99 protein-coding genes, 3 pseudogenes and 1 riboswitch (2 of these 103 only partly in view) are annotated in these 115,343 nt (G+C 62.2%); of the genes and pseudogenes, 57 read left to right on the forward strand and 45 right to left on the reverse strand.

The annotated features are described in order from the left end of the window. Nucleotides 1-530, forward strand: the 3' portion of a protein-coding gene (locus P3T16_RS19795; RefSeq protein ID WP_429343535.1) for an electron transfer flavoprotein subunit alpha/FixB family protein. Its footprint begins 406 nt before the window's first position; only the last 530 of its 936 coding nucleotides appear in the window; the start codon falls outside the window, past its left edge; its stop codon occupies nucleotides 528-530. Between the two features lie 323 nt (nucleotides 531-853). On the opposite strand, the gene P3T16_RS19800 is transcribed toward P3T16_RS19795, so the two are convergent. After that, nucleotides 854-1,639 carry a hypothetical protein gene (locus P3T16_RS19800; RefSeq protein ID WP_429343536.1) on the reverse strand — a complete coding sequence of 262 codons (786 nt, stop codon included), beginning with the start codon at nucleotides 1,637-1,639 and terminating at the stop codon, nucleotides 854-856. A 637-nt stretch (nucleotides 1,640-2,276) separates the two neighbouring features. Further along, nucleotides 2,277-3,824, reverse strand: a complete 1,548-nt coding sequence (locus P3T16_RS19805; protein ID WP_429343537.1) for a winged helix-turn-helix domain-containing tetratricopeptide repeat protein — start codon at nucleotides 3,822-3,824, stop codon at nucleotides 2,277-2,279. A gap of 235 nt (nucleotides 3,825-4,059) precedes the next feature. On the opposite strand from P3T16_RS19805, the gene P3T16_RS19810 reads away from it, so the two are divergent. Continuing rightward, a complete protein-coding gene (locus P3T16_RS19810) occupies nucleotides 4,060-5,874 on the forward strand; it encodes a LysR substrate-binding domain-containing protein (RefSeq protein ID WP_429343538.1) in 1,815 nt (604 codons plus the stop codon). Nucleotides 5,875-6,169: 295 nt separating this feature from the next. Here the strand turns inward: P3T16_RS19810 and P3T16_RS19815 are convergent. Together P3T16_RS19815 and P3T16_RS19820 are read right to left on the reverse strand one after the other, a co-directional pair. Further along, a pseudogene (locus P3T16_RS19815) lies at nucleotides 6,170-7,598 on the reverse strand (catalase). 137 nt (nucleotides 7,599-7,735) lie between these two features. Continuing rightward, entirely contained in the window at nucleotides 7,736-8,566 is an 831-nt protein-coding gene (locus P3T16_RS19820) for an alpha/beta fold hydrolase (protein WP_429343539.1), read from the reverse strand. A 600-nt stretch (nucleotides 8,567-9,166) separates the two neighbouring features. On the opposite strand from P3T16_RS19820, the gene P3T16_RS19825 reads away from it, so the two are divergent. The 5 genes and pseudogenes from P3T16_RS19825 (at nucleotide 9,167) to P3T16_RS19845 (ending at nucleotide 12,575) form a co-directional block, all read left to right on the forward strand. Further along, nucleotides 9,167-9,358: a hypothetical protein gene (locus P3T16_RS19825; protein ID WP_429343540.1), complete on the forward strand. Its 192-nt coding sequence runs from the start codon at nucleotides 9,167-9,169 to the stop codon at nucleotides 9,356-9,358. Nucleotides 9,359-9,469: 111 nt separating this feature from the next. Next, nucleotides 9,470-10,210 carry a cysteine hydrolase gene (locus P3T16_RS19830; protein ID WP_429343636.1) on the forward strand — a complete coding sequence of 247 codons (741 nt, stop codon included), beginning with the start codon at nucleotides 9,470-9,472 and terminating at the stop codon, nucleotides 10,208-10,210. A gap of 185 nt (nucleotides 10,211-10,395) precedes the next feature. Continuing rightward, nucleotides 10,396-10,591, forward strand: a pseudogene (locus P3T16_RS19835) (dihydrolipoyl dehydrogenase); the annotation flags it as partial. Between the two features lie 69 nt (nucleotides 10,592-10,660). Next, nucleotides 10,661-11,379 (forward strand): IS6 family transposase gene (locus P3T16_RS19840; RefSeq protein WP_429343541.1). Its coding sequence is split into 2 segments (ribosomal slippage): nucleotides 10,661-11,062 and nucleotides 11,065-11,379, totalling 717 coding nucleotides; the frame shifts between segments, so codons are not numbered across the junction. 182 nt (nucleotides 11,380-11,561) lie between these two features. Beyond that, nucleotides 11,562-12,575, forward strand: a complete 1,014-nt coding sequence (locus P3T16_RS19845) for an IS110 family transposase (RefSeq protein ID WP_429343542.1) — start codon at nucleotides 11,562-11,564, stop codon at nucleotides 12,573-12,575. Between the two features lie 505 nt (nucleotides 12,576-13,080). On the opposite strand, the gene P3T16_RS19850 is transcribed toward P3T16_RS19845, so the two are convergent. Together P3T16_RS19850 and P3T16_RS19855 are read right to left on the reverse strand one after the other, a co-directional pair. Beyond that, nucleotides 13,081-13,911, reverse strand: a complete 831-nt coding sequence (locus P3T16_RS19850; RefSeq protein ID WP_429343543.1) for a pyridoxal-phosphate dependent enzyme — start codon at nucleotides 13,909-13,911, stop codon at nucleotides 13,081-13,083. A gap of 357 nt (nucleotides 13,912-14,268) precedes the next feature. Then, nucleotides 14,269-15,183 carry a glutaminase gene (locus P3T16_RS19855; RefSeq protein ID WP_429255759.1) on the reverse strand — a complete coding sequence of 305 codons (915 nt, stop codon included), beginning with the start codon at nucleotides 15,181-15,183 and terminating at the stop codon, nucleotides 14,269-14,271. Between the two features lie 135 nt (nucleotides 15,184-15,318). Here P3T16_RS19855 and P3T16_RS19860 point away from each other — a divergent pair, with 135 nt between their 5' ends. Continuing rightward, nucleotides 15,319-16,068 carry an AraC family transcriptional regulator gene (locus P3T16_RS19860; RefSeq protein WP_429343544.1) on the forward strand — a complete coding sequence of 250 codons (750 nt, stop codon included), beginning with the start codon at nucleotides 15,319-15,321 and terminating at the stop codon, nucleotides 16,066-16,068. A gap of 37 nt (nucleotides 16,069-16,105) precedes the next feature. Here the strand turns inward: P3T16_RS19860 and P3T16_RS19865 are convergent, their stop codons facing one another. Next, nucleotides 16,106-17,710: a DHA2 family efflux MFS transporter permease subunit gene (locus P3T16_RS19865; RefSeq protein ID WP_429343545.1), complete on the reverse strand. Its 1,605-nt coding sequence runs from the start codon at nucleotides 17,708-17,710 to the stop codon at nucleotides 16,106-16,108. A gap of 426 nt (nucleotides 17,711-18,136) precedes the next feature. On the opposite strand from P3T16_RS19865, the gene P3T16_RS19870 reads away from it, so the two are divergent. From P3T16_RS19870 to P3T16_RS19895, 6 genes are all read left to right on the forward strand, one after another. After that, the gene (locus tag P3T16_RS19870; RefSeq protein WP_429343546.1) at nucleotides 18,137-19,183 is read left to right on the forward strand and encodes a rod shape-determining protein; all 1,047 of its coding nucleotides are present in this window, start codon (nucleotides 18,137-18,139) and stop codon (nucleotides 19,181-19,183) included. A gap of 116 nt (nucleotides 19,184-19,299) precedes the next feature. Beyond that, nucleotides 19,300-20,091 (forward strand): alpha/beta fold hydrolase, encoded by a 792-nt coding sequence (locus tag P3T16_RS19875; RefSeq protein WP_429343637.1) that lies wholly within the window; start codon nucleotides 19,300-19,302, stop codon nucleotides 20,089-20,091. 282 nt (nucleotides 20,092-20,373) lie between these two features. Continuing rightward, nucleotides 20,374-22,656, forward strand: a complete 2,283-nt coding sequence (locus P3T16_RS19880) for an amylo-alpha-1,6-glucosidase (RefSeq protein WP_429343547.1) — start codon at nucleotides 20,374-20,376, stop codon at nucleotides 22,654-22,656. Nucleotides 22,657-22,723: 67 nt separating this feature from the next. Beyond that, nucleotides 22,724-23,584 carry a MurR/RpiR family transcriptional regulator gene (locus tag P3T16_RS19885; RefSeq protein ID WP_429255754.1) on the forward strand — a complete coding sequence of 287 codons (861 nt, stop codon included), beginning with the start codon at nucleotides 22,724-22,726 and terminating at the stop codon, nucleotides 23,582-23,584. 132 nt (nucleotides 23,585-23,716) lie between these two features. Then, nucleotides 23,717-25,045 (forward strand): aspartate aminotransferase family protein, encoded by a 1,329-nt coding sequence (locus P3T16_RS19890; protein ID WP_429343548.1) that lies wholly within the window; start codon nucleotides 23,717-23,719, stop codon nucleotides 25,043-25,045. Nucleotides 25,046-25,122: 77 nt separating this feature from the next. Next, on the forward strand, nucleotides 25,123-25,677 hold the full coding sequence (locus tag P3T16_RS19895; protein WP_429343549.1) for a carboxymuconolactone decarboxylase family protein: 555 nt from the start codon (nucleotides 25,123-25,125) through the stop codon (nucleotides 25,675-25,677). A gap of 105 nt (nucleotides 25,678-25,782) precedes the next feature. Here the strand turns inward: P3T16_RS19895 and P3T16_RS19900 are convergent, their stop codons facing one another. Further along, nucleotides 25,783-26,094, reverse strand: coding sequence for a DUF4148 domain-containing protein (locus tag P3T16_RS19900; protein WP_429343550.1), 312 nt, complete (start codon nucleotides 26,092-26,094; stop codon nucleotides 25,783-25,785). A 339-nt stretch (nucleotides 26,095-26,433) separates the two neighbouring features. Between P3T16_RS19900 and P3T16_RS19905 the strand changes: the two genes are divergently transcribed. Together P3T16_RS19905 and P3T16_RS19910 are read left to right on the forward strand one after the other, a co-directional pair. Then, on the forward strand, nucleotides 26,434-26,859 hold the full coding sequence (locus P3T16_RS19905) for an OsmC family protein (RefSeq protein ID WP_429255750.1): 426 nt from the start codon (nucleotides 26,434-26,436) through the stop codon (nucleotides 26,857-26,859). A 196-nt stretch (nucleotides 26,860-27,055) separates the two neighbouring features. Continuing rightward, nucleotides 27,056-27,901, forward strand: coding sequence for an isocitrate lyase/PEP mutase family protein (locus tag P3T16_RS19910; protein WP_429343551.1), 846 nt, complete (start codon nucleotides 27,056-27,058; stop codon nucleotides 27,899-27,901). 234 nt (nucleotides 27,902-28,135) lie between these two features. On the opposite strand, the gene P3T16_RS19915 is transcribed toward P3T16_RS19910, so the two are convergent. Next, entirely contained in the window at nucleotides 28,136-28,858 is a 723-nt protein-coding gene (locus P3T16_RS19915; protein ID WP_429343552.1) for a hypothetical protein, read from the reverse strand. 154 nt (nucleotides 28,859-29,012) lie between these two features. Here P3T16_RS19915 and P3T16_RS19920 point away from each other — a divergent pair, with 154 nt between their 5' ends. Further along, nucleotides 29,013-29,591 (forward strand): TetR/AcrR family transcriptional regulator, encoded by a 579-nt coding sequence (locus P3T16_RS19920; RefSeq protein ID WP_429343553.1) that lies wholly within the window; start codon nucleotides 29,013-29,015, stop codon nucleotides 29,589-29,591. Nucleotides 29,592-30,049: 458 nt separating this feature from the next. Here the strand turns inward: P3T16_RS19920 and treF are convergent, their stop codons facing one another. The 4 genes from treF to P3T16_RS19940 all read right to left on the reverse strand — a co-directional run bounded on the left by treF (nucleotide 30,050) and on the right by P3T16_RS19940 (nucleotide 35,668). Continuing rightward, nucleotides 30,050-31,864 carry an alpha,alpha-trehalase TreF gene (treF, locus tag P3T16_RS19925; RefSeq protein ID WP_429343554.1) on the reverse strand — a complete coding sequence of 605 codons (1,815 nt, stop codon included), beginning with the start codon at nucleotides 31,862-31,864 and terminating at the stop codon, nucleotides 30,050-30,052. Between the two features lie 1,116 nt (nucleotides 31,865-32,980). After that, a complete protein-coding gene (locus P3T16_RS19930) occupies nucleotides 32,981-34,363 on the reverse strand; it encodes an MATE family efflux transporter (RefSeq protein WP_429343555.1) in 1,383 nt (460 codons plus the stop codon). A gap of 14 nt (nucleotides 34,364-34,377) precedes the next feature. After that, nucleotides 34,378-34,734, reverse strand: coding sequence for a YciI family protein (locus P3T16_RS19935; RefSeq protein WP_429343556.1), 357 nt, complete (start codon nucleotides 34,732-34,734; stop codon nucleotides 34,378-34,380). 25 nt (nucleotides 34,735-34,759) lie between these two features. Beyond that, a complete protein-coding gene (locus tag P3T16_RS19940; RefSeq protein ID WP_429255744.1) occupies nucleotides 34,760-35,668 on the reverse strand; it encodes an NAD(P)H-binding protein in 909 nt (302 codons plus the stop codon). Between the two features lie 268 nt (nucleotides 35,669-35,936). Here P3T16_RS19940 and P3T16_RS19945 point away from each other — a divergent pair, with 268 nt between their 5' ends. Beyond that, entirely contained in the window at nucleotides 35,937-36,500 is a 564-nt protein-coding gene (locus P3T16_RS19945; protein ID WP_429343557.1) for a PadR family transcriptional regulator, read from the forward strand. Between the two features lie 370 nt (nucleotides 36,501-36,870). Here P3T16_RS19945 and P3T16_RS19950 read toward each other — a convergent pair whose 3' ends face one another. The 9 genes from P3T16_RS19950 to P3T16_RS19990 form a co-directional block, all read right to left on the reverse strand. Continuing rightward, nucleotides 36,871-37,923: an alpha/beta fold hydrolase gene (locus tag P3T16_RS19950; protein ID WP_429343558.1), complete on the reverse strand. Its 1,053-nt coding sequence runs from the start codon at nucleotides 37,921-37,923 to the stop codon at nucleotides 36,871-36,873. Between the two features lie 134 nt (nucleotides 37,924-38,057). Continuing rightward, nucleotides 38,058-38,450, reverse strand: a complete 393-nt coding sequence (locus P3T16_RS19955; protein ID WP_429255741.1) for an MAPEG family protein — start codon at nucleotides 38,448-38,450, stop codon at nucleotides 38,058-38,060. A 408-nt stretch (nucleotides 38,451-38,858) separates the two neighbouring features. Then, entirely contained in the window at nucleotides 38,859-40,184 is a 1,326-nt protein-coding gene (locus P3T16_RS19960) for an epoxide hydrolase family protein (protein ID WP_429343559.1), read from the reverse strand. A gap of 316 nt (nucleotides 40,185-40,500) precedes the next feature. Next, nucleotides 40,501-41,175, reverse strand: a complete 675-nt coding sequence (locus tag P3T16_RS19965; protein WP_429343560.1) for a YciI family protein — start codon at nucleotides 41,173-41,175, stop codon at nucleotides 40,501-40,503. Between the two features lie 321 nt (nucleotides 41,176-41,496). Then, nucleotides 41,497-42,123, reverse strand: a complete 627-nt coding sequence (locus P3T16_RS19970) for a TetR/AcrR family transcriptional regulator (protein WP_429343561.1) — start codon at nucleotides 42,121-42,123, stop codon at nucleotides 41,497-41,499. A 105-nt stretch (nucleotides 42,124-42,228) separates the two neighbouring features. Next, nucleotides 42,229-43,248, reverse strand: a complete 1,020-nt coding sequence (locus P3T16_RS19975) for a zinc-dependent alcohol dehydrogenase family protein (RefSeq protein WP_429343562.1) — start codon at nucleotides 43,246-43,248, stop codon at nucleotides 42,229-42,231. A gap of 397 nt (nucleotides 43,249-43,645) precedes the next feature. After that, nucleotides 43,646-44,077 (reverse strand): tautomerase family protein, encoded by a 432-nt coding sequence (locus P3T16_RS19980; protein WP_429255736.1) that lies wholly within the window; start codon nucleotides 44,075-44,077, stop codon nucleotides 43,646-43,648. A 330-nt stretch (nucleotides 44,078-44,407) separates the two neighbouring features. After that, nucleotides 44,408-45,292 carry a 3-keto-5-aminohexanoate cleavage protein gene (locus P3T16_RS19985; protein WP_429343563.1) on the reverse strand — a complete coding sequence of 295 codons (885 nt, stop codon included), beginning with the start codon at nucleotides 45,290-45,292 and terminating at the stop codon, nucleotides 44,408-44,410. A 117-nt stretch (nucleotides 45,293-45,409) separates the two neighbouring features. Beyond that, on the reverse strand, nucleotides 45,410-46,816 hold the full coding sequence (locus P3T16_RS19990) for an NAD-dependent succinate-semialdehyde dehydrogenase (RefSeq protein ID WP_429343564.1): 1,407 nt from the start codon (nucleotides 46,814-46,816) through the stop codon (nucleotides 45,410-45,412). 162 nt (nucleotides 46,817-46,978) lie between these two features. On the opposite strand from P3T16_RS19990, the gene P3T16_RS19995 reads away from it, so the two are divergent. From P3T16_RS19995 to P3T16_RS20040, 10 genes and pseudogenes are all read left to right on the forward strand, one after another. After that, nucleotides 46,979-47,275: a DUF1330 domain-containing protein gene (locus P3T16_RS19995; protein WP_429343565.1), complete on the forward strand. Its 297-nt coding sequence runs from the start codon at nucleotides 46,979-46,981 to the stop codon at nucleotides 47,273-47,275. A 203-nt stretch (nucleotides 47,276-47,478) separates the two neighbouring features. Next, complete coding sequence (locus P3T16_RS20000; protein WP_429343566.1) at nucleotides 47,479-48,255, forward strand: enoyl-CoA hydratase/isomerase family protein; 777 nt, start codon at nucleotides 47,479-47,481, stop codon at nucleotides 48,253-48,255. 1 nt (nucleotide 48,256) lies between these two features. After that, entirely contained in the window at nucleotides 48,257-49,522 is a 1,266-nt protein-coding gene (locus tag P3T16_RS20005) for a CaiB/BaiF CoA transferase family protein (RefSeq protein ID WP_429343567.1), read from the forward strand. A 65-nt stretch (nucleotides 49,523-49,587) separates the two neighbouring features. Beyond that, nucleotides 49,588-49,845, forward strand: a pseudogene (locus P3T16_RS20010) (hypothetical protein); the annotation flags it as partial. A gap of 68 nt (nucleotides 49,846-49,913) precedes the next feature. Next, nucleotides 49,914-51,278 carry an MFS transporter gene (locus P3T16_RS20015; RefSeq protein ID WP_429343568.1) on the forward strand — a complete coding sequence of 455 codons (1,365 nt, stop codon included), beginning with the start codon at nucleotides 49,914-49,916 and terminating at the stop codon, nucleotides 51,276-51,278. A gap of 250 nt (nucleotides 51,279-51,528) precedes the next feature. Beyond that, nucleotides 51,529-52,242, forward strand: a complete 714-nt coding sequence (locus tag P3T16_RS20020) for a TetR/AcrR family transcriptional regulator (RefSeq protein WP_429255729.1) — start codon at nucleotides 51,529-51,531, stop codon at nucleotides 52,240-52,242. Nucleotides 52,243-52,467: 225 nt separating this feature from the next. Next, entirely contained in the window at nucleotides 52,468-53,145 is a 678-nt protein-coding gene (locus P3T16_RS20025) for a transposase (RefSeq protein ID WP_429343569.1), read from the forward strand. Between the two features lie 16 nt (nucleotides 53,146-53,161). Beyond that, complete coding sequence (locus P3T16_RS20030; RefSeq protein ID WP_429343570.1) at nucleotides 53,162-53,788, forward strand: TetR/AcrR family transcriptional regulator; 627 nt, start codon at nucleotides 53,162-53,164, stop codon at nucleotides 53,786-53,788. 31 nt (nucleotides 53,789-53,819) lie between these two features. Continuing rightward, nucleotides 53,820-55,319 (forward strand): MFS transporter, encoded by a 1,500-nt coding sequence (locus P3T16_RS20035; RefSeq protein WP_429343571.1) that lies wholly within the window; start codon nucleotides 53,820-53,822, stop codon nucleotides 55,317-55,319. 804 nt (nucleotides 55,320-56,123) lie between these two features. Further along, nucleotides 56,124-56,405 carry a YodC family protein gene (locus P3T16_RS20040; protein WP_429255724.1) on the forward strand — a complete coding sequence of 94 codons (282 nt, stop codon included), beginning with the start codon at nucleotides 56,124-56,126 and terminating at the stop codon, nucleotides 56,403-56,405. A 9-nt stretch (nucleotides 56,406-56,414) separates the two neighbouring features. Here P3T16_RS20040 and P3T16_RS20045 read toward each other — a convergent pair whose 3' ends face one another. From P3T16_RS20045 to P3T16_RS20055, 3 genes are all read right to left on the reverse strand, one after another. Next, nucleotides 56,415-57,047, reverse strand: a complete 633-nt coding sequence (locus P3T16_RS20045) for a LysE family translocator (RefSeq protein WP_429255723.1) — start codon at nucleotides 57,045-57,047, stop codon at nucleotides 56,415-56,417. Between the two features lie 51 nt (nucleotides 57,048-57,098). Further along, a riboswitch (ZMP/ZTP riboswitch) is annotated at nucleotides 57,099-57,222 on the reverse strand. A gap of 65 nt (nucleotides 57,223-57,287) precedes the next feature. Then, nucleotides 57,288-58,442 (reverse strand): epoxide hydrolase family protein, encoded by a 1,155-nt coding sequence (locus P3T16_RS20050; RefSeq protein WP_429343572.1) that lies wholly within the window; start codon nucleotides 58,440-58,442, stop codon nucleotides 57,288-57,290. 27 nt (nucleotides 58,443-58,469) lie between these two features. After that, nucleotides 58,470-58,790 (reverse strand): superinfection immunity protein, encoded by a 321-nt coding sequence (locus P3T16_RS20055; protein ID WP_429255721.1) that lies wholly within the window; start codon nucleotides 58,788-58,790, stop codon nucleotides 58,470-58,472. Between the two features lie 156 nt (nucleotides 58,791-58,946). On the opposite strand from P3T16_RS20055, the gene P3T16_RS20060 reads away from it, so the two are divergent. Together P3T16_RS20060 and P3T16_RS20065 are read left to right on the forward strand one after the other, a co-directional pair. Further along, nucleotides 58,947-60,410: a M20 family metallopeptidase gene (locus tag P3T16_RS20060; protein ID WP_429343573.1), complete on the forward strand. Its 1,464-nt coding sequence runs from the start codon at nucleotides 58,947-58,949 to the stop codon at nucleotides 60,408-60,410. A 538-nt stretch (nucleotides 60,411-60,948) separates the two neighbouring features. Beyond that, nucleotides 60,949-61,836: a crotonase/enoyl-CoA hydratase family protein gene (locus tag P3T16_RS20065; RefSeq protein ID WP_429255719.1), complete on the forward strand. Its 888-nt coding sequence runs from the start codon at nucleotides 60,949-60,951 to the stop codon at nucleotides 61,834-61,836. 105 nt (nucleotides 61,837-61,941) lie between these two features. Here the strand turns inward: P3T16_RS20065 and pdeR are convergent, their stop codons facing one another. From pdeR to P3T16_RS20080, 3 genes are all read right to left on the reverse strand, one after another. Continuing rightward, nucleotides 61,942-63,945: a cyclic di-GMP phosphodiesterase gene (gene pdeR, locus P3T16_RS20070; RefSeq protein ID WP_429255718.1), complete on the reverse strand. Its 2,004-nt coding sequence runs from the start codon at nucleotides 63,943-63,945 to the stop codon at nucleotides 61,942-61,944. Between the two features lie 241 nt (nucleotides 63,946-64,186). Beyond that, nucleotides 64,187-68,662: a DEAD/DEAH box helicase gene (locus P3T16_RS20075; RefSeq protein ID WP_429343574.1), complete on the reverse strand. Its 4,476-nt coding sequence runs from the start codon at nucleotides 68,660-68,662 to the stop codon at nucleotides 64,187-64,189. Between the two features lie 185 nt (nucleotides 68,663-68,847). Then, on the reverse strand, nucleotides 68,848-72,132 hold the full coding sequence (locus P3T16_RS20080; protein WP_429343575.1) for an autotransporter outer membrane beta-barrel domain-containing protein: 3,285 nt from the start codon (nucleotides 72,130-72,132) through the stop codon (nucleotides 68,848-68,850). A 282-nt stretch (nucleotides 72,133-72,414) separates the two neighbouring features. Here P3T16_RS20080 and P3T16_RS20085 point away from each other — a divergent pair, with 282 nt between their 5' ends. Next, entirely contained in the window at nucleotides 72,415-73,476 is a 1,062-nt protein-coding gene (locus P3T16_RS20085; protein WP_429255715.1) for an aldo/keto reductase, read from the forward strand. 23 nt (nucleotides 73,477-73,499) lie between these two features. On the opposite strand, the gene P3T16_RS20090 is transcribed toward P3T16_RS20085, so the two are convergent. Further along, nucleotides 73,500-74,072 (reverse strand): FUSC family protein, encoded by a 573-nt coding sequence (locus tag P3T16_RS20090; protein WP_429343576.1) that lies wholly within the window; start codon nucleotides 74,070-74,072, stop codon nucleotides 73,500-73,502. A 256-nt stretch (nucleotides 74,073-74,328) separates the two neighbouring features. On the opposite strand from P3T16_RS20090, the gene P3T16_RS20095 reads away from it, so the two are divergent. The 3 genes from P3T16_RS20095 to P3T16_RS20105 all read left to right on the forward strand — a co-directional run bounded on the left by P3T16_RS20095 (nucleotide 74,329) and on the right by P3T16_RS20105 (nucleotide 76,058). Then, nucleotides 74,329-74,880 carry a DUF4142 domain-containing protein gene (locus tag P3T16_RS20095; RefSeq protein ID WP_429343638.1) on the forward strand — a complete coding sequence of 184 codons (552 nt, stop codon included), beginning with the start codon at nucleotides 74,329-74,331 and terminating at the stop codon, nucleotides 74,878-74,880. After that, nucleotides 74,877-75,221, forward strand: coding sequence for a DUF1488 domain-containing protein (locus P3T16_RS20100; RefSeq protein ID WP_429343577.1), 345 nt, complete (start codon nucleotides 74,877-74,879; stop codon nucleotides 75,219-75,221). Before P3T16_RS20095 ends, P3T16_RS20100 begins: the two co-directional genes overlap by 4 nt. 390 nt (nucleotides 75,222-75,611) lie before the next feature. After that, nucleotides 75,612-76,058: a PA2169 family four-helix-bundle protein gene (locus P3T16_RS20105; RefSeq protein WP_429343578.1), complete on the forward strand. Its 447-nt coding sequence runs from the start codon at nucleotides 75,612-75,614 to the stop codon at nucleotides 76,056-76,058. A 180-nt stretch (nucleotides 76,059-76,238) separates the two neighbouring features. Here the strand turns inward: P3T16_RS20105 and P3T16_RS20110 are convergent, their stop codons facing one another. Further along, on the reverse strand, nucleotides 76,239-76,577 hold the full coding sequence (locus P3T16_RS20110; protein ID WP_429343579.1) for a BON domain-containing protein: 339 nt from the start codon (nucleotides 76,575-76,577) through the stop codon (nucleotides 76,239-76,241). Between the two features lie 526 nt (nucleotides 76,578-77,103). Here P3T16_RS20110 and P3T16_RS20115 point away from each other — a divergent pair. Both P3T16_RS20115 and P3T16_RS20120 read left to right on the forward strand, forming a co-directional pair. Then, on the forward strand, nucleotides 77,104-78,600 hold the full coding sequence (locus P3T16_RS20115; RefSeq protein WP_429343580.1) for an RNA polymerase factor sigma-54: 1,497 nt from the start codon (nucleotides 77,104-77,106) through the stop codon (nucleotides 78,598-78,600). 254 nt (nucleotides 78,601-78,854) lie between these two features. Continuing rightward, the gene (locus P3T16_RS20120) at nucleotides 78,855-79,577 is read left to right on the forward strand and encodes an aspartate/glutamate racemase family protein (protein WP_429343581.1); all 723 of its coding nucleotides are present in this window, start codon (nucleotides 78,855-78,857) and stop codon (nucleotides 79,575-79,577) included. 43 nt (nucleotides 79,578-79,620) lie between these two features. On the opposite strand, the gene P3T16_RS20125 is transcribed toward P3T16_RS20120, so the two are convergent. From P3T16_RS20125 to P3T16_RS20145, 5 genes are all read right to left on the reverse strand, one after another. Then, a complete protein-coding gene (locus tag P3T16_RS20125) occupies nucleotides 79,621-80,016 on the reverse strand; it encodes a DUF2917 domain-containing protein (protein WP_429255708.1) in 396 nt (131 codons plus the stop codon). Nucleotides 80,017-80,280: 264 nt separating this feature from the next. Beyond that, on the reverse strand, nucleotides 80,281-80,955 hold the full coding sequence (locus tag P3T16_RS20130; RefSeq protein WP_429255707.1) for an HAD family hydrolase: 675 nt from the start codon (nucleotides 80,953-80,955) through the stop codon (nucleotides 80,281-80,283). A 135-nt stretch (nucleotides 80,956-81,090) separates the two neighbouring features. Beyond that, a complete protein-coding gene (locus P3T16_RS20135; RefSeq protein ID WP_429255706.1) occupies nucleotides 81,091-81,390 on the reverse strand; it encodes a hypothetical protein in 300 nt (99 codons plus the stop codon). 63 nt (nucleotides 81,391-81,453) lie between these two features. After that, nucleotides 81,454-82,245, reverse strand: a complete 792-nt coding sequence (locus P3T16_RS20140; RefSeq protein ID WP_429255705.1) for an SDR family NAD(P)-dependent oxidoreductase — start codon at nucleotides 82,243-82,245, stop codon at nucleotides 81,454-81,456. Next, nucleotides 82,236-82,586, reverse strand: a complete 351-nt coding sequence (locus tag P3T16_RS20145; RefSeq protein ID WP_429343582.1) for a hypothetical protein — start codon at nucleotides 82,584-82,586, stop codon at nucleotides 82,236-82,238. Before P3T16_RS20145 ends, P3T16_RS20140 begins: the two co-directional genes overlap by 10 nt. On the opposite strand from P3T16_RS20145, the gene P3T16_RS20150 reads away from it, so the two are divergent. The 9 genes from P3T16_RS20150 (at nucleotide 82,573) to P3T16_RS20190 (ending at nucleotide 92,554) form a co-directional block, all read left to right on the forward strand. Further along, the gene (locus P3T16_RS20150; RefSeq protein ID WP_429343583.1) at nucleotides 82,573-82,884 is read left to right on the forward strand and encodes a hypothetical protein; all 312 of its coding nucleotides are present in this window, start codon (nucleotides 82,573-82,575) and stop codon (nucleotides 82,882-82,884) included. The two genes, P3T16_RS20145 and P3T16_RS20150, sit on opposite strands and share 14 nt — an antisense overlap. A 61-nt stretch (nucleotides 82,885-82,945) precedes the next feature. After that, entirely contained in the window at nucleotides 82,946-83,887 is a 942-nt protein-coding gene (locus P3T16_RS20155; protein ID WP_429255703.1) for a LysR substrate-binding domain-containing protein, read from the forward strand. A 160-nt stretch (nucleotides 83,888-84,047) separates the two neighbouring features. Next, nucleotides 84,048-85,007 (forward strand): hydroxymethylglutaryl-CoA lyase, encoded by a 960-nt coding sequence (locus tag P3T16_RS20160; protein WP_429343584.1) that lies wholly within the window; start codon nucleotides 84,048-84,050, stop codon nucleotides 85,005-85,007. Further along, nucleotides 85,004-86,236 (forward strand): CaiB/BaiF CoA transferase family protein, encoded by a 1,233-nt coding sequence (locus P3T16_RS20165; protein ID WP_429343585.1) that lies wholly within the window; start codon nucleotides 85,004-85,006, stop codon nucleotides 86,234-86,236. Before P3T16_RS20160 ends, P3T16_RS20165 begins: the two co-directional genes overlap by 4 nt. 80 nt (nucleotides 86,237-86,316) lie before the next feature. Beyond that, on the forward strand, nucleotides 86,317-87,810 hold the full coding sequence (locus tag P3T16_RS20170) for an MFS transporter (protein ID WP_429343586.1): 1,494 nt from the start codon (nucleotides 86,317-86,319) through the stop codon (nucleotides 87,808-87,810). 292 nt (nucleotides 87,811-88,102) lie between these two features. Continuing rightward, nucleotides 88,103-88,552: a response regulator gene (locus P3T16_RS20175; RefSeq protein WP_429343587.1), complete on the forward strand. Its 450-nt coding sequence runs from the start codon at nucleotides 88,103-88,105 to the stop codon at nucleotides 88,550-88,552. Between the two features lie 405 nt (nucleotides 88,553-88,957). After that, a complete protein-coding gene (locus P3T16_RS20180) occupies nucleotides 88,958-89,134 on the forward strand; it encodes a hypothetical protein (protein ID WP_429343588.1) in 177 nt (58 codons plus the stop codon). 233 nt (nucleotides 89,135-89,367) lie between these two features. Continuing rightward, entirely contained in the window at nucleotides 89,368-91,326 is a 1,959-nt protein-coding gene (locus P3T16_RS20185; protein WP_429343589.1) for a hybrid sensor histidine kinase/response regulator, read from the forward strand. Between the two features lie 46 nt (nucleotides 91,327-91,372). Next, nucleotides 91,373-92,554: a fumarylacetoacetate hydrolase family protein gene (locus P3T16_RS20190; protein ID WP_429343590.1), complete on the forward strand. Its 1,182-nt coding sequence runs from the start codon at nucleotides 91,373-91,375 to the stop codon at nucleotides 92,552-92,554. 31 nt (nucleotides 92,555-92,585) lie between these two features. Here P3T16_RS20190 and P3T16_RS20195 read toward each other — a convergent pair whose 3' ends face one another. Together P3T16_RS20195 and hmpA are read right to left on the reverse strand one after the other, a co-directional pair. After that, a complete protein-coding gene (locus P3T16_RS20195; protein WP_429343591.1) occupies nucleotides 92,586-93,530 on the reverse strand; it encodes a LysR substrate-binding domain-containing protein in 945 nt (314 codons plus the stop codon). Between the two features lie 108 nt (nucleotides 93,531-93,638). Next, the gene (gene hmpA / locus P3T16_RS20200; RefSeq protein WP_429255694.1) at nucleotides 93,639-94,820 is read right to left on the reverse strand and encodes an NO-inducible flavohemoprotein; all 1,182 of its coding nucleotides are present in this window, start codon (nucleotides 94,818-94,820) and stop codon (nucleotides 93,639-93,641) included. 152 nt (nucleotides 94,821-94,972) lie between these two features. Between hmpA and norR the strand changes: the two genes are divergently transcribed. Continuing rightward, nucleotides 94,973-96,568, forward strand: coding sequence for a nitric oxide reductase transcriptional regulator NorR (gene norR / locus P3T16_RS20205; protein WP_429343592.1), 1,596 nt, complete (start codon nucleotides 94,973-94,975; stop codon nucleotides 96,566-96,568). 10 nt (nucleotides 96,569-96,578) lie between these two features. On the opposite strand, the gene P3T16_RS20210 is transcribed toward norR, so the two are convergent. Continuing rightward, nucleotides 96,579-97,016, reverse strand: coding sequence for a carboxymuconolactone decarboxylase family protein (locus P3T16_RS20210; protein ID WP_429255692.1), 438 nt, complete (start codon nucleotides 97,014-97,016; stop codon nucleotides 96,579-96,581). A 574-nt stretch (nucleotides 97,017-97,590) separates the two neighbouring features. On the opposite strand from P3T16_RS20210, the gene P3T16_RS20215 reads away from it, so the two are divergent. The 6 genes from P3T16_RS20215 to P3T16_RS20240 are packed head-to-tail and all read left to right on the forward strand — an operon-like array spanning nucleotide 97,591 to nucleotide 102,737. Beyond that, nucleotides 97,591-98,202 carry a c-type cytochrome gene (locus P3T16_RS20215; protein WP_429343639.1) on the forward strand — a complete coding sequence of 204 codons (612 nt, stop codon included), beginning with the start codon at nucleotides 97,591-97,593 and terminating at the stop codon, nucleotides 98,200-98,202. Between the two features lie 49 nt (nucleotides 98,203-98,251). Then, nucleotides 98,252-99,505 (forward strand): c-type cytochrome, encoded by a 1,254-nt coding sequence (locus P3T16_RS20220; protein ID WP_429343640.1) that lies wholly within the window; start codon nucleotides 98,252-98,254, stop codon nucleotides 99,503-99,505. Nucleotides 99,506-99,556: 51 nt separating this feature from the next. Further along, nucleotides 99,557-99,733, forward strand: coding sequence for a hypothetical protein (locus tag P3T16_RS20225; RefSeq protein ID WP_429255690.1), 177 nt, complete (start codon nucleotides 99,557-99,559; stop codon nucleotides 99,731-99,733). 10 nt (nucleotides 99,734-99,743) lie between these two features. Then, a complete protein-coding gene (locus tag P3T16_RS20230) occupies nucleotides 99,744-100,313 on the forward strand; it encodes a cytochrome C oxidase subunit II (RefSeq protein ID WP_429343593.1) in 570 nt (189 codons plus the stop codon). Further along, nucleotides 100,303-101,928, forward strand: a complete 1,626-nt coding sequence (locus tag P3T16_RS20235; protein WP_429255688.1) for a b(o/a)3-type cytochrome-c oxidase subunit 1 — start codon at nucleotides 100,303-100,305, stop codon at nucleotides 101,926-101,928. The genes P3T16_RS20230 and P3T16_RS20235 overlap by 11 nt, the downstream gene beginning before the upstream one ends. Then, nucleotides 101,925-102,737, forward strand: a complete 813-nt coding sequence (locus P3T16_RS20240; RefSeq protein ID WP_429343594.1) for a c-type cytochrome — start codon at nucleotides 101,925-101,927, stop codon at nucleotides 102,735-102,737. Before P3T16_RS20235 ends, P3T16_RS20240 begins: the two co-directional genes overlap by 4 nt. Before the next feature lie 47 nt (nucleotides 102,738-102,784). On the opposite strand, the gene P3T16_RS20245 is transcribed toward P3T16_RS20240, so the two are convergent. Continuing rightward, the gene (locus P3T16_RS20245) at nucleotides 102,785-105,247 is read right to left on the reverse strand and encodes a mechanosensitive ion channel family protein (RefSeq protein ID WP_429343595.1); all 2,463 of its coding nucleotides are present in this window, start codon (nucleotides 105,245-105,247) and stop codon (nucleotides 102,785-102,787) included. Between the two features lie 202 nt (nucleotides 105,248-105,449). Then, complete coding sequence (locus P3T16_RS20250) at nucleotides 105,450-106,319, reverse strand: LysR substrate-binding domain-containing protein (protein WP_429255685.1); 870 nt, start codon at nucleotides 106,317-106,319, stop codon at nucleotides 105,450-105,452. A 107-nt stretch (nucleotides 106,320-106,426) separates the two neighbouring features. On the opposite strand from P3T16_RS20250, the gene P3T16_RS20255 reads away from it, so the two are divergent. Continuing rightward, nucleotides 106,427-107,029, forward strand: a complete 603-nt coding sequence (locus tag P3T16_RS20255; protein ID WP_429343596.1) for a LysE family translocator — start codon at nucleotides 106,427-106,429, stop codon at nucleotides 107,027-107,029. Continuing rightward, a complete protein-coding gene (locus tag P3T16_RS20260; protein ID WP_429343597.1) occupies nucleotides 107,029-107,412 on the forward strand; it encodes a cupin domain-containing protein in 384 nt (127 codons plus the stop codon). The genes P3T16_RS20255 and P3T16_RS20260 overlap by 1 nt, the downstream gene beginning before the upstream one ends. An 18-nt stretch (nucleotides 107,413-107,430) precedes the next feature. Here P3T16_RS20260 and P3T16_RS20265 read toward each other — a convergent pair whose 3' ends face one another. The 5 genes from P3T16_RS20265 to P3T16_RS20285 form a co-directional block, all read right to left on the reverse strand. Beyond that, a complete protein-coding gene (locus P3T16_RS20265; protein ID WP_429343598.1) occupies nucleotides 107,431-107,598 on the reverse strand; it encodes a hypothetical protein in 168 nt (55 codons plus the stop codon). Then, entirely contained in the window at nucleotides 107,595-108,953 is a 1,359-nt protein-coding gene (locus P3T16_RS20270; protein WP_429343599.1) for an LLM class flavin-dependent oxidoreductase, read from the reverse strand. Before P3T16_RS20270 ends, P3T16_RS20265 begins: the two co-directional genes overlap by 4 nt. A gap of 57 nt (nucleotides 108,954-109,010) precedes the next feature. Next, entirely contained in the window at nucleotides 109,011-109,820 is an 810-nt protein-coding gene (locus tag P3T16_RS20275) for a class I SAM-dependent methyltransferase (RefSeq protein WP_429343600.1), read from the reverse strand. 157 nt (nucleotides 109,821-109,977) lie between these two features. Further along, nucleotides 109,978-110,319, reverse strand: a complete 342-nt coding sequence (locus tag P3T16_RS20280) for an NIPSNAP family protein (RefSeq protein ID WP_429343601.1) — start codon at nucleotides 110,317-110,319, stop codon at nucleotides 109,978-109,980. Nucleotides 110,320-110,433: 114 nt separating this feature from the next. After that, on the reverse strand, nucleotides 110,434-112,125 hold the full coding sequence (locus P3T16_RS20285; RefSeq protein WP_429343602.1) for an MFS transporter: 1,692 nt from the start codon (nucleotides 112,123-112,125) through the stop codon (nucleotides 110,434-110,436). Between the two features lie 204 nt (nucleotides 112,126-112,329). Here P3T16_RS20285 and P3T16_RS20290 point away from each other — a divergent pair, with 204 nt between their 5' ends. From P3T16_RS20290 to P3T16_RS20300, 3 genes are all read left to right on the forward strand, one after another. Continuing rightward, nucleotides 112,330-113,253, forward strand: a complete 924-nt coding sequence (locus P3T16_RS20290) for a LysR family transcriptional regulator (protein ID WP_429343603.1) — start codon at nucleotides 112,330-112,332, stop codon at nucleotides 113,251-113,253. Between the two features lie 120 nt (nucleotides 113,254-113,373). Continuing rightward, entirely contained in the window at nucleotides 113,374-114,567 is a 1,194-nt protein-coding gene (locus P3T16_RS20295; protein WP_429343604.1) for a CaiB/BaiF CoA transferase family protein, read from the forward strand. Then, a protein-coding gene (locus P3T16_RS20300) for a hydroxymethylglutaryl-CoA lyase (RefSeq protein WP_429343605.1) crosses the window boundary here: on the forward strand, nucleotides 114,564-115,343 show its 5' portion. The gene runs 174 nt beyond the window's last position; 780 of the gene's 954 nt are visible here — the first part of the coding sequence; its start codon is at nucleotides 114,564-114,566; its stop codon lies beyond the right edge, outside the window. The genes P3T16_RS20295 and P3T16_RS20300 overlap by 4 nt, the downstream gene beginning before the upstream one ends.

Genomic DNA, 115,343 nt, shown 5'->3' on the forward strand with positions numbered 1-115,343 from the left:
TGCAATCGGCTGATCCGATCAAGGTCATCACGGTCCGCACAACCGGTTTCGACCCGGTCGCAGCAGAAGGCGGCAGCGCTGCAGTCGAGAAGATCGACGCGGCAGTCGACACGGGCCTCTCGCAGTTCGTGAGCCGTGAAGTGACGAAGCTGGACCGTCCGGAACTGACGTCAGCGAAGATCATCGTGTCGGGTGGCCGGGGTCTGGGCAACGGCGAGAACTACACGAAGGTTCTGGAGCCGCTGGCGGACAAACTGAACGCAGCACTGGGCGCATCGCGCGCAGCCGTCGACGCGGGCTTCGTGCCGAACGACTATCAGGTCGGCCAGACCGGCAAGATCGTCGCGCCGCAACTGTATGTGGCAGTCGGCATCTCGGGTGCGATCCAGCACCTGGCCGGGATGAAGGACTCGAAGGTGATCGTTGCCATCAACAAGGACCCGGAAGCGCCGATTTTCGGCGTCGCCGATTATGGTCTGGTGGGCGACCTGTTCACGCTCGTACCGGAACTCGGGGCGATGCTGACTTAAGAAGCCGTAGCGGCAGGAGGTCTAGATTTCGCACTCAGGAAGCCTAGAACAAAATTCCGCAAAATGCGGGAGAAGGTTCTTGCATACCAACGGTTGTTGAGGACGGTGTCAATTTCCGTCGGTACTTGACATAATTGAAGTGAGCGAATTTTCGACTTGTAGCGGCTACGATATAATATCCGGTTTTCGCATCGCCGAGGACTCGCTCCGAACAGCGCAGCGTAATCGCCGCCACTGATCGAGGTGGGGGCACGTAGCATGTTCACGTTAGCTTGCGCTGTATCGAAGACGCTCGATGGAGAGCCGGATGATTGCCTATTCCGTCATGGGAAGTCTTTTGTGCTGAGTGGAGCGCCGCGTGCCGGCGTCGCACGGGCAAGCGCATCGAGCACGGCTCGCGCGACGCGATGGGAGATCGCAGCGAGGTCGCCGTCGGGTGTGCTGCGCTCGCGGATCTGGCGGTCTGGATGAATCAGATTGCGCGACTCGCGCAATGCTTGCGCATGGCGCCCGAGACTTCCATCAATGTACCCGAGTTCGGTAGTGACCTTGATCAGCGCGGCAAGTGACCAGTCCGTCAGCGGTAGCACCCGCTGCTGCCTGTCCTGCGGCGCCGCACGTGCCGCGTTGGCTCGCTCAATGTCCCGTCCCAACCAGTCCGGTAAAACCACCTCAAGAATCGACGCATACAATGCGGTGGCGGCGAGCCACGCACGAGCTCCGGCACATCTCCCGGCCTCCTCCCATCGATATCGCAAGTTGTCGGCGAGTGTCGGGTCGAGGCCGAGATTGTCGAACGGCAGCCGCTCGGGTTCGATTGGCGAGAGGATAGTCGCCGGAGGCTGCAGGCCCAGCGGCGGGACCACGTCGTGCGCGTACAGGCGCCGCCCGTCCGCAGTGAGCATCAACCGGAATGGCCAGCCGAGTAGATCCTCGTCATCGCGGCGAACCAGGCCCCGCACGACCAGGGCATCGAGTGTGGTGCTGCAAACCGTCTCACCTAAGCGGGACAGGTAAATCCCCAAGGCCCCCGCGACGAGACCGCCACTGGCCAGCGTGTCGCAGTCGTCCCCACCGCTCGCGATAACTGCGATGACGAGGTCCTCCACAGGGGCGGTTCGCGACACCAGTGCCGGATGGCGCCGTTTGCATTGCTGCCAGCGCACTCCCGGGCTATCTGCCCAGCGCGCGTCGCCTCCCAGTACTCGCGAATATCGCCGCCGAAACCGTCTCGTCGCAGCACGAGACCTTCCTTCGCCATGCAGCTCAGTTCGTCCGCAAGCTCCGCGGGGCTGAAGACCCAGGTCGCTTCCACGTGGCGGATACCTTCAAGCAGATACCCGGAGTTGGTGTTTCCTGCTCCGAACATCTCGTGCTCGAAAATGGCATCGCGGATCGGTGTGTCGACGGTCGGTTCGGTCATCCATCAGTTCGCTGTCGGCTGCCGGCCGGGGCGGGCGTGCTGCGGCTGCAGCACGGTGGGGGGGAATTCTGCCACACCGCGAACGTGTCTTTCCGTCCTTATTCGCCAGTTCCTTGAGTCATGCAAACGAACATCAACCAGTGAGTGCCTCTCGGAAGAGCTCAGCAAAGCTCGTTCTTGTCTTGTCGTATCCCAAGCGCCGAAGGAAGGGGCTTGGAACTGCGACCTGTTGTGCGACCGCCAGTTGCCTTCTATGCTGCCGTTCGAGAGCACGCTCTGCTCGTCATGGTATGCGCCATCGGCGAAAAGCAATCGTGCCGTAGTCACTCGGGCAATCCGGCCAGCCGCAGCCCCTCCGCAAGCTGGGTCAGGTCTTCTGGGCGACGGATCGGAAGCCAGTCCTTGAGATTGGAGACGCGGAGTGACGGATCGAGCGTGCGCAGGCGCTGCATCGCCTCCTTCGCTTTGTCCATGCGTCCGGCGAGCGCGTGACTCGCCGCCAGAACGCCGACCGGGGCAAGGAAACTCGGTAGATTCCATTTGGCCATTTCGGCCCAATCCGAAGCGGAGTCGAAGCGTCCTGCAAAGAAATGGGCCAGCGCCATCCCAGCCTGCATCCTGAACATTTCCGGGTCCAACGGACTCAAGCGAATGGCACGAGCCAAATACTTAATCGCAGCGTCTGTTTCACCGCGACAAGCGTGCAGGGACCCACACAGGGACCATGCAGGGGCGTGGTTCGGATTGAGCAGCAAAGCTCTGTCGAACAGCGCGATACCGCCGTCGAGGTCGCCGGTGAGATGCCCGAGTGCATGAGCTCCTCTCGTGAGCGCCACAGCATCGTCCCGGCCAAGCTCCACCGCCAGTCGCGCCAGGCGAGTGCCCTCGGCAATCTCCCGGGGCTGATCGGTCATCCAGCCATTCATCTTGCGCCAGAAATAACACCAGCCGGCCATGCCATAGGCCGATGCGAAATCCGGATCGAGCTCGGTGGTCTTGTAGAACAAGGGCAGTGCCGCCTCGATTGATTCGCGCGTTCCGCTGTGCACCTTCGCGGCGCCGCGAAGGTAATAGTCGTAGGCGCACAGGCTCTCCGTCGGCTTGCGCTTGGCACGATCGATTTCCGCCCGCTCGAGCTGCGGCGCGATGGCGCCGACCACGCTTTCCGCAACCTGGTCCTGCAGTTCGAAGATGTCGTCCAGCGTGCCTTCGAAGCGCTCCACCCAGAGATGCGCCCCGGTCGTGGCATCGATGAGCTGCCCTGTGATGCGCACCTTGTTGCCAGTCTTGCGAATGCTGCCTTCCAGCACGTAGCGCACGCCAAGCTCGCGGCTGACGTCCTTCACCTCGACTGCGCGGCCCTTATAGGTGAAGCTCGAGTCGCTCGCGATGACGAATAGCCAGCGTATGCGCGATAGCGCAGCGATGATGTCCTCCACCACGCCGTCGGCGAAATACTCCTTCTCGGGATCGCCGCTCAGGTTCTGGAAGGGCAATACGGTAATGGAGGGTTTACCCGGTAGGAGGAGCGCGGACGGCGGCTCCCTCAATTCTCTGGGGATGTGTTCGCCGATTTCGCCGACGAAGCGGAAACCCTTGCGAGCGACAGTCCTGACCAAGCGCTGTTCCTCGCCGGTGTCGCCGATGGCCTTGCGGACCGCATTGATGTGACTGGTGATCGTCGATTCCGAGACGATTCGGCCGCGCCATACCTCCTGCAGCAGGTCGTCCTTGCTGACGACACGGTCGCGGTTCCTAACAAGATGCAGGAGCAGATCGAAGACCTGAGGCCCGACAGGTACGACTTTCGCGCGATGCGAAAGCTCCCGGCGTTCCGGGTCGATCACGTAGTCTCCAAACTCGAACTGCACTTGACATCCCTTGGCCGATTCGGCTCCCAGGTGGGGGCGACTGGCGAATTCCGTCCATGGATGATACTGCATCCGGAGGTGAGAGCATCTCATCCCGATCGGGCAATGCTTGGACGAAGAACCAAGCTCTCCTGCAGAGAAATTCAAGGTGAAGGCAAGGACTTCCCCGGAGCGCGCGGGCAATCTCCACACACATCGACGACAACGGTTTGCGGTCGAGAAACGGAGAGAAAACATGAAAATTGTCGTCATCGGGTGCACCGGCCTCATCGGAACGATGCTTGTGGAGGACCTTCGCAAGCGCGGCAATGACGTGTTCGCAGCCGCCCCTGACACCGGCGACAACACCATCACCCGCGAGGGTTTGGCCAAAGCGCTCGACGGCGCGGAGGTCGTCGTCGATGCGGCGAACGCGCCAGTGTGGGAAGACAAGGCTGCCCTCGAGTTGCTCGAGACATCGGGCCGCAACCTGCTGGCTGCGGGCGCTACCGCCGGCGTACGCCACCATGTGGCCCTCTCGATCGTTGGTAGCGAACGGCTTACCGACTGTGGCTATTTCCGGGCGAAGGTCGCGCAGGAGAGCCTCATCAAGGGGTCCGGCATTCCCTACACCATCGTGCGTGCGACGCAGTTCTACGAGTTTGTCGGCGACATTGCCCAGTCGGCTGCCCAGTTGGCCACCTTAGGCAAGGAGATTCGCTTGTCGCCGGCGCTGATCCAGCCGATCGCGTCAGCGGACGTTGCAGCGGCGCTTGCCGAGGTTGCAGTCGCGCCGCCGGTCAACGGCACGGTCGAAGTCGCCGGTCCGGAGGCGATGCCGCTGGACGAACTGGTCAGGCGCTTCCTGCGGGCGACGCAGGATACGCGCAAGGTCGTGCCGGATATCCACGCGCGCTACTTCGGTGGCCTCCTCTCGGATCGGACGCTCACGCCCGGGGAGAACCCCCGCATCGGCGCAATCCGGTTCGAGGACTGGCTCGGTCGCTACAAGGCTCAGTCCTGCTTCGCCATGCAGTCCCCTCTTTTGACAACTGCCGCTGGCGACAACTCGGACGCGCTTGCATCGAGTTTCGCGACGAGCTATCCCGGAGTCGTCGCCTTCATCACCGTCGTAGCCGAAGGCGGCTTTTCCAAGGCCGCTGACCGGCTCGGGATCACTCGTTCCGCGGTCAGCCGCGGCATCCAGAAGCTGGAGGCGCAGGTCGGCTTGCGTCTGTTGAGTCGGACGACGCGCAGCATTTCGCTCACGCGCGAAGGCGAGATCTTCCATGCCCGCTGCCAGCCCAGCGTCACTCTCATCAAAGAGGCGATGGAGGACCTGCGCGATCTTCGCGACGGTCCGCCGCGAGGACGCCTGCGGGTCTCCGCTTCCGTGGGCTTCGGCCGCAAGGTGGTTGCGCCACTACTGTGGGGCTTCCAGGAGAAGTACCCCGACATCGGGATCGAGCTGCACCTGAGCGATGTAGCGAGCGACTTCACGTCGGACCGCATCGACGTCTCGTTTCTCAACGGGCGCCTGGCCGACAGCCGGATCGTCGCGAAACAGATCGTCCCGATGCAGACTTTGGTGTGCGCCTCGCCCGAGTATGCGGTAAGGCGCGGTATGCCCGAGTCGCCGGACGCGTTGATGCAGCACGATTGCATCAACGTCCGTCTGCCGTCGGGCCGCGTCTACGAATGGGAGTTCACGGTGGAGGGGGGCGCGCGCAAACTGACTCCGCCATCGCGCCTCATGTTCAACGATGTCGGGCTAGTGCTGGAGGCCGTCCTCCAAGGCAAAGGCATCGCTCAGTTGGGAGGGTACCTGATCTGCGATCTGCTGCGCGAGGGGAAACTGGTTCACTCCATGCCACAGTACGCACCCGATGACCGGGGCCACTACATCTGCTACCTGAGTCGTCAGCATCTGCCGTCGCGTATCCGCGTGTTCGTCGATCACATGACGGAAGCGATCCGGGCGCTGGACCTTCAATGCGCGGGGGCTTTTTCACCAACGCGTGATGATCGACAAGCCGCCTCGGCGCCATTGGTGCCCCTGCGAGGTCAATAGACTTGGCAAGACGACTGGCGAGGATCAAGGTAACGTTCGGCACGTGTCAATCTGTCAGTTGGGAGATTGCGGTAAGACCTTGGTATGTTGGCCGAAGCGCAGGAGCATTGCGTGGCCGCAGACAACGGCCACGAGAGCGAATGCGGTGTGCACCGCGCCAACGGAGGACAGTTCAAGGATTGTGATCATCGCTTCAAGTGAACCTCTTCATTGATGCGCATAAGCGTACGCACTCTGCCACGCCTTTCACGGGGCGCGTTGGGCAACTTGCTGTACCGACGCGCCCGGTGCCTGACTAGCGGTTCTTCAGCGCCTCGGCAACCCCTGCGCCATAGGCCGGATCGGCCATCGTGCAATTGCGGATATGCCGCTGCTGCACGTCCTCGCTCGCGCCGCCGAACGAGCGCGCCGTGTTGTCGAAGAGCTGCAGCTTCTGCTCGGGCGACATCAGTCGGAACAGCGCCCCCGGTTGCTAGTAGTAGTCCTCGTCCGCGCGATGGTCCCAGTGCGCGGCTGCGCCCGAGAGCAGCAGCGGCGGCTCCGCCCTGCGAGCTGTCAGCCCACTCGCCGCGGCTGTTTGGTACGATTCCGGGCAGCCCGCCCTGATTGCCGTCCACGCGCATCGCGCCGTCGCGGTGATAGCTATGCATCGGGCAGCGCGGGGCGTTCACCGGGATCTGGTGCGCGTTCACGCCCAGCCGGTAGCGGACCGCGTCGCCGTAGCTGAAGAGCCGCCCCTGCAGCATCTTGTCCGGCGAGAAGCCGATGCCCGGCACGACGTTGGCGGGCGAGAACGCCGCCTGCTCGACATCGGCGAAGTAGTTGTCGGGGTTGCGGTTGAGCTCCAGCACACCCACCTCGATGAGTGGGTAGTCGCCGTGCGGCCAGACCTTGGTGAGGTCGAAGGGATTGAACGGGCAGACCTGCGCCTGCTGATCGGTCATCACCTGGATGCACAACGTCCAGCGCGGGAAGTCTCCGCCATCGATCGCCTCGAGCAGGTCGCGCTGCGCGCTCTCGCGGTCGTTGGCGACGATCGCGGCGGCCTGTGCGTCGATGAGGTTACGGATGCCTTGCCGGCTGCGCAGGTGAAACTTCACCCAGTGCCGCTCGTTGTCCTCGTTGATGAGGCTAAACGTGTGACTGCCGAAACCGTGCATGTGGCGATAGCCATCGGGCAGGCCGCGATCGCTCATCACGATGGTCACCTGATGCAGCGCCTCGGGTAGCAGCGTCCAGAAGTCCCAGTTGTTCTGGGCGCTGCGCAGGTTGCTACGCGGGTCGCGCTTGACGGCGTGGTTCAGGTCGGGAAATCGCAGCGGGTCACGCAGGAAGAACACGGGCGTGTTGTTGCCCACCAGGTCCCAATTGCCTTCCTCGGTATAGAACTTCACCGCGAAGCCGCGGATGTCTCGCTCGGCATCCGCCGCGCCGCGCTCGCCGGCCACCGTGGAGAAGCGCACGAAGACGTCCGTCTTCTTGCCGATGCCGGAAAAGAGCCTGGCCTTCGAGTACGCTGTGATGTCGTGCGTCACCGTGAAGTGGCCGAATGCGCCGGAGCCCTTGGCGTGCATGCGCCGCTCGGGGATCACCTCGCGGTCGAAGTGGGCGAGCTTCTCGAGCAGCCAGATGTCCTGCAACAGCGCGGGGCCGCGCGCACCGGCGGTCTCGATGTTGAAGTTGTCGACAACGGGGGCGCCGTTGGCAAAAGTGAGTTTGGTCATGGCAATGTGGGCAAGAAGAAGGGTTCAGCGGAGCGTCTTCAGGAGGGAGGACTGGACGTCCAGAGTGGGCGTCGCGTCGATGGCCTTCAGCCCAAGGGTGGACCGGCCATCGACGGTGCCGACTGATTCGGACCCAATCAGGCCTTGATAAAAGCCAGCAGGTCCGCGTTGATGACGTCCGCGTGCGTTGTCGGCATGCCGTGCGGGAAGCCCTTGTAGGTCTTCAGCGTGCCGTTCTTCAGCAGCCTGGCCGACAGTGGCGCGGAGTCGGCGTAGGGGACGATCTGGTCGTCGTCGCCGTGCATCACCAGCACCGGCAGTCCGATCTTCTTCAGGTCGTCGGTGAAGTCGGTCTGCGAGAACGCGACGACGCCGTCGTAGTGCGCCTTGGCGCTGCCCATCATCCCCTGGCGCCACCAGTTCTGGATGATGCCTTCCTGCGGCTTCACGCCCGGCCGGTTGAAGCCGTAGAACGGCCCGGCGGGAATGTCGCGGTAGAACTGCGCCCGGTTCGTGGCCGTCTGCCGTTGCAGGGCGTCGAACACGTCCTTCGGCAGGCCGCCGGGATTCGACGCGGTCTTGACCATCAGCGGCGGCACGGCGTTAATGAGGCAGGCCTTCGCGGCCCGCTTCTCGCCGTGGCGAGCCAGATAGCGCACGACCTCGCCGCCGCCGGTGGAGTGGCCGACGTGGATCGCGCCCTTGAGGTCGAGATGGTTCACGACCGCGGCGAGGTCGTCGGCGTAGTGATCCATGTCGTGGCCGTCCCAGACTTGCGCCGAGCGGCCATGCCCGCGCCGATCGTGCGCGACGACACGATAGCCCTTGGAGAGGAAGAACATCATCTGCGCGTCCCAATCGTCGGAGCTCAGAGGCCATCCGTGCGAGAAGACGATCGGAGTGCCATTGGAGGGACCCAAATCCTTGTAGAAGATCTGGAGCCCGTCTTTGGTAGTGACATAGCTCATGGGTGGATTTCCTTCCGGAGTTTCAGCGCCATTCGGCGCAGTAGGAGCAGCGGACGCTGCGAATGGCAAAGCCACTGCTGCTGCAGTGCCTGCCCCGATGATCAACAACTGACGGCGCGTGACTCCAGCGAAGCTAGGCTGTGTTCGTACGGGATCAATCTTCATGGGTCTAGACCTGAGTGGAGACGCGATCAGTCTAGCCATGGTCTCCTCGCGGTGCGATATGCATTACGTGCAATTCGATGTTGCAGGTGCTTCACCAATGTTGCGGCAACGCATCCAGCGCGCGCCGCTGGGTCGTTCTCACCGAGCTCAGCCATCCGCACGACAGGATCTTCAAATGCGCCGGCTCATTCTTGATGATCTCTCGCTGAGCGCGATTGGTGCTTCGCGATTGACAGAATTATGCGCACCCGGCCCCTAGTTCAGGCAGGCATTTGCTTCTAGATTTCAACGCATCACGTCAGCATCGATGCATCGGCTCGAGAGCCTCGCGGCGTGTTCGTTGTCCACCCCAGTCCCAGGAACCAACATGACCCAACGCGGCAACTACCAACAGCAGTACAACCGGCGTAGTACACCGATCCGAGCGAGCGCGGCATGCCCGTTCCCCCGATGACACTCGATCTGGAACGCACCGCCATGGTCGAGAAACACGCCGTCAGTCAGCTCATCCAGGATGACCTCATGACTCAACGTCCTACCTACGTCCAGCAGTCCCGAAAACTGTCCACGAAGCGCATGGAGTTCGGCCCGCTGTTTCAGAAGATCACCATCTGCCGCACCTGCTAGCGTTCCCGCGCAGCCAACCGGAGAATTATTGTGTGTGAAACTCCAGAATTTCATGGCCGCCGTACCTTCTTCAAGGGCATGGTTGCCGCCGCAGCAGTGGCCTCGACGCAAATGCCCTCGATGGCCTACTCAGCGCCAGCCGGTGGCGGTGCCAAGTACGCAGATCCGGCCAAACCGGCACTGCCCAAGACGGGCATGAAGCTTGACCTTGCCCGCACTGCGTTCGTCGTGATCGATCCGCAGATTGACTTCATGAGCCCGAAGGGCAGGGCGTGGCCGGTGGTGGGCGCAAGCGTGACCGAGCAGAATATGGTGCCGAACCTGTTACGACTGTTTCAGGCAGCCAAGAAGGCCGGAATTGCGGTAGCGATTTCCCCCCATTACTACTATCCGCAGGACCATCGGTGGCAGTTCCAGGGTGGGGCGGAGATATTCCAGCACAATCTCGGCCTGTTCGACCGTCCGAGTGCGCTGTCGCTTGAAGGCTTCCGCGGGTCAGGCTCGGACTTCCTTCCGGAGTTCAAACCGTACATCGAGGATGGCATGACAATCATCTGCTCGCCGCACAAGCTCTATGGCCCCCAGGTCAATGACCTGAAGCTCCAACTGGGCAAGCAGCGCGTGGACCAGGTCATTTTGGCGGGCATGCTGGCCAACCTGTGCGTGGAGTCGCATCTGCGCGATCTGCTCGAGAATGGCTTCGAGGTGGCGGTCGTGCGTGACGCCGTAGCGGGGCCAAAGCTGCCGGAAGGCGATGGCTATGGCGCTGCGCTGGTCAATTACCGCTTCATCGCCAATGGAGTCTGGACCACGGACGACACGGTAAAGATGCTGGAAGGTAAGTCGGTCTGACGCATTCCCAGCCCTGGCGCCCCCGTCATGGATGTCGGGGGTACACGATCTGGGCATAAAGTGGCAGGCAAATTTTCATGGCCAACTCGATGGCAGTATGTTGCGAGCCGTTTAGCTTGCCGCGTTCGATACAGGCCAGCCCCGATGGCACATACCGCTCACGCCAACACGAGACCTGCACGCGGTTCGGTGACCGCTTGATCGTCAACGACAATGTCTTCCCATGGGAAGACCTGCGGCAAAGCGTGGCCGTGTTCGGTCCGGGCGCGATTGACCTGGGGTTGGGTCAGGCGCTGTCGCGCCTGGCGTGCGGGTGCGCTGTTCGGTGTGAGCAATTTGTTGGGGTCGCTCACGGTGATCGGCATCTACGCGGCCAGAACCGATATAGCTCAGATGGTTCTGGTGCAAATAGACTCATTGGACCGGTTAAAGTAGCGATCCTGGGCGGCGATGAGCAAGGGGAAGGGTCTGGAGGGGTTGTTCGATGGCCGGCATTTTGATCGGGAGATCATTGTTCTGTGTGTGCGCTGGTACCTTCGCTACAAGCTCAGCCTGCGCGATCTGGTCGAGATGATGGCCGAGCGGGGATTGTCGCTGGCACACACCACGATCATGCGTTGGGTAAAGCGCTTTACGCCGGAGTTCGTCAAGCGCTGGAACCGGTTTGGCATACCCACTGGCCGGTCATGGCGTGTTGACGAGACCTATCTGAAGATTCGTGGCAAGTGGGTCTATCTCTACCGGGCGGTAGATCGGGGCGGCCAGACAGTGGACTTCATGCTCAGGGCAAAGCGCGACGTGAGCGCGGCCAAAGCCTTTTTCAGCAAGGCCATCAAACATCAGGGCCAGCCACGGAGACGATCACGCTCGATGGGTATGCCGCCTCGCACCGGGCCGTGCGCGAGATGATCGCTGACGCTCTGCTGCCTGAGGGGACGCGTGTGCGCTCCTCGAAGTATCTGAATAACGTGATCGAACAGGATCATCGAAACATCAAGTCCAGAACGAACGTGATGCTCGGATTCAAACGATTCGGGTTTGCGAAGACCACGATTTCAGGCATCGAGTTGATGCACCGCATCCGCAAGGGTCAGTTCAATCTCCGCACTCTCGGACTCAAGGATACTACTGCACCCGCCGTCTGGAATGCTGTCCTATCCAATAAATAAGGCATCCTTATGTATTGGAGATGGCTCGGCGTCGCCGGCTGTTTGCAGCAGAACCCGCCACCGTCCGTAGCTCATACCGGGAGTTGATAATCATTGAAAGGCCTCCTGGCCGCCCCAAGAAGGGGGCGGCCAGGGTCTAGAGTTGAGATGCGACGCTCAACCGACCCGTTCAGGAGGCTGAAATGAAGTTTAGCGGAATTGATCTGCACTCGAATAACGCCGTGGTCGCCGTGATCGACGACCAAGATCGGGTGCTGTACTGCAAGCGGTTAGCCAACGATCTTTCACTGATTGTGGCAGCACTGGTGCCTTGGCGTGCCGAACTGCAGGGAGTGGTGGTGGAATCGACGTTCAACTGGTACTGGCTCGTCGACGGACTGATGGCCGCCGGCTTTGCCGTCCATCTGGCCAACACGGCGGCCATCAAGCAGTACGAGGGCCTGAAGTACGCCGGTGACGAACGCGACGCCGTATTCCTGGCCCACGTCTTCCGGCTCGGACTGCTACCTGAAGGCTACATCTATCCGCCGCAGGAGCGCGGGTTGCGTGACCTCGCGCGCAAGCGCATGCAGCTTGTACAGCAACGCACCCTGCACATCCTCAGTATCGAAAGCCTGCTGGCCAGACAGTTGAACGTGCGCATGAACGGCGACCATGTCCAACGTCTCGACGACGCGGCGGTACACGCACTTGCGCTGCCGCCGCATGTCGAGCGCTCGCTGATGGCAAACCTGACGGTATTGCGCACACTGCGTGTGGAGATTGCCTCCCTCGAAACCCTCCTCCATCAGGAAGTGAAATTGCGCGCGGAGTTCGAGATCCTGAAGACCACGCCCGGAATCGGCGATGTGCTTGCTGCGACCATCATGCTCGAGACAGGGACCATCAAGCGATTTCCTGGCGTTGGCCATTTCAGCTCCTATTGCCGGTGCGTCGAGAGCAAGCGGATATCTAACGGGAAGAAAAAGGGCGAAGGCAATACAAGGAACGGCAACAAGTATCTCGCCTGGGCGTTCATCGAGGCCGCAGCGCTCGCGCTCCGAACCTGCCCGCAGGCGCGACGCTTTTATGAACGCAAGAAGGCGAAGCGCCTGCCCGTGGTCGCGATGAAGGCACTTGCGCACAAGCTGGCGCGCGCGGCCTACTACATGATGCGGGACGACAAACCCTTCGAGGTTCAACGATGTTTTGGTTAAGTTTGGCGGGGGGCCGCGAGCCCGATAAATGTATTGGTACCAAACCAGTGAGTTGATTGGGCCCAGCCTCCGGCCATCCCGTTGTAGCCACCACTGAGACGCCCAGACCATGAGCCGACAACAGTCTGGTGCCCGCACATGGGTAACCCTGGAATTGTCATGTACTCCTGGACATTGGCCTGGCACCGACGGTTTTCTGGAGCTCGATGTGAGCCAGGGGCAAACGTCAGATCAGCGGCGCTCGCCTTGATCCCGATGGGTGACTGGTGCGGATCAGTTCCGCAACCACACAGACGAGAAACCGGACGCGTCATGTGCTTCGCTGCGCGGTGTGGCCCAGACCGTTTGCAACGGCGCAAGACAATGCGCCAAGGAGACGATTTACCCGTTTACCTCGGCCTTTCAATGGGTGACAACTTTTACTTCCCCTACGGTGACAACTTTGCTTCGCTCTACGTCAGCCGGCCTCAGCAAATCGCTCAAGCCAATGTCGTCTGGATGCTCTTTATGCGAACGACGCTGGATCAGCGTTGCCTCCGCAGATGACCACGGCGATTTTCTCACCGGGCGAGCGGACATAAGCGCCCGAAACCAGCGCCGCGAAAGCGGTCGCGCCTCCGGGCTCCGAGGCGATCCTGAGCTTTTCCCACAGAACCATCTGCGCATCGCGGATCTGCTCATCCGACACCAGCACGGAGTCGCTCACGGCCGGAAGAAGAACGGAAAAAGGCACGTTACCGATACGCCTGCACCCTAGAGAATCTGCGGCAATGCCCCCTGTATCGACGTCGACGGGGGTGCGAGCCAGCAACGCGCGATTTAACGTTGGACATTGCGTCGGTTCGACAGCGACGACCTTTACCCGCCCGGCAAACCACGCTGCGATACCGCCGATAAAGCCACCACCGCCAACGGAGACCAGCACGGTGTCGACGTCCGGCACCTGCGCGTCGAGTTCGATCGCAATGGTTCCTTGTCCTGCTACAGTAGCCGCATTGTCGAACGCATGCACGTTCAGCGCTCCCGATTCAGCGGCCCGAGCTTCGCTAGCCGCGAGTGCCTCGACATAGGTATTTCCGGCTACAACGACCTGTGCGCCGAGCTCCGTCAGCATCTTGCGTTTGAGCGCGGTCGCAAGGCTCGGCACATAGATCTCCGCACGGACGCCTATCGCTTCTGTCGTTACCGGGACATCTTTTGCTTTAGCTTCGGTTGAAATGTTCGGAGATAAAAAGCGCGGCCGCGTGCGTTGTTGCGGATGGGCGTGAATGCAGGGGGCTGCCTGCGTGAGGCTCGGGTGGCTGTCCTCGCCTGTGGCGGGTGCAAATCCATGCAAGACGTGTCGGCGACATATCCAATTCGCAATGATGCGTCCCTATTTGATGCGACGCAGCATGATTGCGATGCGTCCCTTTTTTGTTGTTGTTTCGGAAGGGTTGTTGGTGGGCGATTCCGCAAACTTTGCGGCGCTGGAATAGATGCAGCCTCAGAGATCGTAGTTGCTGCTGCGAACTTCGACCCTGTCTCATGCCTAAAACTTCAACAGTGGTACCGGCCTTCCGATCAATTTTCCCCGCAAACTTTGATGTTTCCCTATAGAAAGACGGCGTGGTGCCGCATCGCAAAACGCTTTGCGATGCCGTGGGCAAGGGAAGGGAAAAGCCGCCGCAGCCAGACCAGGCGCGGCGTCCGGTCAGAAGATCGACTGCTCGGTGTAAGTCGTGAGCCATTCCAGCGCGAGCGTGCCGGCGAGCGAATTTCCGTTCGCGTCAAGTCCCGGCGACCACACGCACACGGCCATCTCGCCGGGCAGCACCGCTACGATGCCGCCACCGACGCCGCTTTTCGCCGGCAAGCCGACGCGGTAGACGAAGTCGCCTGCGGCGTCGTAGGTGCCGCAGGTCAGCATCAACGCGGAAAGGCGTTTGGCGGAACTGGCGTCGACGACGTGTTCGCCGGTCGACGGCACCACGCCGCGGTTGCTCAAAAACAGCGCCGCGCGCGCGAGTTCGACGCAGCTCATCGAAATCGCGCACTGGCGGGTGTATGCATCGACCACCATGTCCGGCGGCATTTCCAGATTGCCGAAGCTCGCCATGAAGTGCGCCATCGCGCGATTGCGATGCGCGTGCTGCAACTCCGACTGCGCGACGGCCAGGTCATAACCGATGCTGCGCTCGCCGGTCAGGCGCCGGATAAATTCGACCAGCGCCGTTTCCGCTTTCACAAACCGGCGGCACAGGACATCGGTGACAACCAGCGCGCCGGCATTGATGAACGGATTGCGCGGCTTGCCCTGTTCGGCTTCGAGCTGCACGAGCGAGTTGAACGCGGTGCCCGACGGCTCGCGGCCGACGCGCTGCCACAGCGCGTCGCCGAGCAGCTGGAACGCCAGCGTGCAGGCAAACAGCTTCGAGATGCTCTGAATCGAAAAGCGCGTATCGGCTTCGCCGGTGCGAAAGACCTCGCCTGAGGTTCTGACGATCGCCATGCCGAAGCGGTCGGCGGAAACGCTCGCCAGTTCGGGGATGTAGCTGGCAACGCGTCCCGTTCCCAGCCAGGGCTTGAGATCACGATGAATCTGGTCGAGGATGCCTGAATAGTTCATGGTTGAGAGCGGTTGAATGTCGCGATTCTAGCGGCAATGCGCGGCCGGCGGCTCGCTGGCTCGCGTCCTGCGCGCGTTCGCTTTGCATGCTAGATTTGCTCCGTTTTAATGGGCAACAGGGCAAAACGGACAGTCATGAACGTAATCGATCCGGAAGTGGCCGGCGGCGCCATCTTCGTGATGGCGGAGCGATGTCTGGCCGGCGAGGGCATATGGCACACGGATGCGCGCGCGCGGCTGGTCGGCGCGCGCGACCGCGTCCTGACCGTGCGCACGGAAGCCGGCATGTGGGTCGCGCCGCCGAAATGCGCGGTGTGGGTGCCGGCGGGCGCGTTGCATCGGGTGTCGTGCGCGATGGACGCCGCGCTGCGTACGTTATATGTCGACGGCGACGCGGCGCCGGTTCCGGCGCAATGCTGCGTGGTCGCGATCGATCCGCTGACCGACGCGTTACTGACGGCCGCGGCGGAATTCGGCGCCGACCATCCCGCGGAAGGTCCGCAGGCGCGCATCGTCAGCGTCATTCTGGACCGGCTGCCCGAGCTGGCGCCCGTGCCGCTGGCGCTCAACTGGCCGAAGGATCTGCGCATCCAGCATATGGCCAACGCACTGCTGGCGAACCCGGCACGACCCGACGTGCTCGACGATCTCGCCGAGGATGCAAGCGTGACCGCGCGTACGGCGGCGCGTCTTTTCGTGAAGGAAACGGGTTTGACGTTCGGCCAGTGGCGGCAGCAGATGCGTCTCTTGTGCGCGCTCACCAGGCTGGGTCATGGCGCAAGTGTCACGCAGGTGGCGCTGGAAGTGGGTTACAACGACGTGTCGTCGTTTATCGCGGTGTTCCGGCAGGCGCTGGGCGAGACACCTGCACGGTATTTCCGCTAGCCCGCGACGCGGCTTATCCTGGCCACCCCAGGCCGCCTCAATGCGCCCCAGACGCGCCGCCACCGCCGCCACCTTTGGCCGGCCGCGTGATCCAGATCAGCGGAATGATCAGAATGAAAATAATCGCTGATACAAAGAAGATGTCGTTCAGCCCCATCATCGCGGCCTGCGTATTCAGCTGAAAATCGAACAGTGCGTGCGCCGACTGCGTATTCAGATGCAGTATCGATTGCGTCGAATCGATCTGCTGGCTGAAAAGCGGATTGTTGATGCTGGCGCGCTCGGTCAGTCGCTCGTGATGCAGCACCGTGCGGTTATTCCACGCGTTGCCGGCAATCGACGTCCCGACTGCGCCGCAAAATACCCGCGCGAAATTCGACAACCCCGCTGCAGCCGGTATCTTCTGCGGCGGCTGGCCGGACAGGATGATCGCCGTCAGCGGCACGAAGAACATCGCCATCGGAATGCCCTGCAACAGCGTCGGCATCACCAGATGCCAGGTGTCGATTTCGATCACATATTTCGAGCGCATATAGAAGACGATGGCAAAGCCGACAAACGCGAGCGTCGCGATGATGCGCGCATCGGAGCGCGGCAGCACGCGCCCCATGACGGGCGCGAGAATCACCGCGAAGATGCCGAGCGGCGCGGTGACAAGGCCGGCATCGACCGAACGGTAATTCAGGTACACCTGCATCCATTGCGGCAGCAGCACGAGATTGCCGAAGAACACACCGTACGCAACCGAAATTGCGATCGTCCCGCCAAGAAAATTGCGCTGCGTGAAGAGCCGTAGATCGACGATCGGGTTCTCTTCGGTCAGCTCCCAGACGAGAAAAAACGCGAAAGTGATCAGCGCCGTGACCGCGAGCACGACGATCACCGGCGACGAGAACCAGTCGAGGTCCTTGCCCTTGTCGAGCATGATCTGCAGCGAGGCGACCCACGCGACCAGCAGGCCGAGGCCGACCACATCGATGGGTAGCTTGCGGGTAGCGCTTTCTCGATTGCGGTAGATCATCCACGTGACGCCCGCCGCGAAAATGCCGACCGGGATATTGATGTAGAAGATCCACGCCCACGAATAGCTGTCGGTGATCCAGCCACCGAGCGCAGGGCCGGCAATCGGACCGACCGTCGCGGTCATCGCCCAGAGCGCCAGCGCCGTCGACGATTTTTCCTTCGGCCACGAACTGAGCAGGATCGCCTGCGAGAGCGGAATCAGCGGTCCGGCCACTGCGCCCTGCAACACGCGCGCACAGAGCAGCACCGGGAGCGTCGGCGCAATCCCGCACAGCCAGGACGCGAGCACGAACATCAGGATCGCGCCCACGAACAGCCTGATCTGCCCGAGCCGCTGCGTGAGCCAGCCGGTCAGCGGAATCGACACGGCGTTGGCTGCGGCGAACACAGTGATGACCCACGTGCCTTCGTCGACCGAGACGCCGAGATTGCCCGAGATCGTCGGTATCGCGACGTTCGCAATCGACGAATCGAGCACGTTCATGAACGTCGCCAGCGCGACGGCGAGCGTTGCGAGCGCCAGCTGGCCGCCCTGTAGCGGCGCGGGCGCGGGCGCAGCCGGTCTGGCTGGTCCGGCGGGCGCGCCCGGCGAACCCGGTGCGGCGGGTGGCTGGCTCAAGCGATTCTCCAGTGAAGGCTTCCATGTCGCGCATGGAGCAGCAGTAGAAAAGGGCCTGAAAAGGATACCTGCAATCGTGCGCTGATGTGGTCCAGTCCGGCAGTTGCCCCGCATGCTGCGCCGCTGGCAGCGTGGCCCGCGTTACAGCGGATGTTCACCGCCGAACTCGCGCAACTGTAAAAAAGCATTCGCGAAACGCCCATGTAGAGCATTTAGCCAACCGGTAATAATTTAATTCGAAGTGTAATTTTGTGTAAAATCGCGCGCCCCCTAAAGTTTTTTGAGCGGGGTGCCGTTAATGGGTTAATAGCCCGAAAAAGCACCCGACGCGCGATCGCGGTTTCGCCTGCCAAGGCTCACTGCATTGCCGACGGACATCTGGCCGCTCCGGCAGCGGACGGCCGCCTACACCAGTAGAGCCTGCCCATGGCCAGAGCGATGCCGCAACAATCCTTCTTCAAACGGTTCTTCAGCCCCGACGTGGCGGTGGACCTCGGCACGGCCAACACGCTGATCTACACGCAGGACAATGGCGTGGTGCTCAATCAGCCTTCCGTGGTGTGCTTTCAGAAGCATGCAGCGGCCGGTCAGGAGCGCGTGGCGGCGGTGGGCAAGGAAGCGAAACAGCTGCTCGGGCGCGTACCCGGCAATCTCGAAGCGGTGCGACCGATGCGCCACGGTGTGATCGCCAATTTCGCCGCGGCTGAACACATGATTCGCCAGTTCGTCGACATGTCGAGCACGATGCCGCGTTTCGGGCGACGTGCATCGTTCACGATCTGCGTGCCGGCGGGCGCGACCCAGGTCGAACGTCGTGCGATCCGCGAAGCTGCCACGGCGGCCGGCGCATGGAAAGTGAACCTGATCGGCGAATCGCTGGCTTCGGCGGTGGGCGCGGGGTTGCCGGTGTCGGAAGCGACGGGTTCGATGGTGGTCGATATCGGCGGCGGCACGACCGAAGTCGGCGTGATCGCGCTGGGCGGCATGGCGTATAGCGGCTCGATCCGCGTCGGCGGCGACCAGTTCGACCTGGCGATCGTCAACTACGTACGCAGCGTCTACGGCGTGGTGCTCGGCGACCAGACCGCCGAACACGTGAAAAAGACCATCGGCACTGCGATCCGCGACGTGCCGACCGAACGCATGAACGCGACCGGCCGCAGCCTCGACGACGGCCTGCCGCGCACGGTCCAGCTGACCAGCCAGGATATCGCCGATGCGATCGTCTCGCCGCTCGGGCATGTGATCGGCGCGGTGAAGACGGCGCTCGAATGCGCGCCGCCGGAGCTCGTCACGGATATCGCCAACAGCGGCATCGTGCTGACGGGCGGCGGTTCGCTGCTCGCCAATCTCGACCGTTGGCTCGCGAACCAGCTTGGCCTCGATGTGCGCGTCGCCGACGAACCGCTGACGTGCGCCGTGCGCGGCGCGGGCGCTGCGTCTACACTGCTCCATTCGCACGCTTTCGACTGAGCGCCTGCTGCAGGCGGCGCGCTTTTTCAAAAGCGCGCCGCTTTCATTTCCCTTCCGTGAATTCTCCTGATCCCATTTCGTCGTCGTCATTCATCGAATTGAAGAACGGCTTGCGTATGCCTTACGTCGCGCGCGGCGAGGGCGAACTGGTGCTGTTCGTGCATGGCTCATTGTGTGATTACCGGTACTGGCAGCCGCAGCTCGGCGGCCTGTCGGCACGCTATCGATGCGTCGCGGTCAGCCTCACGCACTACTGGCCGGCCGCCGGGACACCCGCCGGCGTACCGTTCAGCTGGAGCCAGCACGCCGACGAAGTCGCAGAATTCATCGATCGCTTCGGCGCGGGTCCGGCGCACGTCGTGGGACATTCGCGCGGCGGCTGCGTGACGTTTCATTGCGCACGACGCCATCCGCAGCAGGTCCGCACAGTGACACTCGCCGATCCGGGCGGCCCGTTGCAGATCGCCGGCCGTCCCCCTGCCAGCCTGCCGGAACCGGTCAACGCCTTGCGCGCCCGTGCGGCACACCTGATCGAAGCAGGCGAAGTGGAAGCGGGGCTGCAACTCTTCGTCGATTCGGTGAGCCGTCCTGGCTTCTGGGCAAAGAGCACGGCGGGTTTTCGCCGGATGGCGACTGATAACGCGCACACGCTTGCGCCGCAGTTCCGCGATCCGTTGCCGCCCTACACACCCGAAGACGCCGCCGAAGTCCGCTGCCCGGTGCTGCTGATCGACGGCGAGAAAAGCCCCGGCATGTTCCATCGCACGGTCGACGCGCTCGCCGCGTGGCTGCCCGACGCGCGGCGCGAAACCGTGATGGGCGCATCGCACGGCATGAATCTCGCGCACCCGGCGGCGTTCAACCGCTACGTCGATGCATTCATCGGCGACGTGAGCGAAGCGCGCTAAAGCCGCCGCGTTTCCAGCGAATCGCAGATTCCCTGCGCAAATAGCGATGATTTATCGCTATCGTCGTGGCGAGCCGTTCACCTGGCTAAAACACGCGGGCCTGAAAAGGTACGCTTCGCGCGCCGCTGTCGCCGACGCCTGTTGACTCACGCGCGATCCGCCTCGCGCGTCGAAACGTCCTTCCCGCCGTTCAGTCCTGACGCAACGCAGGTGTCGTCTATTCGTGTGATTCTCGAAGACCTTCTACAATCGGTACGACGCTAACCGGAAGGAGAGAAGCTGATGCAGGATCCAGAAGCACTCGGTGGACTGTCGCATGCGGGCAAGCCGGACATTTACGCGCCCGAAGCGGATGCCGTTTTCATTCCGCCGGAGAACCTGACCGTCGCGACCGCGAATCAGTACGTGCTGAAATCGGGCGACACGTTTATCGTCAACGACCCGCTCGGCGACATCACGGGCCGCGACGACGGCCTGTTCGTCAACGATATGCGCGTGCTGTCCGGCCTGCGGCTTACGTTTGGTGGACGCGCGCCTTCGCTGCTGTCGGGCAGCGTCAGCAGCGACAACACTGCGTTCACCGCCCATCTGACGAACCGTCCGCTGCCGCCGCTCGGCGGCACGAGCACGCCCGAAGGCGTGATCCACGTGCAGCGCGTGCGCGTGCTGTCGGGCACCGTGCTGAACGAAGCCATCGAATTGACCAACTACGGCACGAGCGATGCAGTCGTGCCGCTGTCCGTCTCCTTCGCGAGCGATTTCCGCGACATGTTCGAAGTGCGCGGTCTCAAGCGGCCGAAGCAGGGCACGATCGAAGCGCCCCGTGTCGAAAATGGCGATGTGCTGCTCGGTTATGTCGGACTCGACGACGTCGCGCGCCGCGTGCGCATCGCGTTTTCTCCGGCACCGACCAAACTGTTCGCCGACCGCGCTGACTTTTCGGTGCAGTTGCCGGCCCAGGCGTGCGTGTCGATTTATCTGTCGGTGGCGGTGAAGGTCGAAGCGCAAGGAGCGGCCGCGCCCGGCGCCCAGATATCGGCGCCGACACACGGCGTGAGCGACGCGCATCTGTCCCAGATCGACGCCGCACGTCCGCGCGTAGGACGCGCTGCGGTACGCGCCGCGCTCGTCGACGCTCACCTTGTGATGCGTGAGCGACGCCGTGTCACCGCGCGCGTGCGTTCCAGCAATCCGCTTTTCAACGCATGGATCGATCGCTCGCTCGCCGACCTCGGTCTGCTCACCACCGATCTCGCGACGGGGCCGTATCCGTATGCGGGCATTCCGTGGTTCTCGACGCCATTTGGTCGCGATGCAGTCATCACGTCGCTGCAAGCGCTGTGGCTGCAACCAGGCCTCGCGCGCGGCGTGCTGCGTTTTCTCGCCGAACATCAGGCGCGCGAAGATTCCGCGTTCCGCGATGCCGCGGTCGGCAAGATCATGCATGAGATGCGCAAGGGCGAGATGGCCGCGACCGGCGAAGTGCCGTTCGCGCTGTACTACGGCGGCGTCGACACCACGCCGCTCTTTATCGTGCTGGCCGGCGCTTATGTGGCGCGCACCGGCGATCACGGTCTGATCGACGAACTGTGGCCCGCGCTGGTGCGTGCCGCGGCATGGGTCTCCGGCGTCTGTGACAAGAACCGCTACGGTCTGCTCGACTATCAGCGCGCATCCGATGGCGGCCTCGCCAACCAGGGCTGGAAAGACAGCCACGACTCCGTCTTTCACGCGGATGGCCGCTTCCCCGATGGCCCGATCGCGCTCGTCGAAGTGCAGGCGTATGCGAGCGCGGCGTTCGACACAATGGCGCATTTCGCCACGCTGCGCGGCCAGACCGACGATGCCGCGGGCTACGCGAAACGCGCGGCGTCGATTCGCGCGTGCGTTGAAGAGAAGTACTGGATGGAAGACCTGGGCTTCTACGGTATTGCGCTCGACGGTCAGGGCGACCTGTGCCGCGTGATGGCATCGAATGCCGGGCATCTGCTCGCGTTCGGGCTGGCTGCAAAGGAGCGCGGCGAAGCGGTCGCGCGTGGACTCGAATCGGCGCTGTTTCACACCGGCTGGGGCGTGCGCACGCTTGCCGCCGACCAGGCCCGTTTCAATCCGATGGCGTATCACAACGGCTCTGTCTGGCCGCACGACAACGCGTTGTGCGCGCGCGGCCTCGCGCGCTATGGCGCGAAGGGCGCGGCGGTGCGATTGCTGCAGGCGCTGTTCCAGGCGGCGGTCAACTTTGATATGCGCCTGCCGGAGCTCTTCTGCGGGTTCCCGCGCCGTCGCGGCGAGCCGCCGACCGCGTATCCGGTCGCGTGTCTGCCGCAGGCGTGGGCTGCCGGCTCGCCGTTCATGATGCTCGAAGCGTGTCTCGGCATCACAATTGACGCGGAAAAGCGCGAGGTGCTGATCGAGCAACCGATGCTGCCGGAAGGTATCGACTGGCTCGAAGTCAGCGATCTGAAGGTGGGCGACTCGTCGGTGTCGATCACGTTCCGGCGCGTGGCCGGCAAGGTGGTGGCGTCGGCGGAGCAGGGCGACGTGCGGGTGGTCGCGTTGCTGTAGAAAGTGGCGTCGCGTGCGATGCACCGGGTGGTAACATTTGTTGTCAACCCCTTCCCCGGTACATCGCATGCCCGACAGTTTCGACCAGCTCGCCGCCCTGATCCGGGCGCGCTTCTCCGAACTGAGCCCGCAATTCCAGATGGGCGCGGCATTTCTGCTCGATCATCCTGACGAAGTCGCCGTTTCGTCGATGCGCAAGGTGGCCGAGCGCGCGCAGGTGCAACCGGCGTCGCTCGTGCGGCTCTCACAGCAGCTGGGTTTTCCTGGCTGGAACGAACTGCGCGATCTGTTCGTGGCGCGTGTACGCACGCGGCCGGAGCCGCTCACGAGCCGCGCACGATCGCTCGTCAAGGGGAATGCCAAAGACGCGCTCGCGCACGATCTGCTCGTCGCGCAGCAGCACAATCTCGAACTGACCGCCGCGCACAACGCGCGCATCACCGTGGAGGCCGCGCGCGTGCTGCGTCGCGCGCCGCACGTCCATGTCGCGGGTTTTCGCTCCTGTTATGCCGTGGCGTTCGGGCTTGTGTATGGCTACAGGCTGTTCCGTTCGTCCGTGTCTTTGCTGACCGGCGAAGCGGGCACGCTGGAAATGCAGTTGCGCGGCATCGATCGCGATAGCGCGACCATCGTTGTCAGCTTCGCGCCGTATTCGGTCGAAGCGGTGCGCGTCGCGGAAGCCGCGCTCGAAAAAGGCAGCAAGCTGATCGCGATTACCGACAGCGCCGTCTCCCCAATCGCGCTGAACGCCGACAAGGTGCTGATCTTTTCACACGAAAGCCCGTCGTTTTTTCCGTCGCTCGTCGCGGCGACGGCGATCGCCGAATCGCTGGTCGCGCATCTGCTCGCGCTCGAAGGCGCGGGCGCCGTCGAGCAGCTCGAGCAGGCCGAACGCTCGCTGCACGCGAAGGGCGCTTACGTGGTGTGATGTGCTTTCTTTCTGAGTCGCCCGTCAGGCGGTTCGCGCTTGTGCGGTCGCATCCGTTTTGACAACATATGTTGCGTTGATGTATAAATGCACATCGCATGTTGAATCGCATCGATCGTCAAAAGGAATCGCATGTCCACCGTATTTCACCGGATGCCGAAGAAGGCGTTGCCCGTGGCCGTCGCTGGCGACGGCATCGAAATCATCGATTCGACCGGCAAGCGTTACATCGATGCGTCCGGCGGCGCAGCCGTCTCGTGTCTCGGTCACAGCAACCAGCGGGTAATCGATGCAATGAAGCGGCAGGCGCAGCAACTGCCTTACGCGCATACGTCGTTCTTCACGACTGAGGTGGCCGAAGAACTCGCCGACCGTCTGGTTGCCGATGCACCTGAAGGCCTCGAACATGTGTATTTCGTGTCGGGTGGATCGGAGGCAATCGAAGCGGCGCTCAAACTCGCGCGGCAATATTTCGTCGAGAAGGGCGAGTTGCAGCGTCGACATTTCATTGCGCGTCGGCAGAGCTATCACGGCAATACGCTCGGCGCGCTGGCGATCGGCGGTAATGCATGGCGTCGCGAGCCGTTTTTGCCGCTGCTGATCGAGGCGCATCACGTGAGCCCGTGCTACGCCTATCGTGAGCAGCGTGCCGACGAAAGCGAAGAAGCGTTCGCGCAGCGTCTCGCGGACGAACTCGAGCAGAAGATCCTCGAACTGGGCCCGGAGACGGTTGCCGCTTTCGTCGCCGAAACGGTGGTGGGTGCGACCGCGGGCGCTGTGCCGCCGGTGCGCGAATATTTCCGCAAGATCCGCGCGGTGTGCGACCGGTACGGCGTGCTGCTGATCCTCGACGAGATCATGTCGGGCATGGGCCGCACCGGCCATCTGTACGCATGCGACGAAGACGGCGTCGCGCCCGATCTGCTGACGATCGCAAAGGGCCTCGGCGCCGGCTATCAACCGATCGGCGCGACGCTTGTGAGCGACAGGATCTACCAGACCATCACCGGCGGCTCGGGATTCTTTCAGCACGGCCACACGTATATCGGCCACGCGGTGGCTTGCGCAGCCGCGCTGGAAGTCCAGCGCGTGATCGCCGACGACAACCTGCTCGTCAACGTGCAGGCGCGCGGCGAACAGCTGCGTGCGCTGCTGCGCGAACGCTACGCCGGACATCCGCATATCGGCGACGTGCGCGGACGCGGGCTCTTTGTCGGCGTCGAACTGGTGCGCGACCGCGAGACGAAAGCGCCTTTCGATGCGACACTCAAGCTTCACGCAAAGATCAAGGCGGAAGCGTTTGAGCGCTGCCTGATGGTGTATCCGATGGGCGGCACGGTCGATGGAAGGAACGGCGACCATGTGCTGCTCGCACCGCCGTTTATCTGCACGGCGCGCGACATCGGCAATATCGTCAGCCGGCTGGCCGATGCGATCGATGCCGCGTTGCCCGCGCAGTGACCTGGCGCACCGGACGGCGGTCCCCGACCGCATGCTGGCCCGACGCACTCCCGACACCCGTTAATTCGCACTGACCGATGACCAACCGTCTACCCGACTTCGACCCATCGCGCGCGACGCCCGAACAGAAAGCCGTTCTCGACGAAATCCTGTCGGGCCCACGTGGCAATCTGAATGGACCGTTTCTCGGCTGGATTCACAGCCCGGAGTTCGCGCAGCACGCGCAACGTCTCGGTGCATTCTGCCGCTATCAGACCGGGTTGTCGTTGCGTCTTTCCGAGCTCGCGATTCTGGTCACGGCCCAGCGCTGGCAGGCGCAGGCCGAGTGGTACATCCACTATCCGATCGCGCTGAAAGCGGGCTTGCCGGAAGCGGTCGCCGAGATGATCCGTCAGGGGCAACGTCCTGCGTTCGACGATCCCGACGACGCGCTCATCTTCGATTTTGCCAACGAACTGTACGACGCGAAGCGCGTATCCGATGCGACGTATGCGAAGGCCGTCGAGCGTTTCGGTCACGAGGTGACGATCAACCTCGTGGGTCTGCTCGGCTATTACGCGCTTGTGGCAATGACGCTGAACGTGTTTGGCATGCGTGCGCAAGGGCAGGACAGTCTGCCGTTCGCGGAGTAAGCCGGCCGCGCCGCACGCGCTTCCTGCAAGGCACAACGCCCCGACTGGGCATTGCCAGTCGGGGCGTTTCTGTTCCTGCTACTGCTGCAACCAGAAGCCTGAGGCTTAATTCCCGCGATAAGTCGCGAAGATGCCGCTTTCAGGCGCCGGACGGTTGCCCGATTGCGATGCCGACGTCTTCACGCCACCCACGGCCTCATTCTGCTGCGGCGTCACCGAAGCGGGCGTCGCCGTTTGTGCCGAATACAGCTTCGGATAAGTCGTGTCGTTCTGGTTCAGCAGACCGGCCTTCTGTGCGGCGACCACTTCTGCGCGAACCTGCGCGCGGGTCAGCGGCGCATTGGCCTGCTGTGCGAACGAGACAGCCGGAATAGCGAGAACCGATGCCACGAGTACTGCGGAAAGAAGGGATTTCATGACGACCTCCAGAGTTTGATTATGGGTTCTTTGTGGCTTAATCGCCCTGCCTGAACCGTTGAATCAAGTCTATTCCCCGGCGTCTGCGTGAAAAAGCGTGAATCCGGATAATAATTGTTACGGATTTTGATAAAATAAAGGGGCGTCGAAAAACGCCTGGCCGCGTCACGGCGCTTACATCGGGAAGCGCCTATGATGAAAGTCGGTTTACGCCCGCGCCTGTCTGACGCATGGCACACGTGACATCTGCCGATCCGCAAAACCCGTGGGCGAAGCCGTTGCGGAACGCAGGAAAGCGACGTCACGGCTGTGCAGGCAGCGCACTACAGGAGAGAAGCGATGAAGCGCAAGGCATCAGCAGTCTGGCAAGGCGGCCTGCAGGACGGCAAGGGCTCAATCTCTACTGAAAGTACGGTTCTCAAAGAAACGCAATATTCCTTCGCAACGCGCTTCGAAAGTGGCGTGGGCACCAATCCTGAAGAGCTGATTGCGGCCGCGCATGCGGGCTGCTTTTCGATGGCACTCTCGGCGGAACTCGGCAAGGCGAACCTCAAGGCCGAGCGCATCGACACCACGGCGACCGTCACGCTCGACAAGGTCGACGGCGGTTTTGCGATTACGGCGTCCCATCTCGACGTCAAGGTAAAGATTCCAGGCGCCGACAAGGCGGCCTTCGAAAAAGCTGCCGCGGATGCTGAGAAGGGCTGCCCTGTATCGAAGGTGTTGAACGCGAAGGTCTCGATGAGCGCGACGCTCGAAAGCTGAGCGCCGGCCTTCGTTCGCTATTGACGCCAAACGGCGCGGATGTCCGGATCGCTTCCAGTTCGTCCGCGCCCAGTGGCGGTATTCACGAATCTTTCCCGGCCTTCCTGAATTTTCCCGATTTTCCCGAATTCGTGCGGGCCCGGATCGCGTGCATTATCTGCATGGACCTGGCCACCGACCTTCAACGGAATCCGCGATGAAATCCCAGACAGAAAAAGCACAGCTTCTCAAGACGTATCACGAGAACAAGGAGACGTTTGTCATTCCCAACCCGTGGGACATCGGCAGCGCACGGCTGCTGGCGCTCGCGGGCTTCAAGGCGCTCGCGACGAGCAGCGCCGGCTACGCGTTCACGCGCGGCCTGCCGGACAACTCGATTGGTCGCGAACAGATGATGGTGCATCTGGCGGAGATCGCCTCGGCGACCGATCTGCCGGTGAGTGCCGACCTCGAAAACGGCTTTGGCGATGCGCCGGAAGAGGCCGCCGAAACGATCCGCCAGGCTGCGGCAACCGGGGTGGTGGGCGGCTCGATCGAAGACGCAACGGGTCGTGCAGGTGATCCGCTGTACGCGATCGATTTCGCTGCTGAACGTGTACGGGCTGCAGTCGAAGCAGCAAGAGCGCTGCCGTTTCCCTTCACGCTGACCGCACGCGCGGAGAACTACCTGGTTGGCCGCGCCGATCTGGCAGACACGATCCGGCGGCTCCAGGCGTATCAGGAAGCCGGCGCCGACGTGCTGTACGCACCGGGTCTGAAAACGCGGGACGAAATCGCGGAAGTGATGCGTTCCGTTGATCGTCCGGTCAACGTGCTGATGGGATTGCAGGGCGCGCTGCTCAGCGTGGATGATCTTGCTGCGTTAGGTGTGCGGCGCATCAGCGTCGGCGGATCGCTGGCGCGCGCCGCGCTAGGCGCACTGCTGCGCGCGGCCGGCGAAATCCAGGAGCACGGCACGTTCACCTATTCCAGCGACGCAGCCAACAACAAGGACATCAACGCGCTCTTCGCCGCGGCGTCTAGAACGTGGGGTGGGCAGTAGCACGGTGACGGACAGCAGCGGCCGCTGCGCGGGATCTCGCGGCGGGCCACCTTCATCAGAACTTTTCCGCCCTTCTCGGCATGGACGATCGCAGCACCGATTTCCTCGAGTCCGTATTCCGTCGCGATGGGAACTGACATCTCGCCCGATCCCACCATCTCCGCGGCCGACACAATGGCATTGGTGATTTGGTAGTACGCGCCACAACGCGACAAGACTGTTCAGAACACAGGCTCAGTCCGTGCGCCATGCAACCGAACGAAAATCGATGGACACGAGGAGCGGGTCATCGATCTTTTGTCCTGCCGTGTCGTGGGCATAGACGCGACGCGACATCGGGACGATGATGCCGCCAACGTTCTGATAGTTCGATGCGTAGTTGGCAGCGGGTGCGCCGCCCATCACATCCACTGTGAAATCGTGGCGGCGCAGCAGGCCATCTTTGCCGAAATAGGAGATCTGCTCCCGGCTATGGCTCGCAATCGAGTCCGGGAAGGTCACCTTCAGCCGCTGCCACACCTCTCCGTTTTCTTCCCATTCGGGCAACACTTCCGTACGGAAGCCGGGGTATGTATAGAGAAACGGTATGGTCAGGTAGCTCCAGAGGGCATAGCTGCCAAAGTACAACGCATGCAAGCGGTCCCATTGGGTCTGCTGGGCATGGCCTTCATACGACGTCCTTGGCGCGTGGCGCTCTTCGATCCAATCTCCTTTCAACGATTCGATTCGCACCAGGTCCGGCGTGAAATGGCCTTTCCAACCGGCAGTCTGCGACGTCATCGCAAGGCGTTGCGTTCGCAGGTCCGCCTCCAGTTCGACGTCCCGGAACATATCGGGTTGCCCCTTGACCTGCCATATGGCACCGCCGATATCCAGTCTGGCGGAAACGGCGCGGAGCTTCCTCCAGTTCTCGATCCCTCCGTGGGCCTCGACTGCTTGTTCAAGTAATGCGCTCATCAACTGCTCTCCTTTCACTGATATGCCTTGCCGCCAATTCACGCGGCTCATCCTGTCCGGCGGGTTATAATGTGCAGGCCAACCGTACTGCAGAAACAGTATTGCGACCGTACTGCAGATTGTCAAGCAACTCTTTGTTGAAACTATTGAAACAATGGGACATTCACGAGCAGAGAAGGCGGCCAGCCGAGAGCGCATCCTGGATGCGGCCGCAGGTCAGATAAGCGAACGAGGGCTTGATAGCGTTGCTGTGGCGGAGTTGATGCAGAACGCGGGCCTCACTAAAGGGGCCTTCTACGGACATTTTGAGTCGCGCGACGCAATGATTGCCGAGGCGGCCAGGCGCGCCATGGATAAAGGCCAGACGAAGCTCGATGTGCTTTTTTCGCGCAAGAAGAAACCCACTCTTGAGCAAGTGGTGGACGCGTGGCTTGATCCAGCGCATGTGGCCGATCCGACGAGCGGCTGCGGTATTTGCACGCTCGCCGGAGAAGCCCGCTACGCAGGACCGCAGGTCCAGCAGGTCATTGCCGAACAGTTCAACAGAAACGTGCAGCAGATTGCGCAGACCATCGGCAGCGGCGAGGCGGCGACCGCCCGCGCAACGGCGATTCTCACCGCCATCGTCGGCGCGGTGAGTATGTCGCGTGCGGTGGGTGACGCCGGCCTTGCACGGCAGATTCTCGCAAACACAATGGTGCTGATCATGCAGGCCAACCCTGCTGCGATTTGAAGCAAGCACGTCGTTGTGAATGCTTGGACTGCGACAGTCTCGTTCAAGCCAGAAGCCGCCGTTGACCCGAGGACTGTGCGAACGGCGGAGATGGGTCGAGTACGGTCAACTGAATGGGGCAGTGCTCGGCCGGTTTCGACCGATCGATATCGATAGTGCGATTCGATGAGGCGGCTGCTCGACTGACTCGTGCGTTGGGGCGCAAAACATCAGAGACCAGGCCGACCTACCCAAACGCCAGGCGTATCGCTGTGCATCCGTTCCACTGTGCCTGTCACCTTTCGGGCCGGACTCAGATCCATCAGTCGTCTTTTGAAGCAAGTGTGCCGTCGACCCAGCAAGCTGAGAATATCCCGCGCCCGCCAGCGAACGCAGCGACGCGAAAAAGACCAGTGGAAACTGGACTCGCACAACAGATTTGCGCAACCAGCGTGTGCCCAGTCTGTCCGTCGCTTTCACTAGTCCGCCGGCGTCGCGCGCAAACGGTGTGTGGTCTTCGGCGCAGCAGATGCAGACGCTGCTGCCTCGGATACGCCGCGCGGACCTGAAGGCACATCGACAGGCCGCGTGGATTTCCCGACCGCGGTCGGGTACATGGCCATTAGCGTGCGCAATACGCCGTTCGTCCAGCCGAAACCATCCTGCAATGGGTACTCGCCGCCGCCGGCGGACGTCGCGCCGGCCTGCGCATCGACGTCGTATTTTTCGACCAGCTTTCCCGTGTGCTGGTAGTACGCGACGTTCGTCTGTATCCATCGTGTGGCGATCTGGTTGGCGACGACCGTCTCTCCGTAGCGTCGTAGGCCTGTCACTGCAAGATACTGCAATGGAGCCCAGCCATTCGGTTCGTCCCACTGTTGTCCCGTTTGGACGGTTGTGGTCGCGAGGCCGCCAGGTCGAAGCATCCGGGCGCGCAACGTCACAGCGACGGCCATCGCCTGTGCCTTTGTCGCGATGCCGGTGTACAGCGGATAGACAGTGGCCGCGCTCAGCCGGTGCGTGAGTCGTTGTGCGACGAAGTTGTAGTCGCCGAACGCGCTGAGTTGCGGGTCCCACAGTACCCTGCGGATAGCGTCGGCACGTACTGCCGCGCGCAGTTCGAAGTTCTCCGCGTGCGTCGCGTCGCCCTGTACGCGGTAGGCCTTCGCGAGCGTGCGTTCGAGGTCGACGAGCAGGCTATTCAGATCGACAGGAATCAGTGACGTCACTTCGACAGTGGCAAGCGTTCTACCGTCGGCGAACCAGCGTGAACTGAAGTCCCAGCCGGTTTCGCCCGCCGCGCGAAGGTTGCGCCACAGGTCTTCCGGGTTGCGCTGCGGTGTCTGCTGCGCGGCGACGACGTCTTCCTTAAAGGACTCATCGCGCGGCGCTGCGCGATCGTCCCAATAGCGGTTCAACAGCGTCCCATCGGGAAGGCGCACAAGATGACGATAAGCGCCGCCAGGCGCGATCCGGTCCCGGCCGTCCATCCAGTACGCGTATTCCTTAAGCAGTTCTGGCAGATAGCGCAGATAGGCCTGATCCCCTTCGTGATCTGCGGCTAGCCGCACCATCTGTGCGAAGAATGGCGGCTGCGAGCGGCTGAGGTAATAAGTACGGTTGCCGTTCGGGATGTGCCCGTAACGGTCGATCAACGTCGCAAAGTTGTTCAGTTCGTCTCTCAGTAAGTCCTGCCGGCCGCTCTGCTGAAGACCGAGCATGATGAAGTAGGAGTCCCAGTAATAGATCTCATCGAAGCGGTCACCCGGCACGATGTACGGGTAAGGAAGCGGCAACAACGACGACCAGGGGCTCGCGCTCGCGTCGGGATCGCGTCGAAGGACGGTCCACAGTGTATCGATATGCGCGGTGACGCTCTGGTTGGGATCGGACACGTAGTCTATCGTTTGGCGTGCGGGCAACGTAAAGCGCGTCGCGACAAACTGTTCCAGGTCGAACGGCGCTACCGCCTTCTGGTTCACATAATCGGCGACGATTTTTTGTGGCGGGCCGTTTGGCAACATGTCGGCGAATGTCTTGCTGTCGGGATAGAGATGAGCGAGTTCGACGTCGCGATACAGCGCACCGTACAGATCGGATGGCGGCACGGGTACGACGGGCGATGCGGATTGCACTGCCGGGGCGCTTGCATGGGCAGAATTGACCGGTGCGGAGGCTGCGGCTATCGACGCATCCGCTGGTAAGGTTTGCGCAGCGACGGACAGCAATTGGAAAGAAAGCAGGACAGCGGTGAAGGCGGCGGTCCACGTTCGACGGATAGTGGCTTGCGGCATCGGAATATCGCTCCCGGCAATCAAAGGGCAGTGCAGACGGAACACGCCGCATCAACAAGGAGCGTTCCTCGTTGAGCCTGCATGGGCCCGACGACGCAGATGCGCGGCGTCATCAGCACTTCGTTCGATCTTCTATAACAACCGGTTCTATCGGATGCAAGACGGATGGCCTTTCGACAGCAACGATGGATAAAAGCTCTGATGCACGTGCCCTAAGCGCGCCGTTTCGCGCACACGCTGACCGGCTGCATACCCAGCTACGGCGCAGCCCGCCTCAGTATGCCGCCTGAAGGGTATTGGGCATCGATCACGACGCTCGTCGTCTTCGCTCAACCAAGCCTGACCCAGGCGCTCAGCACCGCTCGGGATCAGATCGTTAGCGCGTGCACCGGTGCCGCGGTCGACGGGCTTGACGTTCATCATTCGACGTTCCAACCAGGATTGCCGGCAATTCATTTCATGCGACAAGAATTTCTTGTGCGGACTCGTGTCGACCGTTCAAGTGCCTCATGTCGTGCCGATAATAACGTTACGTGGGTTACCTTTGCATCGAGATAAATATAGAACATCGACTGGAGTCCGCCCTTCAAGATGCATGCTGATCAAACTAAATCGTCTTCGCGGCAAACCCTTGTTATCAGTTGGGCAGTTCGGGCTATCGGGAGCATTCTTGTCGCAGCCTGTCATTGGGCTGCAGGCGTCGCGTCACATGCCTGTGAGCTTCCTTTAACTCTAGAACCTCATAGATCTGCTCAAGTCCGCGTCGTCAGCCTATTCGGACACGCGATCGAAACTGAGTTGATCTTCCAGCGCGAGGGAAGCGACCGGAGAGCTAACGAACTTGGTGAATGGAGAACCTTAGTCACGTGACGACGCGCTGGTCTTCCCGAACCCAGGAAAGCGCATAGCTTTGACTGTTTCAGGTCCGAAGCCGTGAGGCCGGCGACAAACTGCTCGTGCTTCAAAACGGTCTTGTAGTAGAAGCGGATCGTCGACATGACGAGTTTGTTCGTTTGGATAAGCAGACAGCAAGCCGATGTGTTCGACTTGCCCACCAGGTATGACTGTAGAAGCCACGCGGGTGAGAGCTGAGGCGTCGTAGACTCCAACTGGTGTCTAACGATCCCAGCGGGTTCGCACGAACCCAAGCAAGCTGATGGTCGCCGCCACGACGATGCTGACTGCCACTAGTACGAAAGCAGTGTGCAGGCTCGCGTAGCCTTGCAGGACCAGCACCATCGCCGCCAGCGCAAATACGAAACGCACCACGCTCGCGGTCATCGGCCAGAAAATCCGGCGTGCCCCCTGGCCTGCGAAGTAGAGTTCGAAAATCACGCCGATCAACGCATAGAAAGGCGCGACCAAATGTAGGTATTGCGCGCCGACCGCCATAGCGGCGCTATCATTGGTAAAGAGGCCCATCCAGAGCTGCGGAAAGAGCGAGACAACGAGTCCGACCAGGCCAGCCACGCCGGCAACGAACAGTACGTTCACGATCGCCGCGCGCCGCGCACGCACCACGTTGCCTGCGCCCAGGTTCGTGCCCACCAGCGTGATCGCGGCAGTGCCGAATCCGAACATCACCGGCACCAGCAGCATGTCGAGGCGGGAGGCAATGCCGTAACCGGCGATCGCGACAACGCTCACGGCACCGGCGGCAGCCGTCAGCGCGGTGACTGACATAGCCGACATGACGGCGTTGATCGCCGACAGCAAGCCGACGCCGAGAATCGCACTGAAATGCTTGCGCTGCAGTGGATAGCGGCGCAGGCGCAGCGTCGACGAGGGCGAACGCATGTAGACGACCACCACGCCCAGCGCGGCGATGTTGCACAGGACCTGGGCGACGCCGGCGCCTGGCACACCCATGCGCGGCGCACCCAACCAGCCGTTGATCAGCATCGGTGACAGTATCAGGCCAGCGACCGCGCCGCCCAGTATGATCATCGCCGGCACCTTGACATTACCGGCGCCGCGCAGCGACGCCTGCAGCAGCAACAAAATCCAGAACGGGATCGCGCCTCCGAACAGGATGTTCGAGTAGCGTATCGCCTGGTTCAGCGATGTCCCGCTGCCGCCAAGGCTGCGGTACAGCGCCGGGCCGGCCAGCAACAGCATCAAGGAGAACAGTCCGCCGGCTATGACGGCGATGACCACCGCATGCCAGACCAGGCTTTCCGCTTCGTCCTGGCGGCGGGCGCCTGTGGCGCGGGCGATGGCCGACGACACGCCGCCGCCAATGCCGGCACTCGATACTGTGGTCATCATTATCATGACGGGAACCACCAGCGATGCGGCGGCGATCGCTTTCAGACCCAGTGAGCTGACAAAATAGGTCTCGGCGACACCTAGCAAGGTCGTCATGAACAGCACGGCGACTGTCGGCAAGGCAAGGCGGATCAAGTTTGACAACAGCGGACCGTGGAACAGTTCGTTGGCCGGCAGGTTGACAGGAGGAGAAGAAATTTTCTCAGCCTGATTGGCAAGAGTAGCGGGCATGATCTTATAGGCACCTACGCACGGATGATCGGCAGGACCGGGATCACTTCCGTGTATCCGGCCGATGAGCTGGGGCTAAGTTCGGCCCAATGCAAAGCCTCTGCCTGCGTCTCGACATTGATCACCACAAAGCCGCCGAACAGTGCGTGCGCCTCCGGGGATGGGCCGTCCTGGACCTGGCGCTGGCCGTGCCGCATCCGCACCGTGCTGGCGTTACGCGGATCGAGTTGCGTGCCGGCCCGCATGACGCCAGCGGCCGCCAAGGCGCCCATGTACTGTTTCCACGCGAGCGAGACTTGCTGCCCTTTGAGCAGATCGGCGTAGGTTTCATGGACGTTTGGTGGCTGTTGAAAGGCGAGAACGAATTCCATTATTGTTTCCCTTTAATAGCGAGGATCAGGCAGGGGTGAACGCGGGCGCGTGGCGGCGAGCGAATTCGGCAGCGGAAATCGGCGCGCGGCCGACCAACTGTTCGAAGCTGTCGGTCATACGGTCGTAGCGGTTCTCGCGATGCAACTGGGCCATGACGACCAGGTGCGCGGTCAGATGCGCCGGCTGTTGAACCTCCTGAAGCTTGGCCTCCCAGATCTGCGGTGGCACGTTGACGTATTGGATGGTGCGGCCCAGAGCGCCGCTGAACTCCTGTGCGAGCTCGGCCATCGTCAGAGACTGGGGACCAGTCAGTTCGTAGACCTTGCCAATATGCGGCTCTGGGTTGGCAAGCACAGCAGCGGCGACTGCCCCCACGTCGGCGGCGGCGATCGGTGAGGTCTTGCCGTCAGCGAACGGCAGGCGGATGGCGTTGTCGTCGCGGATGCTTTTGGCCGCCTGTAGCAGGAACATGCCGTCGAAGAAAGCGGTTGGACGCAGGTAGACCACCGGCAGGCCGGACCAGCGCAGCATCTGTTCTGCGAGCCAGTGCTGCCTCTGTTGCGGGCTACTGGTAGTCTCCGTCTCGCTCATCTGCGATACCGTCATCTGCGACAGATTGACGAAGGCCTTCACACCCAGGCTTTTGGCTGTGACCGCGACGTTGGTGGCCGCTTCCAGATAGTCGGGCGAAACTGACATCGTGAAATACACCATTGAGCAGCCTTGCATAGCTGCGCGCACAGCGACAATGTCAAGCATGTCGGCGACCACGACTTCGGCGCCCAGCTCACCCAGCATGTCAGCGCGTGCGTCCAGCTTGCGCACCATGGCGCGTACGCGATGGCCCTGTTCCAGCAGGATGGCGATGGCCGCGCGCGCGGTTGAGCCGACGCTGCCGGCGGCGCCGGTGACGAGAATGGTTTCCTGAGGCATGCTTTTCTTCCTTGTACGAATGAGCAAAATGACTAACGAACATGAGCCACGGACCTCAGGAATCGCCCGCGTCAGGAGGATTTGACACGGTGGACCGGACGCATGCGGTCAACGCTGCGGCGGTTAGCGCGATCGCTGCTTGGGCGAAACGAGGGCCGCATTCCTGATAAAATCATCTATGTGGAAAAATACATAGTGGCATCGTTCTTTTACTATGTCAAAAAAAACATAGTCAAAGAATGATGGGCGTTGACGGAATCAAGGAGCAATGCGAGTGAGCGATCAGAAGGAAGCCGCGGCAAGCAAGGAAAAGCCTCTGAAGTATGTCCTTCTTGCCGGCATACATAACCAGCCGCGTTCCGGCTATGAACTAACGAAATGGCTGCAGATGGCGGGCCAACATTGCTGGTCGGTTGAACACAGCTCGGTGTACCCTGCTTTGCGCGAACTGGAGAAGGATGAACTCATCACATCGGAGCGCTTGCCGGGAATGCGAGGGCCGGAGCGCTCGATCTACAGCATGACAGTTGCCGGACTAGAGAAGCTGACGGCCTGGGTGGCGAGTGGTTCGCCGCGCCCGGCCATCAAGGACGAGCAGATACTGCGGGTGTTGTGCTTTGATCTGCTGCCGCGCCAGACAGCGTTGCAGCAGATCCGTGAGGTGCGTGCGGACCACCAGGCCCAGCTTGAATTCTTTCTCGAAAGGCAGGCCGTGCTGACCGAGCACCAGCTGGGACCGCTTTTGGTGACGCGCCGCGGTGTGCTGGCGGAACAGGCCTATATCGCGTGGTGTGACGAGGTGGCGGAAATGATCGCTCACAGGCCAGCCTGATGCCCGGCCAAATTCAGGCCGGGTGCACGGCTTGAATTTTCCCCGTAGAGGTACCGAGCGGAGTAGGCGCCACAATCACGAACGCCGAGATGACTGCTGCGCAACTGGTCTGCAACTAGTTTCCGCTAGCGAACTGAGCGGATTCTGCAGCATTCGCTGCCTTGAGCGAAAACACGCTGCCAGGCAACAACGCCGATGTGAGACATATCTTCAACAGACTCTTCATGACGGAAATCCCCTCAGACGTGTAGGGTGGCTCGTAAGCATTTCAGGCAGCCCGCGCGGAACGGTATCGGTCAAATGACCGACGCCACAGCTGTTTTCGCAGAGCCGCCAGGTCAAATGTCTTTAAGGCGCAACACGTGAGCGCCTAATAGCTGGCAACCTCGATCACTGCATCCGCAAACGCCTTTGAGGCTTCCTGCGGCAGATTGTGACCGATTCCACCTGTGACGGTGCGGTGCCCGTATTTGCCGACGAACTTCTTCGCATACGCCTCGGGCTCCGGATGGGGCGCGCCGTTCGCGTCGCCTTCGAGGGTGATCGTTGGCACGGTGATGACCGGCGCGGCCGCGAGACGCGCTTCCAGCGCGTCGTATTGCGGCTCTCCGTTCGAGAGACTCAATCGCCAGCGGTAGTTGTCGACCACGATCGCAACGTGATCCGGGTTCTGGAGAGCACCTGCAGATCGCTCGAACGTCGCATCGTCGAAGTTCCATTTCGGCGATGCAAGTTGCCAGATGAGCCTCGCGAAGTCGTGCCGATTAGCTTCATAGCCCTGCCTGCCGCGCTCCGTCGCGAAGTAGAACTGATACCACCATGCGAACTCCGCCTTCGGCGGCAAGGGCGCCTTGTTGCCCGCCTGGCTACCGATCAGATAGCCACTCACCGAGACCAATGCCTTGCAGCGTTCTGGCCACAGCGCGGCGACGACATCGGCTGTGCGCGCGCCCCAGTCGAAGCCGCCGAGTATCGCCTTCTGAATCTTCAGCGCATCCATCAGCGCGATGAGGTCGACGGCGAGTACCGACTGCTGGCCATTGCGGACCGTATTGCCGGAAAGAAAACGCGTCGTGCCATAGCCGCGGAGGTACGGAACGATTACCCGATAGCCTGCGGACGCGAGCCGAGGCGCGACGTCGGCGAAGCTGTGGATGTCATAAGGCCAGCCATGGAGCAAGATCACGACCGGGCCATTGGCCGGCCCGACTTCAGCATATCCGACGTTCAGCACGCCGGCATCGATCTGCTTGATGTTGGTGAACGATGCAGTCGACACCAGCGTGTTTGCATCTGCAGCGGGCACTTCCGCATGACCGGACTGCGCGTGCGCAACCCCGCACAGGACCATTTCCATTGCGCCGACGCTGACGGCGGCAGTCCCAAGAAAGCGCCGGCGACGGATGTTGATCGGATTCGACATCGGGATTTTTCCTCTTCAAGTTGGTTCAACGTGCGCGTCCCGCGCTTCCTTCTTTCCGCTGAACACGAATGTTTCGCCGATCGCGTATCCGTTGCGATGAGCGGCGAAACAGACGACGCGACACGGCCAGAGGGCTAACGACCGATGAGCAATGCGACACAGAGAGCCACCCCGAACGCGTAGGTTCCCAACGCCCCGATAGCCCGGGCCGGATTGGGCTTCGACATGGTGGGCCATGCAAGTAGCGCAACCACCAGGAGCAGGCGGCAGGCCGTTGCGCCTTCCATGCACCAGAGCTGCCAGTCAGGCGGATTCCTTGAGCCGAGGAACAGAAAAAGCACCGTGAAGAAGGGCGCGTACTCGGCAGTGTTGCCGTGAGCGCGAGCCAGTTTGGTGAGCAGCCGGTCAGGCTCAGGCGGGTAGCCGCTCAGCTGGCCGACGCGACTGCGCACGACCGAGATGGCGAATCCAAGCGAGAACAGGAGCAGACCGAGGGCAGCGGTGCAGGCTAGGGCAGTGCTGTTCATTCAATACCCCTTGCTTGGCAGTTGAATCCAGCGATGCTGGGGTGACTGCCCCGGTGTCGGGTCAGCGCGGCGACGTTCAGATGAACCACATTTACCTTCGAATTGCAGATAAAACTCATTGGTAATCCTAATGTAAAGTAGTCTGACAGGTTCATGAGAGATTCCATCCATTGGACCTGAATGACAAAAGCCCCTCATTTTCGGACAAGAAGAGGTAATCGCGCATTCGGAGCGCCTGAGCGGCCGTCGCGCTCCGCGAACCGGTACACGCCACCGAGTACTGTGACGATGCCCGGGGTCTGCCTCCGGATGCCCAAACGTGGCAGACTCCGCGATGAAGATCGTGTCCGCACGCACCGTCAATTCGAGGCTTCCTCCGAATCTCGGGCCCCGCACCGACCTTTGAGTTCAGCGCAGAGACCGGAAGCTCGTGCGAACCTCGTCCGAGAAGGCTTGCGGTTGCTCCCAGGCCGCAAAGTGCCCCCCTTTGGGGAGACGGTTGTAATGAATCAGTTTGGGATACGCTTTCTCTGCCCAGCTCTGCGGGGCAGCGTAGATCTCATCTGGAAAAACGCTAACGGCAACCGGGATGGCAACGTGCTTCGGGGCAAAAAAGTTGAGCTTGTTTTCCCAATACAGTCGAGCCGACGAGACTGCCGTGTTTGTCAGCCAATAGAGCGTCACGTTGTCGAGGATGTCGTCTCGCGTAAGCCCCTCGGACTGACCGTCAAACACCCGTGCAATAAGTGCCTGGCTGCCGGCGTCGTGGTCGAGCATCCAAGCGGCGAGGCCGATAGGTGAGTCTTCAATCCCGTACAGCGTCTGCGGGCGGTTCGCCATTTCCTGGGCGTAGCCAAGGCCGTGCTTGTAGAAAGAGTCGAGTTGATCGTACGCGTGCCTCTCGTCGGCTGAGAGGTCGGCCGGCGCCGGCTTGCCGAACTTGAGTGCTTCCGCAATGTTGTCGGGTACGGTGGCCGGCATGTTGGTGTGAATGCCAAGCAGTTCCGGCGGTGCGAGCAGGGCCATCTGCTCCGTGACAGCATTCCCCCAATCGCCGCCTTGCGCAACATATCGCGTGTATCCGAGACGCTTCATCAGTACGACCCAGGCGCGGGCGATGCGAACAGGATCCCAGCCGGTCGTAGTCGGCTTGCCTGAAAACCCGTGACCTGGGAGCGACGGAATCACGACATCGAAAGCGTCCGATGAAGTCCCGCCATGGGCGGTCGGATTGGTCAGCGGATCGATAATCTTCAACTGCTCGATGATCGAACCGGGCCACCCGTGCGTGACGATGACCGGCAACGCATCCTTATGTTTCGAACGAACGTGAACGAAATGAATGTCCAGCCCATCGATCTCGGTGATGAATTGCGGCAGGGCGTTCAGCCTCGCTTCGACCTTGCGCCAGTCATAATCTGTGTCCCAATAACGCGCGAGTTTCTGCATCGTCGCGAGTTGCACCCCTTGCGACGCATCCGCTACCGTTTCACGCTCAGGCCAGCTTGTCGCCTTGATACGCCTTTTCAAATCGGTGAGTTGCGATTCCGGCGCGTGCACACGAAGCGGACGAACAGCGGTCTTGTCACCGCCGGTCGATTGTGCAATTTCAGTGATAGCCTGATTCGTTTCTGCGGAAGCAAGCCGGCTCAATGAGACCGCAGCAACTGTCCCCGCCGCCACTCCAATAAAACGACGGCGCGACCGGGTCTTGGATGAGATATCGTTTGGCATGAAACTCCTACTTGTAATAAACCTTGGTAGCACTCCCAGGCATATGGACATTGCTGCACCACTCGCCGATATTCCTGATTTCGATCACGACCCGACCAGCTAAAGTGCGCATTGCTCCAGTTATCGCGGGAGCTTGAGGTCGTAACCACTGAAGCGGACGACACTCGTTGTCGTTTTGTCCTCCCTTTCACCGACGCAAGTCTGTTGGCAATTCATTGGCCGAAGCGACCCACGACCGCCCCTCAACCATGACAGTAGGCCAATCGCAGTTCCAAGTGACAACCAGCGTAAGGAATGGCCAACAAGTGACTGCGCTTCAATGCCTCTGAATCAATCCCGCGTTCAACCCGAACAGCCGCCACTCCGAAAGCGCGTACGTTTCGAACACGCCCTCTGCGTGGTACGGGTCCTCTAGTACCAGCGCCATCGCTTCGTCTTTCGACTGCGCCCGATAAATGGACAGCGCGCCCGAGTCGTCCGCAAAAGAACCCGCCATGATCAGCTTGCCGTTTGCCTTGATCGTCCGCGCATACGACCGGTGCGCCGGCCTCACCCGCGCGACGTGTGAGCGATCAGAAACGTATTTCACGTAATTGACGTAGGTTCGCGCGGCGTGCGCGTCTGAATCGACTGGCGTAGCGCCAGATGCACGCGGTTCTTTGAGCAGAACACGCCGATCCGTCGCGACGAGCGCGGCAGCGAGCAACTCGACGTTGCTGTTCAGCACGGTCCACTCGGCCAGGCGATAGTCCGCAATCGCACCATTCAGAACGAACGGATCTCTTTGCACCAACGTTTCGGCTTCCTCTTTCGACGCAACCTCATAAACGAGCAGCACGCCGCGGGGCCGCCCGTCGTCGTCGAGCAGCGGGCCGCCGATCACCAGCCGGTCGTGCTCGCGGAGCGCATCCGCATAAGCCTGATGCTCGGCTCGGGACGCGTCCACCCTGTGCCGGTCCTGAACGTACGTCGCGTAGTTCACGACTTTCATTGAGCCTGGATTCCCTGCGAGGACTTCAGAAAGCGTGGGAAGTGGAGACCCTTGCACGGCAGCGCCTTTGGAGGACGAGGACACTGCCATGGCCGGGGACATGTCGGCAAGCGCGAGGCTTGCAACGCCTGCGGCGGCGGATACGAGGAAGCGGCGGCGCGACAGATCTTGTGACACGATGTTTCTCTTGAGTTCGAGTACCGTTGATGAGGGTTGGTTAGTGTTCTTCAATCCGACCATGAGCTCGCTGGCAGGCCACCCCGCGACGAACGCCCGGCGCATTGTCGGGTGACGTTGCGCAGCCAGATGTCGGATGTCGCCTTACTGCCCCTTCGATGCTTTCAACAGCACGGCATGCACCGCCTTCAATATTTCATCGGATAACGAAGGGTCGCTCTTGGCGACGGCACGGGCGGCGGCCATAGCCCCGATTTCCGCTGCGACGATGGTCATCGCCAGACGGCGCCGTTCGGCCCCGGGGATCGCTTCGTCCAGCACGGCCTCGAATGCACTCGCCTTGTCCTGAAACCCTTTGGCAAACCGCGCACTGATGTCATTTCCGTGCCGCCCGATTTCGCTCGCCGACGCCGTCATCGGACAACTCATGCCGGGCTCGTCGCGTCTTAGCGGCGAAAGCAGATAGTCGAGATACCCCAACACGCTGTGCTTGCGACGCGCTGCCTTGCCCCGGAACGCTTCGCGGCTCAGCGCCAGGCCCTGCGAAAAGGCTTCCGTCGCAAGATCGTCCTTCGAGCGGAAATGCGCGTACAGCGCCCCATGTGTCAGCCCGGCTTCGCGCGCGATTTCCGCGACGCCCACGCCATCGATACCTCGTTCGCGAAACAGCCGGCTAGCCGTGGCCAGCAGCGCTACGCGGTTTTCGTCGGATTGCTCGCGTTTTACATACACCACGGTGTTCTCCAGAAACGGGGACAGCGAATAACTCACGAATATCGCGCCTGATTGATGCCGTCTTACTTCAACCTTCGATCAAGCTTCATCCGCGGCCGCCGGGCGGCGCAAAGCCGCCTGCGACGGTGACACGGGCGAAGCTCAGCGCTCCGCGAACACTAGCAGCGGTTTGGCGTCGTGTGCGGCGCTCTCCGCGGCCGTGAAGGCTTCGAGTGCGCGATCGACGTGGTAGCGGCGCGCTGCCGGCGGCTTCAAGCTGCCCTCGGCCATGCGATCGAGCAGGCTGCGCAGCGTCTGGCTGCCTTCACTCACCCCCTTGCGTGCGAGCCACGAGAAGATGAGCCAGCCGCGCACCTCGGCACTCGAGTAGATAAGCGCCGGGGCGAAAATCGGCATCTCGAAGGCCGCCGGGTCGTTCTGACGGTGCGACGACAAGGCTCCATAGACGAGCAGGCATCCGTTCGGGGCCAGCTGACGCGCAAGCGTGGCGCCCGTGCGGCCGGCGACGCAGTCAATCGCGTTCACGATGCCATTGCCGCCAGTGGCCTTCTTCAGCAGCTCGGGCCAGCTTTCGTCCGCGGTGCATAGCACGACGTCACCGCCAAGATCCTGGATCTCAGCGACCTGCTCTTCACGGCGTACGAGGTTGATGGTGCGGAACCCCTGCGCTTTCGCGATCTGCAGCACGAGGCGACCAACCGTCGAACCCGCCGCGCTCTGGACAAGCCAGTCGCCGCGTCCAAGCTGGTGCTCGCACATCGTCATTGCCCATGCCGTCATCGGGTTGATGAGAGCCTGTGCGGCGTCCTCGTCGGAGATTGCCGCCGGTACAGGTATAGCGCGGGCGGCCGGACTGATGACCTGCTCTCTCCAGGTTCCGGGCACGTCCAGCAAAACCACGCGCTCTCCGACCCGCGTGCGCGGCACGTCGCTGCCCACGACGTCGATGATTCCGACGCCTTCGGACCCGGGCGAGGCCGGCAGTTCGGGCTGACGCTGACGGGCGAAACGTCCACGGATGACGTGCAAGTCGGACGGGTGCACGGGCGCCAGCAGCATCCTCACGCGGACTTCGCCTGGCCCGGGCGTGGGCTCGGGCAAATCACGCCAGTGGACTACCTCTGACGGCTCGCCGTTGTGTTCGATGACCAGGGCCTTCATGTGCTTTCTCCTTCGCTCGAGTTGCGGTGTGAATCATGCCCCCGCGGGCGCGACGCGATGCCAGGGCTGCGGGCTCTCGCATAGTCGAACTTCGAAACTTGATTATGATCGCAATCAAGTATGGACACAAGCCCCACGGAAAACCATTGTCTAAAGGTATGAACGCGCGATGTCCGCCGATGACTGGAGCGACCGTTCGTAGAATGTCTCGCGCGCTTGTGGCAACGATTGGTGCTGATGCCAGGCACTTTCAGAGCGGACGGCAACGCGCTGCATCGCGCCGCGTCGTGAGAGAGACGGGAAACCAGAAGGTTGGGAGAGACTGCGGTGAAAGCCCGGCTTTCACCGCAGTCGGTTGAGTTCAGCCTCCGAGTCGTTTCAGACGTAACTGATCGATTCAACCTTCGCTCGGATCATATGGCGACGCCCGGTTTTCAAGCTTCCATTTCTTCTCAGCTTGCGTATCAGGCCGAGGTGGTCGAATGCTGTCGATCAACCACAGTTCTCGCGGCGTTTCGCCGACATGCAACTCGAAGTGGTAGCCTCGATCCTGGACAAATGGCGCAATCGCAGCGTTCGCCTTGCGCAGCCAGGACTCCGTCCACTCAACGTCCTTGGAGATATGTCTGGCGAATTGGTCTAATCTGATTCTGACAAAGTCACCTCGCGACTCACCCCCCATGAAGAAGGAGTCTTTCGGCTGTTCATGAAACAGAACGCCTACGTAGAAGCGAGGAATGATGTAAATGTCAGCGATTCGCTTTGCCATCTCCTGCTTGTCATCTGCCGTGTAGGCGCCGACCGGATGATAGATATTCCACAAAGGCATTTTTGTCTCCTTGCATCAATAGATGCCGCGTTTCTTATGTCAGAACATCCAGGTCTCTTGCAGGAAAAGGATGAACCAGACATGAGTGAGGCGGCGGTATAGGTAGCCCCGGGATAGGCTACCGGTTAAAACCGATGCGCTTCGCAACGTAGCGTTCTTAGGGAAGGCGGTCCCGCTGTCCATCGGCTCCCTTTAGAACCAGTCCGGATTCACAACCATCAATTGCGACTCATCGGACAGAAGCGCGCAGTCACATCGTCGCTCCAACACCGGCGTCCTCGACCCTGAACCGCACCGATGATCGGTACCGTAGCACGCTCTCCACCTGTTCTATTGGCGACGGGGAAGGCAGAGTATGCTGCGAGCCTCGTCAGGCGTTGCCACGTCTGCGCCGATGCTTTTGACGATACTGACCGCACGTTTGACCAGCGCTGCGTTGCCTGGCGCCAGTTCCCCTTTGGCAAGATAAAGATTGTCCTCGAGGCCGACGCGGACATGCCCGCCAAGAATCACGCTTTGTGCCACGATCGGAAATTGGGCGCGCGAGATGCCGAACGCCGACCAATGCGCGTTCTCGGGCAGATACCGCTTCATCTGAAGAAGGCTTTCGGTGTCGGCGGCCGCTCCCCATGGAACACCAAGACACAACTGGAACAGCGGAGTCTGCAGAATCCCCTGCGTTTCGATCAGGTGGCGCGCGAGGCGCAAGTGCCCGAGATCGAATACCTCGATTTCCGGCTTCACGCCTGCTTCCTCGATCAAGGTTGCCATCTTGACCAGGTGGTCGGGCACGTTCACGAATGCGCGATTGCCGAAGTTCATGGTCGCTACGTCCAGCGTGCAGATTTCCGGACGCAACTCGAGCACATGCCGGACGCGGGCCTCAGGCGTCATCATCGTACTCAATTCACTTCCCCGGTTCGGGTCTTCGTCGCTGGGAACGAAACGTGCACCCGGGCCCGTCGTCAGATTGATCAATATCGGGCACCCACTATCGCGGATACGAGAAACGACTTCTCTGTAGAGCGACAGCTCAGTGCTTGGAACACCAGTTCTGGGGTCACGAACATGAATGTGAGCGATGCTCGCACCGGCTTCACATGCAGCAATGGCCTCATTGGCGATTTGCTCGGGTGTCACGGGCACTGCAGGGCTCAGCCGCGGGGTATCGTCGCTTCCAGTGAGCGCGCAACTGATAATCGTCTTGCTTGTCATAGTGTTCGTTCAAAGGAAAAAAGAATGAAGCGCCACAATCGCGCCCCTCGCCATGTGACCAGCGTCGGGCGCCCGTCGACGGAAATGACAATGAGTGGACGGCGCGCCGAGGTACGTTCAGGCGGCCCGTGCGGGGCCGAACGGCGCCGCCCCGACAGGGGCAACCCTGATCAGCTTCTTGTTGACGAACTCGTCGAAGCCCAGCTGGGAGAGCTCCCGGCCAAAACCTGAACGCTTGACGCCACCGAACGGCAGTTCCGCCGACGTGCCGAACGGCTGATTGATGAACACCATGCCGCTGTCGATCTGCGCGGCAACCCGCTCGCCGCGTTCGGTATCCGCGGTGAACACCGACGCACCGAGACCGTACGGCGTGCCGTTGGCGAGCGCAATCGCGGCGGCTTCGTCCTCGACGACGTGGAAGGCGGCGACCGGGCCGAACAGTTCTTCGGCGAAGACCGGATTTTGCGGCGAGATGTCGGTCAGAACAGTCGGTTGCAAGTAGAAGCCCGGGCGCTCGACGCGCGTGCCGCCACACACGATGCGCGCGCCGTGCGAAGCCGCGCGATCGATCTGCTCAAGCAGCAGCGTCAACGCGCGCTCGGACGAAAGCGGGGCGACGGCGGTCGCCGGATCGGCTGGATCGCCTGTCTCGAGCGCTGCCATCCGCTTCGCGAAGCCTTCGAGGAAAGCGTCGCCGCGCGCCTTGCCGACCACGATGATGCGCTTGGAACCAACACAGCATTGACCCGCATTGAGCATGCGGCCCGCGACCGCGCTCTGGATCGCCCAGTCGAGCGGCGCATCCTCGAGCACGATGAACGGGTCGCTGCCGCCCAGCTCGAGCACGACCTTCTTCAGATTGCGGCCGGCACGCTCGGCGACGGCGGCGCCGGCGCGCTCGCTGCCCGTCAGCGTCACACCCTGGACGCGCGGATCGTCGATGACGCGGCCGGCCTGCTCGATCGAGATAAACAGATTCGTATATACGCCTTCGGGCGCGCCTGCCTCCTCGAACAGTCGAGCGAAGGCCAACGCCGATTGCGGCACGCTTTCCGCATGCTTGAGCAGCAGGACGTTGCCCACCATCAGTTGCGGCCCGGCGACACGCGCAATCTGGTAATACGGGAAATTCCACGGCTCAATGCCGAAGAGCACGCCGATTGGCTCGATATGCACGGCTGCGCCGGGTGCTTCCGCGAGCGGGCGTGATTGCAGATACGCATGCGCATGCTTTGCGTAGTAGTCGAGAATGCTCGCCGACGATTCCACTTCCTTGCGCGCTTCGCCGCTGCGTTTGCCCATTTCCAGCGTCAGATAGCCGGCGTATTCGTCGGCCTTTTCCCGCAGCAGCGCCGCGGCGCGCGACACAATGCGTGCCCGATCGCTGACCGGACGGCGGCGCCAGTCGGTTTCAAAAGCGCGATGCGCGGCAGCGAGCTTCGCTTCGAGCAACGGGTCGGATATGTCGTCGTAGGTGGCGAGCAGTTCGCCGGTAGCAGGATTGATAGTCGTGTACGGCATGAGGTTCTCCGCGAAAAGGTTGGCATCGGGTCATCGCATGGCTTCATGTTAACACCGTTATCTCATCCTCTGCACCCGTTTTTGAGGCCAGGAATAACCCTCATAGATCTTAATGTTAACGATGTTACTATAGTCGGGTATTCTTTCAACTGAGGAAGCGAAATGACCAAAGGATATTGGGTGGCAGCGTATCGAGCGATTCATGACGCGGGCAAGCTCGCGGCGTACGGCGCCCTTGCGACAGCAGTGGTAAGAGCGGCGGGCGGAAAGTTCCTGGTGCGAGGCGGCGAGGTCGTTGCGTTCGAAGCGGGTCTGAAGGAGCGGACCGTCGTGGTCGAATTCCCGAGTTTCGAGCAAGCTCTTGCCGCCTATCAGAGCGAGGCCTATCAGGAGGCGTTGGCCGTGCTGGGAGATGGTGCCGAAAGGGATGCGCGCGTCGTCGCAGGCGTCGACGAGTGAAATGCTCACTGGAGGCTACCGAGGCCGAGCGCACTGTCGAGTCTCGCCGCAGTCTGATTGTCTTTGCTACGACAGAGAAACAAACCTCTACAGTCCTTACTTTTTGCAGCCAGGGAAAACGCTGGTATCAATACGTCACTCAAATGTTATTGTTGTTAACATGTAGATCGTTAAACACTTGAACCTGACGAAATGGAGCAAGAATGGACGAAGCAATTGTTCTCAAAGGACTCAAAGGTCATGTGACGGTTCTCACGATGAACCGTCGCCCACATAACCTGATGGGCCCGACGCTGTATCGCGCGCTACTCGATGAATTCGACGAGGCGGTGAAACGCGGCTCGCGCGCGATCCTGCTGCGCAGCGGTCTGCGGCACTTCTCGGCCGGTGCCGAAGTGTCGCTTTTTCCGGATCGCATTGCCAGGCAAGGCAAGGGGCTGATGGATCCGCTTGAAGTGCTTCGCGGCTTCGAGACACTACCGATCCCGATCGTTGCCGCGGTGAACGGTACATGCCTTGGCGGTGGCTTCGAAGTGGCGCTCGCCTGCGACTTCAGCGTGGTCGCCGAATCGGCCAAAATCGGATCAGTCGAGGTCGCGCTCGGCTTGAATCCGCTGCTCGGTGGCATCCAGCGTCAGGTGATGCGGGCCGGCCCGGCGCGCGCGAAGGAGCTCGCGATGCTCGGCCGCCGTTACGACGCAGCGACGCTCGAACGCTGGGGCCTGATCAATCTCGTTGTGCCCGACGACAAACTCGATGAAGTCGCGCTGTCCGTTGCGCAGGAACTGGCGGCCGGCCCGACCATCGCCCATGCCGCAACCAAGCAGCTCGTACGGGTCGCGGTCAACGAGGGTGTCGCTGCCGCCGACGAAGCGATGTTCGAACTGCAAAAGCCGATCTGGGCGTCGCAGGATCTCAAGCGTGGACTGGAGGCCTTCGATACCACCGGCCCAGGTACCGCCACCTTCGAAGGGAATTGACATGGCCGGACCACTCGAAGGACTCAAGGTCGTCGATTTTTCGCGGGTGCTGGCCGGTCCGCTGTGCGCCCGGACGCTGGCCGATCTCGGCGCCGACGTCATCAAGATCGAGCCGCCGCGGCCCGATGTGTCGCGTGCTGCGTTCCCGAACCGCGACGGCATGTCGGGCTACTACGCGCAGCAAAATAGCGGCAAGCGCAACGTCAGCATCGATCTGAACGCGCCGCGCGCACGCGAGCTTGTGCTGCGCCTGTGCGACGAAGCGGACATCATCGTCGAGAATTTTCGCGCCGGCACGCTCAAGGGGTTCGGACTCGACTACGACACGCTCTCCCGGCGCAATCCAAAGCTGGTCTACGTGTCGATCACCGGCTACGGCCAGCGCGGCCCCTGGGCGTCGCGCATGGCCTACGCGCCGACCGTGCAGGCCGAAGCGGGATTTACGCACAACACGCTGCGCCATTTCGACAGCGCGGGCGACGGCCGCAAGTGGACCGATCCGCTGTCGCACGCGGACGTCTATGCGGGCCTGCAAGCGACGATCGCCGTGCTCGCGGCGGTGCGCAAACGTGAAGTAACCGGACGCGGGCAATACATCGACGTCGCGATGGCTGCCGTGATGATGTCGATCAACGAACGCGCCCACCTCGATCTCGCGGGTATCGATACGGGCGCCGAGCCGGGCATCCTCGGCGCATCCGATGGCCCGCATTTCGTTGGCCCCGGCGGCGAAGAGTTCGTGGCGGCGCAAAGCATCATCGGCAGCAACACGTTTCTGAATTACTTGCGCGCCATGCGCCGTATGGACCTTGCGCAGGACCCGCGCTTTAGTACCGCCGAGCGCCGCCTGCAGAACTACAAGACATTGCATGCGGTGATCCAGACGTGGATGCTCTCGTTCCGCGATCTCAGGACGCTCGATGCGCAGCTCGACGAGGCCAAGATCGCGATCGGCCAGATCCGTACGCTGAAGGAACTGGCCGAGACCGATTGGGCGAAGCAGTGGGGTGCGGTGCACGAGATCCCGGATCGCCGCGGCGGCTCGTATCTCATCCACGGCTATCCATGGCGCTTTTCCGATGATGAGCTTGGAATGCGCAGCGAGCCGGCGTTTCGCGGCGAACACAACGAGCAGGTGTTTCGCGGCGCGGGCTTGTCGGAAGGCGAGATTCGCAACGCGATTGACGCGGGCATTCTGGTCGGCGGCCCGCCACCGTCCGTGAAGGAGATCGACGCCGCTGCTCTTGCGGAAGCACGGTCCGACTAAACGCAACTACGTGTTGCGGTGCGCTAACGGGCTGTAGCCCGTGTGCAAGCGCGAACCTTTCCCTCGGCGTATTGCGTACAGAGGCAAACCTTATGCCGCGAATGGGTGTGCGTATCGGCGATGCGGTTCTTGATGTGCATCGATTGCTCGACGCGGATGCAATTGAGCTGCATTCGCCCGAAGACGACGCACTGCGGCAGAACACCTTGAATGCATGGATGGCGTTGGGACGGACGTCCTCGTCGGCATTGCGACGCGAACTGTTTGCGCTGCTGCATTCGTCCACGGAAGGGGCGGTTCCCGAGACCGTGTCGCGGAAGTGACCGGCGACCTTTGATAGCTGCAGTCCGCCTCGTATTACCGGTATCAACACAACACGTCGGAGAACCGAATGGAAGTGGTGAAGCAAGCCTGTGTAGACGGGTCATCATCAGATGACAACGACCTGTTGCGGAAGGCCTACGCTGCGGCGCAATGGAGGATATTGCCGATACTGTTTGGCTTATGGATGCTGGCGTGGGTCAGTCGTTCGAACGTTGCTTTTGCGAAGTTGCAGATGGTCGTGGATCTGCGATTCAGCGAAACGGTATATGGATTGGGCGCCGGGCTTTTCTTCGTCGGCTATGTGCTGTTCGGCGTGCCTGCGACCATGTTGCAAAAGAAGTTCGGTGCACGCGCGGTGCTTGCCGGTGTCGCCGGCGGCTGGGGCATCACGAGTGTTGCGATGACGTTCATCAACAGCGCACCGACGTTCTATGCGTTGAGGTTCCTGCTCGGTGTGTTCGAGGCCGGCTTCTACCCAGGCGTTGTGTTGTACTTCAATGCGTGGTTCCCGGGGAAAAGGCGTACCCGCAATTTCAGCATTTTCCACTCAGGGTCGCTCTTCTCGACGGTCGCGATTGGCTTGACAGGGGGATTCGTGCTCGAGCACATAAACGGACTGGCCGGCTTTCAGGGCTGGCGATGGATGTTCTTCACTCAGGCTATCCCTACGATCGTGTTGGCGTGCGTCGCGTTCGTGATACTTCCGGATCTGCCCGGCGGCGCGAAGTGGCTTTCGGCGCGACAGCGTATGCTCATCGAGGACGATCTCAGGAAGAATGCCGAAACGATAGATGACATCGACGTAGACGAGCGTCCCCTGTTACTCAACCCCGCTGTCTGGATCCTGAGCGCCGCCTACTTCTGCCTCCTTGCCGCCACGGCGGCACTGTTTTTCTTCTCCCCGACGATACTTCGCGAGGCGGGATTCGGCGGGTACAAGGAGATTGGCCGCGCAGTTGCGGGTGCCTGTATTCTGGGAGCATTGGGCAATGTGCTCATCTGCAGCATCGGGGGCGCCCCGCATCGCCGCCGGCTCTTCTGTGCGCTGGCGTCGGTCTTCACCGCGGTAAGCCTCTCGGCGCTCGTCTTTGTCTGGCACAGTAGTGCCACCGCGACTTTCTTCCTGCTTGTTCTTGGCTTCGCGGGAACGGGGGCGGGTATAACGCTCTTCTGGCAGATGTCTGTCGGCCTGCTCAGCGGTAAGTCGCTGATGGTTGGCGTGCCGTTAATCAGTTCCGTCGCCAACGTCGCTGGCTTCGTTACGCCCTTTCTGATCGGGTATGTTCGCGACGCAACGGGAACTTATGCGAGTGGATTCATCATGGTGGCCTGTGTCCAGGCACTTGGCGTCGTTGTACTTCTGTTCGGCGTGCAGCGCATTGTCAGGAAGCGATCGCGCGTTGGCGATATATCGGTTCAAAGCGCAACGTGATTAGTCGATGCCGATGTGGGTGCAGAAAGTGCTCATGGCAAGTGCCCGTGTGCACCGAAAAGCCGCTCCGGGCACTGCGCGCCTCTGAGCGGCCAGGCATGCGATGTATCCCGACGCCCAGCCGCGCAACTGAGCCGCTAGAATGCGTATGGCGACACACGCTTGTTTAGCGCGTGATCCGCGATATTGCGTGCCTTTTTGCGCAGAATTTATAATCATTTCCTTGTTTTGCTCCTCGAACGAAGGTCACGTGAGTCCCAAGCCATCTATCGCGAAGAATGCGGATTACCACCACGGCAATCTGCGCAACGCGCTCATCGAAGCGGGGCGCAGCGCGCTCATGGAGGTATCGGCACAAGACTTGAGCCTGCGGTACCTCGCGCGCATGGTGGGCGTATCAGAAGCCGCGCCCTCGCGACATTTTGCGGGTATCGACGAACTACTGGCCACGATCGCTGCAAGCGGTTATCGTGACCTCGCTGCGCTACGCGTTGCGATCCGTGACAGCGAGGATACGGCGCTTGCCAAAGCGTACAGGATGATGCGGGTGTACGTTGAGTTCGCGCAACGCCACAATGGGCTGTTCAGTCTGATGATCGGGCCTCGCATCGTGGCGCATCAGGCGTATCCAGAACTCGCCGAGGAAAGTAACAGGTCTTTTGGGTTGTTTTCCGAGACGATCGAGACGCTGGCTATCGAGAGTGGTTGGGCCCACTCCGATCTCAAGCTTGTGACCCATGCCGCGTGGAGTATGGAGCATGGTCTCGCCACGCTGATCCTGGCGAACCGCGCGCCGCGCGCGGACACGAAAGTGGCGATACCAAAGTTGATCGACTTCGTCGTGATGACGCTACTTGGCGCCATCACGGCGGGTCCGGATCATCTCCAGAGCGTGATTCAGCAATGCGCGCAGTTTCAGAAGCCAGTGGTGACGCGCCCAGCTCGAAAGCGCGTCAAAGCGTAGTCATGATCGCCGTCGAGAACGAGGCACCGATGGCGCGGCCTGGAATATCGTTCTGAACGTGTACGAAATCCCTGCAACTGGTTGCGGGTTTTTTCCAGCCGGCTGAATCGGCTGAAAGCGCCAGGGGGCATGGGTTCCGGCCGCCTCGCTCGAATCGGCTAGAATCCCCATGCTTTGAAGGTCGAAAGGGCCCAAAGCCAATCGTGGCAAGAGATTCCAACGAGATTGAGTGTCGAGGAGTTCGGGCAATTTGTCTGGCCGCATCTGAGCAAGGGACGTCGCGGCCCGGCGCGAAAGCTCAGCGCGCACACAATCTTCAACTACATCCTGAAGGAGCTCTATCTCGGCTGCCAATGGAAGGAGCTGCCCATCGGGAAGGATCGGCACGGCCGCCCCGAGATCCATTACACGCGCATCTATCGAGCCTTCCGGCGCTGGGAAGCGGACGGATGCTTTGATGCCATTTTCGAGAGTTCGGTGTCCCAACTTCATTGCGACGATCGCCTGGACACGCGCATCATCCATGGCGATGGCACTACGAGCGCCGCGAAGAAGGGAGGCGACAACCTCGGCTTCAGCGGCCACAAGAAGGTCAAGGGCTGCAAGGTCGTTGTCCTGTGCGACCGCAACTGCAACGTGATCGCGCCGTTCGTGTCGGCCCCGGGCAATCGCAATGAATCGCCGCTGTTGCGCGAAGCGCTGCCGCGGCTCACGCGCATCGCCCGGGCGGTAGGGCTCGATCTGCGGGGCAGCGTTGTGAGCCTGGATGGCGTGTACGACTGCCGGCGCAAGCGTAAAGCCATTTTCAATCGCAGCTATTGCGCGTTTTTTGGCTTCTATTGTGCAGGGACAGGGCATCCACCGGATTGTGCGAAAAGTAGTCTTGAATTCTTGAACGCATAGTCATAATATAGGGTCGATGGACAAACCTGATATCCCCAGAAAACCGGCCGCCACCGGCTGCCGCGGCCGGCCGCGTGAGTTCGATACGCAGGCGGTGCTTGCCAGTGCTGGCCAGGTTTTCTGGAATCACGGCTATCACGCCACCTCGGTCGACGATCTCTGCAAGGCCACCGGCGTGCTGCGAGGAAGCCTCTACGGCGTATTCGGCGACAAGCACGGTCTGCTGCTGGCCGCGCTCGACCACTACGCGGATGGATCGATTGCACGGCTCGCCGAACGTCTGAACGCCAACATTCCGCCAGAAGAGGCGCTGCGCAATGCCTTGCTGCATCACGTGCGCGCCGCGTCGGCGCTGAATGCGCAGCGCACCTGCTTCATCACGAATGCGACGCTCGAAATGTCTCCAGACGATGTCGCATTGCGCGAACGTATCGAATCCATCCAGCGTCGCACGATCACGCTGCTCTCGGCGGCGGTGATCCGCGGTCAGGCAAGCGGCGTCTTCAACCCCACGCTCGACGAAAAAGCCGTGGGCGAATTCCTGTTGTGTATTACGCAGGGGCTACGCGTGCTCGGCAAAACACCGCGTGACGAACAGCAACTGACATCCATCGTCGATCTGGCCATGCGCGCCCTGGTCTGATTTTTTTTCGCTAATTATTGAACGATCGGTCATGAAACATGAACGTATAGGGTCTTCTGCATCCGGCGCTGCGGTATGCACCGCGGGTGTTGGCGCGATGGGCTCGCCCGTTGCCGCCTCGCCGCCGCGCTTCGAGCGACAGGGGCTCGCGCTCGCCGTGCTGTTCATCGGTGCATTCCTCGCGCCGCTTGACTACTTCATCGTCAACCTTGCGCTGCCCTCGATTCACAGCGGACTGAACGCAACCGATGCGCAGTTGCAACTGATCGTATCGGCTTACGCTTCGGCGTACGCGGTGCTGCTGATCACGGGCGGTCGGCTCGGCGATCTGTTCGGCCGCAAGCGCATGTTCATGGGCGGCATGGCGGCGTTCGTGCTGGCGTCGGCGCTGTGCGGCTTCGCGACGAGCGGCCATATGCTCGTGATTTCGCGCATCGTGCAAGGCATCGCGGCTGCCGTGATGGCGCCGCAGGTGCTCGCGACGATCCGCGCGGTCGTACCGGCGCATCGGCAGACGAAAGTCGTGAGCTTTTACGGCTTCGTGTTCGGACTGTCGTCGATCGTCGGGCAGCTCGGCGGCGGCGCGCTGATCACGTACCACCCGTTCGGGCTCGACTGGCGGATCATCTTCCTGATCAACATTCCGGTCGGCATTCTGGCGTTTTTCGGCACCTGGAAGTTTGTCCCCGAAAGCCAGCCCGCCGTGCGCACGGGCGTCGACCTGAAGGGCGTCGGGCTGCTGTCGCTCCTGCTGATGCTGATCATCTATCCGATGACGCATGGCCGCGAAGCCGGCTGGCCCGCGTGGACCTTCGTCATGTTCGCGCTCAGCGTGCCGGTGCTGGCGCTCTTCATCGTCACGGAAAGGCGGATCGACCGCGCGGGCGGCCATCCGCTCGTCGACCTGAAGCTGTTCGGCAATCCGGCCTTTGCGACCGGTCTCGTGCTCGCGTTCCTGTTCTATTGTGAAAGCGCGTTCTTTCTGACGTACGGCATCTATCTGCAAACGGGGCTGCACTGGACGCCGCTCGCCTCCGGCATCGCGATCATGCCGTTCGCGACCGGCTTTATCGTCGGACCGTTTTTCTCACCGGCGATCGTCCGGCGGATCGGCAGCCATGTGCTGACGCTCGGTTTTGCGATGCTGGCAGTGGGCTTTTCGGTGACGACGTGGGCGGCCGGCCAGAGCGCGGTACCGGAGCCGATCTTCTATGTGAGCCTCGTGTGCGCCGGGATCGGGCACGGGCTCGTGCTGCCATCGCTGATGCGCATCGTGCTGGCGGAAGTCATATCGGAAAAGGCCGGGCTGGCCTCGGGCGTGGTTTCATCGACGTTGCAGATCGGCGCCGCGTTCGGCACGGCTGCGATCAGCGGGGCTTTTTTCGGGGTACTTGGCCAGCAAACGACCCAAGAAGCGTATGCGCACGCGTTCCAGGTCTGTATCGGCATTACGACCGCGCTGCTGTTCGTGTGTATTGGTTTGAGCGTGCTGCTGGTCCGGCATCAGCGGATGGCGGCTCGGCCCGCCTGATCCGGGCTATCCCGCATTGCAATCAACCCTGGCTAAAGCGCTGAATGGCGCTGATTGAGCGATTGACACACGGATGTCAAAATCGCCAGGGTTATTTATTGCAATGCGGAAAACATTTTATGGATTTCATGTGAATATTTAATGGTTTGAAAAAATCCATATATGCACCTGGTGTTCAAGGATGGTTTAACCCCTTGCTTCGCGAAGGACATAATAGCGATTTTATTAGTCATAAAAAGCCGGCCCGGAAATTGTTGCGCCATCGAGGGGCAAGTCGCGCCGATGAGCACGCAATCTGTGCATCCGGTCGAATGGCTGCAAGCGCCTGTCAGTAAGGGATATGCGGCAGTGCGTCACTGACCGGCATGGCACGCCGCGCATGCGGACCCGCGTGTTTCAAAGTGTTCCCGAAAGTAATAAAGCGCGTTTACCGAAAAAATGCTTGCCTGAAAAAAATTCGATTGTTAATCTTGGCAGGCATTTTAAAATCTAACATCAATCCGGTGATCGGGATTGAAGACGAAGGCTGGTTTTGTGAACGACAGTGCGTAAATCACGGTTCACGTTCAAAGTCGCATAAGGCCAGGGTAATGGCCACGGCAATTCCGCTTCGACCGTTTCATCCGTTTCACCGATTCAGCCAGATTGACGTTCAAGACCAGACTGTCGATTCTGCTGCTGCTTGACCGGCGTTCGCCATCGCGCGGCGTCGAGTCGCAAACAGCGACGTATAGTTCGCTGCCGCTTCACGCAGAACAGCACCGACAGCTGGACGCAATCGATGTTTTCGCACCGGGGATACTTATGCTGAGCGCTACCCTCGACACTACTGATACGCCGCAACCCGACTCGCACCGCGTCGGCGATGTGGTGACCCTGAAGTCAGGCGGCCCGCGCATGACCGTGACGCATGTCGGTCCCGTCGCGCTGGCGGAAGGGGACTGGCTCGTCTGCCAGTGGTTCGACGAGCAGGGCGAATTGCGCCAGGACGTATTCGCTTTCGACCGCGTGCGGCCGGAGCCGCGCTCCATTCCGGCAGGCTCCGTACAACTGCAGCAGTTCGCGCGATTCGGTTACGGACGCTAAGCCTTCGCGCTATCGACGCGCCTCGGTCGCCATCCTGACCGCAAGCCCGGCGAGCACTGTTCCCATCAGCCAGCGCTGAATGACCATCCAGGTCGGACGCTGCGCGAGAAACATCGCGATCGATCCCGCCATCACGGCGGCGATTGCGTTGATGGTGAGGCTCATCGCGATCTGCACGACGCCGAGCGTCAGCGATTGCACGAACACACTGCCGTGCTGCGGATCGATAAACTGCGGCAGCAGCGACAGATACAGCACCGCGATCTTCGGATTCAGCAGATTCGTGACGAAGCCCATCGCGAAGAGTTTGCGCGGGCTGTCGGCGGGCAGGTCGCGGACCTGAAACGGCGAGCGTCCGCCCGGCTTCACGGCCTGCCATGCGAGCCACAGCAGATACAGCGCGCCGCCGAAACGCAGCGCGTCGTATGCGAAGGGCACAGCGAGCAGCAGCGCGGTAATACCCAGCGCCGCGGACAGCATATAAAACACGAAGCCCAGCGCCACGCCGCCAAGTGAAATCAGGCCGGCCGTGCGGCCCTGGCAGATCGAGCGCGAGATCAGATAGAGCATGTTCGGGCCAGGCGTAAGCGCCATCCCGAGCGAGACAAGTCCGAAAGTCAACAGACTGGAAAGATGCGGCATTGCATGGCTCCGTAAAAATTAGTCGATAGCGCGGAGTGATCCACAACGATCAGGCAATGCCCAGGCGCGCGGCAAAAACGTGAGGAAAACGCGTGCGGAAACACGTCATGAAAAACCCACGGTCCGCGTTCCCCGATGGTGTCTCCATCTTGCAGCGCCAGTTGCGCGGACCCAGCCATTATTCCATGCGCCAGCGTTTTGCGTAAAAACGCGCGCAGACAGGCCGGCGTTCAGCCCGACTCAACGCCGTAGCGGCCTGAAAAACCGGCGGATTTCCTCAGCCAGCAACGCAGGTTGCTCCATCGCGGCGAAGTGCCCGCCGCGCGGCATGTCGGCCCATTGCGTGAGATCGAACACGCGTTCGATCCACGATTGCGGCGGCCGGCTGATTTCCTTCGGAAAGCGCGCGAAGCCAAGCGGCGGACGCACCCGCTCGCCATGTGCAAAACGAAGCGGCTTCAATCGCATCTCCCAGTAAAAACGCATCGATGACGCGATCGTCTGCGTATACCAGTAGAGCGAGAGATTCGTCAGCAGTTCGTCTTTCGAAAACACGCTTTCGATGTCGCCATTGCAGTCGCTCCACGCGCGAAATTTTTCGATGATCCATGCAGCAAGCCCCGCAGGCGAGTCGTTCAACGACGTGGCAAGTGTCTGTGGCTTCGTACTGTGCACATGCGCGTAGCCGCCTTCGAGCGCGGCCCACATCGCTTTTGCATCGAGAAAAGTCTGTTCACGCGGGGTGATGGGGGGATCGTCGGCGGTGAGCGGTGGCTCATACGAACTCGGCAAATAATTCAGATGGATGCCGTCGACGTGCTGCGGATGCCGGTACGCGAGCGCGATCGACACAGCCGCGCCGAGATCGCCGCCCTGCGCACCGAAGCGCTCGTAGCCGAGTCCGTGCATCAGTTCGGCCCATAGATCCGCAGTCGCGAACGCGGACGTGCCGGGCTTCACGGGTCGCTCCGAAAAGCCAAAGCCGGGCAGCGAGGGCACCACGATGTCGAACGCATCGGCCGGGTCCGCGCCGACCGATGCCGGATCGCACAGATGCGGCAGCAGTTCCATGAATTCGATGAACGACCCCGGCCAGCCGTGCGTGATAACGAGCGGATACGGTCTCGGTCCGACGCCACGCCGATGCACGTAGTGGATATTCAGCCCGCCGACCTGTGAGACAAACTGCGGCTCGCGGTTCAGGCGCTGCTCGGCGGTACGCCAGTCGTAACCGTTCGCCCAGTGATGCGCGAGTTCGCGCACGTACGCAGGATCGACACCGAGCGCCCACGGCGCGCCGTCGTAGTGATCGGGCCAGCGCGTATGCTGCAGCCGTGCGCTGAGCGCCATGACCTGCGTATCGGGGATCGCAATCAGGAACGGTGTCACCTGCATCGGGCCTCTCCGGTCAGTGCTGCGTGGCTACTTCGTCGACCGGTCGCGCGTCGAGGTGCGCGAAGCGCGCATCTGCACGCGTTCGATCAGATTCTTCGAGAAACCGCGCATGGTCACGATACGCCGTGTCGCGACCACCTCGCCCGCGACGTTGGCCGGCGGATTCGGCTGAAGCGCCCAGTAAAGCGCGAGCAACCAGCCGAACACCGTCCATCCAAGCACGGCATTGAAGAGCGCAATGACGAGCAGATCATGGCGCTTGCGGCGGTCCGCGAGAATCGCCGGCAGGAAATAAACCGCGAGCGCGACGGCGGCCCCGATGATCTGAACGATCAGGCTGATTCCCATGAAGCAGCTCCCGGAAGCGTGACGTATCGAGTCATTGTCGCGCGAACATCGTCATTGTGCAGCGGTTCCGTCGAACGCATGAAGTGCTTTATGAAACGTTTCGTGATCGCCGCGCGAGGACTATCATTGAGACTTTGCACGCGCGGGACTGCCCTCATGATTTCTGACGACACCACTCAACAGGCGCAACAGGTCAATCACGACGCGCTCCGGGAATTCGTCGACCGCAAGTGGAACGACGAGATCGTACCGGCGCTGACCGACTACATCGCAGTGCCGGCCAAAAGCCCGGCGTTCGATCCCGACTGGGTCAAGAACGGCTACATCGAGCGCGTCGTGACCGACGCCGCGCAATGGGCCGAACAGCAGCCGGTGCGCGGCCTCAAGCTCGAAATCGTGCGCCTGCCGGGCCGCACGCCGGTGATCTTCTTCGAAACGGCCGCCACGCGTTCGGGTAGCACCGAGACCATCGTGCTGTACGGTCACCTCGACAAGCAGCCGGAATTCGACGGCTGGCGCAACGGCCTCGGCCCGTGGACGCCCAGGTTCGAAGACGGCAAGCTCTACGGTCGCGGCGGCGCTGACGATGGCTACGCGATCTACGCAAGCCTCACCGCGCTTGCGGCGCTCGACGCGCAGGGCGTCGAACGTCCGCGTTGCGTCGGCATCATCGAAACCTGCGAGGAGTCGGGCAGCTACGATCTGCTGCCGTATGTCGACGCGCTGCGTGAACGGCTCGGCAAGGTGGGCCTCGTGGTCTGCCTCGATTCGGGCGCGGGCAATTACGACCAGTTGTGGCTCACCACGTCACTGCGTGGTCTCGTCGCGGGCGATCTGGAAGTTCAGGTGCTCGACGAAGGCATTCACTCGGGCGGCTACGGCGGCATCACGCCGTCCAGCTTTCGCATCATGCGCCAGTTGTTCGAGCGGCTCGAAGATGCATCGAGCGGCCATCTGCTGCCGAAGGGATTTCATTGCGCGATTCCGGCTGAGCGTCTGCGCGAAGCGGAAGCCACGGCCCAGATTCTCGGCGACGACGTCTGGAAAAAGATTCCGTGGGCGTGCGGCCAGGATGGCCGTCAGGTGTTGCCCACCACGACCGATCCGCAGGAAGCGCTGCTCAATTCCACGTGGCGTCCGTCGCTCGCGGTGACCGGTGCATCCGGCCTGCCGTCGCTCGCCGATGCAGGCAATGTCCTGCGTCCGCGCACGGCGTTCAAGTTGTCGCTGCGCCTTCCGCCCTTGATCGACGCGGCGAACGCCGTTGCTGAACTGAAGGCGCTGCTCGAATTCGATCCGCCGTACAACGCGAAGGTCACGTTCAAACCGGATCAGGGCGCGGCGACCGGATGGAGCGCGCCTGATCTCGCACCGTGGCTCGCTTCGGCGCTCAACTGCGCGTCGCAGCAGCACTATGGCGCGGACTGCGCGTACATCGGGCAGGGCGGCACGATTCCGTTGATGAACGTGTTGAAGGAAGGCTTCCCGCAGTCGCAGTTCATGGTGTGCGGCGTGCTCGGGCCGAAGTCGAATGCACACGGCCCGAACGAATTTCTACACGTGCCGTATGCGAAGAAGTTGACGGCCACCGTCGCGGAAGTGATCTCCGCCGCGCCGTGAATCGTTAGCGACTTTTCGGGCGGGCAGGCGCTGCGCTGAAGCGTTGGCGGCCGCCCGCGGCTTTCGATGACGACGCAACCATCTGGTTCGCTCGTCGGCCCAGACCTCTTCCTTTTCCCGGTCCCTTATCTGTAAAGCGCAATGCCTGCAATGAGGGCAAACGCTTCTTTGCGCAAATTAAATCCGCAATTCGCCACATTTAGTCAAATACGTGAACTTTTTACCTATGCGATTTGAATAAACAATGCATGGGATTTCGGCAAAAATAGCGCCACACGCTCTCAACCGGCTTTAGCCCATCGTCCGTCTGGAGGAATTCCTCCAGTGCCGCAGAAGCGTCGCCGGGGCACAACGGTATACACGAAATCGTTCTCCGGCGGGCTAGCCGGCGAGCAGCGCATTCCTTCCGGCCATTCGCAAGTATGGAAATCCATATAAGGATTTGCCACGATCTGTTAGCCCCCGCTCCCCACGGAATTCCGGTCTGTTTTAGGCTCCCATTGCTTTACCTGGATTTAAAAACCTGATGAGGACCAAAATGAATCTCCGTAACCATCACGCCTGCCGTCCCTTCATTGAAGCCGGCAATCTGTCACAAATTTCCGCCTACTACGAAGAAGGCCGCAACGTTATGTGGATGATGTTGCGTGCGCAACCCCGTCCGTGTTTCAACATAGAACTCGTGCACGACATCCTGAGCCTTGCCCGGTCCGCGCGTGAATCCAGACTGCCGATCGACTTCTGGGTGACCGGCTCGCTGATTCCGACGATGTTCAACGTCGGCGGCGATCTGGACTTTTTTGCCGACGCCATCCGCTCGGGCAAGCGCGAGGAACTGATGGCCTATGCGCGATCCTGCGTCGATTGCGTTCACGCTGCCGCACGCGGTTTCGATACCGGCGCGATTTCGATCGCGATGGTGGAGGGCACGGCGCTCGGCGGCGGCTTCGAAGCTGCGCTTGCGCACCATTTCCTGCTCGCGCAGAACGACGCGCGGATGGGCTTTCCGGAAATTGCCTTCAACCTGTTCCCCGGCATGGGCGGCTACTCACTGGTCGCGCGCAAGGCGGGCATGCGTCTCGCGGAGGAACTGATCGGCGTCGGCGAATCGCACACGGCGGAATGGCATTCGGCGCGGGGACTCGTCGACCAGCTGTTCGAACCGGGCGATGCCTACGTCGCCACGCGTACCTTCATCGACACGATGCGCCCGAAGCTGAACGGCATTCGCGCGATGATGCGCGCGCGCCAGCGCGTGCTGCAGCTTTCGCGTGCCGAGCTGATGGAGATCACGGAAGATTGGGTCGAGGCGGCGTTCACGATCGAAGAGAAGGATCTTGCCTTCATGGAGCGCCTCGTGATGCTGCAGAACCGCCGAACGTCGAATCTGCGTGCAAGCCCGGCGCCGAGCGCGAACGTGGCGTAAGGGCCCCTGAATCATTCGTGGCCGCACCAGAAGCCCCGATTAACACGGCCAACAACAGAAAACGGTAAACGGTAATGGCAGTGCAGTAAGCGCGACAGCTGACGTTCAGGCGATGAGTCTGACTTTCTGTCTGTCGCGCAACCACGCTTCGAACTCCGCGGCGGGCATGGGCCGGCCATAACGGTACCCCTGCACGTATTCCACGCCGAGTCCTTTCATGAATACTTCTTCGGCTTCGGTTTCGATCCCTTCGGCGACCACCTTCAGATCCAGTTCCTGCGCGACGGCCACCATCGAGCGCACCAATGCCTGCGCCTTCTTGTCGGCGTTGATCGACCGCACGAAACTGCGATCGAGCTTGATGACATCGAGCGGAATCCGGCCAAGCTGCGACAGCGACGAATAGCCCGTGCCGAAATCGTCCAGATGCACCTGCGCGCCGAGCTGGCGGAACTGCGTGATCAGTTCGATGGCGGCGGCTTCGTCTTCGATCAGGCAACTTTCTGTCAGCTCCAGATCGACGAGACAGGTATCGAGATTCGCGCGTTCGAGCGCTTCGCTGAAATGCCGCACCACGGCGGTATCGACCAGTTGCCGTGCCGACACATTGATCGCCACGCGCAGATCCAGCCCTTGTGCCTTCCACGCTGCGGCCTGCATCGCCGCGGTCTGCATGACCCAGCGGCCGAGTGGCCCGATCAGGCCCGATTCTTCCGCGTAACGGATGAACTCGTTCGGCTGGATCTGGCCGCGCTCCGGCGAGTTCCAGCGCACCAGCGCCTCGACGGCCTTTACGACGCCGGTGGCAAGCTCCAGCTTCGGCTGATAGAAGAGGGTGAGCTGGCCTTCTTCGAGACCGCGCCGCAGGTTCGTGTCGAGCCACATGTACTCGGCGACCTTGCGGTCCATCTCCGGCGAGAACACGCGGCAGGTGCGTTTGCCTTCGTCTTTCGCGACGTACATCGCGGTGTCGGCGGAGCGGATCACCGATTCGAGGCTGTCGCCATGTTCGGGACACAGCGCGATGCCAATCGAGCAGCCCGTGTACACCTCGACCAGCCCGAGGCTGAACGGCGTGCGCAGGCGCTCGAGAATGCGCTGCGCGGTCGCTTCGAGCGCGGCCCGCGTCGCGCTGGTTGCGAGCACAATGAATTCGTCGCCACCGAGGCGCGCGATCGTGTCGCCTTCATCGAGGCAGCCACGGATCGCCGACGAAACGTCCTGGATCAGCCGGTCGCCGAACACATGACCGTAGTGATCGTTGACCTTCTTGAAGTTGTCGAGATCGAGGAAAAGAATGCCGACGGATTCGCCTTCCTTCGCGGACTCGATGGCCTTGCGGATTCTGTCCTGGATGGCATTGCGGTTCGGCAGGCCCGTGAGCGAATCGGTATTCGCCAGTTCCGACAGACGCGCCTGCGCGCGCCGTTCCTCGGTGATGTCGGTGCCGGAACAGATGAGGAACTGCTCGTCCACGCCGCTCCCGCTTTTGACGAACTTGTTGCGGAACAGGAACAGACGTTCGCCGTGAACGGTCTTTACGAGCCGCTCGACCTCATACGACACACCGCGATTGAAAAAGCCGCTGATATTGAAACTGGACGCCGCGCCGTCTTCCGACGACATGAACAGCGCCCAGACGTTTTTACCGATCACGTCCTCTTCTTTCATGCCGGACAGTTCTTCGCCGAGGCGATTGAAACGCTGGATACGTCCGGCCTGATCGAGAATCACGACGAGTGAATTGACCTCCGACACGACCTGTTCGGCAAACGACAGTCCGTGCACGAGATCGCGCGCGACAGATTCGGTATCGGAATAGGCGGAAGCGGTGCCGGCCCACGACATGCCATTCAGCTTCTTGCCGACCAGATGCAGACGCAACGATTCGCCGAACAGGCGAATATCGAGGATCAGACTGGCGGTGATGCCAGTCAGGCGCCGGATCTGGGCGGCCTGCTGGCCGGTGAGGGCGACGGCGACGTCAGCGGGCCCGGACCCTGTTTCTGCGGTCAACTCAAGCGCATTGCTATCCCTCGACAGACGCCAGCATGGGCTGGTCGTGCCGAAGTGCGCAAACAGCACCTGGTGCTCCTGGTCATCCTGCATGGGGTCCCCCGGACAAGCTGCGCCATCGGGCTCGCTGTAAACGCATGCGAGCGGTCGGGCGGCAAACGGTCTTCCGTCGAAGATTGGCTTCATTGTATCCAGGTGGCCGGATGACGGGTTTCGTAACAGGTTAACGACGGGATATTCCCATTTCTTTAACAGATTTGTGGTTTTAAAGCCAGGTGTTGGGGCGGCGCGACTGCTATCGAAGGTCGCATGACCTTGCCATTTCGCCAGAGCTTCAGTAGCGGTGTGCCAGCGCAATACGCATGCGTTCGCGTGCTTCTGCGTCGAAATCGCCGAGATAGCCGAACGAACCCGCCACCAGCGTCGCCACCGGCACGCCATCGCGATACAACACCCGGTTGCCGCTCACCGCAGGCACCTTGTCGCCTGGCAACAACGTGCCGACGAGATTCAGCGGGTCCGTACCCGACACGCATGCAAAAGCACCATCGTTCGCATGACGTCGCACTTCGCGCAGCATTGGAATCGCTTCGGGCAGCGCGAACTGCTCGCCCGCGAGGCCATTGACGAACCGTCCGCCGCGCACCAGTCCGCGCGCTTCGAGCTTTTGCAGCATGCGCAGCAGCTCGCGCCACGGCGGCAGCCAGTCGGCTTCACGCTCGAGCAGACGCCAGAACACGACGCCATAGCGGCGCAGCAGTGTCATGGCGATATGTTCCAGCACCTCGGGGTCAGTGGGTGGCGGCCGGATGGATAGCAGCGGCGACGTCTCCACTGCAGGCGCTACGCGACGCCGCACCAGCGCCCAGCGGCCCGCGTCGTCCATTCCGCCGATCAGCGCGCCGGCACCGCGTGGCCGGCGGCTCCCGTAGTATGCATTGCGTTTGGCAACCGGCTTCAGCAACCCGCGCAAACCCGCGAAGCTATCGGAATTCACAAGACCCGCGGCGACCAGTTCGCCCAGCGCATTTTCCAGTTCGATTTTCAGCACGCGTACATCAGTCAACAATTCGTCGAAGAACATCGCGCCGTGTTCCTTCAACGCGTCGTACACGTGCTGAGCGCGCGGCGACAGGTCCGGCAATTTCGACGTATCGATCAGCGCGCTCCAGACGTTCACGTTCCGGCGCGGCAACAGCACGATCGGCGTGCTGCGCACCGGCGCCGCCGCGACCTTCGAGCGTTCGGTCAGCCGGGTCCACACCACCTTGCCCGAGCGGCACAATTCGTCGAGCGAGGTAATCGAATAATCCTTGAGACGTGTGGGCAGAATGTCTTCTTCCCACGCGCCCGCAGCAGCCTGAAATCCTTCGAGCTGGTCGACTACGGCGGCTAGCGCTTCGCGTCCCTCTCCGCGCGTGTCGGGCGTCACGTGTTGCCACGCGAACAGGAAGCGCATGAAATCGTGCCGCTCGACAGGCTCGATCTCGCGACGCAACCGCTTCACCGTGTAGCGGTTGATGCGTGCAAGCAGATGACGTTCGCACCATTCGTCTTCGTTTGCACCGGGCGTGAACCGGCCACGCATCACGTAGCCTTCCGCTTCAAGTCGCGTCAACGCCTGCGCCAGCACAGACGCATCCAGCGCAAGCGCACGTGCAATCTGCGGCACGGGTAGCGGACCAAATCCGGTCATACGCGCGCGTACGACGTCGACAATCGCGTCTTCTGCAGTCCATGTTTCCGTATAACCCTTGGGCGCTTTCACGGCGGGATCGATGGGCGCATCGGGATGGATTGCACGCAGGCACATCAGGCGTTCGACCGGCAACCACAATGTGTCATCCTGACCGACCTGCATGCGCGTCGCGCGGCCGCCCGTGGCCAGCGTGTCGAGCCATGCTGACCAGCCTTCATTGCGCTGCGCTTCCGTCTCAGTGATGCAGGCGAGACCCGTCAGCGCTTCGTGCATTTCATCGACGCTGCGCGCTTCCGGCCACGCTTCGTCCCGCACGCTTTCGATCGCTTCGGGATCGAGCGCGCCGAGATCGTCGGCGGAAGCCGGGTCGGTATAACGACGATTGAGCACGGCCTGCGTGCGGCGTTCCTCGATCGGCGCGTCGTCGAGATATGCGTAGGGCTTTGCCGTGAGGATTTCGGCGGCAAGTGGCGAGGGCGCGGGCAGATCGCGTGCGACGAGCGTCAGCTTGCCCTGTTCGATGCGTCGGAGCAGGGCGAGCCAGCCATCGGTATCCATCGCTTCGTGCAGACAGTCGTCGATCGTCTGATCGACGAGCGGATGGGCCGGTATATCGCGTTCACCGACGATATTCTCCAGACACGCCGCCTGATCGGGAAATACCGCGGCCAGCAGATCGTCGCTGCGCATGCGCTGGATCTGCGGTGGGGTTTTACGGCCGCCGTTATAGCGCGGCAATGCAAGCGCGGTTGTCGCGTTCCAGCGCCAGCGCACGCCGAAAAGCGGCGCGTCGAGCAGCGCCTGGATCAGCAGATGCCCGGCAGTATTCGAATGCAGATAGCGCCACACTTCATCGAGCACAAAGCTGTGGCTGCCGGTGAGCGACAGGATGATCGCGTCTTCGGTTGCTGCGGCCTGCAGCTCGAAATTGAACGTACGGCAAAAGCGCTTGCGCAGCGCGAGACCCCACGCGCGATTCAACCGGCTGCCGAACGGCGCGTGAATCACGAGCTGCGTGCCGCCGGATTCGTCGAAGAACCGCTCCATCACGAGCGTTTCCTGCGACGGCAAAACACTTAACGCTGAACGCGCCCGCGCGAGATACTCGACGATCTGCCGCGCGGCGGATTCATCGATACCGATGTGTTCGATCAGCCAGTCGATCGCATGTTCGATCTGCGGCGCGAGCGTAGCGGTTTCGCGTTCGGCGATAGCAACGCCGTCGCCTGCGGGCGCGATGGTTGCACGCTCAACGTTTATCGTTTCCGGTTTGAACGACAAGAGGCGATCGATGTCGGCACGCAGCCGTGCGACGCCCATCGACAGTTCGTCGCTACGTCCTGGCGCTTCGCCCAGCCAGAATGGAATGTTCGGCGACTGCCCGTGCGCATCTTCCACCCGCACGCGGCCCGTTTCGACACGCAGGATCCGGTATGACGTGTTGCCGAGCTGGAACACGTCGCCCGCGAGACTTTCGACCGCGAAGTCTTCGTTGACCGTGCCAATGTTCACGCCCTGCGGTTCGAGAATCACCGCGTAGTCTGCATTCTCCGGAATCGTGCCGCCTGACGTAACCGCGACCAGCTTGCTACCGCGGCGGCCACGCAGCGTGCCGTTGACCACGTCACGATGCAGCCAGGCACCGCGCGCGCCATGACGCGTTGTATAGCCTTCGGCAAGCATGCGCAGCACGGCGTCGAACTGCTCGCGATCGAGACCGGCATACGGCGCCGCGTGACGGAAGAGATCGAAGAGCGCTTCTTCGTTCCATTCCTGACTCGCGACCTCCGCTGTGATCTGCTGTGCGAGCACATCGAGCGGCGCGCGCGGAATCACGAGCGTATCGAGTTCACCGCGCCGCACGCAGTCGAGGAGCGCGGTGCATTCGATCAGGTCGTCGCGCGAGGTGGGAAAGAGGCGCCCTTTAGGCATGCCGCCGACATGGTGTCCCGAGCGCCCGACGCGTTGCAGGAACGGCGCGATGCCGCGCGGCGAACCCATCTGGCAGACCAGATCGACGTCGCCGATATCGATGCCGAGTTCGAGCGAAGCCGTGGCGATCAGAACGCGCAGGTCACCACTTTTCAGACGCTGCTCAGCGTCGAAACGATGCTCCTTCGACATGCTGCCGTGATGCGCGGCCACCGCTTCCTTGCCGAGCCGCTCGGTCAGATGTCGCGACGCGCGCTCAGCCATGCGGCGCGTGTTGACGAACACGAGCGTCGTGCGATGCATCGCGACGAGTTCTGCGAGCCTGTCGTAGACGCGCTCCCACACTTCGTTCGCCATCACCGCTTCGAGTGGCACGGGTGGCATTTCCAGCGCGAGATCGCGCGCGCGAACATGACCGACATCGACGATCGCGCAATCGGCAGGCGCGTCGTCATCGATCGCAGCGCCGCCGGTCAGAAAGCGTGCGACGGCCGTGACCGGTTTTTGTGTCGCAGAGAGGCCGATGCGCGGCAAACGTCGCCCACATAGTGCATCGAGTCGTTCGAGGCTGAGCGACAGATGGCTTCCACGTTTGCCGCCCGCTATCGCGTGGATTTCATCGACGATGACTGTACGCGTCGTTGCCAGCATGCGGCGGCCCGAATCGGAACCGAGCAGCACGTAAAGCGATTCAGGTGTGGTCACGAGAATGTGCGGCGCGCGCTTCTTCAACGCATTGCGTTCCTGCTGCGTGGTGTCGCCGGTGCGCACGGCGGTGCGAATATCGAGTGCAGGCAGTCCGCGTTCGGCCAGTTCGCTCGCGATGCCTTCAAGCGGCGTCTGCAGGTTGATGCGGATATCGTTCGACAGCGCCTTCAACGGCGATACGTATACGACGAGCGTTTCATCGGGCAGCTCGCCGTCGTTGTCGATGCCCTGTTTGACGAGTTCATTGATCGCCGAGAGAAAGGCCGTGAGCGTCTTGCCGGAACCGGTGGGCGCGGCGACCAGCGTCGAGCGGCCGCGACGGATTTCCGGCCAGGCGGCCGCCTGGGCGTCGGTCGGGGCAGGGAAGGCCTTGAGAAACCAGCCGGCGACGGCCGGATGAAAGCCGGCCAGCGCGCCCGCTGCGGAGGAGCCGGGAGTCATGGAGCCGTAGGTGGGGGCGCGACGTGCCATTTCCAGAGGGCGGCGGGCACCGTCCGTTTCGGTGGTCGAACGGAAAGTCTGGCAGGTTTTGGCGGGGCGTGCCAGCGCCGTGAAAATGGCTACCCGCCAGGGCTCGACAGGGAAGGGTGGCGTGGACGAAACACACGTTCGCCGTGTCGAAAAAAACTCGGGTGTGCGCGGCACGCGGCATGTGCCTACCAGGCCCAGCGCACGCCCGCGTCGCCGAGGATGGTTCGTTGATGCGGGCCACCCAGGTTGGTCAGCCAGCTTGCCGTCGCAAAGACGCTCGCTGACCTGCCGATCTTTCCGACGACTCCCGCTCCAATCTGGCCGGCCGTCTGCCCGACAGTCGTGCCGATCACTGTCGTGCCCGCGAAGGTCGCCTTGTCGTCGGATCCGAACGAGCGCAATACGTTGAAACGCAGCCACGGTTGCCAGCTCGTTCCGATCGTATCGAAGCGGCCCTGCAGCCGTACGCCGATCCGTCCGAGAAATGTGTTGCCGTTGTTGAAGCTGACCGTCGAGACGCCGTCGTTCAGATCGTTGATCGACAGACGCTGCCAGATCAGTTGCGCCTGCGGCTCGACAGTCAGGCCCGCTGAGAGCGGGATCGGCAGGCCACCTTCGAGCGACCCGGTCACCGCCGTGCCGTGTGTCGTTGCACCGAGGTTGTCGCGCGAAACCGGGGTCATCGTCAGTGAACTGCCCATCAGCACGGCGTCGGTGTACCAGCCGCCGGGGCCGATATGCGTCCAGTAGCCGCCGAGGCTGTACGCGTTGATCGAGAGATGTCCCGCGTCGAGATTCGGCATGCCGAGCGCGAAGCCTTCGACATCGCCCGTCGCCCGCGCAAAGCCTGCAAACACGCCGTAGTGATTGCGATGGCCGCTCGCGCGGGTGTCCGCGTAGAGGTCCTGGCCCGCCTGCGCGCCGAACACCGAGCCATCGAAGCCTGGGCTTGCTGCGCCATCCTCGCGAAAGGTGCTGTGGCCGCCCCAGATGCGTCCCCAGCTCGCCGGCACCGGGCCTGTTTCGCTCAGCAGCGATTGCTCGCCCTGGCGCTCGTGGAAGGTATCGACCTGCAGGATGCCGAGTTGTCGCGCGACCGCGGGCATCACGGCGTAGACCGGCACTTCGGGGCGATAGAGCGGGATGGGATCGGATCCCGCGGGTGGGGCGTCAGGCAGCGGCGGGCTGCCTTCGGCGGCGAGCGGCACGCCGGCTTCGGCGACGGGCGTGGTCGGTGTGCTTGTGGCCGGCAGCGGCGCGACCGTATTGCGCAGATACCAGTTACCGGTGCTCCCGCCCGTTACGCCGCCCTTTGCGAGAAAGTACGAAAACGCGCCGGCCTTCACGGGTGCAGCGAGACGGAATGCACTCGCTGCAGTCGTCGCACCGTTGGTTGCCTGGATCACCTCGATACCATCAGCGACAGTTTGAGCGCCCTGGCCCCCGACGTTCGCGATCTGGAGGCTCGTCGTGCCCGCACCCGTCCCGCCGCTCAGCACAAGACGATCCGAGGCCGCGCCGTCTTCGGCGACCACGGTGTTCAAAGCAAGCGTGCCGTTCTGTCCTGCGTAGTTGCCATTGACGATCAACCGGTTACCCACGCCCTGGCCGCCAATCTGAACGAGCCCGGCATTCACGAGTGAGCCGTTGACCGTAAAACTTCCATTCGCTGCGCTCGAAAACAGAGGCAATGCGTTCGCCGTTGCAATCGTCCCGTTGTTCGTGACCGTACCGGTGACGCTGCCGTATCCGCCGAGCGTCGCGCCCGAAGCAACCGTCGTGTTTCCGCCACCGGTCAGCGCGGCGTTGGTGTGTGCCGCGTCGCCCAGCGCGAGCGTGCCTGCCGCAACATTCGTCGCGCCGCTGTACGTGCTGACGCCGTTCAAAAGCAGCGTGCCGCTGCCGGCTTTCGTCAGCGCGCCCGTGCCCGTCACCGCCTGCGCAAGCGTCGACGAAAACGACTGCGTATCGATCGTGCCGCCACCGGCATTCAACGTAATCGCACGGGTGCCAGCGAGATCGACACGCTGCGTCAACTGCAATGTGCCGCCATCGAATGTGACGCCGCCGCTGGTCGCACCCAGTGCGTTATCCGCGCCGATGGCCAGCGTGCCGCCGTCGATCAGCGTGCCGCCCGAATACGTGTTGCCACCCGTAGCTGAGGGCGCAAGCGTCAACGTCCCTGCGCCGTTTTTTTCGATCACGCCGGCGCCGGAAATCAGGCCCACGTAGGTGCCGTTCGCGGTCTGCGCGAAACGGACAAGCCCATTGTCCGTCACCGTCAGCGGCAGGTTTTGCGCGGTGGCCTGCAACGTCGCGCCGGTGTCGACGAGCGCATTCGTCGAGCTGCCGAGCGTGCCGACCAGATTCAGTGTGCCGCTCTGCACGCGCGCCGTCGTGAAGGTACCCGTGCCTGTCCAGTCCCATTGCGTGCCCTGCATCAGCAGGATCTGGAAGTTCGTGAACGCGTTCGATGCTGTACCCGATCCCTGCAATGCCACCGTATTCGTGCCGCCGCCACCGTCCGCGGTGCCGTTGATCACGGAACCCGTTTGCAGGATCAGCGAGTTGTTGCCGTTGCCCATCGTAATGGCGGTACCAATCCCGCTCTGCACCAGACCTGCATTGATAATGGTGCTGTTGCCGTTCAGCGTCCGGATACCGGAGCCATTCTGGCTGATGATGCTGCCGCCCGCGCGATTCTCGATCTGCACGGAGAAGCTCGACGCCACCGTGTTCGAAAATACGGCGTCCGAACCGGTGCCGCTGGCCGTGATCGAGCCGGTGTTGATCAGCCGGTCGTTGTTGCCCTGCATATAGGCGGTGGGACTTGCCGCGCCCGTGGTCGACAGCGTGCCGCTGTTGTTGATCAAACCGCTGCCACCCAGTATCGACGCCGCGCGTGCATTGGTGCCTGACGTCGACACGCTGCCGGTGTTCACGAGCGTGTTGTTCAACTGACCCGAGTTGGTTTGCCCCCACGCCGCGGTCATGCCGTAAGCATTCGGTCCCGCCGTCGTAATCCGGCCGTTGTTGGTGAGCGTGTTGCCGCTGCCGTTGGCGGCCATCGCGTCGTTGAATGCGCCCGTCGTGTTGATCACGCCGCCCGCTGCATTCGTCAACTGGTTGTTGTCGGCTGCGCCGAGCAGTACCGCACCGCGCAATGTACCGGTGCCGCCGCTGCCGGTCAGCGAGAAGGTGCCGTTGTTCGTGATCGAACTCGCGTGATCGACACTGAACCCCACCGCGTTCAGCGCGTGTACGAAGGTTGCGGAACTGGTCGAATCGAGATTGATCGTGACGCCTGTGCTGCTGGTCGGCGTGATGACAGCGGTGGTGTTGCTGCCGCTGCAGGTGACGGTGGTGTTACTGGGCGGAGCGTTGTTCGTGCATGCAGCGTTCGCAGGCTGGGAGAATACCTTGACGAGCAATACCACGCCACCGACACTGATCTCGAACGATCTCTTCATCGACACGTCCTTTCCGTACAAATGGGAATGGGTGTGGCATTAGCTGAATGAGTTATAGACTCCTTTCAAAGCATTACAAAATCTATTTAACAATCTGGTCGCACATCGTTGTGCGCTCATTCAATTGAGGCCGGCTTCTGCGTCTGGAGCGGGTCAGACGAACGAATACGCTGCATTGCCCCTTGTCTGACCAGCAGCTTTCAGCCTGACCGGGCGTCATGAAGAATCGCGATGTGTGCAGTATCCTCACATGTTGACTCATCCACCCACGGAGCTTTGACGATGCGATACAACCAGCTGGGCCGTACCGGCGTGTTCGTTTCTGAGCTGTGTCTCGGCACGATGACGTTTGGCGGAGGCGGGGGCATATGGAAGCAGATCGGCGATCTGCAGCAGGGCGACGCCGAGCGTCTCATCGGGCGCGCGCTCGATGCCGGCATCAATTTCATCGATACCGCGGACGTCTACGCGGAAGGACTCTCCGAGCAGATCACAGGGCAGGCGCTGAAGAATCTCAAGGTGCCGCGCGACAGCGTAGTCGTCGCGACCAAGGTGTTTGGCGCTACTGGCGAGTTTCCGAATGCGCGGGGTGCGTCGCGCTATCACATCATCGACGGTATCAAGGCGAGTCTCCGGCGTCTGCAACTCGATCACGTCGATCTGTATCAGATCCACGGTTTCGATCCGGCTACGCCGATTGAAGAAACGGTGCGGGCGCTCGATACGCTCGTACAGCATGGGCATGTACGCTATGTCGGCGTGTCGAACTGGGCTGCATGGCAAATCGTGAAAGCGCTTGGAATCGCTGAACGCCTCGGGCTCGCGCGCTTCGAAACGTTGCAGGCGTATTACACGCTCGCTGGCCGCGATCTCGAACGGGAACTGGTGCCGATGCTGCAGAGCGAGGGGTTGGGGCTGATGGTCTGGAGTCCGCTTGCTGGCGGATTGTTGAGCGGCAAGTACGGACGCGAGCAGCAAGGCGAAGCCGGTAGCCGCCGCACGACGTTCGATTTTCCGCCGGTCAATCGCGACCGCGCGTTTGACTGCATCGACGTGATGCGCGGCATCGCGGAAGGCAAAGGCGTATCGGTTGCGCAGATCGCGCTGGCCTGGCTGCTGCATCAACGCGCGGTGACGACCGTGATCGTCGGCGCGAAAAAAGTCGAACAGCTCGACGACAACATCGCGGCGACGCAGGTCGAACTGTCCGCCGACGAACTGGCGAAGCTCGATGAGGTGAGCCGCCTGCCATCCGAGTATCCCGGATGGATGTTCGAGCGACAGGGCGAACAGCGACGCGAGCAGCTGACGCAGTCAGGACACGCTGTGCGATCGAAGCGGTAAGGCGGCGGCAATGTGTGGGCAGGTCAGGGCCCGGTTCGGGCCCTCGCGAGCCATCGCGTTTCGATAACTGAAATCAGCCAGCTGATGAACAGGGCGCAGAGTGCGCCGAGTGTGACTTCCCCCAGCCGTATCAGCGCGATGTGCAATGGAGAACCGCTTGCAGGCACGAGCAGCATGATCGTAGCCGTGACGCCGCCGAGGCGCGCCGCGCTGCCGATGTTCAGCCCCCAGCACGCGATGATCGCGACAGCTACCGTGAGTGCGTAGGAAGCGAGGTAGCCACCGCCGAACAAGGCGCCAGCCAGCCCGCCCACGCCGCCGACGATCGCGCCGATAAACTGGTCGCGCGACAGGTGCTGCGTGTCGATATAGCTGTGCTGCGTCACGGCGATTGCGGTAATGGCGGCCCAGAACGCCTGTTCGGTGTGCAGCATACGGCCGATCACATACGCCATACTGGCACCCCCCACGGCCTGAACGGCCATGATGCCGCCTTCGGCCATCCGCTCGCGCGCCGGCAGTGCCTTGAACATATCGAGCAGTGAACGTGCTGCCTGTTTGCGCTCCGCATGCGTGGTATCGCCGGGTTGCGTCATCGTCTGAACTCTCCTTTTTTGTGGACGCGCTTATCCGAAGTTCTCAGGCACACCTTTTGCGTCCTTCCCTGTGACTCCGTCGTGCGCTGTATGCGCGGGCGGATGCGGCGCAGTGCGCTGCAGCAGGATTTCGATCCCCACTCACCATCAGGTAACAGGGAGAAAACATATGCAGAACACGCTTAAAGGTTGCAAGATCGCGGTACCCGCTGTCGACGGATTCGAGCAGGCCGAACTCGTTGAACCGAAACGTGCGCTGACATTCCAGCATTCACTTCGCGTATCGGCTGTGGCGATCGGCGTTGCGATGATAACGCTCGGCGCCGCGCATGCGCAGACGGGCGAGCCATCGGCTGCGGCGCAAACAAAGCTGTCGGCGGCCGATCAGCAGTTCGTGCAGGATGCTTCGCAGGCCGGCGCGACGGAAATGGCCGCGAGCAAGCTTGCACTGAAAAACTCGAGCGATCCGCAGGTCAAGCAGTTTGCGACACAGATGATTGCCGATCACTCGAAACTTGCCCGCAACCTTGACGTCGTCGTGGCGAAGAAGGGCCTCAAGGCGCCACCGTCAGCGGATTCTGCCGTCGTAGGAAAGTTGCAGGGCCTGAAGGGTGCGGATTTCGATCAGGCGTATGTCGCCGACGTAGCGGTGAGCGGCCATCAGAAGGCGGTCGAACTGTTCCAGAAGGAGAGCGAAAGCGGTACCGATCAGCAACTGAAGGCGGCGGCCACGAAGGCGCTACCGATGATCCAGCACCATCTCGCTATGGCGCAGCAACTGGGCAACGCGAAGAAGGGCGCATTATGAGTGCGATCCTGTCGAGGGCTGCCTACGAGGATGCCAACATGACGATCACTTTCCCCGACGATGCGCCCGTCTTCGACGGCGCAAATCTGGCGGTGCGCTTCACGGCGGCCGTCGACGGGCAACCCGTTGTCTGCGTCATCACGGCGGAAGCACTTGAAGACCATTTTGGCGCAGACGGTACTCTGGAAGACACGCTTCTGAAAGCATTCCAGCGCGGACGCGCCCGGATCCGTTCCGTGTGCGCCGAGGCGCTGGATCAGAACGACGGCGAAAGCGTCGTGCTGCACAGCGGGCTCTTCCGGGTAGAAGGAATGGAGCCGGATCACGGGCTGAAGGCGTAGCGGGCATGTGTACGCCAGGCGACGCCCGCACGGCAACCGCGCGGACAGCACTCGCGTTATCCGATCGGCGTTGATCAGGGCGTCGATCCAGGCGCGCAGGACACGCCGAAGGGTGCGGGCAAGGGCGTCACGATCGGGGCTGCCATAGGCGCGATTCTGGGTGCTGCGTTGTTTGCGGTCTTCCAGACGCCTTTACTCGTATTGGCCATTGCCGCGGGCCGCTCGCTACGCGCGAACGCCGCCAGGCAACTTTTACGCGACGAAACAACGTTCTTCACAACGGCCGGGTGCTGCGCAACAAGCCAGGAGGCGGGCACGCCGCGTGCGTCTATCCAAAGGACCGCAGCCTTACCGCGGCAACCGACTAAACCAGACTTAAGGAGCTTTTATATGGCTACGAACGTTGTTTCCGAACTGAATGATCTGGTCGAAACCTCTAAGGACGGAGAAAAGGGCTTTCGCAAGGCAGCCGAAGATGCACATGACGCGCAACTGAAGTCGCTGTTCGTCAGCCGCGCGGATGACTGCGCGCGTGGCGCACGCGAGCTACAGGACACCGTCCAGCGGCTCGGCGGCAAGCCGGATACGGGTGGCTCCATGACGGGTGCACTGCATCGCGGCTGGCTTGACCTCAAGTCGGTCCTCAGCAATCGCAGCGACCACGAGATTCTGGCCGAGTGCGAAAAGGGCGAAGACGTTGCGAAGAAGCGCTATCACGATGCGCTCGAAAAGGAACTGCCAGCCGATGTTCGCGCGGTAGTGGAGCGCCAGTATCAGGGCGTGCTTCAGAACCACGACCGCATCCGCGATCTGCGCGATCAATACGCGGCCCGCTAAAGCAATGGACTAAACGGGTAGGGGATGTCGGGCAGTGAGATGATCTCGCTGCCCGATGCCAGGTTCATCACGCAGGTTCACCACGTAGCGCAGTGCAGCAAAAGAAAAAGCCGTCCACGGAAAATGCGGACGGCTTTTTTCATTCGGGCCGCGACCGGAATCGCGGTCCGAACGCCTGGCTTATTCTGCGGCGACCTTCAGATGGTTCTTCACGCCCTTTACGCCGCTGACCTGATGCGCGACCTCTCCTGCAGCGGTCTTGTCTTCGGCGGAAGGCACCGACCCCGTGAGCCATACGACGCTCTTTTGCGTCTTCACATGGATGTGGGTCGACTTGACGTTCTTGCTGGCAAGCAGATCAGCCTTGACCTTGGTGGTGATCGTCGTGTCGTCGACGTGCGCTCCCATCGATTCCGACACACTGGCCGGTGCGGAAGCGGTCGACTGGGCGTTCGCATTCAGGGCGAATGCGACACATGTGATGCTGCCTGCGGCCTTGAGGAACTGGATCGTTTTCATGGACTTCTCCTTTCGGGTTGTTGAAGAGTTTTGCGGTCTTGTTGCCTGTGCGGTCGATCGCGGCCGTTGCCGTTGATGACGCGCGTGGGGGCGGGTTGCCGCGTGACGGTTCCGTCAGCCCCGTGGTCGACATCGAATGCGGGTCTCCGCATCCGTCCACGGCAAGGAAGGCGCAATCCGCGTGCCATTACAGTCCGTTGATGCCCCTTGTCCGGCTGCATCCCTTTCGGGACGGGATTGCAGGGTGGAATCGAAAGCGTGAAGAGGAGATGAAACGGGTTTGTCCGCAGGCGCGGATTTTTCCGGCGGCTTGTAAAAATGGAACGCGACAGCGGTTCGCAGCGGACTAAATTTGCCCGTGTGACATTCATATTGCTGAAAAAACAGTGGTTTGCGAGACCTGGTACGGTGATTGCCTTAATCAGCCAAACGACAGTTTTCCCAAGGGGACTTCCTTCGGGGGCGTCCCCCAAGGGGACTTCCTTCGGGGCGTTTGAACCAGAATCTTCAACAGGATCGCACTACAATGTCGCCTTCAATCGAGCTACGCACACGACAATCGCTTGCGCTGACCCCTCGACTTCAACAGTCAGTGAGGCTCTTGCAACTGTCTTCGCTGGAGTTTCAGCAGGAGTTGCGCACGGCGCTCGACACCAATCCGTTCCTCGAATACGACGCGTCGCAAACGGAAGACGTCGCGCTCGCAGGCGAGAGCCCGAGCGAGGGTATCGAGGCGATCGGTGCGCCCGTGCCGACGACAACAGATGCCGTCGCGGATGTGCCTTCGTCCGATAGTGCCGATGCGTCCTCTCAAGACGAACCCGCCAGCGATTACAGCACTGACTACAGCGTCGACTACAGCGGCGACTCATTCGATCGTGGCTCATCGCGTCATAACGGCGACGGTGAAGGACGCGACCCGGCTGAATGGGCGCGCTCGCAACCTTCGCTGCACGAACAGCTTCACGATGCGCTGCGTCTTTACCCGCTGAACGAGCGCGACCGCGAAGTCGCGCGCCTGATCATCGAGTCGCTCGATGACGACGGCTATCTTCGCCAGGATCTCGCCGATCTCGCCGATGTGTTTGACGTCGAACCGGAACTGACAGAGCAGGAACTGCTCGTCGCGCTGCGACTCGTGCAGGTGCTCGATCGCCCGGGTGTCGGCGCGCGTTCATTGTCGGAATGCCTGAAGCTGCAACTCGAGTGCATGGACGATGACACGCCAGGCCGCGATGTCGCGATAGAGGTCGTCGACCATCATCTTGAACGGCTCGCGCGTCGTGAACAGGCGGAACTGCAAAAGCAGATCGGCTGTAGCGCGGAGGCGCTTCGCATTGCATGCGCGCTGGTTCGCAAACTCGATCCCAAGCCCGGCAATTTCTATGGCAACGCGGAAGACAACTACGTGGTGCCCGATGTAATCGTGCGTCAGGTGCGCAACAAGTGGGTCGTGACGATCAATCCGGCCGTGATGCCGCGCGCGCGGATTCATCGCAAGTACGCGGAGCTGTTTGCGCAATCGGCCGGCGCGAGCCGCTCGCCGCTCGCGCAGCAGTTGCAGGAAGCGCGCTGGCTGATCCGCAATGCACAGCAGCGCTTCGATACGATCCAGCGCGTTGCCGAATGCATCGTCGCGCACCAGCGCGCGTTCTTCCAGTACGGCGAAATCGCGCTGAAACCGCTCGTGCTACGCGATGTTGCCGACGAACTCGGCCTGCATGAATCGACGATTTCCCGCGCAACGGGCAACAAGTACATGGCCACGCCGCGCGGCATTTTCGAGTTCAAGCACTTCTTCCCACGCGAACTGGGCACGGAAAGCGGCGGAACCTGCTCGGCCGCGGCGGTGCGCGCGTTGCTGAAGGAGATGATCGCCGCGGAAAATGCCAGCGATCCACTTTCAGACGTCACGCTCGCCAGGATGCTGGCCGATCAGGGGGTGCTCGTCGCGCGCCGCACTGTGGCGAAATACCGGCATCTGATGAAGGTGCCGCCCGCGGAATTGCGTCGACAGATCTGAGGTCGCCATCCTGGCTCGCCAAAGGCCTCTCCGTGAGGCCTTTTCCTATGGCCGCCGGCCTCCGGTACAGCGACGGATTCGACGCGCCGGCGCGAGCCTTCTCATGGTTTATCCTGACCCAGGTTTCTTCTGTTAGCCACCCACTGTATGAGATCCGTGTTTCTGCGTTATGCTGCGCTCGCCCGTCGCTGTCGGCGGGTGATGCCGCGGCCAGCATGTGGGCCGCGTCCGTTGAAGTCACTGGAGCCTAAGGGATGGCACTCATCGGAGTTCTCGGCGGGATGGGCCCGCTTGCGACCGTCGATTTCATGGACAAGGTCGTGCGCCTGACACACGCGACCTGCGACCAGGAGCATCTGCCGATGCTGGTCGCGAACCTGCCGTTCATTCCCGATCGTTCGCTCGCGATACTCGATGGCGGTGAAGATCCGCTGCCCGCCATGCTCTCAGGTGTCGATCTGCTGAACCGCAACGAGGTCGGCGTGATCGCAATCCCATGCAATTCGGCACACCACTGGTATCCGCAACTGCAGGCGAGAAGTGCAGCGCCGATTCTTCATATCGGCGAAGCGTGCGTGTCGGCTATCCCGGCCGGCGCAGAGCGCGTGGCCATACTCGGCACGAGCGGCATGGTGGCGTCGGGCTTCTATCAGGAGGCGCTCGCGTCGCGGGGCGTCGATCCGGTCGTCCCGGACGGGATCACGCAGGCGCGCCTCGACGCATGCGTGCGTGCGGCGAAAGCCGGCGACGTCGACGAGGCGACCGTGCAACTCTCCGCAGCGCTTGCGATGCTGATTGCGCAGGGTGTGCGTGCAGCCGTGATGGCCTGCACCGAAATTCCGCTGGCCGCGCACACCCTGTCCGCGCCGACAATCACACTGATCGACAGCACGCTCGAACTGGCGCGCGCCACCGTCGCGTTCGCGGTTGCGCGTGGCTGGAACGTGCCGCAACAGGTCGCGCTGGATCGCATCTGACCGGCACGCCGCGCCCGCATCCGACGCGCGCATCGACTGACCTCTATCGCCACCAGAGCGCGAAGGCCGGCCGCAACGCCCATTTCCAGCGGATGCGCCGGCGTCGCGCGAGATACATCGTGAGCGTAACGTCGGCATCGCGCTGTGCGCCGATCGTTGCATGCGCATCGACTTCACCCATCACCCACACCTGCTCGCCGCGCGACAGACGCAAGGTCTCACCGGGCTTCAGCCAGTAATCCCATTTGTCGCCGGCGCGCGTCACCCACAGGTGCGCGCCAGCGGAAGAGACCACCGCATCGCGGCGAATCTTCAACGACACCGTCTCGCCCGCTGCAACCGCGAACTGCACCACGTACCTGCGCTGCTGCGACTGCTGTTCCTGTGCGTGCTGCGATCCGCTGAATACCGCGCGGTCTTGCTGACTGCTCCCGTCCATCATCATCTCCGTCTGAATGCCGACACGACGGGGGACGTACACAAAGAAAAAGGCCCCGTCGTTTCCGGCGGGGCCTTGGGGAATCTGCGTGAATCGATGAAACTAGCGCACGCGTCCTGACCAAAGCCCGCCGTAGATGGCGTGGATTGGGTGATTAATCGCGTTCGCGATAGACAGGAGCATAGGCATGTCGATGAGTGTCATCGGAGGCGAAAGGCTTGTCAAGAATTTATTGACGCGACGTGAAGAGTCCGTGCGGTCCCGTCATGGACGCGCCGCGACTTCGTCGAGATGCAGCAAGAGGTCGTGCGGATCTTCGTAGACGCGCAGCGCACCGGAGCGTTCGAGTTCCTCCAGCCCATAGCCGCCCGATAGCAATCCAACGCCAAGCGCGCGGCAGCGACGGGCGGCGAGCATGTCCCAGATACTGTCGCCAACCACCACTGACTGCTCGATCGGCACGCCAAGCCGCGCGGCCGCCGCGATGAAGAGATCAGGATCGGGCTTCGCATACTTGACGTCATCGCGCGTGACGACCACTTCCTTCGACGGATCGACGCCGAGCGCTTCGAGATTGACCGCCGCCGTCTCCATCCGGCCGCTCGTGGCAATCGCCCAGCGCGTGCCGGTCTCTGTCAGCGTTGCGAGCAGTTCGCGCGCACCGGGCAACGGACACACCTGTGCGCGCAGGCGCTTATACGCTTCGGCGTGCGTGCGGCGCAGCCGGTCGACGCGTTCCTGACTGATGTCGCCGCCCGTCTCGCGCAACAACTGGTTGGTGAACAGGCCGCCGCTCATGCCGATCTTGCGGTGAATACGCCATACCGAGAGTTCGATGCCCTCCGCGTCGAGTGCTTCTTTCCACGCCAGTACATGTTGATAGACGCTATCGACGAGCGTGCCGTCGAGGTCGAACAGGAAGGCCGTTTCCATTCGCATGGGTTTGTCTCCGATGACAGGAAGAAGATGCCGTGAACTGCGCACAACCGTAGCAGATTGTGTGAAGTGCGATCCAGTATCAAACGGATTGTGCGGCACGGCAAGGAGCGAATGGTGCCTGTGGCGCTTCGCAACTTACACAATGATCGACAGCGTCACGGCGAGCCAGATCGCGCTCACACCAGCGACGAACATCCGTCGCGCGACGCGAATCTTCACGTCGCTTGTATCGGGTTCGACGGGGCTCGTCGCCATCCATGGAACGAGGCCGAGGCAGGCGAAGCCTGCAAGCGCGAAGCCGACCACGAACACGTGCGAGACGGCCCATTTCGTGTCTTCATGGACGCCCCAGTAGCCGAGAAAAACGATGCCGATCGAGAATACTGTCGAGGCTGCTGAACTGAGCGCCACGACTGATCCGGTTGGGCTTGGCATGCGTAATCTCCTTGCGCGAGTGGCTCGGGTTCAGCGATTCTACGTCACACGCAGGCTCACGGATCACACCGTTTTCAGCATGCCGCCGTCGACGAAATACGTTGCGCCTACGCTGTAGCTCGCCCGTTCCGAGCAGAGAAACACGATGAAATCCGCGAGTTCTGCCGGCGTCGCGAAACGGCGGATCGGTGCATGTTCGTCTGCGACCTGTTGCAGATGCGCTTCCCAGTCGCCGCCCGAATCCTGCGTCAGCTGCTTTGCGGTCTTGATCCAGTCAGGCGTCAGCACGAGCCCCGGATTGATCGTGTTGACGCGGATATTGTCTTTCACCAGTTCGTTCGCGAGGTTCTTCGAGAACATCATCAGCGCGGCTTTCGTGACGTTGTAGATCGGCTCGTAACCGAGCGGCTGCACCGCGCAGATCGACGCGTTGTGAAGGATCGCGCCGCCGCCGCGCACTTTCATCGAGGGCGCGAGGCCGCGCGCAAGACGCACCGCCGCCATCACGTGCAGGTCCCAGTACGACTGCCATTTGTCGTCGGGCGCGTTCATGATTGTCTCGTTGCTGCCGGTGCCCGCGTTGTTGAACAGGATGTCGGCGCCGCCGAACGCCTGCATCGTGGCGTCGACGAGCCGGTCGACGCCTTCAGCTGTCGCGACGTCGCAGGCGACGGCCACCGCCTGCACGCCATGACTCGCGCTGATCTGCGCGACGGCAGCGTCGAGCCGGTCCTGCTGGCGCGCGGCCAGCACGAGGTTTACGCCCTCGGCCGCAAAGCCTTCCGCCACCGCGAGCCCGATGCCGGCGCTCGCGCCCGTCAGTACCGCAACCTTGCCGCGCAGTTTCAGATCCATGTGATGTCTCCTGAGAACGAACTGCTGCCAGACATGGGTGTGCTGGCCTGCTGGCCTGCTTCCGCGCAGGCGGAAAGCGCTGCGCAGTTTTCGCGATTCTGCTCGCTTTCAGGGTCAAACGGTGCCCTCATAAAAAACGGGCAGTAGGGACGAAGTCCACGCAGTCCGGTGCCCCGGCAAAATTTCGCTGTCAACGGGTGCTGTTGCAGCGGCCCGTCATTTTTTAATGTAACGTTTGCGCCTAAGCCTGTATGAATGTACAGTGTTGCGACCATATAGCTGGCGTCGCCGTCATCAGGGCGCGGCCGGACCCGCTGGAGACCTTTCTTGCGCACATTCATTCTGCCGGTAGCGTTGTTGGGCATCGCGTCGAGCGCGTATGCGGGGGATCGGTACGTCGAGGTCTGGAATCCGCCTGAAGCGCATACCGCGCCAGCGAAACCCGGCGCGCAGAAAAAGACCGGCCACAAGACAGGCGCCAGAAAGCCATCCCAGACGATCGCGAAGAAAGTCACTGACCCGGCCGCAAGCACTGCGAGCGCGGTGGCCGCTGCGCCGCGCGTGAAGGTTCGCCCGATCGACCCGAATACGGATATCCCGCGCAAGATTGGGCCGGACGGGCACGTGCTGCGCGTCTGATTCCGCGCTGATTCCAGCCGGTTCCGCATCCGATTCCGAATCCAGTTCCGCGCACGATCCCATGTGGCAGATCGACCAGACGACGTTACGCCTCTTCATCGCCGTGTGTGAGGAAGGCACGATTGCGCGCGCGGCCGAGCGGGAGTTCATCGCCCCTTCGGCGGTGAGCAAACGGCTCGCTGATCTCGAAGCACTCGTCGATGTCGCGCTGCTTTCGCGCAGCCAGCGCGGTGTGCGCGCTACCGCAGCTGGCGAAGCGCTACTCAAGCATGCGCGACTCATCATGCGCAGCCACGAACGGCTGCAGGCCGAACTCGGCGAATACGCCGCAGGCGCGAGCGGACATGTGCGCGTGCTTGCAAACGTGTCGTCGATGGTGGAGTTTTTGCCGGAGACGTTGTCCACGTTTCTGACCGCGCATCCGCGGATTCGCGTCGATGTCGAAGAGCGCGTAAGCGTCGATATCGTGCGTGGCATCGAGGAAGGCGTCGCGGATATCGGTATCTGTCGCGATGTCGTGCCCACCGGCGATCTCGATGTGCTGCCGTATCGTTCGGATCATCTCGCGCTCGTCGTGCCGACATCACATCCGCTTGCCAGCGAGGCCGCCATCAGCTTCGAGCAGACGCTCGCGTTCGATCACCTCGGGCTTGCGTCGAACGCGTCGGTGAATGCATTGATGCAGCGCATCGCGGCGGAAAAAGGCCACGAATTGCGTTATCGCAGCTATGTATCGACCTTTGATGCCGCGTGCCGTTTCGTGCAGGCGGGTCTCGCTGTCGCGATCCTGCCGGGCGAAGCGGTTGCGCCGCATATGCGCGAGCAATACGGTCTTGCCGTGGTGCCGCTGCGTGAACCGTGGGTCGAGCGCCGCTTCGTGATCTGTGTACGCGATCGGGCAGCGCTGGCGTTGCCCGCTGCCCGTCTGCTCGATCATCTGCTGCTGACGGCCGCCACGACCGCCTCCACCGCTCCAGACGGCGCGCAGGCGTCTCCTCGATAGCCCTTAGGGGTTTTCCCTCTGTGCCTCGTCAGCGCCGTGCCACAAGGCTTCCCAGCCATCGCGAGGCGCGATGGACTGCATCGTCAAAGCAGTCTTTTCCGCGCGGGCCTTGCGCGGCACGATCGCATCCAGCCCCTCAATCTTCCCGCTGGATACGACGATGACATTCCCCAATGAGCGCGTGACCGTGACGGAAGTCGGCATGCGCGACGGCCTGCAAAGCATCGCGCGGACCATGCCGACGGCCGCCAGGAAGCGCTGGATCGACGCAGCGTATGCCGCCGGCGTGCGTCATATGGAAGTGGCCTCGTTCGTGCCGCCGAAACTGCTGCCGCAGATGGCCGACGCCGATGAAGTCATCGCCCACGCGTTGCGCTATCCCGATCTCGTGGTAACAGCGCTCGTACCGAACGTGAAGGGCGCGCAGCGCGCACTCGACGCCGGCGTGCATCGCATCATCGCGCCGATTTCGGTCAGCACCGCGCACAGCCTCGCGAATGTGCGCAAGACGCCCGTGGAGATGATCAGCGCTTTCGCTGAAATGCGTGCGTTGATCGACAGTGCGTCGCGCGCGTCGAACGTCGAACTGGTCGCGGGATTGTCGACGGTATTCGGCTGCACGCTGCAAGGCGACGTGCCGCGCGCCGATATCGGCAGCATCACGCGCGCGGCCGTCGAAGCAGGCGCCGATGTGATCGCGCTCGGCGACACGACCGGGCAGGCGACACCGCATCAGGTCGGCGACATCATCGACCTCGTGCGCGGCATCGCGGGCGAGCGGCTGCGCTCGCTGCACTTCCACGACACACGCGGTATGGGTCTCGCGAATACGGTGATCGCATTGCAGCACGGCATTCGCGAATTCGATGCATCGCTCGCCGGTCTCGGCGGATGCCCGCATGCGCCTGGCGCGACCGGCAACGTCGCGACCGAGGATCTCGTCTTCATGCTCGACAGCATGGGCTACGACACCGGCATCGATATCGCGAAGCTCATCGCTTCGCGCGTGCTGATCACGGATGCGCTGCCTGATGAGCCGCTGTATGGCTACATCGCTCGCGCCGGTCTGCCGAAACAGTTCTCCGCCATGCAATCTTCCGGACACGAGGTGGTTCAATGACTTCTTCCGCATCCCCGCAAACCGCTAGCGGTGCCGCCGCCGTCCACAAGCTGCCGCTCGACGGCATCCGCGTCGTCGAGCTGTCGCATATGGTGATGGGCCCAACGTGCGGGATGATTCTCGGCGACCTTGGTGCGGAAGTCATCAAGGTCGAACCGCCGCGCGGCGATGGCACGCGGCGTCTGCTCGGCACGGGCGCCGGCTTTTTTCGCACGTTCAATCGCAACAAGAAAAGCATCGCGCTCGATCTCGAATCGGAAGCTGGGCTCGACGCACTGCGCAAACTTGTCGATACCGCCGATGTCTTCGTCGAAAATTTCAAGCCGGGCCGCATGGCGAGTCTTGGCCTCGACTACGAGACGCTAAAGAAGCGCAATCCGAAGCTGATCTACGTGTCGCACAAGGGCTTTCTCAACGGCCCGTACGAACATCGCCTCGCACTCGATGAAGTCGTGCAGATGATGGCCGGCCTCGCCTATATGACGGGCCCGGTGGGTCGTCCGTTGCGCGCCGGCAGCTCGGTCAACGACATCATGGGCGGCATGTTCGGGGCAATCGGCGTGCTGGCGGCATTGCACGAGCGTCATGCCAGCGGCAGGGGTAAGGAGGTGCAAAGCGCGCTGTTCGAGAACTGTGTGCTGCTGTCGGCGCAGCACATGCAGCAGTTTGCGGCGACGGGCGTCGCAGCCGCGCCGATGCCCGAGCGCATCAGCGCATGGGCCGTGTACGACGTGTTCACGCTCGCGAATGGCGAGCAGATGTTCATCGCCGCAACCGGTGACGGCCAGTGGCGCGCGCTCTGCGCGATCCTCAACCGTCCCGACCTGCTGGCCGATCCCCGCCTCGCGACGAACAACGATCGCGTGGTGGCACGCACATGGCTGCTGCAGACACTCGGCGAAACGCTGGCGCATCTTGAAGGCACGAAGCTCGCTCCATTGTTCGAGCGCGATCACATTCCGTTCGCGTCGATCACGCGTCCAGAAGAGCTGTTCAACGACCGGCATCTGATCGAAAGCGGCGGACTCGCTCCCCTGACGCTCGACGATGGCACCGAAACGGTCATGCCGCTGCTGCCGATCTCGATCGATGGCGAGCGCCTGCAGCCGCGCCAGCCCATCGCGAAGACAGGCGAGCACACCGCTGATGTGCTGCGCGAACTCGGCTACAGCGATACGCAGATCCAGGCGTTGACCCATGGCGGCCACGCACCGCAGGAAGCGGCCTGAAGGGCGCGCGACTGCATCAACGCAACATCACCGCGGCATTCACCTACCCGGCGCGAGACCGGGCTAACAGGAGACAGACGATGAGATCGTCCAATCAGGCTGTTTTTGCAGCACGCGTGGCAACGGTCGGACATGGACCCACAACCGGCACGGATCTGACCGGGACGCAGGTGCTCGACGAAGCGCGCGACTACGATATCGCCCAGGGCGCCGCAGGAATCTCGGCGCGACTCGACCGTCTGCCCGCGACGCGCGCGATCTGGCAGCTCGTCATGCTGCTGAGCCTCGGCCTGTTCTTCGAGCTCTATGACCTGATGTTCTCCGGCTACATCGCGCCGGGGCTCGTGCGCAGCGGCATCCTGACCGCGACGACGCACGGCCTGTTCGGCACGAGCGGCATCGCAAGCTTTATCGCGGCACTGTTCGCGGGCCTGTTCGTCGGCACGGCGGCATGTGGCTTTCTCGCCGATCGCTTCGGACGGCGCGCGATGTTCACGTATTCGCTGCTGTGGTACACGGTTGCGAACGTGATCATGGCGTTCCAGGATACCGCCTTCGGATTGAACATGTGGCGCTTTATCGCCGGCGTGGGGCTGGGTCTCGAGATCGTGACGATCGGCACGTATATTTCCGAACTCGTGCCAAAGCATATTCGTGGACGCGCTTCCGCCTGCTCACAGGCGGTCGGCTTCTGCGCGGTACCGCTCGTCGCGTTCCTCTCGTATCTGCTCGTGCCGCACAAACCGTTTGGTATCGACGGCTGGCGCTGGGTGGTGTTGACGGGTGTGGTCGGTGCAGGCTTCGTGTGGTGGATCCGTCTGCGCCTGCCGGAAAGCCCGCGGTGGCTGGCGCAAAAAGGGCGCATCGACGAAGCGGATGCGGTGATGACACGCCTCGAAGCTCGCGTGCAAACCGAATATGGACGCGCATTGCCGGTGCCGTCGATGCCCGATCCGGTACGCTCGAAAGCACAGTTTCGAGACCTGCTGCGCGCGCCGTATCGTCGTCGCACGCTGATGCTGATCATCTTCCACGTGTTCCAGACGATGGGCTATTACGGCTTCGCTAACTGGATTCCGACGTTGCTTATCAAGCAGGGCATCACGGTGACGACGAGCCTCATGTATGCGTCGATCATCGCTATCGCCGCGCCGCTTGGGCCATTGCTCGGGTTGCTGATTGCAGACCGGTTCGAGCGCAAGACGGTGATCATCTGCATGGCTGCGGTCAATGTGGTGTGCGGTATCGCGTTCAGTCAGGCGCGCGAAACGGTGCTGCTGGTGAGCCTCGGCGTGTGCCTCGTGCTCGCGGGCAATATCATCTCCTACAGCTACCACGCGTACCAGGCCGAACTGTTTCCGACCAGCATCCGGGCGCGGGCGGTGGGATTCGTCTACTCGTGGAGCCGGATCTCGGCAGTATTTTCCGCGTTCCTGATCGCGGCGTGCCTCAGGCTTTTCGGCGTAAATGGTGTGTTCGTGTTTATCTCCGGTGCCATGCTGATTGTGATTCTTGCCATCGCAACGCTTGGACCGCGTACGCGTGACGTCGCGCTGGAAGATATTTCGCGCTGACGAAATCCGCGTCAATCCCTGGTTGTGTTGCGTCTTTTGACCTCCTAGGCTCGTGATTGGCCATAGATCAATCCTCGGGTCAGCGCCGATTGCATCGGTCGTAATGCTCGTGTCTGATAAAGCCTGGGTCAAGCAGGCAGCGGCCCGCACGCCACGCGCACGTCTCATATCGCAGACACGACAGCATGGCAATGCATGACATCCGCCGATGGGTGACGCGGACGCGATCTGCCGGGTGCGCATCTTGCATACGCGGCGTCGGTGCATTTTTAAGCGCAGGCGGGAGAAAGGTATGGCGGATCCGGGCGACGGCGACGATGTGGTGTTGTGGCGATCGTTCACGCGAGCGATGGCCGACCATCGTCGCGTGCTCGTCGTCGATGACTATCGTGACGCCGCCGACGCCTTGCAGATGTTGCTGGACGCCGATGGCTTCGAGTGTCGCGCCGTGCATGATCCGCTTGCCGTCTGCGCGATTGCGTGCGACTGGCAGCCCTTTGCCGTCGTACTGGATATCGCGATGCCCGGGCTTGACGGCCTCGAACTGGCGCGCAGGTTGCGTAGCAATCCGCTGACGTCTCACATGCTGCTGATCGCGTGTACCGCGTTTGCCTCAACCGAAGACAAGGCGCGTGCACGTGCCGCAGGCTTCGACGCACACTGCGCGAAGCCGCTTACCCCCGATCGCATTATTCGCGTGCTTGAAACCGCTGCTTCGCAGGTTTTGCCGGGTAGTCCGTAATTAATTATTTGCATGTCGTCTGGAAAAGCGGCGCGCGGGTTCTTTTATTGCGCGTCGCACGTGCATGGCTTACGCGTGCCATGCAGGCAACGCTGTGCACTGGATTGCATGACTCGGCCTGGCAGCAAGGAAAAATTTACGGTCGTTTTGTAATTTCCCCAGGAGATTTTTCCGCATCGCGTGTCTGGAGGCCTCGTCGTACCGAAGGCGTTATCAAGGTGCCTTCCGTTGCACGCGCTGCTGGCAGCATCACACGCGGTCCACCGTATCGTCCCGATCAGGAAACACGCAGGAAGGCACGCCCTTTGCTATCTTTCACATGTCCTTCAGGAAGCAGAAGGTCAGCCGGCCGGCTCGACAGGTCACCCGACACTACCGCTCCAAAACGGAATCAGGAGAACCACCATGAAACCGACCCTGCGAAATGTTCTGATTGCTGCATCGCTTGTCGTGCTCGCCGCGGGTACGTCCGGCTGCAAGCGCGCCGACACCACCAGCGACTCCGGCAGCGCCGGCATGAGCAACTCAGCCAGCACACCCGCGGCAGCCGGTGCAATGGCGGCATCGGGCGCCAGCCAGTAACCGCCTTACGCGCGGCGCAGCGCGCCGCATCGCCACTGTGCCGCTATACATTACAGCGCCCGGTCATGCTGGGCGTTTTCATGTGCCATTTCGCGTTCAGACACGCGTCGGCACCGCCGTGTGCGATCTGTCATCGCCGGTCGCAATCCGCCCGGGATTACCCCGAACGAGGGCAGTATTACGCTGTGCGAGATGTATGCTTTGCTCCGGCAATAACTGATATTCCACGCACTATGCCCGCGTCTGACACGCCCGTTCCTTCAAGCCTGATCGCAACCGGCGTGGCGCCCGATGCTTCCGCTGGCGCGTCGGCCGTTCAGGACGCGAGCTTTCGCACCCTGGTTCATGGCATCGAGGATTACGCCATCTTCCTGCTGGATGCTACCGGCCACGTGATCACCTGGAACATCGGCGCCGAGCGCATCAAGGGTTATGCGGCGGAAGAAATCATCGGCGAGCATTTCGCGCGCTTCTACACCGAGGAGGCGGTCGCGCGCGGCTGGCCGGATTATGAATTGCGCCAGGCGGCATTGCAGGGCCGTTTCGAGGACGAAGGCTGGCGCGTGCGCAAGGACGGCTCGCGATTCTGGGCCAACGTCGTCATTACGGCACTGCGCGACGAACATGGCGAGCTGCGCGGTTTCGCCAAGATCACGCGCGACCTCACAGATCAGCGCAGCCACCTCGAAGCGCTGCGTCAAAGTGAAGAGCGGTTCCGGCTGCTCGTCGAAAGCGTCAGGGATCATGCGATCTTCATGCTCGACCCGGACGGCTGCGTCGTCAGCTGGAATCCGGGTGCGCGCAATCTCAAGGGTTACACACGCGATGAGATCATCGGCCGCCATTTCTCCGTGTTCTACCCGGCGGAGGACGTCGCGACAGGCAAGCCTGCCCGCGAACTGGCGACCGCGAAACTGACCGGTCACGTTGAAGACGAAGGCTGGCGCGTACGGAAGGACGGCACGTTGTTCTGGGCCAATGTGACGATCACGCCCGTCTACGACGAAACGAACGCACTGCGCGGCTTCGCGAAGGTGACGCGCGACATGACGGAGCGTCGCCGTCGCGAGGAGCTGGAGGTGTCCGGCGAGCGCATGCGACGCTTTCTCGCGATTCTCGCCCACGAACTGCGCAATCCGCTTGCGCCGTTGCGCAACGCGATCGGCGTGATGCGGCTCGAAACCGGGCTCAGTCAGTCGCTGGCGCAGGCACGTGACCTCATTGACCGGCAGGTCACGCATGTCACGCGGCTCGTCGACGATCTGCTCGACGTCGGCCGTATTACGTCGGGCAAGGTCGAACTGCGCCTTGAAGACGTCGAACTCGGCGACGTCATAGCGCGCGCGATCGAGGCGTCGAGGCCCTTTACGGAGGCACGCGGTCAGACGGTCGAGGTGGCTTCGTCGGGCGATCCGGTTCATGTGAATGGCGACCCGACGCGTCTCATGCAGGTGTTGCAGAACCTGCTGCACAACGCGTCGAAATTCTCGCCGGACGCGAGCACGATCGTGATAGGCACGAGTGTCGTCGATGGCTGGGCGCTGCTACAGGTGCGCGATTCAGGATGCGGCATCGGCGCGGGGATGCTCGAATCGGTCTTCGACCTGTTCACGCAGGAAGAGCGGTGGCCCTTGCCAGGGCAGGGCGGTCTCGGCATCGGGCTCACGCTGTGCCGGTCCCTGGTCGAGCTGCACGGGGGAACGATTTCCGCGGGCAGCGAAGGCGCGGGCAAGGGCGCCACGTTGACTGTTAGTCTGCCGCTGCAAGGCGACCGGCCGGCCGCTGCTCCACTGGCCCCAGCGGACACGCAACAGCCAGCAGCCGCACCGCGACGCGTGCTGATCGTCGACGACAACCGCGATTCCGCCGACAGCCTCGGCATGCTCCTCGAACTGATGGGCCACGACGTGCGCATTGCCTACGACGGCCCGCAGGCGCTCGACATTGCGCGCAGCTTTACGGCACACGCTGCGCTGATCGATATCGCGATGCCGAAGATGGACGGCTTCGCCGTGATCGCCGCGTTACGCGCGCTGCCCGGATTTGACAACACGCTCTACGCGGCGATGACCGGCTTCGGTCACGAGAACGATGTCGAGCAGACCCGCGAAGCGGGCTTCGAAGCGCATCTCGTGAAGCCTGTCGAACTCGCGAAGTTCGAGGAACTGCTGCTACGCGCACAGAACCGGTAAACGAGGCGTCGTCGCCCGTTACTTTTACGCCTGATATGGAGCTGCCATGCACGCTATCGCACCTGCCGCCTGCCTTCCCGATGATCTCGACGACGCGCTGCTGATCGGTCGCGTGTGGCGTCCGGCGCCTGTCGACGGTCCGTCGGTGATCGCCGTGCGGCGCGGCGAAGCGTTTGACATCACGGCAGCAGCACCGACCACGGCGGACCTGTTCGATCGCGATGATGCCGTCGATATCGCGCGCCACGCGCCGGGCGAATCGCTCGGGCCGGTCATCGATCTCATGCGCGCGAGTCTTGCAGCGGATGCCGATGACTCGATGATCCGTCTGCTCGCGCCATGCGACGTGCAGCCCATCAAGGCATGCGGCGTGACGTTCGCCGTCAGCCTGCTGGAGCGTGTGATCGAGGAGCACGCGGGCGGCGACGCAGGCAAGGCGCAGGAAACCCGCGCGATGATCAACGAACTGATTGGCGCCGATCTCTCGAAGATTCGACCCGGTTCTGACGCGGCGATGAAGCTGAAAGCCGAACTCGAACGGCGCGGCGCGTGGTCGCAATATATGGAAGTGGGCATCGGGCCCGATGCCGAAGTGTTTTCGAAGTCGCAGGCGATGTCGTCGGTTGGGCCTGGCGCGGCAGTGGGTCTTTATCCGACGTCGAAGTGGAACAACCCGGAGCCCGAGATCGTGCTCGCCGTGAACGCGGCCGGGAAGATCGCCGGTGCGTCGCTCGGTAACGATGTGAACCTGCGTGACATCGAAGGCCGTTCGGCGCTGCTGCTCGGCAAGGCGAAGGACAACAACGGCTCGTGCGCGATCGGCCCGTTCGTGCGTCTTTTCGACGGCCGCTTCACGCTCGATACGGTGCGCGAAGCGAGCGTGTCACTGCGCATCGAAGGCGCTGACGACGGCTTTACGCTCGATGGCATCAGTCACATGAGCGAAATCAGCCGCGATCTGGCGGATCTCGTCGCGCAGACACACGGCGCGCATCACCAGTATCCCGACGGCTTCATGCTGTTCCTCGGCACGATGTTTTCGCCGATCAAGGATCGTGACACGCCCGGTGGCGGCTTCACGCACCACCTCGGCGACGTGGTGACCATCGCGACGCCGTCGCTCGGCGCGCTCGTCAATTCGGTGCGGCTGTCGACGGAGATCGCGCCGTGGACCTTCGGCGTGCGCGCGTTGTATCGCAATCTGACTTCGCGCGGGTTGCTTCGCTGAGCGTTCGCCGTGGGCACACTGCCAGGCAACGTCAGGCGCGCAGCGCGGTCACGGTTGCAACCTTGGGCTCTTCGGCGAGAACGGATTCCTCGCGTCGTGCCGCCTGCTCGAAGTGAATCTTCAGATGATCGAGCCATGTGCGCACCTTCGCGTCGAGGAACTGCTGCGACGGAAAGAGTGCGTACAACGTGAGCGGCTGGAGGCGGTAGTGCGGCAGCACGCGCACGAGACGCCCGGCGCTGATCGCTTCGACGGCCACATGCAATGGCAGCGCACCGATACCCATTCCAAGTTCCAGTGCAGAAGCCGCAGATTCAAGCGTATTCACGCAGAACGCCGGCTTCATCGTCACATTCACGGTCGCGCCGTCCGCGTCGATCAGCGCGAGATCGACCGAATCCGTAAGCGCTGGCGCGAAGCTGACGAACGGATGCGATTCCAGATCGGAGGTCGTCTCGAGCGGCGTATCGCGTCGCGGATAACCCGGCGCCGCGCACAACACGCTATACGTCTCGCGAAGATTCACGCCGATAAACGACGAGTCGCGCAACGCAGACATCGCGACGATCGCGGTATCGTACCCATCTTCGAGCAGGTCTGTCGTTTCGTCGGACAACGACAGCGCCACATGCACGTGTGGATACAACTGCCGGTACTGCCCGATCGCCGGCACCAGGTAATGCCGGCCGATTGCGGGCGACGCATGCACGTGTAGCCGCCCCACCGGCTGAAGATGCACCGCGCGTGCCTCGGCCTCGGCTTCGTCGATTGAAGCGAGAATCGCGCGGCAACGGCCCAGATAGCGTTTGCCCGCCTGCGTCAGCGCGATCTGACGCGTCGTGCGATGCAGCAGACGTGTTTCCAGATGTTGCTCCAGCTCGGTGATGAGCCGCGAAGCAACACCAATACTCATCGTCAGTGAACGTGCGGCGGACGTGAAACTCAGGTCTTCCGCGACGCGCACAAACAGTCGCATATTCCGGTATAGATCCATCGAAGACTGCCAGAGAAAACGTGCGGGAGCAGAAGCGCGCCCGCACGGCTACTACCCGCCTGCTATTCGCAGTGCGTCGCGAACACGGACTCAGTCGAGCGCCGATGCCGGGCCGAAGAACTCGTAACGGCTCTGCTTTTCGGGAACGCCCAGTGCCTTCAGATGCTTCTTGATTGCCTTCATGAAACCGATCGGGCCGAGGAAATACGCATCGACGTCGCGCGTTTCCGGCAGCCATTCGTTCAGACGTTCCTGATCGAGCAGACCATAGGCGTGCGCTTCGGCGTCGCCGTGGCGTTGACGCTCGTAGCAGTAGAACTGCTTCAGCTGCGGGTGACGCCTGGCGAGGCCGTCGATCCAGTCGCGGAACGCATGCACGCCGCCGTGACGCGCCGAATGGATAAAGTGCACCGGACGGTTCGTCGCGAGCGCAGCTTCGAGCATCGCGAGCGTCGGCGTAATGCCCACGCCGCCGCTGATCAGCACGAGCGGCTTCGCGTTGTGTTCGAGCTTGAAGTCACCTGAGGGCGCAAACAGTTCGATCGTATCGTTCTCATGCACGTGATCGTGCAGATGGTTCGACACCTTGCCGCCCGGTTCACGCTTCACGCTGATGCGGTACTCATGCGTGCTCGACGCAGCGGAGAGCGAATAGTTGCGACGCAGTTCTTCGCCGTCCACGAACACGCGCATGCCGATGTACTGGCCCGGATGAAACTCGAGCAGATCGCCGCCGTCGACAGGGCGGAAGTGAAACGACGTGATTTCTTCGCTTTCCTGCACCTTGCGTGCGATGCGAAACGTGCGCGCACCGCGCCAGCCGCCACGCGCATTTTCTTTTTCGGCGTAAATGTTTTCTTCGAGTCCGATGAGCAGATCGGCCAGTTGCTGATAGGCTGCTCCCCATGCGTCGATAACGGCATCGGTGGCGATCTCCGGTCCCAGCACTTCGCGGATCGCGCGTAGCAGGCAGCCACCAACAATCGGATAATGCTCAGGCAGGATCTGCAGCGCGACGTGCTTGTTGATGATCTGCGCAACGAGACCGCCGAGCTGTTCGAGTTCGTCGATGTGGCGCGCGTACATCAGCACGCCGTTCGCCAGCGCGCGGGGCTGTGCGCCGCTCGCCTGGTGAGCCTGGTTGAAAAGCGGGCGTACGGACGGGTTCTCGCTCAGCAGCGTGTTGTAGAAGTGCGTGATCAGCGCTTCGCCGCCACTTTCGAGAAGAGGGACGGTAGCCTTGACGATGGCACGGTGTTCGGTTGAAAGCATCTGTGGATTCCTTTGCAAGCAGTGGAAGAGGGGAATCGCCGCCGCGGCGATTTGCCGTCGCGGCGGGTCCGTCGTTCGAGCTGTTATATACAGGTTCCGTGCCAGCTAAAAAGTGCTTTAAAATCAGTCGCATCTGAATTGGTGTAGTTGATATGACACGAGTCGAAAAGACTACTGATGTAGTCACTATGACTGTCCATGCGGTACTGGACGCGCTGATTCCACTCGTCGAAGACCTGTCGCGCGAGCTGCCGCCCACCGAGCGTTTCCGCCGTTTGCTTGATACGCTGCGCACCCTCTTTCCCGGCGATGCGGCTGCTTTGCTGCGGCTTGAAGGCGACACGCTGGTGCCGCTCGCAATCAACGGCCTCTCCAGCGACACGCTCGGCCGGCGCTTCCGCGTGAGTGACCATCCGCGCTTTGCACAACTGCTGTCGCAGCGCGAACCGACGCGTTTCGCGGCGGATTCCGGTTTGCCTGATCCTTACGATGGCCTCGTGCAGGGCATCGAAGGCCATCTTGAGGTGCATGACTGCCTCGGGTGCCCGCTCTATCTCGACGGTCGCCTGTGGGGATTGCTGACGCTCGACGCGCTCGATCCGTCACAGTTCGACGCACTCGATCTGCCGTCGTTGCAGGCGTTTCTCAGCCTCGCGGCCGCGACGGTCAGCGTGGTCGACCGCATCGATACGCTCGCGCGCAGTTCGGAGGAAGAGCGGGCGCGCGCCGAAGCATATCGCCTCGCGAGCAGCGCGAGCCGTCGCGAGATGATTGGCAGCAGTGCTCAGCACAAGCGTCTGATGGACGAGATTGCAGTGGTCGCCAACAGCGATCTGACGGTGCTGATCACGGGCGAAACGGGCGTCGGCAAGGAGCTGGTCGCGAACGCAATCCACGGGCTGTCACCTCGCGCCGGCAAGCCGATGATCAGCCTGAACTGCGCGGCGTTGCCCGATACGCTCGTCGAAAGCGAACTGTTCGGCCATGTGCGCGGCGCGTTTTCGGGCGCATCGGCGGACCGTCGCGGCAAATTCGAACTTGCCGACGGCGGCACGCTCTTTCTCGACGAAGTCGGCGAATTGCCGCTCGGCGTACAGGCGAAACTGCTGCGCGTGCTGCAGAACGGGCAGCTCCAGCGGATCGGTTCCGATAACGAACACAAGGTCGATGTGCGCCTGATCGCCGCGACCAACCGCGATCTCGCCGAGGAAGTGCGCGAAGGCCGCTTTCGTGCGGACTTCTATCATCGTCTGAGCGTGTATCCGCTGTGGGCGCCGCCGCTGCGTGAACGCGGACGGGACGTGCTGCTGCTGGCCGGCTTCTTCCTCGAAGAAAACCGCTCGCGTCTCGGGCTCTTGAGTCTGCGTCTGTCGAATGAGGCACAGGCCGCGTTGCTCGCGTATCCGTGGCCTGGCAACGTGCGTGAACTGGAGCATCTGATTGGGCGCAGCGCGTTGAAAGCGCTCGCGCGTCATGGTCAAAGGCCGCGCATTCTCACGCTGACGCAGGACGATCTGGCGCTGTCCGAGGCGCGGCGCGCGTCGGCTTTGGTTGCGGGCAACGGTGGCGATGGGGATGGCGCCGTGGAAACGCCTGCGGACTTCCGCACGGCCGTGGAAGGCTACGAGCGCACGCTCATCAGCGAAGCGCTCGCGCGCAACGATCGCAACTGGGCGTCGGCTGCACGCGAGCTCGGCATGGATCGCGCGAATCTGAACCGGCTCGCGAAGCGCCTCGGGCTGAAGTGATCGTGCCGACTCAGGTCGGCATCTTGCGGAACGCGATCGCGAACCGGTTCCACGTGTTGATCGCACCCACGAGCAGCGTCAGGTCGACGATTTCTTCATCGCTGAAATGCGGCTTGACGGCTTCCCATACGGAGTCGGGCACGTGGTCCTGCGAGACGAGCGTCAGCGCTTCGGTCCATTCGAGCGCGGCACGTTCACGATCCGTGAAGAACGGCGTTTCACGCCACACGACGACCGTCGCCAGACGGCGTTCCGTTTCGCCGCCTTTGCGTGCGTCGGTGGTGTGCATGTCGACGCAGAAGGCGCAGCCGTTGATCTGCGAAGCACGCAGACGGACCAGTTCGGCCAGCGACTTTTCGATACCGGATTTGCCGATGCGTTCTTCGAGCGCGAGCACGGCCTTGATGGCATTCGGGTTCGCGGAGTAGAAGTTGAGACGTTCGTTCATGGCGGGTTCCTCTGTCGGGTTAATGTGCGCAACATGGCGCAACAGGACCAAGATTAGGTCATGAGGTGGTTCCTTTAAATGACCGGTTTGCGGTTTTTTTGAGGTAGCCAGTTGGGCGACGCGCAGACGTGTCGGACACCATTATTGTTGTTTTCTGACAGCCATATATTTTCCAGATTAAAAAAATATGCGAGATTGTTTCGCTATTAGCCTCTTATCTAATTGAATAGGCACGAGCGAAAGGCTTGTGGTAATTTTCGCTCCAGTTCCCTATAACTCGTATAGCCGTACAGCAGCCTTAGAATGCGCCGGATGTTCGGAAGTCGCGGGACGTCGCGTGCAGTTACGCGCACTTGCAATTAGCGACGCATATCTGGTGAAAACAAATTGCGCAAAACGGTATGGAAAGCTTCGCCGCGTTACCGGCTGCCGTTTGCGCGACAGACCAATGCATCAGCAACCTGAGAGGGTCGAGGTGGGTAAACGGCGGACACTTTTTGCGATCGCGCTGCTCGCGTGTTCGAGTCTGACGGCGTTCGCCGCGGAGCCTGCGTCTGATCAGGCGCCCGATACGATGCACGCCCGTGTACTTGCCTGCGCCGCCTGCCACGGTCAGCGCGGCGAGGGCACCGACAACGACTACTTCCCGCGTCTGTCCGGCAAGCCTGCCGGTTATCTGTACAACCAGCTGCTGGCGTTCCGCGACGGTCGGCGCAAATATCCGCCGATGAACTATCTGCTCGCGTATCTCCCCGACGCCTACCTGCAAAAGATCGCCGATTACTTCGCGGCCGAACGTCCGCCATTCCCGCCGCCGGCCACGCCGACCGTCGATTCAGCCACACTTGCGCTCGGTCAGACGCTCGTCACGCGTGGCGATCCGTCGCGTCAGATTCCGGCCTGCGCCGCGTGCCATGGTGGCGCGCTGACGGGGATGGAACCTGCCATTCCCGGCCTGCTCGGTCTGCATTCGAATTACCTGAGCGCGCAACTTGGCGCATGGCGTTACGGCACGCGCGGCACGGCTGCTCCCGATTGCATGAAGGTCGTGGCAACGCACCTGACCGAGCGGGATATCACCGCTGTCGCCGCGTGGCTCGCGTCGCAGAAAGCGCCGGCCGGTTATGCGCCGGTCGCGGCCGGTTCGCTGAAGATGCCGCTCGCCTGCGGCAGCGTCCCTCACTAACCGGAGAACCGAATTGCACGCTCTCCGATATGTCAGAACGCTCAACACGCTGGCGCGTCACGCCGCTTCACTGGTTGCGCTGTCCTGCATCGCTGTGACGCTCGCGCATGCGCAGGCCGCGGCGTCGAAAGACAACGCCAGTGCGGTCGCGCGTGGCGAATATCTCGCGCGCGCCAGCGATTGCATCGCGTGCCACACGATGCCGGCCGGCAAGCTGTTCGCCGGCACGCGTCCGATGGATACGCCATTCGGCACGCTCTACACACCGAACATCACGCCCGACAGGGAAACCGGCATCGGTACCTGGACTGCTGACGACTTCTACAAGATGCTGCATGAGGGCAAGTCGAAGGGCGGCACGATTCTTTATCCTGCAATGCCCTACGCGTCGTACACACGCATGACGCGTGAAGATTCGGATGCGATGTACGCGTATCTGATGTCGGTGCCGGCGGTGCATCAACCGAACCGTCCGCACACGTTGCGCTTCCCGTTCAACAAGCGCGAGCTGCTGCTCGGCTGGCGCACGCTGTATTTCCGCCAGGGCGAATACACGCCGGATCCGACGCAGTCCGTCGAATGGAATCGCGGCGCGTATCTCGTCGAAGGTCCGGGGCATTGCGCGATGTGCCACACGGCGATCAATGCGCTCGGCGGCAGTTCGGCATCGAAGGCGTTCGAAGGTGGTCTGATCCCGATGCAGAACTGGTACGCGCCGTCGCTCACGTCGAACAAGGAAGCCGGTCTCGGCGACTGGAGCATCGAAGAGATCTCCGATCTGCTGCAGACCGGCGTGTCGAAACGTGGTGCGGTATATGGGCCGATGGCGGAAGTCGTCTACGACAGCCTGCAGTACATGTCCGATGAAGATATCCGCGCAATGGCCGTCTATCTGAAGAGTCTGCCGGCACGCAGCGGCCAGACGTCGAGCACGCCGACGGCTGCCGTCACCGAAGAAAAGAACCGTCTCTATCCGCTCGGCAAGAAGATCTACGACGCGCAGTGCGCGGTCTGTCACGGTATCGACGGCAAGGGCAAGGTGCCGCATTTCCCGCCGCTGGCGCAGAACCAGTCGATCCTGATGACGTCGGCGGTAAATCCGGTTCGCATGGTGTTGAACGGCGGCTATCCGCCGGGCACGACGAAGAATCCGTCGCCGTATGGCATGCCGCCGTTCGCGCACACGCTCTCGGATGAAGAAGTGGCGGCTGTCGTCACCTATATCCGCACTGCGTGGGGCAATCGCGGCACGCCGATCAGCGGGAAGGAAGCGAACGAGTTGCGCACCGCGCCGCTTTATTGACGCAGGCAGCTGAAGCGAACTGAAAAGCATGTTGAGCATACCGAGGAAGCCATGAGCGATTCCCCTTCCGGCCACGCGCGCAACGCCGAGGACGAGACCGTCGACGAAATCGTCGGCCGCGGCCCGAGCGGCGCCATCGCGCTCGCGGGCATAGCAACGGCGATTGTCATCGGGCTGTGGTTCGCGTTCTATTTCGTCGTCTTCCTGCCTCGCGGCGTGATCCAGTGAGGCACCTTGCATGGCAATGACTCCCGCACCCCATGGTTCATCGTCGGAAGACGTCGCAGCACGCGTCGAGCGGCGCTGGGCGATTCTCGTCACCGGCATCGTCACGGTGCTGGTCGCGATGGTGGTCTACACCGGCCTGCACTGGGCCATGATGCCGCCTTCGCGTGTCGAGACCATCGATCCGCTGTCGCTGCACGTGTCCGGCGAATTTATCGAGAGCAATCTGGGCACCGCGACCGAAGGCGATGGCTCAGTCACCGTGCGTCTCGTCGCGCAGCAATATTCGTTCACGCCACAGTGCCTCGTGATACCGGCGAATACGCCCGTCACATTCCGTGCGACCAGCGCGGATGTCGTGCACGGCTTCCTGATTACCCACACCAACATCAACTCGATGCTCGAACCCGGCTACGTCTCGACCTTCAAGACGACATTCGACCAACCCGGCGACCATCTGATGCCGTGCCATGAATTCTGCGGCGTCGGCCACCAGGGCATGTGGGCGCACGTCAAGGTCGTGGACAAGGCAACGTTCGCGCAGATGGCGGCCGGTTCGCGGAGGGTCAGCTGTGTTCAATAGCAAACGGGTCGTTCTCGCGCATTTCTGGCTGGCGTTCGCCGCATTCGGCCTCGCGCTGCTGCTCGGCGCGTGGCAGATGTATGTGCGCAGCCCGCTGCATCCGTGGCTGCAGAATCCGGAGCATTACTACCGCTCGGTGACGGCGCACGGCACTGCGATGGGCTATGTGTTCCCGACATTGATCGCGATGGGCTTCGGCTACGCTGTTTCCGAACTCGCGTTGAAGCGCCCGCTGGTGGGCCTGCGCTGGGCGTGGGCCGGTTTCTGGCTGGTGCTGGTGGGCGCAGTGGCGGCGACGGTGCCGGTCGCGATGGGCCTGGCTTCGGTGCTGTACACGTTCTATCCGCCGATGATCGGCAATGCGTTCTACTACATCGGCGTCGTGCTGGTGGTGGTCGGCTCGTGGATCTGGGTCGCGCTGATGGGCATCAACATGCACGCGTGGAAGCGCGAGAATCCGGGCAAGCCGGTACCGCTCGCGATGTTCGCCACCGTCGCCGGCGCATATCTGTGGGGCTGGACGGCCGTGGGCGCCGCGCTCGAACTGCTGTTCCAGATCCTGCCTGTCGCGCTCGGCTTCACGCACACCATCGATGCCGGACTTGCCCGCGTGTTCTTCTCGTGGACGCTGCACGCGATCGTCTATTTCTGGCTGATGCCGGCGTATATCGCGTACTACACGATCATTCCGCGCGCGATCGGCGGCCGGCTCTACAGCGACTCGATGGCGCGTATCTCGTTCATCCTGTTCCTCGTGGTGTCGATGCCGATCGGCATCCACCATCTGTTCACCGATCCGCAGGTCGGCTCGGGCTTCAAGTTCCTGCACTCGGTGTTCACGGCGCTGGTCGCCGTGCCGACGCTGCTGACGGTCTTCACGATCAGCGCATCAGTTGAAATCGCGGCGCGGTTGCGGGGCGGCAAGGGCGCGCTCGGCTGGCTGAAGGCGCTGCCATGGGACAACCCGATGATGCTGGCGGTCGCGTTCTCGTTCGTGATGCTCGGCTTCGGCGGCGCGGGCGGCATCATCAACATGAGCTACCAGATGGACTCGACGATCCACAACACACAGTGGATCACGGGGCACTTCCATCTGATCTTCGCGGGCGCGATCGTCATCATGTACTTCGTGATCGCGTACGACCTGTGGCCGCAACTCACGGGCCGCGCGGTGACGAGCCTCAAGCTGATGCGTCTGCAACTGTGGTTGTGGTTCATCGGCATGATCGTGCTGACGTTCCCGTGGCACTACGTCGGCATTCTCGGCATGCCGCGACGCATGGCGTTTTACGACTACACGAACCCGGAAATCGCGGCGCAGGCGATCTGGGTGACGATGTCGGCGATCGGCGGGCTCATCCTTGTGATCTCGGCGATCCTGTTCTTCGTGATCCTGTATCAGACGCAGCGCGGTCCGCGCGTCGCGCCGCCGGAATATCGTTTCGCGAGAGCCGTGCATGAGCCGGTGCGTCTGCCGGTTGCACTGAACAGCTTCGGCCTCTGGCTCGCACTGATGATCGGCTTGACCGTGGCGAACTACGGCTACCCGATCGGGCAGTTGCTGTCGCAACCGCAGACGTCTGTGCCGGCCGTACCGATCGGAGGCTCGCGATGAGTAACACGGGAAATGAACGCCTGTTCTCGCTGAGCAATCCGTGGTTCAGGACGAGCGTCGGCGCAACGATTGTGATCGCCGTGTGCTCTGCGCTGATTGGTTTCGTGTGGCTGCCGTCCGCGCAGAAGGACGCGCCGTTCCAGGGCATCTGGAATGCGATCTGCAGCGCGGCGGGTGTGCCGCAGAAATGGCTTGCGGCTGGCGAGCCTGTGGAGTCGAAAGTCCGCACCAGTACTGCTGAAATCACGCCGCAACTGCTCGCGTATTCGGGCGCGCCTTCGATTGGGCGCGGCGCGACGCTCGCGATGCGCTGCACGATGTGTCACGGCGAGCGCGGCATGAGCGAAGCAAATTCGCCGAATCTGGCAGGGCAATACGCGGTTGTGATCTACAAGGAACTGCTCGATTATCAGTCGGGTGCGCGGACCAATGCGGCGATGTCGCCGATGGTCGGCAGCCTGAGCGATCAGGACATGCGCGATCTGGCGGCGTACTACGCGTCGCTACCGCGTCCGGTTCTCGCCGGGACCACACCGAATCCGCCGATGCCCGCGATCGTCGCGCATGGTTCGCCGATGCGTAATATCGTGTCGTGTACCGCGTGTCATGGCGGGATCGATAACAAGGCGGGGAGCCCGTGGCTCGAAGGCATGCCGGCCGCGTATGTGAAGGCGCAGTTGCAGGCGTTTGCTTCGGGCGCGCGTCACAACGATATCAGCGAGCAGATGCGCAACGTCGCACGGCAGATGACGCCCGAAGAGATGGATGCAGCCGCTGCGTACTATGCCGGGGCGACCCCGGTGCATTGAGTTGAGTGGGCTGCGAGCACACCGGTCGTGAACAATTCCTGATTGCTTCACGCGTCTTTTTTGGCGCTCGCGGTTTTTGGGACTTTCGCGCTGTCAGCGCCCTTTGCTTCTTTGACTTCGTTCACGGTATCAGGCTGGCGAGCCCCTGTGCCATCCATCGGCACGAGCAGGCTGCGGTTCGGATTCGCGATCTGGATGCCGTGTGCCTGAAACGCCATGACGATGCGCCGGTTGAATTCGCGTTGCACCGACCAGCGCGCCGTGTCGCGACACTGCATCTGCCCGGCGAGCGTGATCGCCGCGCCGTCGACCGCATCGACGCCCCAGAAGCTGAAGTCCGACAGGATACCGTCCTTGAATGCATCGTCGTTGCGCAGTGCGGCGCCGGTTTCCTTCAGCGTCTCGATCGCACGATCGACGTCCTGCCCGTACGCAATGCTGACCCTGACCGCCGCGTTGCCGAGCCCGCGATTCGTGTTGTTGACCGTCGACACGGAACTGAACGGCACGGTATAGAGCGAGCCGTCGCCGCCACGCAGACGCACCGTACGGATCGACAGATATTCGACCGTGCCGGATACGCCCGCAAGCGTGACCGCATCGCCGACCTGCATCGCGTTTTCCATCAGCAGAAAAATGCCGGTGATGAAATCCTGCACGAGTTTCTGCGAGCCGAAGCCGAGCGCGACGCCAAAAATACTCGCGCCCGCGAGCAGCGGTGCTGTGTTGACACCGAGTTCGCTCAGGCCCGTGAGCACGACGACCAGCGCAATCACAACGAAGAGCGCCGTGCGCAGCATCGGCAGCAATGTGCGCAGACGGGCGGCGCGAACAAGATCGCCACCGGTCGTCCACTGATCGAGCCGCCGTTCGATGGCCACGTTTACAGCTTCCCACACGACGAGCGCGACGAAGGCCGCGATCGAGATCGTCACGATGGCCGATGCCAGGCGATCTCCGATCGTGCCGCGCTCGAAGAACTGCGCGACGTTAAAGCCCCAGACCTGCAACAGCACCAGCGCGGTGACGATCACCAGAAGCGCCGAAATCGCGCGCCGCACGAACGGGTAGTAACGATACGCGTGCTGATGGGCGATCGAGCCTTGCGTGTCCTCTTCGATATTGAATGCGCGTCCGAGGGCGCCGAAGATCACGATCGACGCGACGCGCGCGCCCACCAGTACCGCCAGCGAAATGCCGCCGAGATGTAGCAGCGCCTGATAGCCGTTGCGCACGTCGAGCGCCCAGACGAACCATAGCGCCATCACGACGAAAACCGCGACAAAGGCCCACACGTCGGCGAGCCAGTTGCCGGCGATCTCCATCGACGGAATGCTTGCGACGCGCTCGCGGATCCGCGCGGCCACCGGCCGGCGGCATTGCAGGATCAGGATCGACACCATCACATGCGCGATCAGCGAGACGATCTTCGTCACCGCGAGATGCGCATCCTCGTTCATGCCGAGTTGCAACGCAATTTCAGCGAGACCCGCGCCGACACCGATCACGCTGGCGATCGCAATCACCCGTCGATGCGCGAGCGTCGCCCAGCGGTTGCCCATGCGCCACAAACGGAGCGCGGGCGCATCAGGCTGCAGGAAAAAACCGCTGATGATCACCGCGCCGCGGCACGACACGTAGATATCGATCAACGCATCGAGCGCGCGTCCTTCGGGCGTGTTGTCGTCGGTGAGGATCGACATCAGCACCGTCGCGACGATCACGAATACGACAAGCGGAAGGGCCCTGAAGACGGCGAGGAGCAGGGCGCCAGGCACACGTCGCAGCAGCGACCAGTGCCGCGTCGCGTTGTATTTTCCGCCTGCTGCATCGGGTTTCGCGGCGGTTGTCGATGTTGTCGTTGTTGTGGCTACTGCGCTCTGCCCGGATTCTTCCGCCCGTTCTGCCTCTTCTGCCTCTTCCGCCTCACTTGTGCGTTTCGCGTTGCGTTCGACAGTCAGTTCGCAGGGGCGGCGCAGCAGGCGTCGTGTGAGCCACTCGAACGCGAGTGCGGGCAGCAATCCGACGAGCACTGTCAGGATCATGCGGCCGAGCACGGCGCGGCCCTGCGGGTTCACGAACACGTTATGCCACCAGGCGCGCACCGACGATACGTCGAGCAATGCCGCCACCGAGTGACGGAGTGCCGCGGCGCCGTTCGCGAGCCAGTGCGCGCCCTGGCGCGCGAGTTGCGACGCGAGACCATTGGTCTGGAGCGCCGCGGGCACGTGGCTTGCACCGGCAGCTGCAGAAACCGGCTCCGTGGCGGATGCAGGGACCGCACTCAACGCGCCGGCCGCGGCGACGGCGCGCAATGTGTCCTCGATCTGGCTGCGCCGTTTGGGATCGTTCAGGACATCGAGTGCCTGACGGGCCTGATCGGGCGTCAGCCTCACGGGCGGATTGACGGCGGTACTGCTGGCGCTCGTGGGCGTGGCGGGCGCTGTCGACGCGGCAAGCGCGGAGAGCGCAAACGTAACCAGAAAGCAGGCGAGAAGGATTTTGCGCATGGTGGTCCGGTGGACGTTGAAGACGGCGGCAGACGCTGACGCAAATGCAAACGGGACAGTGCGGACGCAAAATGCGGGCCGGTACAACCGCCATTCAAACCGACAGCGACCCGCGTGCACAAGTTCCCGTGTCCCGCCCGTGGCGCAGGCTGGGCTGACGCCTGGCGTTCAGTCGCGCTCAGTTGCACTCAATCAAGGATAGTCACGCCGCTTCGCGTTGCCGCATCAATTCCGCGCGCAGAAAGCGGGCAAATTCCTGCGTGGCCGCATCGCCGCCGTGTGCGGGCAAATGAAGACTGATTGAGAAGTTGGGTAGTGCAGGCAGACCGGCATCGGCGCCGAGGATCTCGAGATCGGCGGGCACGGTCGAAGCCAGCCACGCCGTGATGGCCAGATCGGTGCGGACGGTTGCCGTGGTCGCCTCGATGTTGCCGTTCTCGAATACGGTTCGCCACTCGACACCCTGATCGCGCAACGCGGCCAGCACGACAGGACGAAACGCGCAGGTATCCGTGACCATCGAAACGGGCAGCGGCCGCTTCACGCGCGCGACACCGCCGCGCGCACCGACCCACACCAGCGGCTCGACCCGCAGACACTCGCCGGTTGCCGCGCCCACCGGCGCTTCGACGATGGCGAGGTCGATTTCGCCATCTGCAAGTGCATCGACGAGTTCGGGCGACGAACCGCATACCAGTGATATCTCGACCTGCGGCCAGGCTTCGGTATACGCCTTGAATACCGGCGCGAGCGTGCTGCCGACGAGGTCATACGGCACACCCAGCCGAACGCGTCCCTCGAGCGCGCTTGCGGTCATCTCGCTCCAGATTTCATCGTTCATGCCAAGGAGCCGGCGCGCCTTGCCCAGCATCCGCTCGCCAGCAGGCGTCAGCCGCAGGCCACGGCGCTCGCGTTCGAACAGCGTGATGCCGAGCGCCTCTTCGAGACGCCTGATCTGCTGGCTTACCGCCCCCTGGGTAAGATGCAGGCTGTTCGCGGCAACCGTCATGCTGGCGCTGTCGGCCGCCGTGACGAACGTGCGTACAAGGGTGAGATCGAGGTTTCTGGCCATTCACACATTATATTTGCTAATGCCTCGCATCCGTAAACATGGTTTCACTAATATCACGCGCGGCCCTACAGTCTGGACTCGTTCAGACAGACGATCGCCACGCCTCCATGATCCTTGCGAGCTCCGTCGCACCTTTGCTGTTGTTTGCGGCCGTTTCCACAGTCACGCCAGGCGGCGCGACGACCCTCGCCACGGCGTCGGGCGCGCAGTTCGGTTTTCGTCGCTCGATTCCGCTGATGGCGGGCATTGCGGTCGGTCTTGCATCGCTGGCGGCGGTTGCCGCGGCCGGGCTCGCTGGCGTGCTGCTCGCTGTGCCCGCGCTCGAACTCGCGATGAAGCTCACGGGCAGCGCTTATCTGCTGTGGCTTGCGTGGAAAATCGGCCGCAGCGGGCCGCCGAGGCTCGACATGCAGCTTGCGGCGCCGACGAGTTTCATCGGCGGTGCGTGTCTGCTGTGGCTAAACCCAAAAGGCTGGGCGATGACGCTCGGCGCGGCGGCTTCGTTTTCCGTGCTGGCAACCGGGCCGCTACGGCTCGCGGCGTTACTCGGCTCAGCCTTCGGGATCGCGGCGGTTGTATCGTTGTCGTTGTGGTGTGTCGCCGGCATGGTGCTCGCGCGGCTTCTGCAAACGCCGCGGCAGTGGCGCGTGCTCAACGTCGCGTTGGGCGTGCTGCTGGCCGCGTCGATTGTTCCAATGTGGAGAGAATGATGAGTCCGTTTGCTGAAACGGTCGACCTTGCCGCGGCCTTCGATGACGTCACCGCGCACTGGTCGCCGAAAGTCGTGGCGCAGGTCAACGATCAATACGTCAAGGTGGCGAAAGTGCAGGGCGAGTTCGCGTGGCACAGCCATGCAGACGAAGATGAACTCTTCTACGTCGTACGCGGGCAACTCGACATCAACTATGAAAACGACCGCACGGTGAAGCTTGCACCGGGATCGATTCATGTCGTGCCGCGCGGCGTGCTGCACAAACCGGTGGCGCACGAAGAATGCTGGATCGTGCTCATCGAAACGGTGAGCACGAAACATACAGGCGATGTCGAGACGCCCTTCACGAAGACACTTGCGCAGCAGCTCGGCGAGGCATGATGCCCTGAGGCGTCGACGTTATTCGTTGACGAACCATCGCATCAACACCGTCGCCGCCATCGCGAGACTCACGATCACGACGGCGGTGAACGCAATCCCGAACAGATGCGCCTTTAACGCCTCGCGTTCATCGAGGCAATTGTGCGCTTCACGGAGCGGGCGTTTTGCGCAACAGCCGTCGCTCAACTCGCGGCCTCCTGACGTTGCCGTTGCGCGTGCCGGTTTTGCGGACGCGGCAGGCCCAGATTTTCGCGCAGCGTTTGACCTTCGTATTCCGTGCGGAAAAGGCCGCGTCGCTGCAATTCCGGCACCACGCGTTCAGCGAATTCGGAGAGTCCGCCAGGCAACCATGGCGACATGATGTTGAAGCCATCCGCGCCTTCTTCCTCGAACCATTGCTGCAACTGGTCCGCGATGCTTTCGGGCGTGCCGACCACCTGCTGATGTCCTCGCGCGCCCGCGATGCGCAGATACAGGTCGCGGATCGTCAGATTCTCGCGACGCGCGAGATCGAACAGCAGACGCTGACGGCTCTTGCCGCCGTTCGTTTCCGGCAGCTCGGGCAACGGGCCATCCACCGGATACGTCGACAGATCGACACCGCCCGACATAGTCGACAGCAGCGAGAGCCCGACCGTCGGATGAATCAGGTTCTGCAGCGCGTCGAACTTGCGGCGCGCTTCGTCCTGCGTGCGGCCGATCACCGGGAAGATGCCCGGCATGATCTTCAGATGATCCGGTTGACGGCCGTATTTCGGGAGCCGGCTCTTGATGTCGCGATAGAACGTCTGCGCTTCTTCGAGTGTCTGGTGCGCAACGAAGATGACTTCGGCCGTTTGCGCCGCGAGTTCGCGGCCTGCATCCGACGCGCCTGCCTGGACGACGACCGGCCAGCCCTGCGGTGAACGCGCGACGTTCAACGGCCCACGCACCTGGAAATGCTTGCCGCGATGGTTGAGCACGTGCAGCTTGTCCGGGTCGAAATAGACACCGCTTTCCTTGTCGCGCAGAAACGCGTCATCTTCCCAGCTATCCCAGAGGCCCGCGACAACGTCGTAGAATTCGCGTGCCCGTTCATAACGTACTGCGTGTTCCGGATGCTTTTCGAAACTGAAGTTGAGCGCTTCCGATTCCGTGCTCGACGTGACGAGGTTCCAACCCGAACGTCCGCCGCTCAGATGATCGAGCGATGCGAATTTGCGCGCGAGGTTGTACGGTTCGTTGAAGGTCGTCGAAACGGTTGCAATGAGGCCGATGTTCTTCGTCACCACCGATAGCGCGGAGAGCAGCGTCAACGGTTCGAAGTGATCGGCGCGGGCGGTGCGCGAGAGCGACGCGAGGTTCGTGTCGCGCACGCTGACGCTGTCGGCGAAAAAGATCGTGTCGAATTTCGCGCGCTCGGCGATCTCCGCGACTTCGGCGTAATGCGCGAAGTCGAGGCCGCCGCCCGCGTGCGCGTCCGGATGCCGCCATGCGGCGATGTGATGGCCCGTTTCCATCAGGAACGCGCCCAGTTTGATCTGCCGCTTGTTGTTGATCATCGTCTGCTCCGTGTGCAATGGGGAGAATCCGGCGTGACTGTGCGGCTGTACCAGCGGTTACTGCGCAACCGGCTTGCGTCCAGCCGCGAACGTCATGCGCCGTTTCAGCTGAATGCCGCGCGGACCCCGCTTCGCTTCGAGCGCATCGCCGAGCAGCTGGCGCACGCGCGCGCTATCCGCCTCATCCAGCGCGGAGAGGAAATTGCCGAACGAACTGGCGCGGCTGAACGCGATCACTTCATCGACGGTATCGAAGGCATCGTCGAACTCGCGGATTTCATTGAACGTCACGTTGAAGCCGGCGGCGGCAAGCAGCAGCGCGGCGCGTTCCTGCGTGAGCTTGTGCGGGGCGCCGACGCGCGCTGTCTGCCAGCGCGGTTCGCGCGCGAGCAGCTCGCGCAAGACGAGATGCAGGTCGTGCGGCGCCTCCTGCGACATCGTCGTAAAGCCGACGCGACCGCCTGGCTTCAGCACGCGAAACGCGTGCTGAAGCGCGGCCAGCTGGTCGGGTACCCAATGGATGACGCTGTTGAAATAGACGACGTCGTAGTGCGCATCCGGCACGTCGTCGAGCGCTTCGGCGCGGCCGACCCGGGCCTGGAAGCGCCCCTGTGCGCGCTTTTGCGCGAGTTCAACGCGCAGGGCGAGTGGATCGATCCCGAGCACTTCACCGTGCGCGCCCGTGCGCTCAGCGACGGCTTCCGTCAGCAGGCCGGTGCCGCAACCGATGTCGAGCACTTTCTCGCCGCCTTGCACAGCGAGCACGTCAAGGAGTTCGAGGCCGTGATGAAACTGGCGTGTACCGAGCCGGTCGTATTGTTCGGCGAGCGTGGTGGAATCGAGTTCGAGGCTGGGCGGAGTCGACATAGCGGGTCCATGTAGTGACGATTGAACATGGTAGAGGCCGCCTGTTCGCAACAGAAACGAGAAATCGTGCTATCGATCTGACGTCGGAGCGCATTCGACGTTATAGCGTCAAATGCGCCCGAATCACGTCGAAGCGCAGACTGAAAGCATCCCATCGTTATCGCGCGAGGCTTTCCGGAGGAATGCCGAATGTGCCGTTCACCACTTCGGTGAACGTGCGTTCTTCACGCAGGATGAAGCGCTGCGTTTGCACCATCCGGAAGTTCGCGACCGATTCAGGGTCTGTCTTCAGACGGGCGCGATACGCTTCGTATGCGGCGAGACTCTCGAAGGCGATCAATCCCCAGGCGATATCGTTGGTCCCTTCGTGCGGCAGAAAGTAGCCGACGAGATGGCCACCGCAGCGCGGAATAATGCGGCCCCAGTTTTCTGCATATTCCCTGAAGGCGTCGCGCTGGAATGGGTCGATCTGGTAGCGGATGAAGCAGGTGAGGGTCATGAAATGCGCTCCTGTCGGCACGTCCGGTTGATGTCTGGTTCGTGCTCACAGTATGCGTGGCGCGCGGCCTTCGACGTTTCAGGCCGGATCGAAATATCGCCGCAAGCTCGACCGTCAGTCGCTGTGCGCGGTGGTATCCGACGCAGGGTCTGACGCGGAATTCCGCGCAGCATCGTTGCTCGCGGGCGTGAAGGAGCGCGTGCGGATCATCGCCGCCGAACAGGCCGCGCCGGCGAGCGCGCAGGCTGCGGATACGAGCGCGACGGCGCGCAGTGCATCGTCGATGGCGTCATCGTGCGCGTCGGCGAGCGGCGTGTGCGGCGGAATCCGAACCGTGTTGACAGCCTCTGCCGCGTCGGATTCCGGTTCGAGCAATTGCCCGCTTCGATGGATATCCGCTGGAATATTCAGCATTTTCAGGCTCGACGCGAGCGCGGCGTTGTGCGACCACACGAACACAATGCCGAGCACCGCGATGGCCAGCAGACCCGCTACACGGGCCACCGCGTTATTGATGCCGGAAGCGACGCCCGAGCGCTCGCTCGACACCGCGCCCATGACGGTGGTGGTCAGCGGCGCAACCGTGATCGTCATCCCCAGCCCGATCACCACCATTGCCGGGAAAAAGCCGCTCCAGTAGGTGCCCTGCACGAACGGCAAGCCGAGCATCGCGAAGCCGACGCCGGCGACAACCGGTCCCACCGTGAGCAGCGCACGCGGCCCGTAGCGATCGGACAAACCACCTGTAAAGCGTGACAGCACACCGATGATGACCGGCACCGGCAGAATGGCCGCGCCGGCTTCGGTTGCGCTGAAATCGTGCGCGCGGATCAGCGTGAACGGCAAAAAGAAGAACAGGCCGCTAAGCCCGAAATACAGCAGCAGCGTGACGATATTCGCGCCGATGAAATCGCGCGAGCGAAACACATCGAGCGGCATCATCGGGTTGCGGCTCTTCATTTCGATGACGACAAACGCGATCAGCACGAGGATGCCGATGCCCACCGAGGCCAGCACAAGCGGGTTCGAAAGCCCGCGTGACGACGCCACGGTCAATCCCCATGTCAACGCGGCTAAACCCGCTGCGGCGGCGAATGCGCCGGCCCAGTCGAGTTGGCGCGGCGCATCGGACCTATGACTGTCGGGCACCGAGACGACGGCCAGCGCCACCGTGATGCACGCGAGCGGCACGTTGAGAAAGAAGATCGCGCGCCACGAAAGCACGTCGACGAGCCAGCCGCCCGCAACCGGCCCCGCCGCCGATGTAATCGCGCCGATGCCGGCCCACGTGCCGATCGCGCGGCCACGTTCGCTGTCATCGAACACGGCGCCGATGATCGCCAGACTGCTCGGCACGAGCAGCGCTGCGCCGATGCCTTGCACAGCCCGTGCGGCGATCAGTGTGCCGGATCCGGGCGCAAGGCCGCAGGCAATCGACGCCAGCGTGAAAAGCCCGATACCCGCGATGAAAACCGTGCGTCGGCCAAGCAGGTCGCCCATCGATCCACCGACCAGCACCAGCGAGCCGAGAAAGAGCAGATACGCATTGACGACCCACTGCATGGCCGCAACGCTCGCGCCGAGTTCGCTCTGGATCGACGCCAGCGCGACGTTGACGACCGAGCCGTCGATAAACGCCATGCTGGAGCCAAGAATCGTCGACGCGAGCGCGAGACGCTTGCGCACGCACGGACGATCGACCGTGGAGGGCTGCGCGCGGATGACGAGTTCATCACATGGGCTTGCCTGTGCGGCGACGATATGCAGGGCCGTTGCGGGCCTGCGGGGGCGATCCTGAGCAGCCAAAACGACTCCCGTGCGAGAAGACCAGCTTCCAGCATACCAACGCGAGCCCGCGAGCGACAGGCGATTTGATCCGTATTGCGCAAATCCGGATCAGGCGGGGAAGACGCACTGCGGCACCGCATCACATCGCGCCGGCCCGACAAAGGAGCCCGATCCTGAACGATTCAGGTCAAAATGCGGTTTTCCGCGACGCGCCCGGCAAGCATGGCCCTGACCAATCTCCAAAGAAAACTGGATCTCACGACACTGCAGCTTTTTCTCGCCGTGTATGAAGAGCGCACGCTCACGCGCGCGGCCGAACGGGAAGCGATTGCAGTATCGGCGGCGAGCAAGCGTCTGCTCGAACTCGAACATGCGGTCGGTTCCGCGCTCTTCGTGAGAAAGGCGCGCGGCATGGAACTGACCGCTGCGGGCGAGACGCTGCTGCATCACGCGCGACGCGTGCTGCGCGACATCGAGAATATCGGCCTCGAACTCGCCGAGCACGCGAGCGGCGTGATCGGTTATGTGCGGATGATGGCGAACCTGTCCGCGATCGTCGAATTCCTGCCGGAAGATCTGCGCGCATTTCTCGCGGGCAATGAGCGCGTGCGGATCGAACTCGAAGAGCGGCCGAGCGGTGGTGTAATCAGCGGCGTGGCCGACAGCCTCGTCGATCTCGGCATCTGTTCCGGCGACGCCGACACGCGTGGCCTGCACGTCACGCATTACCGTCACGACCGGCTCGTCATCGTGATGCGCGACGATCATCCTTTGGCAACGCGCGAAAGCGTGACGTTCGCCGATACGCTCGACAGCGATCACGTTGGACTGCATGCGGCCAGCTCGATCAACATGCGTACGCATCTCGCCGCGCGCCAGGCGGGCAAACCGCTGCGGCTGCGCATCCATGTGCCCGGTTTCGACGCGGTGTGCCGGATGGTGCAGGCGGGCATGGGCGTGGGCGTGCTGCCGTTGCACGTATATAACGCGATCGGCCGGTCGCTCGGGCTGACGGCGGTGACGCTCGATGAAGAGTGGGCCGCGCGCAGTCTCCTTATCGTCGTGCGTGATGTCGATGCGCTTTCGCCCGTCAGCCGTCTGCTGTTCGATCACCTGAGCACCGTCGAAGCCCGCACGGGCGCCTGATCGTGCCACTTTGCGAGCGTTCGCGTCTGGCGAACGCTCGTTGCCGGATTGCGGTTGGACGCCGCGGCGGCCTCGCCCATAAGCTGTCTTCCATACAAGATCAGGTCAGGAGACAGCATCATGAGTGGACCCTTGAAGGGTATTCGCGTCATCGAGATCGGAACCCTTATCGCCGCGCCGTTTGCCGCCCGGATGCTGGCCGAATTCGGCGCGGAGGTCATCAAGATCGAAGCACCCCGTGACGGCGATCCACTGCGCAAATGGCGCAAGCTGCACGAAGGCACGTCGCTGTGGTGGTATCTGCAGTCGCGCAACAAGAAGTCGATCTGCGTGAATCTGAAGTCCGTGGAAGGGATCGAGGTCGTCAAACGCCTCGCTGCCGACGCGGATATCGTCATCGAAAACCTGCGTCCTGGTGCACTCGAACGGCTCGGCCTCGGCTGGGACGTGCTGCACGAAATCAATCCCAAACTCACGATGGTACGCATCTCCGGATACGGCCAGACCGGTCCGTATCGTGACCGTCCGGGCTTTGGCGCGATCGGCGAGGCGATGGGCGGCATCCGCTATACGACGGGCGAAGCCGACGGCGCGCCGGCACGCGTCGGCGTGAGCCTGGGCGATTCGCTCGCGTCGCTGCATGGCGTGATCGGCGCATTGATGTCAGTGCTGCGGGTGAAGACGGGGCAGGGCGACGGACAGGTCGTCGATGTGTCGCTGGTCGAGAGCGTTTTCAACCTGATGGAAAGCCTCGTGCCCGAATACGATCTGCTCGGCCACGTGCGCGAACGCAGCGGTGGCGCATTGCCTGGCATCGCGCCGTCGAATACGTATCGCAGCGAAGACGGTGCGTATGTGGTGATCGCGGGCAACAGCAATCCGATTTTCCGGCGACTGATGCAGGTGATCGGCCGCGCCGATCTCGCCGACGATCCTGCCCTTGCGCACAACGACGGCCGCGCTGCGCAGAGCGCGATGCTCGATGAGGCGATCACCGCGTGGACCTCGCATCATTCGACCGAAGACATCCTTTTCGCGCTGGAACAGGCCCAGGTGCCGGCGGGCCGCATCTATTCGATCGCGGACATCGTTGCTGATCCGCATTATCAGGCGCGCGAGATGCTGCTGCAGGCAAGCCTGCCGGACGGCACGCCAGTGAAGATGCCGGGCATTGTGCCGAAACTGTCGGACACGCCGGGCGAAGTGCATTGGCCTGGGCCTGCGCTCGGTGAACACACGGGTTCGGTGCTGGCGGATCTCGGCTTCAGTCCGCTCGAAATCGAGCAATTGCGTAGCGAAGGAGCCGTGCAATGACTACCGCCGCCGAGGGGTTGCACGACAGACTCATCGTGCAGGAAGTCGCGCCACGCGATGGGTTGCAGATCGAGCCGACGTGGGTCGAAACGGACGACAAGGTCGCGCTGATCGATCAGCTTTCGACGGCAGGCTTCTCGCGTATCGAAGCGGGCTCGTTCGTTTCGCCGAAAGCGATCCCCGCACTGCGCGACGGCGACGCCGTATTTCACCGCATCAAACGCAATCCCGATGTGATCTATGTCGCGCTGATCCCGAACGTGAAGGGCGCGGAGCGCGCCATGGCCGCGCTCGCCGACGAGCTGAATCTGGTGATGTCCGCGAGCCAGACGCACAACCGCGCGAACATGCGGATGAGCTGCGAGAACTCGTTGACCGGCTTCGGAGATATCGCGAAGCGCGTCAGGGGATCACACGTCACGTTGAATGGCACGGTGGCGACGGCGTTCGGCTGTCCGTTCGAAGGCGCGATCGACGAAGGCCGCGTGCTTGCCATCGTCGATGCGTATCTCGAACTCGGCATGCACGGTGTGACGCTCGCGGATACCACGGGCATGGCGAATCCGCGTCAGGTTGCGCGCATCGTCACGCGCGTGCTGGAGCGCATCGGCCCCGACGCGCTGACGCTGCACTTTCACAACACGCGCGGTCTGGGTCTCGCGAACGTGCTGGCCGCGTACGAAGCGGGCGCACGCCGGTTCGACGCGGCGCTCGGCGGGCTGGGTGGTTGCCCGTTCGCACCGGGCGCGTCCGGCAACATCTGCACGGAAGATCTC

Source organism: Paraburkholderia sp. GAS42, from assembly GCF_050436565.1.
Taxonomy (GTDB): domain Bacteria; phylum Pseudomonadota; class Gammaproteobacteria; order Burkholderiales; family Burkholderiaceae; genus Paraburkholderia.

Coding starts and splice junctions, on each gene's coding strand:
- P3T16_RS19845 (WP_429343542.1), top strand. CDS start 11,562: ATGAAGTTTAGCGGAATTGATCTGCACTCGAATAACGCCGTGGTCGCC.
- P3T16_RS20230 (WP_429343593.1), top strand. CDS start 99,744: ATGGCAATGACTCCCGCACCCCATGGTTCATCGTCGGAAGACGTCGCA.
- P3T16_RS19830 (WP_429343636.1), top strand. CDS start 9,470: ATGCCCTCGATGGCCTACTCAGCGCCAGCCGGTGGCGGTGCCAAGTAC.
- P3T16_RS20270 (WP_429343599.1), bottom strand. CDS start 108,953: ATGATCAACAACAAGCGGCAGATCAAACTGGGCGCGTTCCTGATGGAA.
- P3T16_RS19870 (WP_429343546.1), top strand. CDS start 18,137: ATGGCCAGAGCGATGCCGCAACAATCCTTCTTCAAACGGTTCTTCAGC.
- P3T16_RS20295 (WP_429343604.1), top strand. CDS start 113,374: ATGAGTGGACCCTTGAAGGGTATTCGCGTCATCGAGATCGGAACCCTT.
- P3T16_RS20215 (WP_429343639.1), top strand. CDS start 97,591: ATGCACGCCCGTGTACTTGCCTGCGCCGCCTGCCACGGTCAGCGCGGC.
- P3T16_RS19985 (WP_429343563.1), bottom strand. CDS start 45,292: ATGACAAGCAAGACGATTATCAGTTGCGCGCTCACTGGAAGCGACGAT.
- P3T16_RS20240 (WP_429343594.1), top strand. CDS start 101,925: ATGAGTAACACGGGAAATGAACGCCTGTTCTCGCTGAGCAATCCGTGG.
- P3T16_RS20250 (WP_429255685.1), bottom strand. CDS start 106,319: ATGGCCAGAAACCTCGATCTCACCCTTGTACGCACGTTCGTCACGGCG.
- P3T16_RS20225 (WP_429255690.1), top strand. CDS start 99,557: ATGAGCGATTCCCCTTCCGGCCACGCGCGCAACGCCGAGGACGAGACC.
- P3T16_RS20085 (WP_429255715.1), top strand. CDS start 72,415: ATGCGATACAACCAGCTGGGCCGTACCGGCGTGTTCGTTTCTGAGCTG.
- P3T16_RS19940 (WP_429255744.1), bottom strand. CDS start 35,668: ATGCCTCAGGAAACCATTCTCGTCACCGGCGCCGCCGGCAGCGTCGGC.
- P3T16_RS20165 (WP_429343585.1), top strand. CDS start 85,004: ATGACTTCTTCCGCATCCCCGCAAACCGCTAGCGGTGCCGCCGCCGTC.
- P3T16_RS20245 (WP_429343595.1), bottom strand. CDS start 105,247: ATGCGCAAAATCCTTCTCGCCTGCTTTCTGGTTACGTTTGCGCTCTCC.
- P3T16_RS19950 (WP_429343558.1), bottom strand. CDS start 37,923: ATGTCGAATCCGATCAACATCCGTCGCCGGCGCTTTCTTGGGACTGCC.
- P3T16_RS19945 (WP_429343557.1), top strand. CDS start 35,937: ATGCGAGTGAGCGATCAGAAGGAAGCCGCGGCAAGCAAGGAAAAGCCT.
- P3T16_RS19900 (WP_429343550.1), bottom strand. CDS start 26,094: ATGAAATCCCTTCTTTCCGCAGTACTCGTGGCATCGGTTCTCGCTATT.
- P3T16_RS19895 (WP_429343549.1), top strand. CDS start 25,123: ATGACCAACCGTCTACCCGACTTCGACCCATCGCGCGCGACGCCCGAA.
- P3T16_RS20135 (WP_429255706.1), bottom strand. CDS start 81,390: ATGCCAAGCCCAACCGGATCAGTCGTGGCGCTCAGTTCAGCAGCCTCG.
- hmpA (WP_429255694.1), bottom strand. CDS start 94,820: ATGCTTTCAACCGAACACCGTGCCATCGTCAAGGCTACCGTCCCTCTT.
- P3T16_RS19990 (WP_429343564.1), bottom strand. CDS start 46,816: ATGCCGTACACGACTATCAATCCTGCTACCGGCGAACTGCTCGCCACC.
- P3T16_RS20090 (WP_429343576.1), bottom strand. CDS start 74,072: ATGACGCAACCCGGCGATACCACGCATGCGGAGCGCAAACAGGCAGCA.
- P3T16_RS20210 (WP_429255692.1), bottom strand. CDS start 97,016: ATGAACGAACGTCTCAACTTCTACTCCGCGAACCCGAATGCCATCAAG.
- P3T16_RS19975 (WP_429343562.1), bottom strand. CDS start 43,248: ATGAAGGCCCTGGTCATCGAACACAACGGCGAGCCGTCAGAGGTAGTC.
- P3T16_RS19995 (WP_429343565.1), top strand. CDS start 46,979: ATGACCAAAGGATATTGGGTGGCAGCGTATCGAGCGATTCATGACGCG.
- P3T16_RS20005 (WP_429343567.1), top strand. CDS start 48,257: ATGGCCGGACCACTCGAAGGACTCAAGGTCGTCGATTTTTCGCGGGTG.
- P3T16_RS20115 (WP_429343580.1), top strand. CDS start 77,104: ATGTCGCCTTCAATCGAGCTACGCACACGACAATCGCTTGCGCTGACC.
- P3T16_RS20130 (WP_429255707.1), bottom strand. CDS start 80,955: ATGCGAATGGAAACGGCCTTCCTGTTCGACCTCGACGGCACGCTCGTC.
- P3T16_RS19905 (WP_429255750.1), top strand. CDS start 26,434: ATGAAGCGCAAGGCATCAGCAGTCTGGCAAGGCGGCCTGCAGGACGGC.
- P3T16_RS20105 (WP_429343578.1), top strand. CDS start 75,612: ATGGCTACGAACGTTGTTTCCGAACTGAATGATCTGGTCGAAACCTCT.
- P3T16_RS20170 (WP_429343586.1), top strand. CDS start 86,317: ATGAGATCGTCCAATCAGGCTGTTTTTGCAGCACGCGTGGCAACGGTC.
- P3T16_RS20185 (WP_429343589.1), top strand. CDS start 89,368: ATGCCCGCGTCTGACACGCCCGTTCCTTCAAGCCTGATCGCAACCGGC.
- P3T16_RS20195 (WP_429343591.1), bottom strand. CDS start 93,530: ATGCGACTGTTTGTGCGCGTCGCGGAAGACCTGAGTTTCACGTCCGCC.
- P3T16_RS19955 (WP_429255741.1), bottom strand. CDS start 38,450: ATGAACAGCACTGCCCTAGCCTGCACCGCTGCCCTCGGTCTGCTCCTG.
- P3T16_RS19930 (WP_429343555.1), bottom strand. CDS start 34,363: ATGCCCGCTACTCTTGCCAATCAGGCTGAGAAAATTTCTTCTCCTCCT.
- P3T16_RS20080 (WP_429343575.1), bottom strand. CDS start 72,132: ATGAAGAGATCGTTCGAGATCAGTGTCGGTGGCGTGGTATTGCTCGTC.
- P3T16_RS19890 (WP_429343548.1), top strand. CDS start 23,717: ATGTCCACCGTATTTCACCGGATGCCGAAGAAGGCGTTGCCCGTGGCC.
- P3T16_RS19965 (WP_429343560.1), bottom strand. CDS start 41,175: ATGAAAGTCGTGAACTACGCGACGTACGTTCAGGACCGGCACAGGGTG.
- P3T16_RS20030 (WP_429343570.1), top strand. CDS start 53,162: ATGGACAAACCTGATATCCCCAGAAAACCGGCCGCCACCGGCTGCCGC.
- P3T16_RS19825 (WP_429343540.1), top strand. CDS start 9,167: ATGCCCGTTCCCCCGATGACACTCGATCTGGAACGCACCGCCATGGTC.
- P3T16_RS20290 (WP_429343603.1), top strand. CDS start 112,330: ATGGCCCTGACCAATCTCCAAAGAAAACTGGATCTCACGACACTGCAG.
- P3T16_RS20075 (WP_429343574.1), bottom strand. CDS start 68,662: ATGGCACGTCGCGCCCCCACCTACGGCTCCATGACTCCCGGCTCCTCC.
- P3T16_RS19875 (WP_429343637.1), top strand. CDS start 19,300: ATGCCTTACGTCGCGCGCGGCGAGGGCGAACTGGTGCTGTTCGTGCAT.
- P3T16_RS20045 (WP_429255723.1), bottom strand. CDS start 57,047: ATGCCGCATCTTTCCAGTCTGTTGACTTTCGGACTTGTCTCGCTCGGG.
- P3T16_RS19960 (WP_429343559.1), bottom strand. CDS start 40,184: ATGCCAAACGATATCTCATCCAAGACCCGGTCGCGCCGTCGTTTTATT.
- P3T16_RS20035 (WP_429343571.1), top strand. CDS start 53,820: ATGAAACATGAACGTATAGGGTCTTCTGCATCCGGCGCTGCGGTATGC.
- P3T16_RS20260 (WP_429343597.1), top strand. CDS start 107,029: ATGAGTCCGTTTGCTGAAACGGTCGACCTTGCCGCGGCCTTCGATGAC.
- P3T16_RS19915 (WP_429343552.1), bottom strand. CDS start 28,858: ATGAGCGCATTACTTGAACAAGCAGTCGAGGCCCACGGAGGGATCGAG.
- pdeR (WP_429255718.1), bottom strand. CDS start 63,945: ATGCAGGATGACCAGGAGCACCAGGTGCTGTTTGCGCACTTCGGCACG.
- P3T16_RS19935 (WP_429343556.1), bottom strand. CDS start 34,734: ATGGAATTCGTTCTCGCCTTTCAACAGCCACCAAACGTCCATGAAACC.
- P3T16_RS20175 (WP_429343587.1), top strand. CDS start 88,103: ATGGCGGATCCGGGCGACGGCGACGATGTGGTGTTGTGGCGATCGTTC.
- P3T16_RS20190 (WP_429343590.1), top strand. CDS start 91,373: ATGCACGCTATCGCACCTGCCGCCTGCCTTCCCGATGATCTCGACGAC.
- P3T16_RS20180 (WP_429343588.1), top strand. CDS start 88,958: ATGAAACCGACCCTGCGAAATGTTCTGATTGCTGCATCGCTTGTCGTG.
- P3T16_RS20065 (WP_429255719.1), top strand. CDS start 60,949: ATGAATCTCCGTAACCATCACGCCTGCCGTCCCTTCATTGAAGCCGGC.
- treF (WP_429343554.1), bottom strand. CDS start 31,864: ATGCCGCAAGCCACTATCCGTCGAACGTGGACCGCCGCCTTCACCGCT.
- P3T16_RS20140 (WP_429255705.1), bottom strand. CDS start 82,245: ATGGATCTGAAACTGCGCGGCAAGGTTGCGGTACTGACGGGCGCGAGC.
- P3T16_RS20275 (WP_429343600.1), bottom strand. CDS start 109,820: ATGTCGACTCCGCCCAGCCTCGAACTCGATTCCACCACGCTCGCCGAA.
- P3T16_RS20100 (WP_429343577.1), top strand. CDS start 74,877: ATGAGTGCGATCCTGTCGAGGGCTGCCTACGAGGATGCCAACATGACG.
- P3T16_RS20145 (WP_429343582.1), bottom strand. CDS start 82,586: ATGAATGTGCGCAAGAAAGGTCTCCAGCGGGTCCGGCCGCGCCCTGAT.
- P3T16_RS20000 (WP_429343566.1), top strand. CDS start 47,479: ATGGACGAAGCAATTGTTCTCAAAGGACTCAAAGGTCATGTGACGGTT.
- P3T16_RS19910 (WP_429343551.1), top strand. CDS start 27,056: ATGAAATCCCAGACAGAAAAAGCACAGCTTCTCAAGACGTATCACGAG.
- P3T16_RS19880 (WP_429343547.1), top strand. CDS start 20,374: ATGCAGGATCCAGAAGCACTCGGTGGACTGTCGCATGCGGGCAAGCCG.
- norR (WP_429343592.1), top strand. CDS start 94,973: ATGACACGAGTCGAAAAGACTACTGATGTAGTCACTATGACTGTCCAT.
- P3T16_RS20050 (WP_429343572.1), bottom strand. CDS start 58,442: ATGCAGGTGACACCGTTCCTGATTGCGATCCCCGATACGCAGGTCATG.
- P3T16_RS19855 (WP_429255759.1), bottom strand. CDS start 15,183: ATGAACTATTCAGGCATCCTCGACCAGATTCATCGTGATCTCAAGCCC.
- P3T16_RS20255 (WP_429343596.1), top strand. CDS start 106,427: ATGATCCTTGCGAGCTCCGTCGCACCTTTGCTGTTGTTTGCGGCCGTT.
- P3T16_RS20120 (WP_429343581.1), top strand. CDS start 78,855: ATGGCACTCATCGGAGTTCTCGGCGGGATGGGCCCGCTTGCGACCGTC.
- P3T16_RS19920 (WP_429343553.1), top strand. CDS start 29,013: ATGGGACATTCACGAGCAGAGAAGGCGGCCAGCCGAGAGCGCATCCTG.
- P3T16_RS20040 (WP_429255724.1), top strand. CDS start 56,124: ATGCTGAGCGCTACCCTCGACACTACTGATACGCCGCAACCCGACTCG.
- P3T16_RS19885 (WP_429255754.1), top strand. CDS start 22,724: ATGCCCGACAGTTTCGACCAGCTCGCCGCCCTGATCCGGGCGCGCTTC.
- P3T16_RS19860 (WP_429343544.1), top strand. CDS start 15,319: ATGAACGTAATCGATCCGGAAGTGGCCGGCGGCGCCATCTTCGTGATG.
- P3T16_RS20015 (WP_429343568.1), top strand. CDS start 49,914: ATGGAAGTGGTGAAGCAAGCCTGTGTAGACGGGTCATCATCAGATGAC.
- P3T16_RS19980 (WP_429255736.1), bottom strand. CDS start 44,077: ATGCCTTTGTGGAATATCTATCATCCGGTCGGCGCCTACACGGCAGAT.
- P3T16_RS19810 (WP_429343538.1), top strand. CDS start 4,060: ATGAAAATTGTCGTCATCGGGTGCACCGGCCTCATCGGAACGATGCTT.
- P3T16_RS20060 (WP_429343573.1), top strand. CDS start 58,947: ATGATTTCTGACGACACCACTCAACAGGCGCAACAGGTCAATCACGAC.
- P3T16_RS20125 (WP_429255708.1), bottom strand. CDS start 80,016: ATGGACGGGAGCAGTCAGCAAGACCGCGCGGTATTCAGCGGATCGCAG.
- P3T16_RS20160 (WP_429343584.1), top strand. CDS start 84,048: ATGACATTCCCCAATGAGCGCGTGACCGTGACGGAAGTCGGCATGCGC.
- P3T16_RS20110 (WP_429343579.1), bottom strand. CDS start 76,577: ATGAAAACGATCCAGTTCCTCAAGGCCGCAGGCAGCATCACATGTGTC.
- P3T16_RS20280 (WP_429343601.1), bottom strand. CDS start 110,319: ATGACCCTCACCTGCTTCATCCGCTACCAGATCGACCCATTCCAGCGC.
- P3T16_RS20055 (WP_429255721.1), bottom strand. CDS start 58,790: ATGGGAATCAGCCTGATCGTTCAGATCATCGGGGCCGCCGTCGCGCTC.
- P3T16_RS20155 (WP_429255703.1), top strand. CDS start 82,946: ATGTGGCAGATCGACCAGACGACGTTACGCCTCTTCATCGCCGTGTGT.
- P3T16_RS19820 (WP_429343539.1), bottom strand. CDS start 8,566: ATGAGCTATGTCACTACCAAAGACGGGCTCCAGATCTTCTACAAGGAT.